Origin of the sequence: Rhodococcus sp. KRD197, assembly GCF_017168235.1 — a bacterium.
Taxonomy (GTDB): domain Bacteria; phylum Actinomycetota; class Actinomycetes; order Mycobacteriales; family Mycobacteriaceae; genus Rhodococcoides.
Window position 1 is genome coordinate 84,048 of the sequence record NZ_JABFAO010000001.1, and the last position, 115,343, is coordinate 199,390.

The 115,343-nt window shown below is 63.8% G+C and carries 101 protein-coding genes, 2 tRNA genes, 1 rRNA gene and 1 pseudogene (1 of these 105 only partly in view); 59 read left to right on the forward strand and 46 right to left on the reverse strand.

The genetic code is table 11. The features are described 5' to 3' along the window. The first annotated feature begins 6 nt into the window (after positions 1-6). A 5S ribosomal RNA gene (gene rrf / locus J1M86_RS00415) occupies positions 7-123 on the forward strand. A 213-nt stretch (positions 124-336) separates the two neighbouring features. On the opposite strand, the gene J1M86_RS00420 is transcribed toward rrf, so the two are convergent. Beyond that, positions 337-1,890, reverse strand: coding sequence for an adenylate/guanylate cyclase domain-containing protein (locus tag J1M86_RS00420; protein WP_206508631.1), 1,554 nt, complete (start codon positions 1,888-1,890; stop codon positions 337-339). 42 nt (positions 1,891-1,932) lie between these two features. Between J1M86_RS00420 and nucS the strand changes: the two genes are divergently transcribed. Both nucS and J1M86_RS00430 read left to right on the forward strand, forming a co-directional pair. Then, positions 1,933-2,604, forward strand: a complete 672-nt coding sequence (nucS, locus tag J1M86_RS00425; protein ID WP_206508281.1) for an endonuclease NucS — start codon at positions 1,933-1,935, stop codon at positions 2,602-2,604. Between the two features lie 97 nt (positions 2,605-2,701). Then, the gene (locus J1M86_RS00430) at positions 2,702-2,953 is read left to right on the forward strand and encodes a hypothetical protein (RefSeq protein ID WP_075839856.1); all 252 of its coding nucleotides are present in this window, start codon (positions 2,702-2,704) and stop codon (positions 2,951-2,953) included. Between the two features lie 37 nt (positions 2,954-2,990). Here the strand turns inward: J1M86_RS00430 and J1M86_RS00435 are convergent, their stop codons facing one another. Then, positions 2,991-3,944: a hypothetical protein gene (locus J1M86_RS00435; protein WP_075839825.1), complete on the reverse strand. Its 954-nt coding sequence runs from the start codon at positions 3,942-3,944 to the stop codon at positions 2,991-2,993. Between the two features lie 44 nt (positions 3,945-3,988). Next, complete coding sequence (mce, locus tag J1M86_RS00440; protein WP_075839857.1) at positions 3,989-4,492, reverse strand: methylmalonyl-CoA epimerase; 504 nt, start codon at positions 4,490-4,492, stop codon at positions 3,989-3,991. 98 nt (positions 4,493-4,590) lie between these two features. Here mce and J1M86_RS00445 point away from each other — a divergent pair, with 98 nt between their 5' ends. The 3 genes from J1M86_RS00445 to J1M86_RS00455 all read left to right on the forward strand — a co-directional run bounded on the left by J1M86_RS00445 (position 4,591) and on the right by J1M86_RS00455 (position 7,237). Next, positions 4,591-5,781: an acetyl-CoA C-acetyltransferase gene (locus J1M86_RS00445; RefSeq protein WP_206508282.1), complete on the forward strand. Its 1,191-nt coding sequence runs from the start codon at positions 4,591-4,593 to the stop codon at positions 5,779-5,781. An 87-nt stretch (positions 5,782-5,868) separates the two neighbouring features. Next, positions 5,869-6,243 (forward strand): DUF3817 domain-containing protein, encoded by a 375-nt coding sequence (locus J1M86_RS00450; RefSeq protein ID WP_187346783.1) that lies wholly within the window; start codon positions 5,869-5,871, stop codon positions 6,241-6,243. Between the two features lie 49 nt (positions 6,244-6,292). Beyond that, positions 6,293-7,237 (forward strand): tetratricopeptide repeat protein, encoded by a 945-nt coding sequence (locus tag J1M86_RS00455; RefSeq protein WP_307786488.1) that lies wholly within the window; start codon positions 6,293-6,295, stop codon positions 7,235-7,237. A gap of 1 nt (position 7,238) precedes the next feature. Here J1M86_RS00455 and J1M86_RS00460 read toward each other — a convergent pair whose 3' ends face one another. Genes J1M86_RS00460 through J1M86_RS00470 form a run of 3 tightly spaced genes read right to left on the reverse strand, consistent with a single transcriptional unit; the run spans position 7,239 to position 12,932 of the window. Further along, the gene (locus tag J1M86_RS00460; RefSeq protein ID WP_206508283.1) at positions 7,239-8,705 is read right to left on the reverse strand and encodes a metallopeptidase; all 1,467 of its coding nucleotides are present in this window, start codon (positions 8,703-8,705) and stop codon (positions 7,239-7,241) included. Further along, entirely contained in the window at positions 8,706-10,910 is a 2,205-nt protein-coding gene (gene glgB, locus J1M86_RS00465; protein WP_206508284.1) for a 1,4-alpha-glucan branching protein GlgB, read from the reverse strand. Between the two features lie 12 nt (positions 10,911-10,922). Then, positions 10,923-12,932 carry an alpha-1,4-glucan--maltose-1-phosphate maltosyltransferase gene (locus J1M86_RS00470; protein ID WP_206508285.1) on the reverse strand — a complete coding sequence of 670 codons (2,010 nt, stop codon included), beginning with the start codon at positions 12,930-12,932 and terminating at the stop codon, positions 10,923-10,925. A gap of 176 nt (positions 12,933-13,108) precedes the next feature. Between J1M86_RS00470 and glgP the strand changes: the two genes are divergently transcribed. Continuing rightward, positions 13,109-15,688 carry an alpha-glucan family phosphorylase gene (glgP, locus tag J1M86_RS00475; protein WP_206508286.1) on the forward strand — a complete coding sequence of 860 codons (2,580 nt, stop codon included), beginning with the start codon at positions 13,109-13,111 and terminating at the stop codon, positions 15,686-15,688. Between the two features lie 7 nt (positions 15,689-15,695). Here glgP and J1M86_RS00480 read toward each other — a convergent pair whose 3' ends face one another. Beyond that, positions 15,696-17,744, reverse strand: coding sequence for an ATP-dependent DNA helicase (locus J1M86_RS00480; protein WP_206508287.1), 2,049 nt, complete (start codon positions 17,742-17,744; stop codon positions 15,696-15,698). A gap of 92 nt (positions 17,745-17,836) precedes the next feature. Then, positions 17,837-19,279, reverse strand: coding sequence for a nicotinate phosphoribosyltransferase (locus tag J1M86_RS00485; RefSeq protein ID WP_206508288.1), 1,443 nt, complete (start codon positions 19,277-19,279; stop codon positions 17,837-17,839). Between J1M86_RS00485 and clpS the strand changes: the two genes are divergently transcribed. The 8 genes from clpS (at position 19,245) to J1M86_RS00525 (ending at position 25,152) form a co-directional block, all read left to right on the forward strand. Next, positions 19,245-19,595, forward strand: a complete 351-nt coding sequence (gene clpS / locus J1M86_RS00490) for an ATP-dependent Clp protease adapter ClpS (protein WP_075839828.1) — start codon at positions 19,245-19,247, stop codon at positions 19,593-19,595. The two genes, J1M86_RS00485 and clpS, sit on opposite strands and share 35 nt — an antisense overlap. A gap of 51 nt (positions 19,596-19,646) precedes the next feature. Further along, the gene (locus J1M86_RS00495; RefSeq protein WP_075839829.1) at positions 19,647-20,216 is read left to right on the forward strand and encodes a DUF2017 domain-containing protein; all 570 of its coding nucleotides are present in this window, start codon (positions 19,647-19,649) and stop codon (positions 20,214-20,216) included. Positions 20,217-20,228: 12 nt separating this feature from the next. Next, positions 20,229-21,287 carry a P1 family peptidase gene (locus tag J1M86_RS00500; protein ID WP_206508289.1) on the forward strand — a complete coding sequence of 353 codons (1,059 nt, stop codon included), beginning with the start codon at positions 20,229-20,231 and terminating at the stop codon, positions 21,285-21,287. 59 nt (positions 21,288-21,346) lie between these two features. Then, complete coding sequence (locus J1M86_RS00505; protein ID WP_075839830.1) at positions 21,347-21,955, forward strand: rhomboid family intramembrane serine protease; 609 nt, start codon at positions 21,347-21,349, stop codon at positions 21,953-21,955. A gap of 64 nt (positions 21,956-22,019) precedes the next feature. Further along, complete coding sequence (locus J1M86_RS00510; RefSeq protein WP_187346785.1) at positions 22,020-22,778, forward strand: cyclic nucleotide-degrading phosphodiesterase; 759 nt, start codon at positions 22,020-22,022, stop codon at positions 22,776-22,778. Positions 22,779-22,912: 134 nt separating this feature from the next. Next, a complete protein-coding gene (gene rph / locus J1M86_RS00515) occupies positions 22,913-23,701 on the forward strand; it encodes a ribonuclease PH (protein ID WP_206508290.1) in 789 nt (262 codons plus the stop codon). Then, entirely contained in the window at positions 23,694-24,305 is a 612-nt protein-coding gene (gene rdgB, locus J1M86_RS00520) for an RdgB/HAM1 family non-canonical purine NTP pyrophosphatase (RefSeq protein ID WP_206508291.1), read from the forward strand. The genes rph and rdgB overlap by 8 nt, the downstream gene beginning before the upstream one ends. 13 nt (positions 24,306-24,318) lie before the next feature. After that, entirely contained in the window at positions 24,319-25,152 is an 834-nt protein-coding gene (locus J1M86_RS00525) for an alpha/beta fold hydrolase (RefSeq protein ID WP_307786489.1), read from the forward strand. A 1-nt stretch (position 25,153) separates the two neighbouring features. On the opposite strand, the gene J1M86_RS00530 is transcribed toward J1M86_RS00525, so the two are convergent. Then, positions 25,154-25,504 carry a DUF3817 domain-containing protein gene (locus J1M86_RS00530; RefSeq protein WP_075839862.1) on the reverse strand — a complete coding sequence of 117 codons (351 nt, stop codon included), beginning with the start codon at positions 25,502-25,504 and terminating at the stop codon, positions 25,154-25,156. Between the two features lie 17 nt (positions 25,505-25,521). After that, a complete protein-coding gene (locus tag J1M86_RS00535; protein WP_206508292.1) occupies positions 25,522-25,923 on the reverse strand; it encodes a transcriptional regulator in 402 nt (133 codons plus the stop codon). A 171-nt stretch (positions 25,924-26,094) separates the two neighbouring features. Between J1M86_RS00535 and J1M86_RS00540 the strand changes: the two genes are divergently transcribed. The 3 genes from J1M86_RS00540 (at position 26,095) to J1M86_RS00550 (ending at position 29,687) form a co-directional block, all read left to right on the forward strand. After that, positions 26,095-27,057 carry a hypothetical protein gene (locus J1M86_RS00540; RefSeq protein ID WP_206508294.1) on the forward strand — a complete coding sequence of 321 codons (963 nt, stop codon included), beginning with the start codon at positions 26,095-26,097 and terminating at the stop codon, positions 27,055-27,057. Positions 27,058-27,147: 90 nt separating this feature from the next. Continuing rightward, positions 27,148-28,062, forward strand: a complete 915-nt coding sequence (locus J1M86_RS00545) for an ABC transporter ATP-binding protein (protein ID WP_075839833.1) — start codon at positions 27,148-27,150, stop codon at positions 28,060-28,062. An 11-nt stretch (positions 28,063-28,073) separates the two neighbouring features. Then, complete coding sequence (locus tag J1M86_RS00550) at positions 28,074-29,687, forward strand: ABC transporter permease (RefSeq protein WP_241259385.1); 1,614 nt, start codon at positions 28,074-28,076, stop codon at positions 29,685-29,687. Positions 29,688-29,720: 33 nt separating this feature from the next. Here J1M86_RS00550 and J1M86_RS00555 read toward each other — a convergent pair. Beyond that, positions 29,721-29,802, reverse strand: a tRNA-Leu gene (locus tag J1M86_RS00555). 73 nt (positions 29,803-29,875) lie between these two features. Between J1M86_RS00555 and J1M86_RS00560 the strand changes: the two genes are divergently transcribed. Next, complete coding sequence (locus tag J1M86_RS00560) at positions 29,876-30,643, forward strand: TetR/AcrR family transcriptional regulator (RefSeq protein WP_206508296.1); 768 nt, start codon at positions 29,876-29,878, stop codon at positions 30,641-30,643. Positions 30,644-30,663: 20 nt separating this feature from the next. Here the strand turns inward: J1M86_RS00560 and J1M86_RS00565 are convergent, their stop codons facing one another. Continuing rightward, complete coding sequence (locus tag J1M86_RS00565; protein WP_206508298.1) at positions 30,664-31,377, reverse strand: hypothetical protein; 714 nt, start codon at positions 31,375-31,377, stop codon at positions 30,664-30,666. A 410-nt stretch (positions 31,378-31,787) separates the two neighbouring features. Here J1M86_RS00565 and J1M86_RS00570 point away from each other — a divergent pair, with 410 nt between their 5' ends. After that, positions 31,788-41,072 carry a type I polyketide synthase gene (locus J1M86_RS00570; protein WP_206508302.1) on the forward strand — a complete coding sequence of 3,095 codons (9,285 nt, stop codon included), beginning with the start codon at positions 31,788-31,790 and terminating at the stop codon, positions 41,070-41,072. Then, on the forward strand, positions 41,072-41,464 hold the full coding sequence (locus tag J1M86_RS00575; protein ID WP_075839836.1) for a holo-ACP synthase: 393 nt from the start codon (positions 41,072-41,074) through the stop codon (positions 41,462-41,464). The genes J1M86_RS00570 and J1M86_RS00575 overlap by 1 nt, the downstream gene beginning before the upstream one ends. 177 nt (positions 41,465-41,641) lie before the next feature. Here J1M86_RS00575 and J1M86_RS00580 read toward each other — a convergent pair whose 3' ends face one another. Then, positions 41,642-42,349, reverse strand: coding sequence for a TetR/AcrR family transcriptional regulator (locus J1M86_RS00580; protein ID WP_075839864.1), 708 nt, complete (start codon positions 42,347-42,349; stop codon positions 41,642-41,644). Between the two features lie 262 nt (positions 42,350-42,611). On the opposite strand from J1M86_RS00580, the gene J1M86_RS00585 reads away from it, so the two are divergent. Together J1M86_RS00585 and J1M86_RS00590 are read left to right on the forward strand one after the other, a co-directional pair. Beyond that, the gene (locus J1M86_RS00585; RefSeq protein WP_307786490.1) at positions 42,612-43,958 is read left to right on the forward strand and encodes a hypothetical protein; all 1,347 of its coding nucleotides are present in this window, start codon (positions 42,612-42,614) and stop codon (positions 43,956-43,958) included. A 69-nt stretch (positions 43,959-44,027) separates the two neighbouring features. Next, a complete protein-coding gene (locus J1M86_RS00590; RefSeq protein WP_206508304.1) occupies positions 44,028-45,398 on the forward strand; it encodes a dipeptidase in 1,371 nt (456 codons plus the stop codon). Here the strand turns inward: J1M86_RS00590 and bcp are convergent. Beyond that, the gene (gene bcp, locus J1M86_RS00595; protein ID WP_206508306.1) at positions 45,387-45,860 is read right to left on the reverse strand and encodes a thioredoxin-dependent thiol peroxidase; all 474 of its coding nucleotides are present in this window, start codon (positions 45,858-45,860) and stop codon (positions 45,387-45,389) included. The genes J1M86_RS00590 and bcp overlap by 12 nt on opposite strands. Before the next feature lie 78 nt (positions 45,861-45,938). On the opposite strand from bcp, the gene J1M86_RS00600 reads away from it, so the two are divergent. Then, positions 45,939-46,160 carry a DUF3618 domain-containing protein gene (locus J1M86_RS00600; RefSeq protein WP_075839837.1) on the forward strand — a complete coding sequence of 74 codons (222 nt, stop codon included), beginning with the start codon at positions 45,939-45,941 and terminating at the stop codon, positions 46,158-46,160. 89 nt (positions 46,161-46,249) lie between these two features. Next, a tRNA-Lys gene (locus J1M86_RS00605) sits at positions 46,250-46,323 on the forward strand. Positions 46,324-46,634: 311 nt separating this feature from the next. Here the strand turns inward: J1M86_RS00605 and J1M86_RS00610 are convergent. The 6 genes from J1M86_RS00610 to J1M86_RS00635 all read right to left on the reverse strand — a co-directional run bounded on the left by J1M86_RS00610 (position 46,635) and on the right by J1M86_RS00635 (position 52,965). After that, positions 46,635-47,888 (reverse strand): MCE family protein, encoded by a 1,254-nt coding sequence (locus J1M86_RS00610; RefSeq protein ID WP_206508309.1) that lies wholly within the window; start codon positions 47,886-47,888, stop codon positions 46,635-46,637. 20 nt (positions 47,889-47,908) lie between these two features. Beyond that, the gene (locus J1M86_RS00615; RefSeq protein WP_206508311.1) at positions 47,909-48,220 is read right to left on the reverse strand and encodes a WhiB family transcriptional regulator; all 312 of its coding nucleotides are present in this window, start codon (positions 48,218-48,220) and stop codon (positions 47,909-47,911) included. Continuing rightward, the gene (locus tag J1M86_RS00620; protein ID WP_206508315.1) at positions 48,220-49,851 is read right to left on the reverse strand and encodes an FAD-dependent monooxygenase; all 1,632 of its coding nucleotides are present in this window, start codon (positions 49,849-49,851) and stop codon (positions 48,220-48,222) included. Before J1M86_RS00620 ends, J1M86_RS00615 begins: the two co-directional genes overlap by 1 nt. A gap of 578 nt (positions 49,852-50,429) precedes the next feature. Then, positions 50,430-51,572, reverse strand: coding sequence for an NAD(P)/FAD-dependent oxidoreductase (locus tag J1M86_RS00625; protein WP_206508317.1), 1,143 nt, complete (start codon positions 51,570-51,572; stop codon positions 50,430-50,432). Continuing rightward, complete coding sequence (locus J1M86_RS00630; RefSeq protein WP_068376494.1) at positions 51,569-51,766, reverse strand: ferredoxin; 198 nt, start codon at positions 51,764-51,766, stop codon at positions 51,569-51,571. The genes J1M86_RS00625 and J1M86_RS00630 overlap by 4 nt, the downstream gene beginning before the upstream one ends. Then, positions 51,763-52,965 carry a cytochrome P450 gene (locus J1M86_RS00635; RefSeq protein ID WP_206508319.1) on the reverse strand — a complete coding sequence of 401 codons (1,203 nt, stop codon included), beginning with the start codon at positions 52,963-52,965 and terminating at the stop codon, positions 51,763-51,765. The genes J1M86_RS00630 and J1M86_RS00635 overlap by 4 nt, the downstream gene beginning before the upstream one ends. A 156-nt stretch (positions 52,966-53,121) precedes the next feature. Between J1M86_RS00635 and J1M86_RS00640 the strand changes: the two genes are divergently transcribed. Continuing rightward, positions 53,122-53,796, forward strand: coding sequence for a TetR/AcrR family transcriptional regulator (locus J1M86_RS00640; RefSeq protein WP_206508321.1), 675 nt, complete (start codon positions 53,122-53,124; stop codon positions 53,794-53,796). A gap of 61 nt (positions 53,797-53,857) precedes the next feature. Here J1M86_RS00640 and J1M86_RS26170 read toward each other — a convergent pair whose 3' ends face one another. From J1M86_RS26170 to J1M86_RS26180, 3 genes and pseudogenes are all read right to left on the reverse strand, one after another. After that, positions 53,858-54,052 carry a helix-turn-helix domain-containing protein gene (locus J1M86_RS26170; RefSeq protein WP_241259387.1) on the reverse strand — a complete coding sequence of 65 codons (195 nt, stop codon included), beginning with the start codon at positions 54,050-54,052 and terminating at the stop codon, positions 53,858-53,860. Next, on the reverse strand, positions 54,049-54,582 hold the full coding sequence (locus tag J1M86_RS26175; RefSeq protein WP_075839844.1) for a hypothetical protein: 534 nt from the start codon (positions 54,580-54,582) through the stop codon (positions 54,049-54,051). The genes J1M86_RS26170 and J1M86_RS26175 overlap by 4 nt, the downstream gene beginning before the upstream one ends. A 2-nt stretch (positions 54,583-54,584) precedes the next feature. Continuing rightward, positions 54,585-54,743 (reverse strand): annotated as a pseudogene (locus J1M86_RS26180) (AraC family transcriptional regulator); the annotation flags it as partial. A 62-nt stretch (positions 54,744-54,805) separates the two neighbouring features. Between J1M86_RS26180 and J1M86_RS00650 the strand changes: the two are divergent. Beyond that, positions 54,806-55,315, forward strand: coding sequence for a hypothetical protein (locus J1M86_RS00650; protein ID WP_206508323.1), 510 nt, complete (start codon positions 54,806-54,808; stop codon positions 55,313-55,315). After that, positions 55,305-56,369 carry a maleylacetate reductase gene (locus J1M86_RS00655; RefSeq protein ID WP_206508325.1) on the forward strand — a complete coding sequence of 355 codons (1,065 nt, stop codon included), beginning with the start codon at positions 55,305-55,307 and terminating at the stop codon, positions 56,367-56,369. Before J1M86_RS00650 ends, J1M86_RS00655 begins: the two co-directional genes overlap by 11 nt. Before the next feature lie 203 nt (positions 56,370-56,572). Here the strand turns inward: J1M86_RS00655 and J1M86_RS00660 are convergent, their stop codons facing one another. Beyond that, positions 56,573-57,505 (reverse strand): LysR substrate-binding domain-containing protein, encoded by a 933-nt coding sequence (locus J1M86_RS00660; protein WP_075839845.1) that lies wholly within the window; start codon positions 57,503-57,505, stop codon positions 56,573-56,575. A 402-nt stretch (positions 57,506-57,907) separates the two neighbouring features. Here J1M86_RS00660 and J1M86_RS00665 point away from each other — a divergent pair, with 402 nt between their 5' ends. From J1M86_RS00665 to J1M86_RS00695, 7 genes are all read left to right on the forward strand, one after another. Next, positions 57,908-59,281, forward strand: coding sequence for an APC family permease (locus J1M86_RS00665; protein ID WP_307786491.1), 1,374 nt, complete (start codon positions 57,908-57,910; stop codon positions 59,279-59,281). Positions 59,282-59,575: 294 nt separating this feature from the next. Further along, complete coding sequence (locus tag J1M86_RS00670; RefSeq protein WP_206508329.1) at positions 59,576-60,382, forward strand: SDR family NAD(P)-dependent oxidoreductase; 807 nt, start codon at positions 59,576-59,578, stop codon at positions 60,380-60,382. A gap of 162 nt (positions 60,383-60,544) precedes the next feature. Continuing rightward, positions 60,545-61,654, forward strand: coding sequence for an ATP-NAD kinase family protein (locus tag J1M86_RS00675; protein ID WP_307786505.1), 1,110 nt, complete (start codon positions 60,545-60,547; stop codon positions 61,652-61,654). Positions 61,655-61,689: 35 nt separating this feature from the next. Next, entirely contained in the window at positions 61,690-63,093 is a 1,404-nt protein-coding gene (gene gcvPA / locus J1M86_RS00680) for an aminomethyl-transferring glycine dehydrogenase subunit GcvPA (RefSeq protein WP_075839868.1), read from the forward strand. After that, the gene (gene gcvPB / locus J1M86_RS00685) at positions 63,090-64,697 is read left to right on the forward strand and encodes an aminomethyl-transferring glycine dehydrogenase subunit GcvPB (RefSeq protein ID WP_206508331.1); all 1,608 of its coding nucleotides are present in this window, start codon (positions 63,090-63,092) and stop codon (positions 64,695-64,697) included. Before gcvPA ends, gcvPB begins: the two co-directional genes overlap by 4 nt. Positions 64,698-64,817: 120 nt before the next feature. Beyond that, on the forward strand, positions 64,818-66,437 hold the full coding sequence (locus J1M86_RS00690; protein WP_307786492.1) for an AMP-binding protein: 1,620 nt from the start codon (positions 64,818-64,820) through the stop codon (positions 66,435-66,437). Positions 66,438-66,560: 123 nt separating this feature from the next. Next, entirely contained in the window at positions 66,561-67,868 is a 1,308-nt protein-coding gene (locus J1M86_RS00695) for an ArgE/DapE family deacylase (RefSeq protein WP_206508335.1), read from the forward strand. Positions 67,869-67,947: 79 nt separating this feature from the next. On the opposite strand, the gene J1M86_RS00700 is transcribed toward J1M86_RS00695, so the two are convergent. The 3 genes from J1M86_RS00700 to J1M86_RS00710 all read right to left on the reverse strand — a co-directional run bounded on the left by J1M86_RS00700 (position 67,948) and on the right by J1M86_RS00710 (position 72,064). Further along, positions 67,948-68,472 (reverse strand): hypothetical protein, encoded by a 525-nt coding sequence (locus tag J1M86_RS00700; RefSeq protein WP_075839848.1) that lies wholly within the window; start codon positions 68,470-68,472, stop codon positions 67,948-67,950. Between the two features lie 164 nt (positions 68,473-68,636). Further along, positions 68,637-70,019, reverse strand: coding sequence for an ethanolamine permease (gene eat, locus J1M86_RS00705; protein ID WP_241259451.1), 1,383 nt, complete (start codon positions 70,017-70,019; stop codon positions 68,637-68,639). Between the two features lie 101 nt (positions 70,020-70,120). Continuing rightward, on the reverse strand, positions 70,121-72,064 hold the full coding sequence (locus J1M86_RS00710) for a primary-amine oxidase (protein WP_206508339.1): 1,944 nt from the start codon (positions 72,062-72,064) through the stop codon (positions 70,121-70,123). 444 nt (positions 72,065-72,508) lie between these two features. Between J1M86_RS00710 and J1M86_RS00715 the strand changes: the two genes are divergently transcribed. The 3 genes from J1M86_RS00715 to J1M86_RS00725 all read left to right on the forward strand — a co-directional run bounded on the left by J1M86_RS00715 (position 72,509) and on the right by J1M86_RS00725 (position 76,022). After that, on the forward strand, positions 72,509-73,981 hold the full coding sequence (locus J1M86_RS00715; protein WP_206508341.1) for an APC family permease: 1,473 nt from the start codon (positions 72,509-72,511) through the stop codon (positions 73,979-73,981). Continuing rightward, positions 73,978-74,727, forward strand: a complete 750-nt coding sequence (locus tag J1M86_RS00720) for an IclR family transcriptional regulator (protein WP_075839850.1) — start codon at positions 73,978-73,980, stop codon at positions 74,725-74,727. Before J1M86_RS00715 ends, J1M86_RS00720 begins: the two co-directional genes overlap by 4 nt. A 266-nt stretch (positions 74,728-74,993) precedes the next feature. Next, positions 74,994-76,022, forward strand: coding sequence for an LLM class flavin-dependent oxidoreductase (locus J1M86_RS00725; RefSeq protein WP_206508342.1), 1,029 nt, complete (start codon positions 74,994-74,996; stop codon positions 76,020-76,022). Between the two features lie 37 nt (positions 76,023-76,059). On the opposite strand, the gene J1M86_RS00730 is transcribed toward J1M86_RS00725, so the two are convergent. Together J1M86_RS00730 and J1M86_RS00735 are read right to left on the reverse strand one after the other, a co-directional pair. Continuing rightward, entirely contained in the window at positions 76,060-76,752 is a 693-nt protein-coding gene (locus J1M86_RS00730) for a TIGR02206 family membrane protein (protein WP_206508637.1), read from the reverse strand. A 202-nt stretch (positions 76,753-76,954) separates the two neighbouring features. Next, on the reverse strand, positions 76,955-77,365 hold the full coding sequence (locus tag J1M86_RS00735; protein ID WP_075839852.1) for a RidA family protein: 411 nt from the start codon (positions 77,363-77,365) through the stop codon (positions 76,955-76,957). A gap of 79 nt (positions 77,366-77,444) precedes the next feature. Between J1M86_RS00735 and J1M86_RS00740 the strand changes: the two genes are divergently transcribed. Beyond that, positions 77,445-77,813, forward strand: coding sequence for a helix-turn-helix domain-containing protein (locus tag J1M86_RS00740; protein WP_075839853.1), 369 nt, complete (start codon positions 77,445-77,447; stop codon positions 77,811-77,813). 42 nt (positions 77,814-77,855) lie between these two features. Here J1M86_RS00740 and J1M86_RS00745 read toward each other — a convergent pair whose 3' ends face one another. Further along, the gene (locus tag J1M86_RS00745) at positions 77,856-78,608 is read right to left on the reverse strand and encodes an SDR family oxidoreductase (protein ID WP_206508344.1); all 753 of its coding nucleotides are present in this window, start codon (positions 78,606-78,608) and stop codon (positions 77,856-77,858) included. 322 nt (positions 78,609-78,930) lie between these two features. Here J1M86_RS00745 and J1M86_RS00750 point away from each other — a divergent pair, with 322 nt between their 5' ends. Together J1M86_RS00750 and J1M86_RS00755 are read left to right on the forward strand one after the other, a co-directional pair. Continuing rightward, positions 78,931-79,185, forward strand: coding sequence for a hypothetical protein (locus J1M86_RS00750; protein WP_075839401.1), 255 nt, complete (start codon positions 78,931-78,933; stop codon positions 79,183-79,185). A gap of 13 nt (positions 79,186-79,198) precedes the next feature. Then, positions 79,199-80,518 carry a phosphoribosyltransferase gene (locus J1M86_RS00755; protein WP_206508638.1) on the forward strand — a complete coding sequence of 440 codons (1,320 nt, stop codon included), beginning with the start codon at positions 79,199-79,201 and terminating at the stop codon, positions 80,516-80,518. A 21-nt stretch (positions 80,519-80,539) separates the two neighbouring features. Here J1M86_RS00755 and J1M86_RS00760 read toward each other — a convergent pair whose 3' ends face one another. The 3 genes from J1M86_RS00760 to J1M86_RS00770 are packed head-to-tail and all read right to left on the reverse strand — an operon-like array spanning position 80,540 to position 83,567. Beyond that, the gene (locus J1M86_RS00760; protein WP_206508350.1) at positions 80,540-81,784 is read right to left on the reverse strand and encodes an NAD(P)/FAD-dependent oxidoreductase; all 1,245 of its coding nucleotides are present in this window, start codon (positions 81,782-81,784) and stop codon (positions 80,540-80,542) included. A 30-nt stretch (positions 81,785-81,814) separates the two neighbouring features. Continuing rightward, on the reverse strand, positions 81,815-83,203 hold the full coding sequence (locus J1M86_RS00765) for a cytochrome P450 (protein ID WP_206508352.1): 1,389 nt from the start codon (positions 83,201-83,203) through the stop codon (positions 81,815-81,817). 43 nt (positions 83,204-83,246) lie between these two features. Next, positions 83,247-83,567: a 2Fe-2S iron-sulfur cluster-binding protein gene (locus J1M86_RS00770; protein WP_075839399.1), complete on the reverse strand. Its 321-nt coding sequence runs from the start codon at positions 83,565-83,567 to the stop codon at positions 83,247-83,249. Between the two features lie 141 nt (positions 83,568-83,708). Between J1M86_RS00770 and J1M86_RS00775 the strand changes: the two genes are divergently transcribed. Together J1M86_RS00775 and J1M86_RS00780 are read left to right on the forward strand one after the other, a co-directional pair. Further along, the gene (locus J1M86_RS00775) at positions 83,709-84,347 is read left to right on the forward strand and encodes a TetR/AcrR family transcriptional regulator (RefSeq protein ID WP_075839398.1); all 639 of its coding nucleotides are present in this window, start codon (positions 83,709-83,711) and stop codon (positions 84,345-84,347) included. Positions 84,348-84,456: 109 nt separating this feature from the next. Next, the gene (locus J1M86_RS00780; RefSeq protein WP_206508354.1) at positions 84,457-85,356 is read left to right on the forward strand and encodes a hypothetical protein; all 900 of its coding nucleotides are present in this window, start codon (positions 84,457-84,459) and stop codon (positions 85,354-85,356) included. 269 nt (positions 85,357-85,625) lie between these two features. Here the strand turns inward: J1M86_RS00780 and J1M86_RS00785 are convergent, their stop codons facing one another. From J1M86_RS00785 to J1M86_RS00795, 3 genes are all read right to left on the reverse strand, one after another. Continuing rightward, the gene (locus J1M86_RS00785; protein WP_307786493.1) at positions 85,626-86,219 is read right to left on the reverse strand and encodes a cutinase family protein; all 594 of its coding nucleotides are present in this window, start codon (positions 86,217-86,219) and stop codon (positions 85,626-85,628) included. Between the two features lie 695 nt (positions 86,220-86,914). After that, entirely contained in the window at positions 86,915-87,601 is a 687-nt protein-coding gene (locus J1M86_RS00790; RefSeq protein ID WP_206508358.1) for a response regulator transcription factor, read from the reverse strand. Beyond that, the gene (locus tag J1M86_RS00795; protein ID WP_206508360.1) at positions 87,598-88,287 is read right to left on the reverse strand and encodes a sensor histidine kinase; all 690 of its coding nucleotides are present in this window, start codon (positions 88,285-88,287) and stop codon (positions 87,598-87,600) included. The genes J1M86_RS00790 and J1M86_RS00795 overlap by 4 nt, the downstream gene beginning before the upstream one ends. A gap of 229 nt (positions 88,288-88,516) precedes the next feature. Between J1M86_RS00795 and J1M86_RS00800 the strand changes: the two genes are divergently transcribed. Both J1M86_RS00800 and J1M86_RS00805 read left to right on the forward strand, forming a co-directional pair. Continuing rightward, positions 88,517-89,698 (forward strand): zinc-dependent alcohol dehydrogenase, encoded by a 1,182-nt coding sequence (locus tag J1M86_RS00800; protein ID WP_206508362.1) that lies wholly within the window; start codon positions 88,517-88,519, stop codon positions 89,696-89,698. Beyond that, complete coding sequence (locus J1M86_RS00805) at positions 89,695-89,868, forward strand: CDGSH iron-sulfur domain-containing protein (protein WP_075841009.1); 174 nt, start codon at positions 89,695-89,697, stop codon at positions 89,866-89,868. The genes J1M86_RS00800 and J1M86_RS00805 overlap by 4 nt, the downstream gene beginning before the upstream one ends. On the opposite strand, the gene J1M86_RS00810 is transcribed toward J1M86_RS00805, so the two are convergent. Further along, positions 89,865-90,308, reverse strand: coding sequence for a MarR family winged helix-turn-helix transcriptional regulator (locus J1M86_RS00810; protein ID WP_075841095.1), 444 nt, complete (start codon positions 90,306-90,308; stop codon positions 89,865-89,867). The genes J1M86_RS00805 and J1M86_RS00810 overlap by 4 nt on opposite strands. 214 nt (positions 90,309-90,522) lie before the next feature. On the opposite strand from J1M86_RS00810, the gene J1M86_RS00815 reads away from it, so the two are divergent. After that, complete coding sequence (locus J1M86_RS00815) at positions 90,523-92,523, forward strand: MMPL family transporter (protein ID WP_206508639.1); 2,001 nt, start codon at positions 90,523-90,525, stop codon at positions 92,521-92,523. A gap of 4 nt (positions 92,524-92,527) precedes the next feature. Further along, on the forward strand, positions 92,528-93,214 hold the full coding sequence (locus J1M86_RS00820; protein ID WP_206508364.1) for a lipocalin family protein: 687 nt from the start codon (positions 92,528-92,530) through the stop codon (positions 93,212-93,214). A 69-nt stretch (positions 93,215-93,283) separates the two neighbouring features. Here J1M86_RS00820 and J1M86_RS00825 read toward each other — a convergent pair whose 3' ends face one another. Continuing rightward, the gene (locus J1M86_RS00825) at positions 93,284-93,784 is read right to left on the reverse strand and encodes a MarR family winged helix-turn-helix transcriptional regulator (RefSeq protein WP_075841008.1); all 501 of its coding nucleotides are present in this window, start codon (positions 93,782-93,784) and stop codon (positions 93,284-93,286) included. A 61-nt stretch (positions 93,785-93,845) separates the two neighbouring features. On the opposite strand from J1M86_RS00825, the gene J1M86_RS00830 reads away from it, so the two are divergent. Next, entirely contained in the window at positions 93,846-95,270 is a 1,425-nt protein-coding gene (locus J1M86_RS00830) for an FUSC family protein (protein WP_307786494.1), read from the forward strand. Here J1M86_RS00830 and J1M86_RS00835 read toward each other — a convergent pair. Then, on the reverse strand, positions 95,267-96,112 hold the full coding sequence (locus J1M86_RS00835; protein ID WP_206508365.1) for an SDR family oxidoreductase: 846 nt from the start codon (positions 96,110-96,112) through the stop codon (positions 95,267-95,269). The two genes, J1M86_RS00830 and J1M86_RS00835, sit on opposite strands and share 4 nt — an antisense overlap. A 110-nt stretch (positions 96,113-96,222) precedes the next feature. Between J1M86_RS00835 and J1M86_RS00840 the strand changes: the two genes are divergently transcribed. Both J1M86_RS00840 and J1M86_RS00845 read left to right on the forward strand, forming a co-directional pair. Continuing rightward, entirely contained in the window at positions 96,223-96,597 is a 375-nt protein-coding gene (locus tag J1M86_RS00840) for a helix-turn-helix domain-containing protein (protein WP_206508367.1), read from the forward strand. A gap of 162 nt (positions 96,598-96,759) precedes the next feature. Next, complete coding sequence (locus J1M86_RS00845; protein ID WP_075841093.1) at positions 96,760-97,284, forward strand: DUF6764 family protein; 525 nt, start codon at positions 96,760-96,762, stop codon at positions 97,282-97,284. 272 nt (positions 97,285-97,556) lie between these two features. Here J1M86_RS00845 and J1M86_RS00850 read toward each other — a convergent pair whose 3' ends face one another. The 3 genes from J1M86_RS00850 to J1M86_RS00860 form a co-directional block, all read right to left on the reverse strand. Then, on the reverse strand, positions 97,557-98,561 hold the full coding sequence (locus J1M86_RS00850) for a hemolysin family protein (RefSeq protein WP_206508369.1): 1,005 nt from the start codon (positions 98,559-98,561) through the stop codon (positions 97,557-97,559). Then, positions 98,558-99,979, reverse strand: a complete 1,422-nt coding sequence (locus J1M86_RS00855; RefSeq protein ID WP_206508371.1) for a hemolysin family protein — start codon at positions 99,977-99,979, stop codon at positions 98,558-98,560. The genes J1M86_RS00850 and J1M86_RS00855 overlap by 4 nt, the downstream gene beginning before the upstream one ends. A 113-nt stretch (positions 99,980-100,092) precedes the next feature. Next, on the reverse strand, positions 100,093-100,506 hold the full coding sequence (locus tag J1M86_RS00860; protein ID WP_206508373.1) for a universal stress protein: 414 nt from the start codon (positions 100,504-100,506) through the stop codon (positions 100,093-100,095). 127 nt (positions 100,507-100,633) lie between these two features. On the opposite strand from J1M86_RS00860, the gene J1M86_RS00865 reads away from it, so the two are divergent. From J1M86_RS00865 to J1M86_RS00875, 3 genes are read left to right on the forward strand one after another with little or no spacing between them, the layout of a single operon-like run. Continuing rightward, positions 100,634-101,623: a tripartite tricarboxylate transporter substrate binding protein gene (locus tag J1M86_RS00865; RefSeq protein ID WP_075841005.1), complete on the forward strand. Its 990-nt coding sequence runs from the start codon at positions 100,634-100,636 to the stop codon at positions 101,621-101,623. Continuing rightward, entirely contained in the window at positions 101,620-102,180 is a 561-nt protein-coding gene (locus tag J1M86_RS00870; protein WP_206508374.1) for a tripartite tricarboxylate transporter TctB family protein, read from the forward strand. Before J1M86_RS00865 ends, J1M86_RS00870 begins: the two co-directional genes overlap by 4 nt. Further along, positions 102,180-103,685 carry a tripartite tricarboxylate transporter permease gene (locus J1M86_RS00875; RefSeq protein WP_206508384.1) on the forward strand — a complete coding sequence of 502 codons (1,506 nt, stop codon included), beginning with the start codon at positions 102,180-102,182 and terminating at the stop codon, positions 103,683-103,685. Before J1M86_RS00870 ends, J1M86_RS00875 begins: the two co-directional genes overlap by 1 nt. 74 nt (positions 103,686-103,759) lie before the next feature. On the opposite strand, the gene J1M86_RS00880 is transcribed toward J1M86_RS00875, so the two are convergent. Next, on the reverse strand, positions 103,760-105,937 hold the full coding sequence (locus tag J1M86_RS00880; protein WP_206508386.1) for a glutamine synthetase III: 2,178 nt from the start codon (positions 105,935-105,937) through the stop codon (positions 103,760-103,762). Between the two features lie 336 nt (positions 105,938-106,273). Between J1M86_RS00880 and J1M86_RS00885 the strand changes: the two genes are divergently transcribed. The 4 genes from J1M86_RS00885 to J1M86_RS00900 all read left to right on the forward strand — a co-directional run bounded on the left by J1M86_RS00885 (position 106,274) and on the right by J1M86_RS00900 (position 108,492). Continuing rightward, positions 106,274-107,452, forward strand: a complete 1,179-nt coding sequence (locus tag J1M86_RS00885) for an alkane 1-monooxygenase (protein ID WP_206508641.1) — start codon at positions 106,274-106,276, stop codon at positions 107,450-107,452. After that, on the forward strand, positions 107,452-107,619 hold the full coding sequence (locus J1M86_RS00890) for a rubredoxin (RefSeq protein WP_075841003.1): 168 nt from the start codon (positions 107,452-107,454) through the stop codon (positions 107,617-107,619). Before J1M86_RS00885 ends, J1M86_RS00890 begins: the two co-directional genes overlap by 1 nt. 1 nt (position 107,620) lies before the next feature. Continuing rightward, complete coding sequence (locus tag J1M86_RS00895; protein WP_075841002.1) at positions 107,621-107,806, forward strand: rubredoxin; 186 nt, start codon at positions 107,621-107,623, stop codon at positions 107,804-107,806. A gap of 125 nt (positions 107,807-107,931) precedes the next feature. Beyond that, positions 107,932-108,492: a TetR family transcriptional regulator gene (locus J1M86_RS00900; RefSeq protein ID WP_206508642.1), complete on the forward strand. Its 561-nt coding sequence runs from the start codon at positions 107,932-107,934 to the stop codon at positions 108,490-108,492. Here J1M86_RS00900 and J1M86_RS00905 read toward each other — a convergent pair. The 3 genes from J1M86_RS00905 to J1M86_RS00915 form a co-directional block, all read right to left on the reverse strand. Next, on the reverse strand, positions 108,477-110,630 hold the full coding sequence (locus J1M86_RS00905) for a thiamine pyrophosphate-dependent enzyme (RefSeq protein WP_206508388.1): 2,154 nt from the start codon (positions 110,628-110,630) through the stop codon (positions 108,477-108,479). The two genes, J1M86_RS00900 and J1M86_RS00905, sit on opposite strands and share 16 nt — an antisense overlap. 84 nt (positions 110,631-110,714) lie before the next feature. After that, positions 110,715-112,310 (reverse strand): MFS transporter, encoded by a 1,596-nt coding sequence (locus J1M86_RS00910; protein WP_241259389.1) that lies wholly within the window; start codon positions 112,308-112,310, stop codon positions 110,715-110,717. An 81-nt stretch (positions 112,311-112,391) separates the two neighbouring features. Next, entirely contained in the window at positions 112,392-112,985 is a 594-nt protein-coding gene (locus tag J1M86_RS00915) for a TetR/AcrR family transcriptional regulator (protein ID WP_241259390.1), read from the reverse strand. A gap of 93 nt (positions 112,986-113,078) precedes the next feature. Between J1M86_RS00915 and J1M86_RS00920 the strand changes: the two genes are divergently transcribed. After that, positions 113,079-114,803: a nitroreductase family deazaflavin-dependent oxidoreductase gene (locus J1M86_RS00920; RefSeq protein WP_206508393.1), complete on the forward strand. Its 1,725-nt coding sequence runs from the start codon at positions 113,079-113,081 to the stop codon at positions 114,801-114,803. 52 nt (positions 114,804-114,855) lie between these two features. Further along, positions 114,856-115,343, forward strand: the 5' portion of a protein-coding gene (locus J1M86_RS00925) for a DUF5996 family protein (RefSeq protein WP_206508396.1). Its footprint extends 409 nt past the window's final position; only the first 488 of its 897 coding nucleotides appear in the window; its start codon is at positions 114,856-114,858; its stop codon lies beyond the right edge, outside the window.

Sequence of the window (115,343 nt, forward strand, 5' to 3'; positions counted from 1 at the left end):
CAGAGTTACGGCGGCCATAGCGGAGGGGAAACGCCCGGTCCCATTCCGAACCCGGAAGCTAAGCCCTCCAGCGCCGATGGTACTGCACTCGACAGGGTGTGGGAGAGTAGGACACCGCCGAACACAAACCCCAGAAATACCCCCTCGACCACCAGGTCGAGGGGGTATTTCTGCATTCCCACACCATCCCGGTCGCGCCGGCATCCCGAGCACACCATCCCGAGCACACCCCACCGCGCCCATCGATGGGAGAGCGACCATGTACGCCCGTCGGGACGGGTGGTTGGCGAGAGCCTGCGGGAGCGTAGCGGGAGAGTGTGAGGGTGTCGTCTCGGATCAGGTGGTCGGGTGAGCGAGTACGGTTTCGGCGGATCGTCCGCGAAGCGTGACGCTCTCACCGAATTCCCAGTGCCCAGCCTCGGACCGATTGGCACCGTCGACGGTGACCTTGGATGCCAGGATTGCGCCTGGGGCGTTCTTCGCCAGGTCGGATAGGCGTGCTGCCTCGTTGACCGGATCGCCGATCACTGTGTACTCGAACCGGGACTTCGCCCCCACATTGCCGGCGACGGCCCGACCGGAAGCGACGCCGACCGCTGCGCTGCACTCGGGGACTTCGTCGACAAGACGAGCGCTGATCTTGCGGGCAGCCGCGAGGGCGCACCCGCAGTGATCCTCGATATCGCCCGGTGCGCCGAAGATGGCGAGCGCGGCATCGCCTTCGAATTTGTTGATGAAACCACCGTGCTGGTCGACCTCGTCGACGACCACGGCGAAGAAGCGATTCAGAAGAGCCACGACTTCCGTCGGTGGCTGTGACGACGCGATTTCCGTCGATCCGACCAAGTCGATGAAGAAGACTGCGATGTCGCGTTCCTCTCCACCAAGTTCGGACGTTTTGTTCAGTGCTGCTTCGGCCACCTCTTGGCCCACGTGTCGTCCGAACAGATCCCGGATCTTTTCGCGCTCGCGAATTCCGTCGGCCATTCTGTTGAACCCGCTCTGCAATTCACCGAGCTCGGTGCCGTCGTAGACAGCCACCTTCACCTCGGTATTTCCGCGTTCGACCTCCGCCATACCCAACCTGACATTGCGAATTGGTGCTGTAGTGGCGATTCCGCCGAGCAGTGTGAGCAGCAGACCGAAGACGAGAGTGATGGCACCGAGCGCGAGGATGGCGACGGCCAATTGCGTGGAACCGGTGCGGTACGGGCGAATGAAGCTGAATATCGCAATGATCATCAGGCCCGCCACCGGTACACCGGTGCCGAGTAGCCAGGAGAGAATGGACCGTCCCATGACTCCCGCGATTCGGATGCGTCGCGGATCTCCGGCTTCGAGCGCGCGAGCGGCGGCAGGCCTCAACGCGAATTCGCTCAGCAGGTAGCTGAAGGCACAAACGACAGTCCCGCCGGCGCCGATCGTGAAGGCTACTTTCGGGATCGCCTCAGGGTCGATCATGCCGTCGATCGTGGTGATGAGGACCAACCCGCCGGTCCACAGAACAATTTGCAGCTTCGTGAGCTGCCACGGCATCGACAGCGTCGTGACCTGTTCGTGGCGAGTCGGATGTCGGTCTTCGATCGCCCACCGTAGAGCGCGCACAGCCCGCGTCGTACCCACCAGAACACCGACGATGAACGCCAGGCTGACATACACCGGGACCACGATGAAGTTGACCCACCAGTACTTCTCGACGTCAAGCACGTTCGGCCCCGGGACGACGACGCTGACGAGGGCGCCGACGATGATCGCCCCGATCAGATTTGAGCCCAACAGGAAAGTCGTCAGAAGAAGTTGGACACGAATGCGTCGTCGCCTGGGTGATTCGGTGGTGTCACCGAGAAGATGTGATCCGAGGGGCGCGGCGGATCGTGTCAGTTGCGGCATGGTCGTCACAGACTAACTGTCGGTCTGGCTTAGGGTATGTGGGTGCGTCTAGTTATTGCTCGTTGCCAAGTGGACTATGTCGGCCGACTCACTGCTCACCTTCCGCCTGCTAGACGCCTACTTCTGGTGAAGTCCGACGGCTCTGTGAGCGTCCACGCAGACGACCGTGCGTACAAGCCTCTCAACTGGATGTCACCGCCGTGCTGGATGGCGGAGAACAGCGATGACGGCAAGCTGACGTGGATCGTGACCAACAAGGCCGGTGAGGAATTGCGGATTCTCATCGAGGACATCGAGCTCGACTCCAGCCACGAGCTCGGCGTCGATCCGGGACTGATCAAAGACGGAGTCGAGTCGCATCTGCAGGAGCTGCTCGCCGAGCACGTGGAGACTCTCGGCGACGGCTACACGCTTGTTCGGCGCGAATACATGACGGCGATCGGGCCGGTGGATTTGCTGTGTCGAAACGCCGACGGCGGAACTGTGGCGGTCGAGATCAAGAGGCGGGGCGAAATCGACGGCGTCGAGCAGCTGACGCGCTATCTCGAATTGCTGAACCGCGATCCAGTGCTGGCTCCGGTGAGCGGCGTGTTCGCGGCCCAGAGCATCAAGCCCCAGGCCAAGACGCTGGCGACCGACCGGGGCATTCGATGCCTCACGCTGGACTACGACGTGCTGAGGGGAACCGACAGCACGGAATTCCGGCTCTTCTGACTACATCTCCTACACTCGAGATGTGCCTCGACGGAACCACGACCGCAGACCGAATCGGAAGACTGCCAACGCACGTGGGCCGCATCCCGATTCGTTGATGGGCGGCGCCCGCGTCGAAGCGGGCCCGTCCGGTTGGGCCGACGAGGAGTTCACCTCGCGAACTGTGCCCGGCAATCGCGCAACCAAGACTTATCGGTGCCCAGGGTGTGATCACGAAATACGTCCTGGCGTCGCCCACGTCGTGGCGTGGCCCGCCGACGAACTCGGGGGTCCGGACAATCGGCGGCACTGGCACACCGGCTGCTGGTCCGGACGCGGGACGCGCGGCCTGACGAGGCGCTGGTCGTAGTCGGCCAGCACCCCATCGGCTCGATCCGGTCACGCATTCAGGATGTAGCTTCCGCCTTTTCGGGGGAGGCGCCGTTGTCCTTCGCTCCGTTGCCCTTGGTGTTGCCGTCCTTGCCTGTTTCGCTGGCATCGGACCCGTCCAACAGTTCACTCTCGCGGTTGACCGAGGCCAGCATGGCAGGCACGGAGTCCAGCTGACCGCGAATACCGAGAAGCTGCGCGAGCACGCGGCTGCGCAGGACCCGAAGTTCCTCGGCGAGCTCTTTCGAATGGGCGATACGGCGTTCGGCTTGCTCGGTTGCCGATTGCAGTCGGCGGGTGGCCTCGCTGGTGGCTTCTTCGATGCGGTGCGCAGCGTCGGCCTTGCTCGACGACTCGAGGTCCTCGAGCGCCGTGAGTATCTTGGTGCGCCGTTCCGCCATCGTGATTTCGAAGTCTTCCTGAACCTTCGCGCGCTTGGCCTCCGATTCGGCGGCCAGACGATCGCGCTCGGTTTGTGCAGCTTCGACGACACGAGCAGCCTCGGTACGCGCCTGGGCCATCGTCTGCTCGTGTTCGGTCGCCAGCGCAGTGCGCCGCTCTTCCAGCTCTGCGACGAGTGACTCGTGGCGGGCGCGAAGACGTGCGCTCTCCTGCTCGGCGACGGACACCATTTCCTCTGCCTCGGAGTGTGCCTTGGCGCGAACCTCCGAAGCCTCGTCCGATGCCAGCCGCAGCATTCGCGAGATACGGTCGCTCATCCCCTCGGCAGTGGTCGGGGGAACGGAAAGGCGATCGATGTCCTTGCGAAGTTCGTCGATCTCGTCGCGAGCGTCGTCGAGTTGCTTGGCCAGGTCGCGCGCTTGCGACGCGGCGGCGTCACGGTCGGCAGTGGTCAGCCGCAGTTCGGCGTCGAATCGTTCGAAATAGTTGGTGACTTCGTCGCGATCGAATCCCTTCCGGACGATGGAGAAGGGAAGTTGCACACCGCTGCGCTCTTGCTCGTAGGCCATGGCGTCAATTTACCGGTGCGTAGGGTGCGTGGCCATCGGGTGGGTCAATGGGGTGCACTGGCAGGCTCGACCAGCTCGATCAGCACGCCACCGGCATCCTTCGGATGGATGAAGTTGATTCGTGAATCAGCGGTGCCGCGTCGGGGCGTGTCGTACAGAAGCCGAACTCCGTGGCCGCGCAAGTCGACCGAGATCTCGTCGATGTCGGTGACGCGGTAGGCCAGTTGCTGCAGGCCGGGACCGTTGCGGCCGATGAACTTCGCGATCGTCGAGTTCTCGTCGAGAGGGGCGAGGAGCTGAAGTGCCGTTGCGCCGGCGGGCGCGCCGGGGAACGAGAGCATCGCTTCCCGAACACCTTGGCCCTCGTTGATCTCCTCGTGGACGGAAACCATCCCCAGGTGCTCGGTGTACCAGGCGATCGCGACATCGAGGTCGGGGACGGCTACGCCAGCATGGTCGATCGCGGTGACAAGCTCGGATCGGACCGGGAGTCCGGCGGAGGACGACGTGGTAGAGGTCCCCGTGGTGGACGGCGTAGTTGAAGTCATAGAGTCGACGTTAGCGTCAGTGCCGTCGAAATGCCCACCGGGGTTGTCGACTGAAATCGGCATCTGACTGTTCGATCGAGAACGAGTGGAGGAAAAACGTGACCACGTCTGTCATCGTGGCTGGGGCTCGAACCCCGGTCGGTCGGTTGTCCGGGTCGCTGAAGGGTCTGTCGGGCTCGGATCTGGGCGGCGTCGCGATCAAGGGTGCGCTCGAGAAAGCAGGTGTCGCGCCGGAACTCGTGGAGTACGTCGTGATGGGGCAGGTTCTCACCGCAGGTGCCGGCCAGATTCCGGCGCGTCAGGCGGCCGTTGCGGCGGGTATTCCGATGGACGTTCCTGCTTTGACGATCAACAAGGTGTGTCTGTCGGGTATCAACGCCATAGCGCTGGCGGATCAGATGATTCGTGCAGGCGAGTTCGACGTGGTCGTCGCGGGCGGTCAGGAGTCGATGACCCAGGCTCCGCACTTGCTCGAGAAGAGCCGCGCCGGCTTCAAATACGGTGACGTGACCATGCGCGACCATCTCGCTTTCGACGGCCTGTACGACATTTTCACCGATCAGGCAATGGGCGGGTTGACCGAATGCCGCAACGAGGGCGCTACCGCGAGCACCCGCGAAGAACAGGACGCGTTTGCGGCGGAGTCGCATCAGCGTGCGGCGGCAGCCTGGAAGAATGGTGTTTTCGACGACGAAGTCGTCCCGGTGTCGATCCCGCAGCGCAAGGGTGATCCGATCGTGTTCGCGGAGGACGAGGGCATTCGCGCGGACACCACGCCCGACACGCTCGCCGCCCTACGTCCGGCCTTCAGTAAGACGGGCACGATCACGGCCGGCAATGCCTCCACCATCAATGACGGGGCCGCCGCGGTCATTGTGATGAGCAAGGAGAAGGCCGAGAGTCTCGGCTTGTCCTGGATCGCAGAGATCGGCGCGCACGGTGTGGTGGCGGGCCCTGATTCGTCACTTCAGTCTCAGCCGGCTCGCGCAATCGCCAAGGCGTGCGAAAAGGAAGGCGTGGACCCGAAGGATCTCGATCTGATCGAGATCAACGAAGCATTCGCGGCGGTCGGTATCGCCTCGACGCGGGAACTCGGGGTGAGCGAGGACAAGGTCAACGTCAACGGCGGTGCCATCGCGATCGGGCATCCCCTCGGCATGTCCGGTGCCCGTATCGTGCTGCATCTGGCATTGGAACTGCAGCGCCGCGGCGGAGGAACCGGCGCAGCGGCATTGTGCGGTGGTGGTGGCCAAGGTGACGCCTTGATCGTCCGCGTCCCGGCGAAGTAGCGGTGACGGTGGCTCTGATCGATGCACTCCAATGAGACCAGAGCCACCACGCCGGGCCACTACACAGTGTCGTAGGGGTCGGGCACAATGGTCGTCATGTTGAATTTCTTCGATCTGAGCACCACCGCCAAGCGTTTCCGCTTCGTCGCAGTCCTCGAGGCCTTCACCTGGCTCGGACTGCTGATCGGTATGGCATTCAAGTACATCCCCGCTGATGGCAACGAGATCGGCGTGAAGATCTTCGGACCGATTCACGGAGCTGTGTTCGTGCTCTATCTGGTCGTGACCGTCATCACCGCGGTGAAGTTGAAGTGGAATGCGGTCACCACGATTCTTGCCGCTGTGGCGAGCGTGCCGCCTTTCGGCACGGTGATCTTCGAGGTGTGGGCTGCCCGAACCGGACGGATGGCGGAGCTGAACACCCAGCAGCCGAGTCTGGCAAAAGGTGTGGGCGCCGCTTAACCGACCTCGCGGGTAGAAGACCGACCCGGATGGTGACAAACTGTACGGCGTGACTCGACCCGGATCTCGCTCGTCAGCCCGTCCTCCAGCAGCCGTTCCCGCATCCATCGCCGGCGCCGTCGATCTCTCCGGTTTGAAAGATCGGCCGGCGCCCCCAGCTGCGGCGGGAGGCGACGAGGACGCGTCGGGCCTGCCTCCGATCGTCGACGTGACGACTGCTTCCTTCGAGGCTGAGGTGCTGCGGCGATCCTCGCAGGTTCCCGTCATCGTCGATCTGGGATCTGCTCGTTCACCCCAGTCCGTCGCGCTGACTCGCCAGCTCGCACAGCTGGCACTGGAGGCCGGCGGTAGGTGGGTTCACGCGCGCGTCGATGTCGACAGCAATCCTCAGATCGCACAGGCCTTCGGTGTCCAGGCCATCCCGACGGTCGTTGCCGTTGCCGGGGGCCAGCCATTGGCGGACCTCCAGGGCGCGCAGTCCGAGGAGCAGCTCCGCAAGTGGCTCGAGGCGATAGAGCAGGCCACGGCAGGAAAGCTGACCGGGCCTCCCGGAGCCGCATCGGTCGAAGAAGAACCCGAGCCCGAGGATCCGCGGCTCGTTGCGGCCGAGGAGGCCCTGGGTGAGGGCGACTTCGACGCCGCTATCGCGCAATACCAGGCGATCATCGACGCCGAGCCTGCGAACTCCGACGCCAAGTCTGCGCTTCGTCAGGTGAAGTTTCTTGCCCGTGTACAGAACGTCGACGAGAGTGCCGTGGCGAAGGCCGATGCGGCACCGGGCGATGTGGCTGCGCAGATCGAGGCTTCCGACGTCGAGTTGTCGCAGCAGAAACCAGAAGCAGCGTTCGCTCGGCTGATCGACGGCGTCAAGCGCACAGCCGGAGACGAACGCACGCAGCTCCGAACTCGGCTCCTCGAGTTGTTCGAGTTGTTCGACCCTGCCGATCCAGTGGTGGTGGCGGCTCGGCGAAAGCTGGCTTCGGCCCTGTACTGATCTACCGGTAGCGGACGGTGCAGGTCTCCTGCCCGCCCAGCACTCCCGAGCGGAAGGCGTCGACCCGCGAGAACCCGCTCGGGAGCGTGACGCCGTTGATATCGCTCGCGGTCAGACCGTCGCTGAGAAGTCCGGAAACAGCCTCGTCGAGATCGCCGGGGGACAGCCACACCTCGAGTCCCGAGGCCTCTGGATTCTCGGCGCTGAGCCCTGCCGTGATGACCCCGGCCAGACAGGCGGATCGCAACGCGGTCTGGGGATTGTCCAGCGCTTGACCGGCTTCTTTCTGCACCGCCAGCGTGTAGCGCGAGGCAAAGAGCACGTACGCGCTGTAGTCACCGGAGACGTTGAGCGGAATGACATCGCCGCGGCGAGGCTCCTCGGCGGTACCGAGTTCGGCGAGCGCGTCGACGTCGACGCCCAGGACGTTCGTCGACGCGCAGTACGAGACCGGTTCCGTGGATGTGCCGTCGGGACAGTTGGTGTCGCTTCCGTCATAGGACACCGTGGGCGGATCGCTCAGTTGCAGCAGCGTTTCGAACGAGCGAACGAACGCGTCGAGCGATTCGGTGGTGACCGGCAGTTCGCCGTCGTCCTCGGCATCGCTGAACTTCTGTGGAAGGTCTGCGCGACGTGATTCGATCTCGTTCTCGTCGATGTTCAGGCACGCGGATGCGCCGTCGGTGAATCCGATCTGCACCGCGGTGACGCGTTCGAAGGCCGAGCCGTGCACCGATTCCGGGTCGTTCGGATCCACATCTCGCACAGCGACGGTTGCCGCGAGGACCCCGTTGAGTCCGTCGGAGGTGTTGATCGTGAAGTGCGGAGACTTGTCTTCGGCAACGTGCCGGATGAACGCGCCGGCGAAGCAGTCGGCCTGCTGCTCGGCGACGATGGTCGGGGTGTCGTCGCCGACGAGACCGGACTGGTGCTGGATGGAATGCCCGTATTCGTGAGCCATGACCATGACCACTGCCATCGGCCCGAAGGCGTCGATCAAGGCAGGCAGCAGAATTGTTCGGTCCCAGCCGATCGAGTCCTCTCTCGTGCAGTACGCCGCATTGGGAATACCCCCGGTGCGGAACCCACAGAATCTGACGCCGTCGCCGTCGGCTTCACTCGCATCCCACGAGATCAGGTCGGCCACGGGTCTGAATGGAGTCTTGAACAGCTCGGGATAGGTCTGCGTCCAGTAGCGCTGAATGTCGTCGATCGCGTTGGTGGCGATGATGTCGGAGTCGGTCCCCTCGGAGCCCTGCACCTCGAGGTCGGAGTTCCGTGCGCCCGGTCGAGGTCCGCTGGGTCCGTCGGTGACGGGCAGACCGGCCACGTTGAACGGGTTCTCGTAGATGGAAACGGCTCGGCCGTCGACAACCTGACCGCAACCGGTCAGCAGCAACACCGCCGCGAGGATCGAGGCGAGCAATGCGGTCGTACTCGGAATGCGTCGGGTACGACCGCCACTCATCTATCGCTCCAGTTTGATCCAGATCGCTCCGTTGGCAGGCAGTGCGACCTGTGCTGACGCCGGCCGACCGTGCCACGAGTGCGACGTCGCGGTTACTTCTCCATAATTGCCGACGCCTGTCCCGCCGTACGAGGTTGCATCCGTGTTGAGGATCTCGACCCAACGTCCAGGTTCCGGTAATCCGACACGATAGTCGCCGCGTACCACTCCGGAGAAGTTGAAGACGCACGCGATCACCGAACCGTCGGACCCGTAGCGCAGGAAACTGAGTACGTTGTTCTCGGTGTCGTTGGCATCGATCCAGGAATATCCGCTGGGAGAGGTGTCGAGTGTCCACAGCGCGGGGTGGTCGCAGTAGACCCTGTTGAGATCGCTGACCAGGCTCAATATCCCTCGGTGCAGGCCGTGGTCGTTGTTCTCGTCGAGTTGATACCAATCGAGGCCGCGTTCCTCCGACCACTCCCGCGTCTGCCCGTACTCCTGACCCATGAAGAGCAACTGCTTGCCGGGATGCGCCCACATGTAGGCGAGCAGCCCGCGCAATCCGGCGGCCTTTGCGTGATCGTCGCCCGGCATGCGCGTCCACAGCGTGCCTTTGCCGTGCACCACCTCGTCGTGGCTGATGGGGAGTAGGTAGTTCTCGCTCCAGGCGTAGACGGCCGAGAAGGTGATCTCGTGATGGTGGTAGGTCCGATGAATCGGATCACGCCCCAGGAACCCGAGCGTGTCGTGCATCCAGCCCATGTTCCACTTCATATTGAAGCCGAGACCACCGACACTCGTCGGACGTGTGACGCCTGGCCACGCCGTCGACTCCTCGGCGACCGTGACGACGCCAGTGAACTTCTTGTGCACGGTGGCGTTCATCTCCTGCAGGAACGACACCGCCTCGAGGTTCTCGCGGCCACCGTGGATGTTCGGGCTCCACCCGCCCTCGGGGCGGGAGTAGTCCAGGTACAGCATCGACGCGACAGCATCGACGCGCAGTCCGTCGATGTGGAACTCGTCGAGCCAGAACAGAGCGTTGGCGACGAGAAAGTTGCGGACTTCGCGGCGGCCGAAATCGAATACCAGTGTGCCCCAGTCGAGTTGCTCGCCGCGCTGGGGATCGCCGTGCTCGTACAGAGCGCCGCCGTCGAAACGTGCCAACGCCCACTCGTCCTTGGGGAAGTGGGCCGGAACCCAGTCGACGATAACGCCGATTCCCTTGGCGTGCAAATGATCTACGAAGAAACGAAAGTCGTCGGGGCTGCCGAAACGCGATGTAGGTGCGTAGTAGGAGGTGACCTGGTAGCCCCACGAGCCACCGAAGGGGTGCTCGGCCACGGGCAGCAGCTCGACATGCGTGAAGCCGGTCTCGAGGATGTAATCGGCCAGCTGCTCGGCCAACTCTCGGTACCCGAGATTCTGCCGCCACGACGCGAGATGAATCTCGTAGACGCTCATCGGCGCTGCGGTCGGTTCGACGGCGGCGCGTGCATCCAGCCATCCGTCATCGGTCCACTCGAACGACGAGCTCGACACGACAGATGCGGTGGCAGGCGGGATCTCGGTCGCGAAGGCCATCGGATCGGCCTTGTCGCGAGCGACACCATCGGAGCCATGTACCCGGTACTTGTAGACGGCTCCCGGAGCGAGATCGGGTATGAACAGCTCCCAGACACCGGTGGATCCGAGCGCGCGCATGGGAAAGCTACGGCCTGTCCAACCGTCGAAGTCTCCGATGACGGTGACACCCGAGGCCGCGGGCGCCCACACGGCGAACGAGACGCCGCTGACGTCGCCGTCGAGGGTGGTGTAGTTCTGCTCGTGTGCGCCGAGGATGTCCCAGAGCCGCTCGTGACGCCCTTCACCGAACAGGTGAAGATCGAGTTCGCCGAGGGTGGGTAGGAAGCGGTAACCATCGGCCGAGACCGCAGTGTGGCCACCGGGCCACGTCACCGCCAGTCGATAGTCCATCAGATCCTCGAACGGAACGACGCCCGAGAACACGCCGTGGGCGACGTGCGTCAGGGGATAGTCGGCATCGCCGATGCGGGCGACCACCGACTCGGCGTTGGGCTTGAGCGCGCGGATCGCGGTGCCACCCTCGACGGTGTGCGCACCCAGGATCGAGTGCGGGTTGTAATGCGTGCCCTGAGCGAGCAACTCGATGTCGTTGTCGCTCGGTGGGGCGATGTCAGGCGTGCTCGGCTTGTCGCTCACGTTGGTTTGCACTCACTTCCAGTTGCCGCGGTAGGCCAGTTCGAGTCGCTGAGGGTAGGGGATGGGCGGTAGCGACATGATGTGCGCGACGGCCTTCAACGGCTCGAGTTTGACGAAATTGGCTTGGCCCCAATGGTATTGCTGTCCGGTGACCTCATCGGTGACCGTGAGGCTGTCATGCCAATCGAGACCGATCTCGGGCATGTCCAGCCAGATGGTGCCTTCCTCCGGGCCGAACGGGTCCAGATTGATCACCACCAGAACCGAGTCACCGGTGTTGGCGTCGAACTTCGAGTAGGCAATCAGCGCGTCGTTGTCGACGTGGTGAAAGTGGATGTTGCGCAGTTGCTGCAGAGCCGGATGCGCGCGCCGGATCGAGTTCAACTTGCCCAGCCACGGCTCGAGCGACTCGCCTCGCGCCAGAGCGCCCTCGTAGTCGCGTGGCCGAAGCTGATATTTCTCCGAATCCAGGTACTCCTCACTGCCGGGGCGCACCGCCTGATGCTCGTACAGCTCGTACCCGGAGTAGACCCCCCACGTCGGTGACATCGTCGCCGCCAGCGCTGCGCGCAGCGCGAACATTCCAGGCCCGCCGTGCTGAAGGCTCTCGTGCAGGATGTCCGGGGTGTTGACGAACAAGTTCGGGCGAGCGTCGTCGGCTCGGTGGGCGTGCTCCTCGGCGAACTGGGTCAGCTCACCCTTTGCTACCCGCCAGGTGAAGTACGTGTAGGACTGGGTGAACCCGCGCATCGCCAACCCGTACATCCGTGCAGGTCTGGTGAACGCCTCGGCCAGGAACAGCACGTCCGGATCGGTCTTCTTGATCTCCGCAATCAACCATTCCCAGAAGTTCGGCGGCTTGGTGTGCGGGTTGTCGACCCGAAAGATCTTCACGCCCAGGGAAATCCAGTAGCGCACCACGCGAAGCACCTCGTCGTAGATGCCGCGTCGATCGTTGTCGAAGTTGACCGGGTAGATGTCCTGGTACTTCTTCGGTGGATTCTCTGCGTAGGCGATGGTGCCGTCCGGGAGGACGGTGAACCATTCCGGGTGTTCAGCAGCCCACGGGTGGTCGGGCGCGGCCTGCAGGGCGAGATCGAGCGCAATCTCGAGATCGAGCTCGTGGGCTGCGTCGATGAAGGCCCGGAAGTCCGACTCGGTACCGAGTTCGGGATGAATGGCGTCGTGGCCCCCGTCCGCGGACCCGATCGCCCAGGGTGAGCCCACGTCGTCGGGACCCGGTGTGAGGGTGTTGTTGGGGCCCTTGCGGTTGACGATTCCGATCGGGTGGATCGGCGGAAGATACACCACGTCGAAACCCATGCGCGCGATCCGCGGCAGCATGGCTGTCGACGTCGCGAACGTGCCGTGGCGCGGCGAACCGTCCTCGTTCCACCCGCCCGTCGATCGTGGGAAGAACTCGTACCACGACCCGTGCAGCGCGCGAGTGCGGTCGACCCAGATGTTGATCGCCGCCGACCGAGTCACCAGCTCACGCAGGGGATGTTCGGCCAGCAGTGCTGTGACTTCGGAGGTGAACGCGGGCGAGACTCGTCCGGGCAGTTGGCGGTCGGTATCCCGCAGTGCGGTCACCACGTCATCGAGCAGTGCTCGGTCCTCGGTGGGCACACCTTCGGCTGCACGCTCGAACGCGCGCGCGCCGAGCTCGAGGTCGTTTGCAAGTTCGGCTGCGTTCTGGCCGACTCCCAACTTGGCCTCGACGGCATGCCTCCAGGTGGCGACCGGATCCGACCACGCTTCGATTCGGCATATCCAGTATCCGGGGGTCGACGGAGTGAACACCGCGTGAAAGTTGTCCGGTTCCGATCCGGGCGTCATTGTTGTGCGCTGGGAAGACCGCATACCCGGTCCACGAACCGCCAGTGTCGCCGCTACGGCGTCGTGACCCTCGCGCCAGACGACCGCTGATACCGGAAAAGCTTCGCCCACAACTGCTTTCGCGGGATACTTACCGGTAGTGCTGTCTGGAAGGACATTGTCGATACCGAGTCGACCTGTCACTTCACGCTCCATTCTTTTCCCTCTATTGCAGGCCGCAGGTGATGCAGCTGCACAGTTACCGATGGTCCGCGAACTCTCCTTGTCAACCGTAGTGCAGTAGCGCCGGTCATGTCGCAGTCGGACAAGATCGAGCGTGACGCTACGCAGCATCGGGCAAAGTGGGTAGGCTTCGAGCCGTGAAAGCTTTGCGTCGGTTCACTGTCCGCGCCCACTTGCCTCAACGCCTGAATGCCCTGGGCGAGCTGTCGACAAACCTTCGCTGGTCGTGGCACCCGCCCACGCAGGCGCTGTTCGAGGAAATCGACCCGCTGCTCTGGGTGGACCTCGAGCGAGACCCGATTGCTCTCCTCGGTGCCGTCGGACCGTCGCGCCTGGAAGCACTGGCGACCAACGAGGACTTCGTGAGCCGCCTCGACCAGTTGGCCGCCGATCTTCGTGACTACATGACGCGACCGCTGTGGTACCAGAAGCAGCTGCGCAACGGATTGCCTCTGCCGACGGGTATCGGGTACTTCTCGATGGAGTTCGGAGTCAGTGAAGTCCTGCCGAATTACTCCGGAGGGTTGGGAATTCTGGCCGGAGACCACCTGAAGGCTGCATCCGACCTGGGGCTGCCACTGATTGGCGTCGGGCTGCTCTACCGGTCGGGCTACTTCCGCCAATCGTTGACCGCCGAGGGGTGGCAGGCCGAGCGATACCCGTCCCTCGACCCTCATGGGTTGCCTGTCCGGTTGCTGGCGGATGAGTCGGGAGCCGCCGTCCTGGTCCGTGTCTCGATGCCCGGCGGCAGAGTGCTGCGAGCGCGCGTCTGGATTGCGCAGGTCGGGCGAGTCCCGCTGCTGCTGCTCGACTCGGACATCTCCGACAATGATCCCGAGCTTCGCGGAGTGACCGACAGGCTCTACGGCGGCGACCAGGATCACCGAATCAAGCAGGAGATCCTCGCGGGCATCGGGGGAGTCAGAGCGATCCGCGCGTACACCCACGAGTACGGACTGCCGGACCCGGAAGTGTTCCACATGAACGAGGGGCACGCAGGCTTTCTCGGTGCGGAGCGCATTCGGGAATTGGTGACGGTGCAGGGACTGGATTTCGACTCGGCGCTGGCCTCGGTGCGAGCGGGCACGGTGTTCACCACGCATACACCCGTGCCTGCGGGGATCGATCGGTTCCCGGCAGACCTGGTGCGGCACTACTTCGGCAGTGATGGCACCGCCGATTCGGCGCTGCTACCGGGGCTTCCGATGGAACGTGTCCTCGCGCTGGGCGGCGAGACCGATCGCTCCGTGTTCAATATGGCGCACATGGGTCTGCGTCTGGGTCAGCGCGCCAACGGTGTTTCGAAGCTGCACGGCACGGTCAGTCGCGAGATGTTCAGCGAACTCTGGCGCGGATTCGATGCCTCGGAGGTTCCCATCGGCTCGGTGACCAACGGGGTGCACGCGCCGACCTGGGCGGCGCCGGAATGGATGGACATCGCGCGTGCTGTCGCGGGCCCGCAGGCGGTGGAGGAGGCTCGCGGTTGGGAGCAGTTGCACACCGTCGAGGCGGACACTCTGTGGGCAACGCGGAACGAGCTGCGCGGAAGATTGGTGGACGAGGTTCGCCGCCGGGTTCGCCGTTCGGCGCTCGAACGTGGCGCTACACAGGCCGAAATCGGTTGGACATCAGGTGTTTTCGATCCCGATGTGCTCACAGTCGGTTTCGCTCGCCGCGTACCCACCTACAAGCGTCTGACGCTGATGTTGCGTGAACCGGAACGGCTCAAGCGACTGCTGCTGGATCCGGACAGGCCACTTCAACTGGTCGTGGCCGGCAAGTCCCACCCCGCAGACGACGGCGGCAAAGCACTCATTCAGCAGATCGTGCGGTTTGCCGACCAAGCAGACGTGCGTCACCGAATCGTCTTCCTCCCCGACTACGACATGTCCATGGCGCGCTTCCTGTACTGGGGATGCGACGTGTGGCTCAACAACCCCCTGCGTCCGCTCGAGGCATGCGGCACATCCGGGATGAAGTCCGCGCTCAACGGCGGTCTCAACCTCTCCATCCGCGATGGCTGGTGGGACGAGATGTACGACGGTGAAAACGGCTGGGCCATCCCGACGGCCGACGGTGTCACCGACGAGCATCGGCGCGACGATCTCGAGGCATCCGCGCTCTACGAACTGCTCGAGAATTCGGTTCTGCCGAAGTTCTACGACCGCACCGATGGCGTCCCGAGCAGATGGATAGAGATGGTGCGTCACACCCTCGAACATCTGGGGCCGAAGGTGCTTGCATCGAGGATGGTTCGCGACTACACGCTGGGCTATTACGCGCCGGCTGCCGAATCGGCTCGCGCCGTCGATGCCGACAGCTACGCGGGCGCACGATCGATTGCCGCCTACCGACGCCGCGTCGAGGACGCGTGGCACTCGGTCGAGGTAGTTCAGGTGGACAGCGAGGGCCTGCCCGACACGCCGGTGATAGGCGCCGAACTCACACTGCGAGCGTATGTTCGGCTCGGTGGCCTGTCGCCGGACGATGTGGTCGTCCAGGCGGTGTTGGGGCGAGTCGACGATGACGAGAATCTGACCGACATCCGTACCGTGAGGATGGCTCACACGGGAACCGAGTCCCTCGGGGAGGTTTTCGCAACCGATGCCGCGCTCCCGGTCAGCGGTGCGGTGGGCTACACCGTCCGGGTTTTACCGCACCACGAACTGCTGGTCGAAGACGCCGAACTCGGTTTGGTGAAGACACCGAACGTGTGAGGGTCGGTCAGCGCTCGGCCAGCCTGGTGAGTGCTCTACGGACGACCTCGGGGTCGGACGTCTCCCAGAACGGTGGAAGCGAGGCCCGGAGGTAGCCCCCGTAGCGGGCCGTCGCCAGCCGCGAGTCGAGCATCGCGACCACCCCGCGGTCGTCGACGCTCCGGAGAAGCCGGCCGACTCCCTGCGCGAGCAACAGTGCTGCGTGGTTGGCGGCGACGGACAGGAATCCGTTGCCCCCACGTGACTGGACGGCTTGTTGACGCGCGACGAGCAGCGGATCGTCCGGTCGGGGAAACGGAATTCGATCGAGAATGACCAGGCTCAACGACGGGCCGGGTACGTCGACCCCCTGCCACAAGGACAGCGTGCCGAACAGCGAGGTGGCTTCGTCCTCGGCGAACTTGGTGACCAGAGCGCCGGTGGCGTCATCGCCCTGACACAGCACCGGTGTGTCGAGGCGTTCGCGCATCGCCTCGGCTGCTGTCTTCGCGGCGCGCATCGAGGAGAACAGGCCGAGCGTGCGGCCACCCGCAGCGCCGACGAGTGCTTCGATCTCGTCGAGGTACAGCGGTGAGAGTCCATCGCGGCCGGGCGGCGGGAGGTGCTCCGCGACATAGAGGATGCCGGCTTTGGCGTGGTCGAACGGTGAGCCGACGTCGAGCGAATTCCAGTGAATCGAGGCCGTGTCCGACGGCGGTTCTGCACCGGAGGACATGGCAGTCTCGCTCCGCGCCGAATTTTCGGCCGGTAGCCCCCAGTTGACGGCCAGTCCGTCGAACGACCCACCGACGGTCAAAGTGGCCGAGGTCAGCACCACCGTCGATTCGGCGAACAATCGTGACCGCAGCAGCCCGCCCACCGACAGGGGAGCCATCCGGACGGTGCGTTTGACCGAACCGCGGAAGTCGTCGACGGCGTGCCACACGACGTCCTTGCGTTTTGCCGGGTCGGGCTCGTCGAAGGCTGTGAGGACCCGGACGGCGCTGTCGTGCACCTCGTCCACTGCAACGAGAGCTGCGTTGCGCGCGGCGGCGGCCTCGGGGTCTGTGTTGGCCAAACCGGATCGTTGCGGGCCGATCGCGGTGCGCACCGCCCAGGCACTGTCGCGGATGGAGGCCAATGCTGGTCCGACACCGTCGGGTAGCGCGGCCCACCGACCCGGCGGCAGATCGTCGAGAATGGCGCCCCAGTTCTCTGCGGCGCCGTCGAGTGCGTCGACGATGTCTTCCTCGATCAGTTTGCTGCATCGTCGTGCCGCGGCTGTGACCGTCGCGGCCGACAGCTCCGAGGTGGCGACACCGGTGACCCGGTCGACCAGCTCGTGCGCCTCGTCTATCACGACCACATCGTGCTCGGGCAGAATCTGAATGCCCGTGATGGCATCGATGGCAAGCAGCGCGTGGTTGGTGACGACGACATCGACCTGCGAGGCCTCGGTGCGCGCCCGTTCGGCGAAACAGTCCTCGCCGACAGGGCAGCGTGACTTGCCCAGGCACTCGCGCGCGGTGACGCTGACCTGGCGCCACGCCTGGTCGCTGACGCCGGGTACGACATCGTCGCGATCACCGGTCTCGGTATCGGAGGACCATTTCGTCAACCGCACCACCTCGCGGCCGAGTCGGGAGATGGCGAAGGCGTCGAACAGTTCGGCATCCGGAGCATCCTCAGAAGCGCCGGTGTGGATCTTGTTCATGCACAGGTAGTTGTTGCGCCCCTTGAGTATCGCGAACTTCGGGCGCCGACCGAGTGCCTCGGCGAGCGCGTCGGACAGGCGCGGGAGATCACGGTCGACGAGCTGGCGCTGCAGCGCGATGGTGGCGGTGGAGACCACCACTGTCTTTCCGGACTCGACAGCATGCCGAATGCTGGGAACGAGATAGGCGAGCGACTTGCCGGTACCCGTGCCCGCCTGGACCGCGAGGTGCTCGCCGGTGTCGATCGAGTGCGCGACAGCCGACGCCATGGTGAGCTGGTTGCTGCGTTCCTTGCCGCCGAGTGCATGCACCGCGACCTTCAGGAGGGCGGGCACTGTGGGCAGTTCGGTCTTGGATGGCACCGAAGAAGGGTACTTCCATGGGCGGCGCTCCGCGCACGTGCGTGAAAATACATAGCCCGTCCTGTATTTCCGCGCACATGCGCCGAAGGCGCCTAGGCGTCGACGAATCGCGTGGGGATCGCGGGATCGCCGTTCGAGAGCTTGAGCCCCTCCCATGGCAGGCTCACGAGTCGGCTACGCAGGAGCGCTCGTGAGTCCGCGAGCGCCGGCAACCCGTCGACGACGTGGCCTTCGCGGACATAGGGCACGGTCAGTGGGGTGCCGACGAGGTCGTCGTCGATCGGCGGTGGGCTGCCCAACGGATACACGACCTCCTCGACTGCCGTTCCGGTGGCGCGGGTGGCGCGCAGCGCAGCCTTGGCGCCGCCCCGTGTCTGCTTGTGGTCGCTGCGCTTGGCCACGGGGCGTCCGTCGACGGTGACGAGTTTGTAGACCATCCCCGCAGTGGGGGCGCCCGATCCGGTCACCAGGGAGGTCCCGACGCCGTAGGAGTCCACGGGCTCCGCGCGCAGCGCGGCGATGGCGTACTCGTCGAGGTCGCCGGAGACGACGATCTTGGTTTTGGTGGCACCGAGATCGTCGAGTTGGCGCCGCACCTGTCCCGCCAGCACGCCCAGATCGCCGGAGTCGATGCGCACGCCGCCGAGATCGGGGCCGGCGACCTCGATCGCGTTGGCGACTCCCGCGCTGATGTCGTACGTATCGACCAGCAGGGTCGTCGAGACGCCGAGCGCTCGGATCTGTGCGGCGAATGCGGCCTTCTCGTTCGGTCCGTCCGCGCCCGTGTACAGCAGGGTGAACGCGTGCGCGGAGGTCCCGGCGCCAGGAAGTCCGTGGCGACGAACTGCTTCCAGGTTCGAGGTAGCGGAGAACCCAGCGATGTATGCCGCGCGGGACGAGGCGACAGCGGCTTCCTCGTGCGTGCGTCGCGAGCCCATCTCGATGATGGGACGTGAGCCCGCCGAATTGGACATCCGGGCTGCCGCGGAGGCGATGGCACTGTCGTGGTTGAGGATCGACAGGGCGAGGGTTTCCAGGATCACGCATTCGGCGAAGGTGCCCCGGACGGACAGCACCGGCGAGCCGGGGAAGTACAGGTCTCCCTCGCGGTATCCGTCGATATCGCCGGAGAATCGATACTTCCTCAACCATTCCAGGGTGGATCCGTCGAGAAACGATCCCAGTGTGTCGAGTTCGTCCGGCCCGAAGCGAAACCGCGTCAAGGCTTCGATGAAGCGTGCGGTGCCGGCGACGACGCCGTACCGGCGTCCGTTCGGCAGGCGCCGCGCGAAGACCTCGAAACTGCACGGTATGTGAGCCGATCCGTCGGCGAGGGCCGCCGAGAGCATCGTGTACTCGTACTGATCGGTGAAGAGCGCTGTACTCGGGTCGCTGTCCGTTATGTCCGGACCCGGTGTCGATGCGGTAGGCACGGGATCAACACTACGAGGCTCGGGGGTGACGGTGTGCACCTCGGCCCAGCCGTCGTACCCTGTTCGTATGGCTTCAACGACGGCTGACGAGATCGCGGACATCGCCGCCGGGGCCCCGGTTCTGGCGGCGTCGCCACAAGCCGCGCCCGCCGAATCGGCCACCGTGGCCGCCGACGAGGCGCACGACGTGCCCTGGGTGACGATCGTCTGGGACGATCCGGTCAATCTGATGCACTACGTGACGTTCGTGTTCCAGAAGCTCTTCGGATACAGCAAGGCCAAGGCGACCGAGCTGATGATGCAGGTGCACTCCGAGGGCAAGGCCGTCGTGTCCAGCGGTGAACGAGACAAGATGGAAAACGATGTGCGCAAACTGCACGCAGCGGGCCTGTGGGCGACGATGCAGCAGGACAAGTAGTACGCCGACCGTAGGATCCGATTGCATCCGAGATGAAGGAAAGCTGACGCTGTGCGCACGTGGAGCAGGAAGAACTCACTCAGCGGAGTAAAAATTCGCTCGGACATGGATGCACGTGAGGCCGCCGTCCTGAGATCGCTCGTCGGATCGGTGATCGGATTGCTCCGCGACCGTGCCGCCGACGTGCCCACTGACGAGCTCGCGGCGATGACGGGGTTGCGCACCGGGCACAGCACTCCGCCGGAGGACGCTGCCCTGGCCCGTCTGCTCCCGGACTTTCACCGACGCGACCAGAGCGAGGACGGCTCGGACACCGCAGATCTCAACGGCGCGCTGCGCGGGCTCCACGAACCGGACATCATCGACGAGAAGTTGCATGCCGGCAGCGTCATCCTCGACACGCTTCCGGCCTCCGGCGGAAAAATCGTCCTGACGCCCGAGCAGGCAGACGCCTGGTTGATGGGCCTCAACGACGTACGATTGGCTCTCGGAACCACGTTGGGTATCGACGCGGACACTCCGGAAGTTCTCGACGACGAGGACCCGCGAGCGCCTCACCTCGACGTGTACCACTGGCTGACCTGGATGCAGGATTCCCTGGTGCAGGTCCTCACTCCGTAGGAGGGCCGCCACGTGACTGGCCGCGCTGATTCACTCACCGACGTCGCGGGACTGTTGGTCGGTCACCACCACGCGCTCGATCCGTCGGCCACTCTCGGATCCGGCGCTGCGACTGGCTGCACCGTCGTGCGGACCCTCGGCGGGGCCGTGGCCGCGGTCGACGTTCGCGGCGGGGGACCAGGCACCCGCGAGACCGACCTCCTCGATCCGAGCCACTCGGTGCAGCAGATCAACGCGATCCTGTTGACCGGTGGCAGCGCGTACGGTCTGGCCGCCGCCGACGGCGTCATGAGATGGCTCGAGGAACACGGGCACGGCATCCCCATGGGCAGTCCGGATCAGGTTGTGCCGATCGTGCCGGCGGCGGTGATCTTCGACCTGCCGGTCGGGGACTGGGCCGTTCGGCCGACGGCAGATTTCGGTTTCGCTGCCGCGGAGGCTGCCGCCGCAGATTTCGCAACAGGCTCGGTGGGCGCGGGCGTCGGCGCCCGAGCCGGGGTCCTCAAGGGCGGGGTGGGTACCGCGAGCACCATCATCGAGGGTGGACCGGCCGACGGGGTCACTATCGGGGCGTTGATGGTCACCAACCCGGTGGGTTCGGTCTTCGATCCCCGCACCGGACTGCCCTGGGGCGTCGGTTCGGAAGGCCCGAAAGCCTTCGGAATGCGCAAGCCCGACGTGCACGAGCTGTGGAACGCCAACTCGCTCGCGGCGAAGGGAACGGCCCTCAATACCACCATCGGCGTGGTCGCCACGGACGTCGATCTGACGGCAGCCTCGTGCAAGCGACTCGCCGTGGCAGGTCACGACGGCTTGGCGCGGGCCATCCGTCCCGCCCACTCGCCGCTCGACGGGGACACGATCTTCGCGCTGTCCACCGGAACGAGATCGGTCGTCACCGAGACGTCGATGCCGAAAGCCTTCGCGGTGGACCTGCCGGTTCTCGACGCGGTTACCGCGGTGGCAGCGAACGTCGTCGAACGTGCCATCGTCCGCGCCCTGCTCGACGCCACATCGGTGGCGGGCATTCCCACCTATCGCTCCATCTTTCCGTCGGCGTTCGAGTCCTGAACGTCGGTACGCTTGGTGATGAACAGGACAAACCGGCCGCTCGAGGAAAGGCGTCACCGATGAGCGCGAACCCGTACCTGCCGACCCCGGCTCCGAAGCGGCCGGCGTGGCAGGAGGCCGGCATGCTCGTCGGCGCGTTCGTGGTGTTGCTGTGGATCATAGAGATCATCGATGTGGCATCCGGGAGTCGAGTCCAGCAGGCCGGAATCGAACCTCGCAGTATGGACGGTCTGTGGGGCATCCTGTTCGCGCCGGTGCTGCACGACGACTGGGCGCATCTGTTCGCCAACACGATTCCTGTGCTCATCCTCGGTTTCTTGGTGTTGCTCTCGGGAGTGGCGCGTGGACTGACAGCCACCGGGATCATCTGGGTTATCGGCGGCGTCGGCACCTGGCTGATCGGTGGCAGCAACGACAATCACATCGGGTCGTCGATTCTGATCTTCGGATTCATCTCCTACCTACTCACTCGTGGAATCTTCACCCGCAAGCTCGGGCAGTTGGCGATCGGCGTGGTGGTGTTCGTCGTCTACGGGAGCGCACTGTGGGGTGTTCTGCCCGCCACACCGGGTGTTTCTTGGCAGGGCCACCTGTTCGGGGCGATCGGCGGCGTCGTGGCTGCGTGGGCGCTGTCGTCCGACGCGCGGGCGGCACGGGCCGTGCGGTGAAATCGCCGGCGCAAAAAACGCGATGCGTTTCGGCGTCGGCCGATCTCGTGGCAGCATGAGCGGTATGCGAATTACCGTCCTGGGATGTTCGGGCAGTGTGTCCGGGCCCGATTCCCCCGCGTCGGGCTATCTCCTCGACGAGTCGGAAACATCGCCACTCGTGCTGGACTTCGGCCCCGGCGTTCTCGGAGCGCTGCAGCGCTACGCAGACCCGGGCGATGTGAGCGTTTTTCTGACGCACCTGCATGCCGATCACTGCCTCGATGTACCGGGATTGCTGGTGTGGCGGCGCTACCATCCGAATCCCCCCGAGGGGCGGGCGCTGGTCTACGGGCCGAAGGACACCGCGTTCAGGCTCGGTGTCGCCTCCGCCGAGTGTGGCGGTCAGATCGACGACATGTCCGACACTCTCGATCTGCGGAGATGGACGGACGGGCGTGTGGTGCACCACGGACGGCTGTCGATTCTCCCTCGCCAGGTCTATCACCCGCCCGAGTCATACGGGATGCGCATCACCACCGCCAAGGACAAGATCTTCGCGTACACCGGCGATACCGGAATGTGTCAGGCTGTCCGCGATATCGCAGACCGCGCTGACGTGCTGCTCGCCGAGGCCTCCTGGACGCACTCCCCGGATCGACCCGTAGGGGTCCACCTGTCCGGCACGGAGGCCGGCCAACTTGCGCGCGAGGCAGGCGTCGGCGAGCTGTTGTTGACGCATATTCCGCCGTGGACCTCTCGTGAGGATGTCATCGCCGAAGCCAAAGCCGAATTCAGCGGGCCCGTTCACGCGGTGTCGCCGGGGGATGTCTTCACCGTGTAGCGAGATGTTCAGGTAGGCCGTGAGTGGAGCCTGTCGAATGAACCTTCGATAGGGCCGTGAGTGGAGCCTGCGGAATGAACCTTCGATAGGGCCGTGAGTGGAGCCTGCGGAATGAACTTCGATAGGCTGGCTGCGTGTCCAGACGAGAAGACGGAAGAGCGGATGACGAACTCCGCACCATTGCAATAACTCGAGGTTTCACCAGCAACCCTGCAGGGTCGGTTCTGGTCGAATTCGGCAATACCAGGGTGATGTGCACGGCGAGCGTGGAAGAGGGCGTTCCTCGGTGGCGCAAAGGAACCGGGCTGGGCTGGCTCACTGCCGAGTACGCCATGTTGCCCGCCGCCACGCACACTCGTAGCGGCCGCGAGTCCGTCAAGGGCAAGGTCGGAGGTCGCACTCAGGAGATCTCCAGGCTCGTCGGACGATCTCTGCGCGCATGCATCGATCTTGCCGCCATCGGCGAGAACACCATCGCACTCGATTGTGACGTCCTGCAGGCGGACGGAGGCACTCGCACAGCCGCCATCACCGGTGCATTCGTCGCCTTGTCCGACGCCGTCACCTACTTGCGCGCCGCGGGTCGCCTCGCCGACCCGCAGCCGATTTCGTGTCGTATCGCCGCAGTCAGTGTCGGAGTGGTCGACGGCAGGGTCCGCCTCGACCTGCCGTACGAGGAGGACGCGCGAGCCGAGGTCGACATGAACGTCGTCGCGACCGACACCGGCACGCTGGTCGAGGTGCAGGGGACCGGCGAGGGTGCGACGTTCCCGCGCTCGACTCTGGACAAACTGCTCGACTCGGCTCTCGGCGGCATCGAGCAGTTGTTCGAGGTGCAGAAGGCGGCACTGGCCGAACCGTATCCGGGCGTGCTACCCGAACCGGCGCCCACCGAGTCACCGAAGAAGAAGTTCGGTGGCTGACACCCGGCTGCTCGTAGCCAGTCGGAACAAGAAGAAACTGCGCGAACTGCGACGGGTCCTCGACTCTGCCGGCATTTCGGGAATCGAGCTCGTCGGTCTCGACGAGGTTCCCGAGTTCCCGGAGGCGCCGGAGACGGCGGCAACGTTCGAGGAAAATGCGCTGGCCAAAGCACGTGACGGTGCTGCGGCGACCGGATTGCCCTGTGTCGCCGATGATTCGGGCCTCGAGGTCGATGCGCTCAACGCGATGCCGGGTGTGTTGTCAGCGCGCTGGTCCGGAACCCATGGGGACGACGACGCCAACACCTCCCTGCTGTTGGCTCAGCTCGGTGACGTGCCGGACGAGCGCAGGGGAGCGGCGTTCGTCTCCGCCTGCGCTCTCGCGGTGCCGGGTGGATCGGAGACGGTGGTTCGGGGCGAGTGGCGGGGCGTGGTTTCTCGGGTTCCATTGGGGAGCAACGGTTTCGGCTACGACCCGGTGTTCGTGCCCGAGGGAGACGGGCGTTCTGCAGCGGAGCTGAGCGCGGAGGAAAAGGACGCCGTATCGCACCGTGGTCGTGCACTGCAGGCGCTGATTCCGGCCCTACACGCGCTGGCACCATAGGACCGGGATCAGCGTGAATCGGACAGCGGTGAATCGGACAGCGGTGAATCGGGTACTGACAGGCGCCGTGCTGGCGGGTTGTCTGCTGCTGAGCTCGGGGGCATCGGCGCTTGCCTCACCTGCACAGGATTCGTTTCCCGAGGCTGCGCTGTACTCCGTGGTGCATCCCGAGGCCACGCTGCCCGGCGTGAACGACTACACGTGCACGCCGACTGCTGCGCACCCCGAGCCGGTCGTGTTGGTGCACGGTTTCCTCGAGAACTCCTATGTCAACTGGGCATCGCTCGGGCCGGCGCTCGCCGCCGAAGGATACTGCGTGTTCGCAATCGACTACGGCGAACTCGCCGGTGTCCCCGTGGGCGGGTTCGGTTCGATCGCCGACGGCGCTGCGGAACTGGCGGTGTTCGTCGACGAGGTCCGGCATGCCACAGGGGCCTCGACTGTGGCGCTGGTGGGTCATTCCAAAGGCGGCACGATCCCGCGGTACTACGTACGCTTCCTCGGCGGGAGCGAACACGTGTCGCAGATCGTGGCGTTGTCTCCGCCGAACTATCCGACGCCGGGGCCACCGGTCGACGAGGCGCTGGAGCGGCTGAACGTCCCGACTGACACCGTGCCCGGGGTCCGCTACACCACCATCGTCACCCGCTACGACCAGGTCGTCCCGTACACGGCCTCGCTTCTGACGGGGCCAGGCACTCACAACATCGTCCTGCAGGATCTCTGTCCCGGCAACACCGTCGAGCACACCGGAATTTCCTACGACGGGGTTGCGCAACAACTCGTGCTTGCAGCCCTACAGGGCGAGATCGAAGACGGCGAGAACACGGCCGCCGTGAACTGTTGACTCAGACGCCGAAGTCGCGCTTGACCTGCGTGGTGCGCCAGTGTTCGACGACGAAGGACAGAAACGGGATGGTGCCTGCGAGCAGTGTTCCGATCGTGCGAGCCAGCGGCCAGCGGACCTTGATGGCCAGGTCCACGGTGAAAATGAGGTAGATCAGATAAACCCAGCCGTGCACGACCGCGATCCAGCTCGGCACGTCCTCGACCCGGAAGATGTACTTGGCGACCATTTCCCCGGTGAGAACCAGCAGCCAGATGCCGGTGATGTACGCGAGCACTCGGTAGCGCAACAGAGCGGACGCGATCTTCTTCGTCCGGTCGGTCTGCGCGGGCTTCTCCGGTGCCGTGCTCACGTATGGGGCTCCTGTCTTCACTCGCGTGAGCGGTCGAGCTCAGCGAGATAGCTGTTGTATTCGAGAAGTTGACGAGTCTCGAGGTCGGCCTCTTCGGCGGACACACGATCGTCCACGCTGCCGGGTGCGGGCCGCGCGGGAAGTAGATCGGCGGGGATCTCGCGGAGGACGTTGTCGGCTTCACTCTCGGGTGCGTCCGGCGACTCCGCCTCGTCTTCGAGTTTGACGAACTTGCGATACGCATAGATCACGAATGCCGCGAACAGTGGCCACTGCAGTGCGTACCCGAGGTTCTGACCGTTACCGCCGACAGCCTCGAATCGCTCCCACTGCCACCAGCCGAGCGCCAGGCACGCCGCCGCAGACAGCATGACCAGCGCGATGAGCGCAGGACGGCGTCCGGAGCGAGAATGTGCCACCCCACGAAGGTACCCGAGTCTCTACTACCTCTGGTAGTTCGGTGCGGGCCGGGGGGGAGTCCTGACTGGTCCGATGGCCCACAGGGCGGGGACCAACGGCTCTCGCGCCGGATCCGGCGGGTTGGTCGACTGGTGGCCGGAATTGATATCGAATGGTTGCGGGGAGTGAAGATGACCGACACGCTATCCGACAACGACCTTCTCGACCGTTACGTTCACGGTGTGCTCGTGCATTTGCCGAGGTCACGCCGGGACCAGGCTGACAAGGAGCTGCGGGAACGGGTCCGGAACGAATCCTACGGGCGCTCCACACGTGAGGTTCTCACCGAATTCGGTCCACCGGAAGATCAGGCGCGCCGACTCCGCGGCGCGCCGCGTCAGCTCATCGGGCCGCGCTTCTATGACACGTACGTGCGTGTTCTATGGTCTGCTGTCCGTGTGATGGCGATCCTCTTCGGAGGGGTGAGTCTGCTGCCCATCCTGGTCGACAACGACACGACGCCGACAATCGGCAGGATTGTCGAAGAGGGGCTCACGTCGGCCTTCGCGGGCGCGATGTACGCCGCCCTCTGGGTCACCGTAGTCTTCGCGGTCATCGAGCGTTTCGCCCCGAATGCGGTGCTACGCGATTGGCATCCTGATGACCTCCCGCCGGTTCCGCACGGGCACGAGATCGCCCTCGGCGACGCGATCGCTGATCTTGTGTTCGCCGTCGCCTTGCTGGTCGTATCGCTGTGCTTCTTCCCGGCGCTGGCACCGTCGTTTCTCGCCGAAACCGCGGAGGGCCTCGATGCCGGTGTGGTCGAGGGACTGTTGCCTGCTGTAGTCGTGGTTGCTGGGTTGTGGGTGTGTGTGGCAGGCGCGCAATTGATCGTGCGTGCCTGGACGCTGCCGGTCACTGTGATATCCATTGCGGCAAATCTGCTTGCCGTTGCCACAGCCGTCGCCGTCCTGGTGTACCGGCCCTACTTCTCGGCGGAATTCATCGCCAGTCGATATGGAGGTAACGACGGCAATCTGGGTACCGCACTCGATATCGCGATAGGTATAGGTGCCATCGCTGTGATTCTCGTGTGTGCCAACGACATTGTCACCACCGTCCGCAAATACCTCGCCCACCGCCAGGAGCTCTAGCCGGGACGCGAGATTTCCCATGGTGACAGAGGTGCATCGCAGGGACTTTCGGCCCTCCCCGCAGGCCGCACCCTGGGTCACGATCAAGTGATGACCGACGACGCTGTGATCGACATTTCCGGGCTGACGAAGTCTTTCGGCCACACTGTCGCACTCGACGCACTCGACCTGACTGTTCGCGCTGGTGAGGTGCACGGGTTCCTCGGGCCCAACGGCGCGGGGAAAACGACGACGATTCGTATCCTGCTGGGGTTGCTTCGTGCGGACGCCGGCTCGGTCCGGTTACTCGGGTTGGACCCGTGGACGGACGCGGTCGCCGCGCACGCCCGGCTCGCCTATGTGCCGGGTGAGGTCACGCTATGGCCGGGTATCACCGGTGGTGAGACCATTGACCTGCTGGCCAGACTGCGCGGTGGTGTGAATTCTGCTCGACGCGCCGAGATGCTCGAACGATTCGAACTCGACCCGACTGTGAAAGCTCGCGCCTATTCCAAGGGGAACCGACAGAAGGTGGCACTGGTTGCCGCGCTGGCATCGGACGCGGAACTGTTCTTGTTCGACGAACCGACAGCGGGTCTGGATCCGCTGAAGGAAGCGGAGTTTCAACGGTGTGTTCGTGAGCTGGTGAGCGAGGGACGCACGGTGCTGTTGTCCAGTCACATGCTTGCCGAGGTCGAGGCACTGTGCGATCGAGTCAGCATCGTTCGAAACGGTCGTACGGTGGAGAGCGGGTCTCTCGTCGAATTGCGGCATTTGAGCACGACGTCGATCACTGTCGAGACGGTGCACCCCACCGCTGCACTTGCGTCGACGCCGGGGGTGCACGAGCTGGTCTCGGATGGCACACACGCACGGTTCGCGGTCGAGACGGCGCAACTCGACGGTGTGCTCCGTGCGCTCGCCGATCTCGGTGTCGTCGCGATGAGCAGCAGTAGGCCGACACTGGAGGACATCTTTCTGCGTCACTACGAGGTCGATTCCCACTCGGTAGCGGGGACATCGTGAGTGGGGTCGCCGTGAGCAGCGACATCGTCACCACGGAGACGGCCTTTCCTCGCTCAGCGGGCTTCACCTCGCTTGTTCGTTTCTCACTACGTCGCGAGCGCTGGATACTGCCTTGGTGGCTGGCAGGGATGGCTGCCTTGATGGCGCTGCAGTCCACGAGCAGTCAGAACTTCTACGATTCGCCCGAGAAATTGGCCCAGTTGCGGTCCACCATGAGTGCGAACGCGGCACTGGTTGCGATGGGCGGGCCGACGCGACTGCTGGAGACAATCGGCGGTGAGGTGCTCTTCGAGATCTTCGCCTATCTCGCCATTGTCGTCGCACTGATGAATATGTTCTTGATCGGTAGGAACACGCGATCCGACGAAGAAGCCGGACGAACCGAGTTGATCAGGTCGATGAGGGTGGGGCGCCGCGCTCCTGTACTCGCTGCTCTCGGTATCGCCGTGCTCGCGAACATCGTCGTCGCGGTGGTCCTGACTGTCACATCGGTGGTGACCGGGCTGGCAATCGAAGGTTCGGTGCTGTTCGGACTGGCAATCGCCGGCTTCGGCATGACTGTTGCAGCGGCCACCACCGTCGCCGCACAGATGTACCAGAATCCCCGCGGCGTCTACGCAGCCGTCAGTGCACTGATCGCAGTGGCGTACATCCTGCGCGCGGTCGGCGATGTGGGCAACGACGCGGTGGCCTGGGCCTCGCCTATCGGGTGGGGGCAACGTACCTATCCCTTCGTAGACGATCGCTGGTGGCCACTGCTGTTGTATGTCGTGATGTCGGCGATGCTCGTCGCCGTGGCGTTCATCCTCGCTGAGCGACGCGACTTCGGTGCTGGAGTCTTTCGGTACCGGGCGGGCCGCGGTACGGCCTCTCGCCTGCTGAGCTCGCCGGTCGGTTTGGTGTGGCGTGTGCAACGCGCCACTGTATTCGGTTGGTGTATCGGGGTTTTCGTTCTCGGAAGTGCCTATGGCTCCTTCGCGGACAGCATCGAACAGTTTCTGGCGGACAATCCTGAACTCGCTGCCTATCTGCCGGACGCGAGCGACGCCGTCGACTCGTACCACTCGCTCACGCTGTCGATCATTGCTCTACTGGCCGCCGCATGTGGGGTGAGCTGTGTGCTGCGGGCTCGGACCGAGGAGGCGGCCGGACGGGCGGAGATGATCCTGGCAGCACCGGTCGGGCGCGTGCGTTGGCTCACCGGGTACCTCGTGGTGGCGATGGCAGGCAGTGCGCTGGTATTGGTTGCAGGCGGGTTCGGCGACGGCCTGGCGTACGGGGTGACTATCGGTGATCCGCTGCAGGCCGTGCGCCTGGCAGCGTCGGCACTGGCGTACGTCCCCGCAGTGTGGGTAATCGTGGCGGCAACGGCCGTGGTCGTCGGCGTTGCGCGTCGGGCAGCTGCAGTGGCGTGGCTCTTTTTCGGCTATGTAGCGGTCGCCGTCATGTTTGCCGACGCGTTCGATCTACCCGAGTGGTTCGATCGGGCTTCACCCCTGCGGTACACCGCGCAGGTGCCACTGGAACCATTCGATCTGGGGCAGGGGCTGATCCTGCTGGCGGTCGCGGCCGGCCTGTCAGGCATCGCCTTCGTCGGGTGCCGACGCCGCGATCTGGGGTATTGAACTGCTGTCCTGCATTGATCCCTCGACAAGGTGTGCGCGAGGGGGGACTTGAACCCCCACGTCCTAAGACACTGGAACCTAAATCCAGCGCGTCTGCCATTTCCGCCACTCGCGCGAGTGCGGGGCAAGTCTACAACGTCGCTAGCTGGTGACCGCAGCCGCTGCGCGTACGGCGTACTGTGCCAACGGTGGCGAGCAAGAACGATTCCGGATTCGATCCGACACGCACACTCGAACTGTTGTGGCGTGTCGGTAGCAAACCGAGCCGTACTGGGTTGAGTGTGGACGCGATCGTGTCGGCAGCGATCGAGATCGCCGATGCCGAGGGCGTGGACGCGGTGTCGATGCGGCGCGTGGCGGACAAGCTCGGTGTCGGCGCGATGTCGCTCTACACCCACGTGCCCGGTCGTGACGAGCTGGCGGACCTCATGATCGACAGTGCCGTGGACTCGCTGTATTCGAGCGTCGACGAACCGGCTGCCTCCTCCGAAGGCTGGCGCGACGGCCTGGAGTTCGTGGCCGAGCGCAACTGGCAGCTCTACCGGCGGCACCCGTGGTTGCTCGATGTGCAGCGGGCGCGCGCCGTGCTGGGACCGCACACCAACGACAAGTACGAGGCGGAACTCCGCGTCCTCGACGGCGTAGGGCTGACCGATATCGAGATGGACTCGGTGCTCACCTTGGTACTCACTCACGTCGCCGGGACGGCCAGGGCGCTGACCGTGTTCGAGCGCAGCCGTGACGAGTCCGGTATGACGGACGCGCAGTGGTGGGCCGCCACCGCACCGATCCTCGAACAGGTGATGGACCGTGATCGATACCCGGTGTCGGGGCGCGTCGGGACCGCTGCGTCGACCTCGTACGACGCAGCGAGCGACCCCGTGCACGAGTACGAGTTCGGCGTGGCACGCATCCTGGACGGGGTGGCCGCGCTCATCGACAAGCATCCGTCCTGAGACAGCCCCGGTTCGGGCGATCAGCCGACCTCGGAGAGCGGAACCGGTAGCGGGGGAAGCGGGAAGCGGCGTCGATAGCGCCACGCGGCGTGTTCGAGCACCACAGTCTCGCTCCCGAGCGTCGCGGCCGCAGCGCCCAACAGTCCCGACGCCTCGCTCAGGTCCACTTCCCGGCCCACCGCATCCGAGATGAAGGCAACCAGATAGCGGATGGCGTCGGGCGTGCGTCTGCCGACGAGGAAGAGGGCGCATTCCCACGTTTTGGAGCCGACACCGGTGATGGCTGTGACGGCCCGACGCCGATCGCCGTGGTCATCGAGGTCGGCGGCCGTGCGCACACCGAGCGAAATCAGTGTCGCTGCTGCGCGGGCCGCCGCGTCTGCCTTGGTGGTGGAGTTACCGGACACGCGTTGCCGGTTCCCGAGAATCTCGGCGAGGTCCTCGGGGCATGTCTGGAAATTCGCGAGCGCACCGATGTCGTCCAAGTGCTCTCGTCGGTGGAGCTCCAGCGAGCGATATGCGCGCCAGCGGGAGAGGACTCGGCGTACCCCGTTGCCGGGACCTCCGTAGGGAGCTCGCGCGGTGAAGACGGCGTCGAGTAGCGCGATTTCGAGCTCGTCCGGCCACCCCGGTGTCCAGAACGGCGAAACAGTCAGTGCCGCAGTGTCTTCGATGTGGAAACGGACCGCATCGTGGTCGTGTTGCGAAAAGATGTGTGTAACTGACGAATACATGAAATCCCCCCGAGTTCGATGTGTCGGGGTCAAGCTACGTCGAGCCACCGACAGTCTTTGAGACTGCATCTGTGGCCAGCATCACATAACGAAATGATAACGATAGACGCGAGGAAATCCTCATGTTTTGCCGCGGCAAATTGCGTCGCTGCCAGCACCGATGTTTGTTACCGGCGAGTTCGACACGGTGTCGAAAAATCGCTGCTGGGCGGGCTACTCGCGGGTAGCAGTAGGACATCAAATGAAACGTGAGGATTTCCTCATGATTCTGTGTCAACCTGGTGTCACGCGGATAGAGCACACGTCGCCGACGACGTCCGAGCTCCACGATTTCGCTCCACTACGCCGAGACGACGGCGTCGCCGACGAACCCTCACCCCTCGAGGCGTTCACGAGAGGAATGCTGCACCTTGACGATCAACGAGAGCACACCATCACACGGACAGGGCGCGGGCAGGTCCCCCAGGAGCGGTGGCGGTTCTCGTACGCTCGCAGACCGCTTCGCAGCCGGTGAACCGTACGCACTCGCCTTCGGAGGCCAGGGTGCACCGTGGCTCAGCTCCCTCGAAGAGCTCGCCCGCGATTCCGCGCTCGAGCCGGAACTGACCGACCTCGTCAACGAATCCGCCACCATCCTGGCCCCCGTCGCCGACGAACTTCTCGTCGTTCGTTCCGTCGGCTTCGATCCGATCGGCTGGATGCTCGAGCAGGATCTCGCCGAGGATGCCGACGACGCAGCCACATTCGGCCCGTCGGAAACGGCATTGACCTCCGCAGCGGTCTCCCTGCCGGGTGTCTTCCTGACTCAGGTCGCCGCCCTGCGCGCGCTCAAGCTGCAGGGACTCGACCCCGCCGAGACTCCGCCCGTCAGCGTCATCGGACACTCGCAGGGGCTCATCGCAGCAGAATCCGTCAAGAGCAACGGCGGCGAGGACGCTTCGCTGCTGGCCGTCGCACAGCTCATCGGTGCTGCCGCAGGCCTCGTTGCCCGTCGACGCGGGATCATCGGTGCCGCGGACCGCGCACCCATGGTCTCGGTTTCCGGTGTCGACCCCACCCGCCTGCAAGCCGTCGTCGACGAGCTCGCCATCCCCGGCGCCCCCGAGCGCTCGGCGATCCTCGCCATCCGCAACGGTCGTCGCCGCGTCGTCCTGGCAGGCCCACCCGCCCAGCTCGCTCGCGTGCAGGAAAAGTGCGAGCAGATCGCTGCGTCGGAAGAGCGTGAACGCGACGCCAAGAAACGCGGCGGAGCTGTGTTCTCGCCCGTCTTCGAACTTCTCCCCGTCGAGGTCGGCTTCCACCACCCGGCATTGAACGACGCCGTCGAACTCGTCTCGGCCTGGGCGGCTCGCTGCGGTCTCGACACCGACGTCGCACGCGACCTCGCGCAGCGCATCCTGGTCGATCCGGTCGACTGGGTCGGCGAGATCGACTCGGTGGTCGACGCCGGTGCCTCGTGGATCCTCGATCTCGGCCCCGGTGACCTCCTCACCCGCATGACGACGCCGGCCCTGCGCGGCCAGGGCGTCGGCATCGTCGCCGCCTCCACCCGAGGCGGACATCGCAACCTGCTCACCCCGGGCGCAGCGCCCGAGGTGCAGCCGTCCTGGTCCGAGTTCGCACCCAAGCCGGTCACACTGCCGGACGGCCGCGTCGTGGTCGAGACATCGTTCACCAAGCTCACCGGCCGTTCGCCCATCCTGCTCGCGGGCATGACCCCCACCACCGTCGACGCGAAAATCGTTGCAGCAGCAGCGAACGCCGGACACTGGGCCGAGCTCGCAGGCGGCGGACAGGTCACCGAGGACATCTTCAACGACCGCGTCGCGGAGCTCTCGCAGCTGCTCGAACCGGGCCGCGCCGTCCAGTTCAACTCGCTCTTCCTCGACCCGTACCTGTGGAAGCTGCAACTCGGTGGACGCCGACTCGTCCAGCGAGCGCGCGCCGCCGGAGCCGCATTCGACGGCGTCATCGTCACCGCCGGCATCCCCGAGCTCGAAGAAGCCGTGGCGCTCATCGAGGAGCTCAACGAGGCCGGCATCTCCCACGTCTGCTTCAAGCCCGGAACGGTGGCGCAGATCCGTTCGGTCATCCGTATTGCCAACGAGGTGCCGTCGTACCCGGTGATCGTCCACATCGAAGGTGGGCGCGCTGGTGGACACCACTCGTGGGAGGACCTCGACGACCTGCTGATCTCCACCTACGCCGAGCTGCGGGCACGCCCCAACCTCGTCATCTGTGTAGGCGGCGGAATCGGAACCCCCGAGCGCGCCGCCGAATACCTCTCCGGACGTTGGTCGCTCGGCGCCGGCTACCCGAGGATGCCGCTCGACGGCATTCTCGTCGGAACTGCCGCGATGGCCACCCTCGAAGCCACCACCGCGCCCGAGGTCAAGCAGCTCCTCGTCGACACCCCGGGTACGCCCGACTGGGTCGGCGCAGGCACCGCGGTCGGCGGAATGGCCTCGGGCCGAAGCCAGCTCGGCGCAGACATCCACGAGATCGACAATGCCGCATCACGCTGCGGCCGCCTGCTCGACGAGGTCGCCGGAGATTCCGACGCCGTAGCGAAGCGGCGCGATGAGATCATCGCCGCGCTCGACGGAACCGCGAAGCCGTACTTCGGCGATGTCGCCGAGATGACCTACCAGCAGTGGCTCACGCGTTACCTCGACCTGGCCATCGGCACCGATGGACACAGCGAATTCGACTGCGGCGGTGAGTTCACCGAGGACGTGTCCTCCGCTCGCGAATCGGTGTGGCTCGACATCACCTGGCGCAAGCGCTTCCTCGACATGCTTCAGCGCGCCGAGGCACGTCTGCACCCGGTCGACCGTGGACCGATCCCGACACTGTTCGCCGACGTAGAGACGCTCGAGCGGCCCCGCGCAGCCCTTTGTTCGCTGTTCGCTCAGTTCCCAGACGCCGCAGATGTCGTGCTGCACCCGGCCGACATCACGTTCTTCACCTCGCTGTGCAAGCTGCCGGGCAAGCCCGTCAACTTCGTTCCCGTCGTCGACGGCGATGTCCGTCGCTGGTGGCGCAGTGACTCCCTGTGGCAGGCACACGATCCGCGTTACTCCGCCGACCAGGTCTGCGTCATCCCCGGCACCGTCGCCGTGGCAGGCATCACCGAGGTCGACGAGCCGGTCGGAGATCTGCTCAACCGCTTCGAGAAGGCCGCCGCCGACGAACTCGTCGCAGGCGGTGTCGAGGCCGTCAGCGTCGCCAGCCGTCGACACGCGGAGATCGCTCCCGGACTGCTCGGCATCGTGCTGGCCGCGCCGGATGTCAACTGGGCTTCGCGTATGACGAAGAACCCCGTTGCACGCCTCGGTGATCCAGCCGAATGGATCGTCCAGTCCGAGATGGTGGCTGCGCATCCGCAGACCGGTGCGACGCTGACCGTGCACGATTCCGATGTCGTCGAGCTGGCAGTTCCGCTGGCCCCCGGCAAAGAGGTTCGCATTCGCCTGACCGTCCCGGCCTCGACCATCGACGGCGGCGCACCCGTCGTCACCGCCGAGGACGCAAGTGCATCGATGTCCGCACTGCTCGGAGTTGCAGCCGGACAGGATCTTCCGAAGGTCAAGAACGGCGTCGCCCGTATCAACCTCGCCTGGATTCCTGATCTGATCGCCGACCACGCCGGCGTCACCGGCTCGGGTCTGCCCGAATCGCTGACCGTCAGCGGCAAGGCCGTGCCCGACGTACTCGTCGGTGCCTGCTGGCCTGCTGTGTTCGCCGTCCTCGGTGCGACGCAGACTCAGGACGGCCAGGACGTCATCGAGGGCATGCTCGATCTCGTTCACCTCGACCACAGCGTCGATCTGGTCGGCCAGTTGCCGACCGACACCTCCATCCTGGTCGTCAAGGCCGAGACCGGAGAGGTGCTCGATACCGACCTGGGTCGCGTCGTGGAAGTCACCGTCGAGATCGGCGCCATGCTCGGGGAGGGGCTCGACGCCCCGGCCATCGCCACTCTCGTCGAACGTTTCGCTATCCGCGGACGCACCGGCAAGGGCGAACTGGTCGATCCGGCACGCGCCGGTGGATCGGTCTCCGCCGACGCCACGGACACTCCGCGCCGTCGCCGTCGTCAGGCCACGATTCTGGCTCCACGCAACATGGCCGCGTTTGCTCAGGTCTCGGGTGATCACAACCCGATCCACACCTCCGAGGCCGCGGCACTGCTCGCCGGTCTCGGCAGCCCGATCGTGCACGGGATGTGGCTCTCCGCCGCGGCCCAGCAAGTGGTCACCGCGATCGACTACGCGGACACCAAGACTCCGCCGCGTCGCCTCACTGCCTGGACCGCACGGTTCCTCGGCATGGTTCGCCCCGGTGCCGAGATCGACGTGCGCGTCGACCGCACCGGGTTCGACCAGGGCGCCGAGCTCGTCGAGGTCTCGTGCCGGGTGGAGGGCGAGCTGGTCATGGTCGCCACCGCGCGCACCGCGGCCCCGAAGACGGTGTACGCATTCCCCGGCCAGGGCATCCAGCGTCAGGGCATGGGTCTCGACGCCCGCTCGCGGTCCAAGGCTGCCCGCGAGGTCTGGGAGCGCGCCGACAAGCACACCCGCGAGGCACTCGGATTCTCGATTCTCGCTGTGGTGCGCGACAACCCGACCTCCCTCAAAGCTCGGGGCACCGTCCACAAGCATCCCGACGGTGTGCTGCACCTGACGCAGTTCACCCAGGTCGCCATGGCGGTGCTCGGCGTCGCGCAGGTTGCCGAAATGCGTGAGGCCGGAGTGTTCGTCGAGAACTCGATTCTCGCGGGTCACTCCGTCGGTGAATACAACGCACTCGCTGCGGTCGCCGGTGTGCTGCCGCTCGAAGCGGTACTCGAGGTCGTCTTCCAACGCGGATCAGCCATGCACGCTCTGGTGCCACGCGATTCCGCTGGTCGAAGCGACTACAGGATGGCCGCCATTCGTCCGTCGCAGATCGGTCTCGCCGACGAGGACGTGCACGCGTTCATTGCCGGTGTCGCCGAGGAGTCCGGGGAGTTCCTCGAGATCGTCAACTTGAACCTGCGCGGCTCGCAATACGCCATCGCGGGAACGGTCGACGGGCTCGGCGAGCTCGAGAAGAAGATCGCAGTGCGTCGCGCCGAGTTCGGTGGCAAAGCCGCCTACATCATGGTTCCGGGTATCGACGTGCCGTTCCACTCGACGGTGCTGCGCGGGGGAGTCGACGACTTCCGCAAGCGTCTCGAAGCACTGCTGCCCGCCGAGCTCGACCCCGAGATCCTGCTCGGCCGCTACGTCCCGAACCTGGTGCCGAGGCCGTTCTCCCTCGAACGTGATTTCATCCAGGAGATCGCGGACCTGGTTCCGTCGGAACCACTCGACACCGTGCTTGCAGACTTCGATTCCTGGGCTGCACGACCGCACGATCTGTGCCGAGTCGTCCTGACCGAGCTCCTGGCATGGCAGTTCGCCAGCCCGGTGCGCTGGATCGAGACCCAGGACCTGCTCTTCGCAGACGAGTCCGAAGGTGGACTCGGAGTCGAGCGCTTCGTCGAAATCGGCCTCAGCGCAACGCCGACGGTCGCCAACCTGGCATCGCAGACGCTGAAGTTGCCGGGCCGCTTCGGTTCACCGGTCGAGGTACTCAACGTCGAACGTGAGGCCGCGATCGTCTACGGCACCGACACCGATCCAGCTCCGGTGGACGAGGAGGAGGAGTCAGCACCTGTCGCCGAGTCTGCTCCCGCGGCTGCTGCAGCTCCGGCCGCAGCTTCCGCACCGGCCGCGGCACCGTCCGGCGGCCCGCGTCCCGACGACATCGCGTTCAGCGCGTCGGACGCGACGAAGATCCTGATCGGACTGTGGACCAAGCTGCAGCTCGACCAGATCGGGCCCGCCGACACCATCGAGGCGCTGTGCGACGGCGTCTCCTCGCGTCGCAACCAGCTGCTCGTCGACCTCGGCTCCGAGCTCTCGCTCGGTGCCATCGACGGTGCGGCGGATGCGGACATGGGCGCGCTCTCCGGCACCGTCAACAAGCTCGCTCGTACGTACAAGCCGTTCGGCCCCGTGCTGACCGACTCGATCAACGATCACCTCCGCAAGGTCTTCGGACCGTCCGGACGACGCCCGGCGTCGATCGCGGATCGCGTCAAGAAGACCTGGGAGCTCGGCGACGGCTGGGCCAGCCACGTCACCGCCGAGGTTGCGCTCGGCACCCGTGAGGGAGTGTCCGTGCGCGGCGGAGCCCTCGGTGGCCTCGCCGACGGTGCGCTCGGTGACGGTGCTGCCGTGGACGCGGTCATCGACTCGGCCGTGGCCGCAGTCGCCGCACGCCGCGGTGTCGCAGTGTCGCTGCCCCAGACCGGTGGCGGCGGCGGGGGAACCGTCGACGCAGCTGCGCTCGGTGAGTTCACCGAACACATCACCGGACGCGACGGAGTGCTCGCCTCGGCTGCACGCCTGGTGCTCGAACAGCTGGGTCTCGCTGACGCGCCGAACGCGCTCACAGCCGAGAACCCCGATGCCGAACTGGTCGATCTCGTTGCTGCAGAGCTGGGTTCGGACTGGCCACGAATGGTTGCGCCGGCATTCGACGCCCGCAGGGCCGTGCTGATCGACGACCGTTGGGCAACCGCCCGTGAGGACCTGGCCCGGTTGTGGCTCGGCACCTCGGGCGAGCTGACCGTCGAAAGCTTCGCCGGCGCAGGAAAAGCCGTCGCAGCGCAGGCACAGTGGTGGAAGGCCAAGGCCGACTACGAGCACAAGGCCGTGCTGGCCGAGACCTACGGCCGCATCGCCGAGATCGCAGCTCACACCGAGGAGCAGGGTCAGTGGTCCGATGAGGTTGCTGTCGTCACCGGCGGCAGCAAGGGCTCGATCGCGGCTTCGGTGGCAGCCAAGCTGCTCGGCGGGGGAGCGACGGTCTTCGTCACCACCTCGCGTCTGAACGACGAGCGATTGGCGTTCTACCGCAGCCTCTACCGCGAGAATGCTCGCGCCGGAGCGTCACTGTGGATCGTGCCCGCCAACATCGCGTCGTACTCCGATGTGGACGCGCTCATCGAGTGGATCGGCACCGATCAGGTCGATACGGCCGGCGGCGCCAAGACTCTCGTCAAGGCCGGTATCACCCCGACGATGTTGTTCCCGTTCGCCGCTCCTCGCGTGGTCGGTGAACTGTCCGACGCCGGTGGCCGCGCCGAGATGGAAATGCGTGTGCTGCTGTGGTCGGTGGAACGTCTCATCGGCGGACTGTCGAAGATCGGGTACGACAACGACATCGACACCCACCTGCACGTGGTACTTCCCGGTTCGCCGAACCGCGGAATGTTCGGCGGCGACGGTGCCTACGGTGAGTCCAAGGCAGCCCTCGACGCCATTGCGGCGAAGTGGGGCTCGGAGAAGAGCTGGGCCGAACGCGTCTCGATCGCCCACGCTCACATCGGTTGGGTGCGTGGCACCGGGCTGATGGGCGGCAACGATCCCATCGTCGAGGCAGTCGAGGCCGAGGGCGTACGCACCTGGTCCACCGACGAAATGGCAACCGAACTGCTGAAGCTGTGCGAGCCCTCCGCTCGTCGGCAGGCCGCTGAGGCTCCGCTGCTCGCCGATCTCACCGGCGGCTTGGCCAGCACCAAGCTCAACCTCGTCGAACTCGCTCGCGAAGCCGCAGCTGCCGCTGCGGACAAGACCGAGGAAGCCGTCGACGAGTCGGTCATCGCCGCGCTGCCCGCGCCGCCCCGGCTCACCGCGACCACAGCTCCGGCCTGGCCGTCGCTCGATGTCGATCCGAAAGACCTGGTCGTCATCGTCGGCGCCGGGGAGCTCGGACCCTACGGCAGCGCGCGCACCCGCTTCGAGATGGAGGTCGACGAGCAACTCTCGGCGGCAGGCGTTCTCGAACTGGCATGGAACACCGGGCTCATCGCCTGGGAGAACGATCCCAAGCCGGGCTGGTACGACATCGAATCCGGTGACCTCGTGCCGGAGGAGGAGATCGCCGACAAGTACCACGACATCGTCGTCGAGAAGTGCGGTATCCGTACCTACGCCGACGACGGCGCGATGGTGGGCAACACCGCGCCGCTGATGACGTCGGTGTTCCTCGACAACGACCTCACCTTCGTGGTCGGCAGCGAGATCGACGCACGCTCGTTCGCCGCGGCGGACCCCGAGCACACGCTGATCACTCCGGTCCCGGAGTCGAGTGACTGGCAGGTCACCCGTAAGGCGGGCACCGAGATTCGCGTGCCGCGCAAGATGAAGCTCAGCCGCACCGTGGGTGGACAGATTCCCACCGGTTTCGATCCGACCAAGTGGGGCATCTCGCCCGATATGGCCAGCTCGGTCGATCGGGTTGCCCTGTGGAACATCGTCACCACGGTCGACGCATTCATCTCCTCGGGCTTCAACCCCTCGGAACTGATGCGCTGGGTGCACCCGACGCTGGTCGCCAACACTCAGGGCACCGGTATGGGCGGCATGGAGTCGATGCGCTCGCTCTACATCGACACCCTGCTCGGCGACGCTCGTGCGAACGACATCCTGCAGGAAGCTCTGCCGAACGTCGTTGCCGCGCACGTGGTTCAGTCGTACATCGGTAGCTACGGCGCGATGGTTCACCCCGTCGCCGCCTGCGCCACCGCCGCCGTCTCCGTCGAAGAAGGCGTCGACAAGATCAAGCTGGGCAAGGCGCAGCTCGTCGTCGCCGGCGGTTTCGACGACCTGAGCACAGAGGGCATCATCGGCTTCGGCGATATGTCCGCCACCGCGGACTCGGCAGCGATGACAGCCAAGGGCATCAGCGATCGCCGGTTCTCTCGGGCAAACGATCGCCGACGCGGCGGCTTCGTCGAGTCACAGGGCGGTGGCACCATCCTGTTGGCTCGCGGCGACCTCGCACTCGAGATGGGCCTGCCCGTCCTCGGTGTGGTGGCGTACGCGCAGTCGTTCGGCGATGGTGTGCACACCTCCATCCCGGCTCCGGGCCTCGGCGCCCTCAGTGCCGGGCGCGGCGGCAAGGACTCGTCATTCGCGTTGTCTCTCAACGCACTCGGCGTCAGCGCCGACGACGTGGCCGTGATCTCCAAGCACGACACCTCGACCGCAGCCAACGACCCGAACGAGGCAGAACTGCACACCCGCCTCGCGAAGGCCATCGGCCGCACCGACGGAGCGCCGCTGTTCGTCGTATCGCAGAAGAGCCTGACCGGGCACTCGAAGGGCGGTGCTGCAGCATTCCAGCTGATCGGCCTCTGCCAGGTGCTCACGAACGGCGTCATCCCGCCGAACCGCAGCCTCGACTGCGTGGACGACAAGATGACCGAGTTCGAACACCTCGTCTGGGCTCGCGAACCCCTGCGGTTCGGTGACGCGGTGCCGCTGAAGGCGGGACTGCTCACCAGCCTCGGCTTCGGGCACGTATCCGGCCTCATCGCCGTGGTGCACCCACAGGCATTCCTCGAGGCGGTACCTGCCGATCGTCGGAGCGACTACGTGGCCCGGGCGAACGAGCGCCGCATCGCCGGTCAACGCAGGCTCATCTCGGCGATGGTGGGAGGTGACGCCCTGTACGAGCGTCCCGACGACCGGAGGCTCGGACACGACGGGACGCCGGCCAAGGCGTCGCGCGAGCTCGAAGCCGACGTCCTGCTCACCGAGGCAGCGCGCCTCGGCGAGGACAACGTCTACAGCTCCGGTCTGCCGGGGTGCAAGTAATGGCGATTCTTGGAGTGGGTTTCGACCTGGTCACCGTGTCCGACTTCGCCGAGCAGATGGACAAAGCAGGCACGACGATGATCCGCGACAGCTTCACCGCGGGTGAGCGTCGGCACGCGGCGACGAAGAGTGCCGAACCGGCCCGCCACTACGCAGCACGGTGGGCCGCCAAGGAAGCGGTGTTGAAAGCATGGGCGACCTCGCGGTTCGCCCGGCCCCCGCAGATCGGGGACAACCCGTACCCGCTGATCGAGGTCGTCAACGACGCGTGGGGGAGGCCGTCCATCAAGCTGCACGGGATGGCCCTCGAGTTCCTGCCGACGGTGAAGATTCACCTCTCCCTCACGCACGACGGCGACATCGCCGCCGCCGTCGCGATCCTGGAGGAGTGAGTCAGTAGTACCCCGAACGCCGGTCCACCTTCGGGTGGGCCGGCGTTGGTGTTGGTGGGCGGGGTTTTTGCGAGCGAATGTCACATCCGGTCACTCTGAGTGTGCGAGGGCGGCATTCGGTCACTTGGGTCGGAGCGAGGGTGACATTCGGTCACTTGGGGACCGGCGAACCGACTGTCAGTCGACGCTCGATGCGCCCGAACGCCGCGATTGCTTCTCGGCGACGAGGAGGTAGGCGGTCATGATCTGCTTGAGCTCGGCCACTGCATCCTCGTGACTCTGGCCGTCCTGGACGGAGAAGTTGAGCATCGAGTAGACGATATGCACCAGCACCTGCGCCATCAGGTTTCGCTTCGCACGAGGGGTGCGCGGTGTCAATGGCCCGAGCATCTTGGCGACCTGGTCGGCGAACTCGCGTTCGTGGATGACTCCGGTGGCGCGGGTGGACGGTGTCGACTGCATCGCCAGCCACACTTCGCGGCGCGACGGATCGGACATCCAAAGCCCCGCCATGTGGTCGACGAACTTGTTGAGGAAGCGTAGCCAGTCGAGTGAGGGCACCTCGCCGTTGAACTCCGCGAGCTCCTGCTGGACGCCGACGAGGTCCTGTCGATTGAGCTCGCAGACGATGACGTATTTGTTGGCGAAGAATTGGTAGAGCGTCCCGATGGGCAGCTCGGCGCGGGAAGCGACCTCTTCGCAGGTGAACGATTCGAAGCCGACATCGCTGAGGAGCTCACGCGAGGCGGCGAGGAGCGCGTCGAACTTGCGCTGGCTGCGTTCCTGGGTGGGACGCCGGCGTGGCATCAGCTCTTGGGTCTCCGCCGTCGATTCGAGCGCGGCGTCGAGACGTCTCGCGGACTGGGCGCTAGCAGAGGACTCCACCTGCACAGGCTAGCGGCCCGGCGCACATCAACTCCACTACGCGCGGTAACAGGCAACATCCTCGTCGTGTCGGCGGTCGGCGAACTGTCATTCGTAACAGTGCCCTTGTAATTGCTTTGTGACAGGCGATAGGTTGTTTTCTCGTCAAGAAAACAGTCATCGGGTATGGTTCACTGCAGAAGTTACGTTTCGTGCAGGGTGTGCGTTCGCTTCGGTGGGCGCTCATGTCGGGAGCCTCACCCTCAGGCACAGGAGTTTTGACGTGGCGATCATTGGTTTGTCGATCGAATCCAACGCGATGCATGCTGTCCTCTTCGATTCCGAGGCGGGCACTGTGCTCGCCAGCGAAGACTCGTCCAGCAACGGATCGGATTCGCTGTCGGCGATGATGAGGTCCATGCGGGCCGCCGCAGCCGACCTGCAAGTCCAGGTCGAGGCGACGGCCTTTGCATACCGCACCGAGCACGAGCGCGCGTTCTTCTCGTCCGAGTTGGACAAGCACGGCGTCGGGCAGATCGAGATGGTCCCCGCGCAAACCGCCTTCCTGGGATGGCTGGCCGAGGCGCCGGAGTTCCAGTCGGCAGAGTGCGTCCTGCTCTACCACGTGGGGTCTGCCGGAGTGGCCATGTCCTTGGCGGATACCGCGAACAAGACCCTGTCCGCACCCAGGAACGCGTCGCTGGAGTCGAAGAGTCCGGAACATCTGGGCGGCACGGTCCCGTTGGCCTGGGAAATCCTGGACGAGGCAGGAATGAAGCCCGACGCAGTCGCGCTCTTCGGTGACGGATCCGCGGACCGGAATCTGCCCGATATTCTGTCTCTGGGCTTGAGTGCCCGAGTGATCCGAGTCGAGGTGCCCGACCGCCTCGCAGCTGAGGGAGCCGCGCGAGTGGCCGCGCTTGCCGTCGCCCACGACGCTCCCGTCGCCGCATCCGTTGCCACCGAGGTCCATGCCGCCGAGGTCTATACAGTTGCGCTGCCTGCGCCGGCGGCGGCGAGCTCAACGGTGAAGAGTGTGGTTCCACCGCTCTCGACCGTGCCCTTGGCCGCTGCACAGTCGTCTCCGCGGGTGCCTCGGAAGAAGATCGTCCTGACGGCGGCTCTTCTCGTCGGCATTCTGTCCGGCGGGGTGGCCTTGGCGTCCACCCTGCCCGGTGACGCTCCGGCGGGCGCAGAGTCGGCCGACGCCGCACTGGTCGGGGCGACGCACGATGTCGAAGCAAGCCAAGATCTCGGGGCCACCGAGACCTCCGCTGCAATCCCCGAGCCGGTCGCCGGCGTCCCGTTGCCCCTGCCGCCCGGGCCCGAACCTGTCCCGGCCGGAGCCCCCGCACCGGAACCGTCCGCCGCGCAAGGCGTAGCTGGCTGGCCAACAATCGCCCCGACGACAACGAACCCCAGGTCCGAGATACTCACGCCGATACCGGTGCAGGCAATTCCGCCGGCCGCGGCAGTCGTTCCACAGAGGACGGTCGAGCCGCCGCAGTTCACCGTGCCCGTGGTCATCCCCGAACAGGGCAAATCGCAGGAGCAACTCGAACAGGAAGCCTGGGATCGGCACTGGCAGCACACTGCCGACTGGTTGGAGCAGGAACTCGGCGCGAACTGAGATCCCACCTCGCTGACACGTTGAGTTCGGCCTGGGACAGCCCTGTGGCGGGCCGATCGCTGTGTCAGGATGAACTCTGTGTCAGCGAAACGGGAGTCGGCTGTTCGGTCATCGGTTGCGGCGGATATGCCGCGCGCTCGTCGAGAGTTGAGCGAGCTCATCGCTTTTCGCTCGGTTGCCGACGAACGGCAGTACCCCCGCGAGGAATGCGTCGCAGCTGCAGAGTGGGTGCGAGATGCGTTCCTCGACGCCGGCATCGAGTCGGCGGAACTGATCGAGACGATCGACGGCTCCTACGCTGTCGTGGGCCAGCGCAAGGCAGTCGGCGGCGCGCCCACGGTCCTGCTGTATTCGCACTACGACGTGCAGCCTCCCGGTGACAGCGCGTTGTGGGCAAGTGAGCCGTTCGAGCTCACCGAGCGCGACGGGCGGTGGTACGGCCGCGGTTCGGCGGACTGCAAGGGCAACGTCGTCATGCATCTGCTGGCGCTACGGGCCCTCGGGTCCGATTGGGGCGTCGGCGTCACCGTCGTCAGCGAGGGGTCGGAGGAGATGGGCACCGGCGGCCTGGAGGACCTCGTCGAGAAGCGTCCCGAGTTGTTCGCAGCCGATGTCATCATCATCGCCGACACCGGCAACGCTGCCGTCGGGCAACCGACGGTCACCACGACGCTTCGGGGCATTGCGAACGTGGTGGTGCGGGTCGACACGCTCGCCGGAGAAGTGCACTCCGGTATGTACGGAGGACCCGCGCCCGACGCGTTGGCCGCGTTGATCGCGCTGCTGGCGACACTCAGGGACGAGCACGGCAACACCGTCGTCGACGACCTCCCGGCCGATCAGGCGTGGGATGGGGTCGACTATGCACCGGAACGGTTCCGAGCCGATGCGGGCGTTCTCGACGGGGTGGACCTGGCCGGGTCGGCATCGGTAGCCGATGCCGTGTGGGCTCGGCCCGCGCTGACAATCCTCGGAATCGACTGTCCGCCTGTGGTCGGTTCCGCGGCAGCGATCTCGCCGACGGCCTCCGCCCGGCTCAATCTCCGCGTACCGCCGGGAATCGACGCCCAGGTTGCCCAGGACGCCCTGGTGGCGCATCTACACGCACATGTGCCGTGGAACGCCCGAGTGAGCGTCGAGCGCGAGGCGATCGGATCACCGTTTCGTGCCCGCACCGACGGGCCGGGCTACGCAGCGCTGGGCGACGCCTTGGAGGAGGCGTTCGGTGCGCCTGTCGGCTCGGCCGGGCAAGGCGGATCGATCCCGCTGTGCAACGTTCTCGCCCAGACGTTTCCGCACGCGGAAATCGTCCTCATGGGCGTCGAGGAGCCGCAGTGCCGAATCCACGCACCGAACGAAAGCGTCGACCCGAGCGAAATCGAAAACCTCGCCGTCGCCGAAGCTCTGTTCCTGCAGACGCTGGGAGCGTCAGACCGATAGGTCGCGGCGCAGTTTCGCGACGTGGCCGGTGGCTCGGACGTTGTACTGGGCGACCTCGATCTTGCCTGCCTCGTCGACGAGGAAGGTGGACCGGATGACGCCCTGCACAGTCTTGCCGTACATCTTCTTCTCACCGAACGTGCCCCAGGCTTCCAGCGTCGCCTTCTCCGGGTCGGAGAGCAGCGGGAAGTTCAGCTCCTCGGCGTCGCGGAACTTGGCCAGCTTCGCGGGCTTGTCGGGGGAGATTCCGATGACCTCGATGCCCTCGCCGTTCAGCTCGGCGAGGCTGTCACGGAAGTCGCAGGCCTGCTTGGTACAGCCCGGAGTGCTGGCCGCGGGGTAGAAGTACACGATCACTTTCTTACCCGCGTAGTCGGCGAGGGAGACCTCGTTGCCGTCGGCGTCGGGCAAAGTGAACGCGGGAGCGGTGTCTCCGGCTTCGAGCTTCTTGTTGTCGGTCACCTGACGAGACTAACCAATACGATGCGTGCTCTACGCTCGACGTTGACACACGCAATACAGCGACAAGTTGGAGGACACGTGGCCAGGGACACCGACAGGATCGAACGCGAGATCGAGGCCGCTCGCAACCAGCTCGCGAGCACCCTCGACGAGCTCAGCGTTCGAGCCAGCCCCAAGCGCATCGCCGAGAACACGAAGCAGTCGCTGCTGGCGAAGATGAACGAACCGCCGGTCAAGTACACCCTCATCGGTGTCGGGGCAGTCGTCGCAGTACTGATCGTCCGCAGGTTTTTCAACTAGAAACCAGGCCCGACCAGCCGATTTCACATCTGGCTGTCGATCCTGTTAAAGTTTCTCCCGCACCGCAGAAGTGACCGCGGTGCGGATCGGCGCCATTAGCTCAGTTGGTTAGAGCAGCTGACTCTTAATCAGCGGGTCCGGGGTTCGAATCCCTGATGGCGCACCCAGAAACACCCCGTCACCAGCGTAAAGCTGGCGGTGGGGTGTTTTGGTTTCTCCGGACTTGCTGCGATCCACCCTTAACTCATCTCTTGGTGCCAAGAGTCGAGTCGCCCGGTTGAATCGGGTGCGCCGGTAACTCGCTGGACGAAGTTGGTGACCCTGGTGTTGGCGTGACCGAGTTGCATCTTGTTCCCGGCGCCAGCGCGGCCCATAGGCAGCGAAAGACGGAAGCCAAGCGTGAGGGGCGGTGAGTCGCCTTTGCGGTACTCCTGAACGCGGCCTTCTCGGCAATCGCGGCTGCGCTTTGGCCCGCTACCTACGCGGAGTGACCCCGATCAGGGGTGCGAGTTGCGTGGCAATGGGATTTAGGTTGAGCTTGTCCGGATCCACCTTCGGCTTGTTGTCCCACGGTTGCGGCGTTTCTGGATCTGCGTACACGATGCGGCTGGAACTACGGACACCGGTGACGCTTCCCTGAGGCGTCAGACAGTTCGCTTCCAAGTTCAACGGGTAGTCCTCTCGGGTGGGATCGAAGTTCGGGTTCTTCGCCTGCTCCGCATCCAGGATCGATTGCGACGCTTCGTACCCGATGGTGCACGGCGGCGGGTTGTTGACTTCCAAACCAGCAAAGCTGAGGTGGATGGAGCCGTCGCCTTGGACGAGGGTGTGCGCGGCCGATGATATGGACGGCAAGAAGATAAGCAAAGGCCTGAGAGCGAACGCCTTTGGGGCGTACAGCGAGGTGACAGAATCGATATTGTTCAGGTTCGTGGTCAGGGCCGGACCGCCGTCGGCAACGAGTGCGCCGATCTGGTCGCTTGCATCCGTGCCGGTCCCGATCAGGCGCCGAACATCGGGGTCGCTGCTGCGCAGTTGTGCCGTAAGAACATTCAGGTCTGCGCTGAACTGTCCGATCGCCGACGACTGCTCGGACTGGGTGTCGAGCACTGTTCGACTGTCCCGGATGAGTCCGAGCGTCTCGGGTAGTGCTTCCTCTGCTGTTTCCGACAAAGTGCCGAGTGAGTCCACGAGAACCTGAAGATCTTCTGCCTTGCCATCGAACGCCGCTCCGAGTTCCCTGACCGTTGTAGTGAGGTTGTCCAATGGGATGGTCTTGATGAGCTGATCGGTGCTGGCCAATACGTTCTCGACCGGTACGGGCGTTCGAGTGTCCGCGGGAGCAATGATCGCACCCTCCGCGAGGAACGGTCCGTCGCTGTTTGCGGGCTGTAGATCGACGTACTGCTCGCCGATGGCCGATCGATTCGCCACCACGGCCAGCGCCGAGGTAGGAATGCCCGGGCCTCCTTTGTCGAGCAACAGCTCCACATCGATACCGTCGCGGGTCAGCGACAAGGTGCCGACGGTCCCGACGGGCACACCCCGGTAGGTGACCTCCGCGTTGGAGAAGATTCCGCCCGAGTCTGCGAACTCCGCAGTCACGCGGTATTGCCCGAAACCGAGAAGGTTGTCGATTCGGACGTATGTGCCGCCGACATAGACGATGCCGACTACCGCGACGACCACGAATGCGATCAGCTGAATCCTTACCAGTCGAGTGGCCACAGCGTCATCCCCATCGAATATCAGTCTGTCTTTCTGAGTGTTGGTCGCGATCTACCGCGCAGGACTGCGCGTGCCGTCCGGCTTCGCTCGCTGGCCGTCAGGCCGCCCCAGATACCGTGTGGTTCTTGGTGTGCGATGGCGTAGCTTCGGCACTGCATGAGGACGGGGCAGTGTGCGCAGATCGTTTTGGCCTGCCGTTCCAATCGAAACCGATGATTCCCGGGCGGGGGAAAGAAGATGTCACTGGGTAGTTGGCGACAGGCACCGCGCATGCGCCACGACCCATCTTCGGGTGCTTCGGCGATGCGCGGTTGATCTCGCCCGGTGAGCATCAGGCCCGGTTCTCAGCTACGTGCAGTCCACCCACCACGGCCGCGGCCACCCTGCGGTGATCTCCCGGGGCGAACTCGCGGTCGCTGCAGTAGATGAACCGGTCGGGCCGGACAAGAAAGCCGTCGGCGCGGGCACGGCGCATCTGCCGCTCGAGCACACCTTCGCTGTCCACGAAATGGCCCGCGCCTACCTTGTGGCTGGCAATCGCCGACGCATATTCGAGCTTCACCTCGGCAACTCCGGCCCTGGCCAGCTGTCTTGGGATCGGTGCCGAAGGGAACCCGACCCAGGTCCATTTGTTGTCGAGCACGACGTCCAGGCGCACGGGCGTGAGGTCCGATCCAACCACCCACGGCTGTTTGATGAAGGTTCCGCGTGGACTACGTCGCAATGGAGCGATACCGAAGAACCCGCCCTTGGTGCCGAGTTTGTACAACGGCTTGAGCCCATTGCCCGCGAGCAGACGCGATACACCTGGCACTTTCGACGCTGCCACGAAGAGACCATCGCGTACCCGTGCTGCGGCCTCGTTCTCGAGCATCACGATGCGGCCGATGCGTAGCGAAAAGTTGGTCAGCTGTTCGACATTGAGTCGGCGCTCGGATTCGTATGTCTGCAGTAGTTCCGCATCGGCGCTACCATTGAGCACTGCATCGAGCTTCCAGCAGAGATTCGCGGTATCACGTACACCGGACGACACGCCCTGTCCGGCGAACGGCGGCATGATGTGCGCGGCATCCCCGGCCAAGAAAACCCGCCCTTTGCTCCACCGTTCAGCTTGCCTGATATGGAAGGTGTAACCCCAGCTACGGAATATCTCGACCTGGTCGTAGTCGATTCCGCGTTCGGCCAGCAGACCACGAAGGCCTGCCTCGGTCTGCAATTGCTCCACTGTTTCACCCTTGTTGACCCGATACTCGACACGGTGGTAGCCCATCGGACACGGGCAGTCCACACCAGGCCGCCGGGGGTCGGAAATGAAAGTGAAATCCAACGGAGCATCGGCTGGAAGGTCGTACCACGCTCGCAGTTGAATATCGAACCACGGTTCTTCGATGTGTTTGCCCGGCAGAGCGATACCGAGCAACTTGCGTATCGCGCTCGAGCCACCGTCGGCGGCGATCACATAGCGCGACCTGATCAGCTGGTCGTCACCGCCGTCGACAGGACGCAGGGTGATGGTGACCGAGTCGGAATCCTGGCTGAGGCCGACGGCTTCGAAGCCCGATCTAACTGTGACAGTGGGGAACCGGGTGATTCCCTCGCGCAGTACGCGCTCGAGTTCGGGTTGATGGTAGTAAGCCATACCCGGCACGCCCTGATCGCGACTCTCTGCCGAGAACATCGACAGAAACGTCTTGCCGCCGTGCTTGAAATGCACGCGGACGTCAGCGGACATGGTGGCCAGCATCTCGTCGAACAAGCCTAGCCCCTGCCAGACACGATGCGCGTCCTCGTCGGAGGCTATGGCTCGTTGGCGCGGATAGATCGAGATGTCGCGTTCGATCACCGCAGTGGTGATGCCCCGCTGTCCTAGAAGATTCGCAGCCGTCGCTCCGGTCGGACCCAACCCGATGATGACGACATCGACATCGACGTCTCGGAGCGGACGAATGTTGTTGCTGATCATGCGCATTCCTTCTGAGTGATCTGTACGGGTCCGCAATGGCGGTGTCCGAGTGGACGCCGGCGACTCTCCAGGGAGGGGACGCAATAGGCGCATTTCCGCCGATACGTGCAGGTGCCAGCGGAGTCGGAACCGATTGCCACCGACAGTTCGAGCCGAGGGTAGAGGTTGTCCGCACCTGTCGGGCGAGTTGCACGTCCGCGAGGGCACCGGCAATCACGAAGCCACCGGCGATGGCGCAGCCGGCCACCCGCGTCCTCTGGGGCAAGTGCGCGGTGAGAGCGAAGGCTGCGGTATCCCAGATGTCGACGGCCACGCCTGCGCGAAGCAGCGTGCGCACCGCCTTCGGGGCATACCTGGTTGCGGCGTACAGTCCGCCGCCGATGTAGATTTCGCGAATTCCGAAGGTGCGGGCGGCAGCTCGCGTAGTGGCGACCGCAGCATCGGGTCCGGCGAGCAATTCGTTGGCTCGGGTGGGTGCGACCATATGGGCGATGCCGATCGCTGCGCGTGCGAGTCCGACCGCCTCGGGGAGCCGACGAGAGAGGTTGGAGGGGGAGACGAAATTCATGAGCATTTCCTTATGTGGTGGGGATAGCGGTCTCGCGAGCCAACCGTCTGAGTAGACCGACGGACTTCTTCATTCCGAAGGCAACGATGGTGGTGCGGCCGTCGTCGTGACTCCACTTCAGCAGCGCCGATCCGTCCTCGACGGAGCCTTCGATGACGGCCGGCTCACCGAGCAGAGGGAGTGGACCGACAACTTTGATCGACAGCCCAAGGATCTCGGTCCAGAAGTAGTCGTCGGTAGGTGGGCACGTCGGCGCGAGACCGAGTGCGGATGCCGCGGCCACTTTGCCCTGTGCGACGGCATTCGACCAAAACGGTGCTCGGCTGGACGCCTCTCGCGAGTAGGTGACATCTCCGGCAGCGAAGACGCCGGAAACCGCTGTCGCGCAGAGCTCGTCGATACCCACCCCGCGCCCGTCGGCGATACCGGAGCCGTCGAGCCACCCGATCTCGGGGACATCGCCGGCGCACGTGACGACCAGATCGGCAGTGAGACCTCGATCTGCAATCTCGATGCCCACGACGCGATCTCCGGTCAACGCGACCGGGCTCTCAGCCTGTACGAACTCGACCGATGCGGCCCGGGCCCTTGCCACGATCGCGTCGGACAGGAAAGGGCCCAGGAGCCGCTTCAGCGGAGGATCGACATCGACAACGGTCACCGCGATATCGCGCGCAACGCAGGCACTGGCGATCTCCATCCCGAGGAAGCCGGCTCCGACGACGATTGCGGTTCGAGCCTCGTCCAATGTCGGGCGCAGTGCACGGACGTCGGCGAACGTCCGCAAAACGGTCTCTCCCGATTGATCCGGACCCGCGATGCGACGCGCGGCCGCGCCGGTGGCCACGATCAAAGCGTCGTAGGAGATGTCGGTGCCGAGCGCGGTGGTAACGGTGCGGGCCTCGGTATTCACCGAGGCCACACGATCGACGATCGACGTGAGGTCGAGATCCGAAAGGTCCCACGTTTCCGCTTTGACCGCTCCATCTTTGAGGACGTGCTTCGACAGCGGCGGTCTTGCGTAGCAACCGTCGGGATCGGCACCGATCATGGTCAGTGGGCCGTCGTGCCCGCGAGCACGGAGCTCACGAGCTGCGGTGCATGCGGCGATGGAATCTCCGACGATGACGATGCTGCGAGCGACCGACGTCACGCCTGTTCTCTCAATGCCGCGACCGGACACACACCGATGGCCGACCGCGCCGAGGGCGCGAGGTCGTCGGGAATGTCGTCGTTGTCGAATGCGTAGTGCAGTTCGCCTTCGTCGTCCAAACTGAACACTTTCGGTGCCTGGTCGGCGCATATCCCATGGCCCTCGCACCGATCCCAATCGACGTCGATTCTCACAGCTGTGTCCCTTCTGCCGCCACCAAGTGCAGTGGCAGACGTTCGTATCGATGAATGACGTTGTTGACGGCCCGCTTAGGCGTTCCGGCGGGCACGAATCGTTCGACCCGTCGCGCGAGCACCCGAAGCATGGTTTGCGTTTCCAAGCGCGCGAGACCCTGGCCTGCGCAACCGTGCACGCCGGATCCGAAGCCGAGCTGACGAGCAGCGTCTCGGGTGATGTCGAAGGCATCGGGGTTGTCCCATTCCCGCTCGTCGCGGTTGGCCGATGCGTAGATCACCAGTACGCGTGCACCCTTCGGGACTCGTGATCCGTCGATCTCGACGTCGCGCACAGCTCGGCGCGAGAAGGCCCTGATGGGCGATTCGTACCGGACGACCTCGTTGACGGCATTGGGAATCAGATCCGGGTTCTGCCGGATCGCCTGCCACTGCTGGGGGTGCCGAGCGAACAGGTCGAGTGCACCGGAGATCGCACCGATGGTGGTGTCGAGCGAGGGTCCGAGGTAGTCGATCATCAGTGCCGGGCACGAGGACTTGGCGATCTTGTTCTCGTCGGCGGCTTTCAAAACGTCGTCACCCATACTCCCCGAAATTACCGATCGTTCTCGCACCACCCGCCTCGAGAAGGCCAGCATTTCGGCGGCGCCCTTGACTGCGGCAACCGAGTGCCGGTTGATGGGGCCGAGGGAGTCGAATGTTGCTCCCGCCCAGCGGAGGAGTTCCTCACGCCCGTCCTCGGGCCAACCCACGAGGTCGGGCACGATCGACATCGGCAGCGCCGTCGCGAGATCGTCGACACCGTCGACGGACTGCTTGCGCAGGGCCGCGTCGACGATGCTCTCGGCCTTCTCCTGCACCGCCGAGGTCATCTTTCGCACTGCCTTGGGGGTCAGGCGGTGAGCCAGGACCGAGCGCTTCGTTGCGTGCTCGTCGCCGTCGCTGTTGAGTGTCGTGCCGCGGCCCAGTCTGTTGGCCACCGGGTTGAGTGCGACGCCGTCCCCCGAGACGAAGGTCTCGTCGTCGAGCAACACCGCCTTGCAGTCGGCGTAACGCGAGATCGCGAACACCTGCTGATGCGGGAGCCACACCACGGGGCCGAGCGTGCGCAGCGTCGCGTAATGCGGGTATGGATCGAGAATGCTCTGGGTCGAGTAGATGTCGGTGCGGTACTGCGGGATCGAAACGTTCGTTGTCATCAAGTCCTCGAGACGGCCACGGATCTGGCGATACCCGCCAGTGTTTGACGATATCGTCACCCACGGGAACCGCCCCCGTCAAGCATTTTTGACGAATTCGTCATTTTCGGTACGCGATAGGCTTCCCTTCCTACATCCCGCGAGCAGGAGCACACCTTGGCCGAAGGCAACCGAATCGAGCACCGGAAGGCTCGCACCAAAGCCGCGCTTGTCAAGGCTGCGCAAGGCTTCCTGGCCAGCGGCAACACCAACGCACCCGTTCTGGAAATCACCCAGGCCGCCGACGTCAGCAACGGATCGTTCTACAACTACTTCGAATCCAAAGAGGAGCTGTGGCAGGCGGCCATCGATGCAGCACTCGAATCCATCGGCGACTACCTCGATTCACTTACCGTCGACCTGGACGACCCGGTCGAGAAGTTCACCCAGTCTTTTCGGTTGTCCGGACGACTCTTCCGCCTCGAGCCGCAACTGAGTCTCGTCCTGCTCAACTCCGAGGCTGCGGCGTTCGCCGCAGCCCGAGGCTTGGCACCGCGTTCTCGTCGCGATATCGAATCAGCCTTCGCCCAAGGGCGATTCGACGTGGACGACGCAGATCTCGCACTCGCGATCGTGGCCGGTTCCCTGCTGTCCATGGGGCGGCTGCTCCTCGCTCAACCTGAGCGAGACGAAGCAACAACCGTCGACGACACGACGGAGCGTGTGCTTCGAGCTCTGGGAGTCTCCGCCAGCGAGGCTCGAGGACTCTGCAGTACCGACCTTCCGGAAATCTACGGCATCGACGTGCGTGCAACCGTCGTTCCGGCTGACAGCGCGGGCGGTGACCACTGACGAGCTCGTCGATCGACCTGCATTCGCACCGACGGCAGGTACGACTCCCGTGTGCTGTGGACTACCCGATCGCTCTGCGCAGAGTTCGAGAAGGCGTCTCACCGAACTTGGCCTCGTAGTGGCTGGCGAATCGGCCCAGGTGGTTGAATCCGCAGCTGAACGCAACATCACCGACTTTGATTGTCTCGCCGCCTTTTTGGAGGTCTCGCCGCACTCCTTCCAGGCGGATGTCTCGGATGTAGGTCGTCGGGGTCATTCCGAATTGCTCCCGGAAGAGGTTCTGAAGCTGGCGTGCACCGACGCGGCGATGGCGGCAAGATCGCCGATCGTGTACTGGGCCCCGGGAAACGACTCGATGTGATCGAGGACGCTTTGTAGCGCACGCGGATTGCTCGCTTCCGGCGGAGCATTGAGCTGCGACGTCAGCGAATGCGGCTGCTGTAGCAGTAGTCCGGAGATGAGAGCCCTTTCGAAATGCTCGATCTGCGACATGAGCGCCGGGTTGAGTGCGCTGGACGGATCGTCGACGGTATCGAGGAGGATGCAGAGCGTCGAGAGCCATCGCGCTCCGGCAGGGCTCGTCAAGTCCATCGCCAGGTCGAATCGGATATGTTTGTCGACCGGTCTGCCGAGCACCTGCGCCAGTTCGCTTTCGAGCGCGGCGCGATCGATCTTGATGCAGATCTGGGTGGCGTCGGCCTGCCAGAGCGGAAGAACGGTCTGCTCGTGCGGGGGGTGAAAACCGCTGCGCGTCGCGGTGTGGCAACGGTCTGTTGGTCGCCGCACCAGGATACAACTTCACCCGAGACCGGAACGTTGTCGTGGTAGGTGCCCAGATCTCCGGGATCGACTCGCGCTTCGCTGCTGAACCTGGCGCGTCCGACGGTGAGGTGATTGAGCCGCACCGCAGACAATTCAGCTGGAGCTTCTCGACGCCGGTTTCCCACGAGTTCGACTTCGGCCAGGTAGAAGACGCTGTTTACTGCTCTCCGATGTACTCGGTGTGTCTATGCTCGTCGAGACTCTCAACGACCAGCATGCGGTAGGGGCCACCGACAGCACGGTTCTCGGTCCCTTCCACATGACGGAGTCGCCCGTTCGGCAACTCGGCGACACGATCGACGAGGTCGGAAGTCCGTCTCACCTGTTGGTGGCGGGTGTCGTGCGCGGAACCGACGGACAAGTCCTGCCGAACGCTTCCGGCCACTACCCGATTCCGACGGACGGCCCGGTGGGAACGCTGCTGGAAGCGACAGACCGACACCCGTACCGGCCCGCGCATATCCATTTCATCGCCCGGACCGACCGGTACCGGCCGTTGACGACGCATATCTTCATTCCGGGTAGCCCCTACCTCGACTCCGACGCCGTATTCGCCGTCAAGGGTCCACTCGTCGGGACCCTCGGAACCGTCGACGCAGACCACGCACGCCGATACGGCGTCGATGTCGGGACGGTTTCGGCAACAGTCAAGTTGGTACTCGCCCCCGAGCAAGCCGGAGTCCCGGATGTCGACTGATCCGTTCACCTACACCGCGCTCCCGATGCGAGTGGCATTCGGGCAAGGGGTGAAACCACTTCGTGAAGAGGTGCGACAGTTGGGAATCAGAAGGGTCGTGGTCATCTGTACTCCGGACCGGGTCTCGTTGGCGCACGAGGTCGCTCTGAGTGTGAGTACCGAGGTCGTCGGTGTGCTGGCCGAAGCTGTCATGCACGTTCCTGTCGGAGTCGTCGATGACTGCGAGGTGCGAAGTCGAGCCGTTGGGTGCGATGGGTATCTCGCGGTCGGAGGTGGATCGGCGATCGGTTTGGCCAAAGCGCTGGCACTACGCACCGGCGCACCGATCATCGCGGTCCCCACCACCTATGCGGTTTCGGAGATGACCCCGGTCTGGGGTATGACCGAGAACAAGGTCAAGCGCACCGGTCGCGACCGAGTCGTTCTGCCTCGCGCAGTCGTCTACGACCCCGCTTTGACCACCGGACTTCCGGTCTCGGTTTCGGTCACCAGCGGGATGAACGCGATCGCACATGCCGTCGAGGGCCTCTACGCCCCAGACCGGTCGCCGATCGTATCGATGATGGCGCGTGAAGGAGCCCGCTCGCTGGCCTCCGCGCTGCCACGTCTGGTCGACCACTCCGGCGATCTGGAGGCACGAGGTGAAGCACTTTACGGCGCATGGCTATGCGGTGCAGTTCTCGGCGGAAGCTTCGATCTGCCGCACGCTCAGACGCACGCGATCGTCCTCCCACACGTGCTGGCGTTCAATGCACCGTTCGCCGCCGACATGGTCACCGCCCTTGCCGGTGTGTTCGGGGAGGGCGACCCGTGGACAGCACTGCGGAACCTACAGACCTCGCTGCCGATGCCACTTTCCCTTGGCGAACTCGGATTCGACAAGGCCGACATCGCTGAGGTGACGCGTCAAGTCACCGCGAACCCATACCACAATCCGCGACATATCGACGGGACGGAAATCGACGCCCTACTCGAGCGGGCGTGGGCAGGGCTACCGCCACGTCCCTCGGCCGACAGTGGATTCGAGACAGTCATCGCCAAGGAGTACTCATGACCCGAGTTCCCTCTACAGCAGCATCTTCGGAGAGCGTCCTCCACGCCGTGTACATAACGCGGAACAAGACGTGGGCGGCGAGCACGGCAGTCGCGTCGCCCAGGTCTTGAACGAGTTCGCCACGGCTTCAAATGCGGGCTTGTGCACATTGGATTCGGTGAATCGTCTCGGCGCTTCGAAGGTCTGGGGGTAGGAAGTACCCATCAGCCGGCACTACCGCTCTCTATTCGCGTTACGAGGTCGCGGCGCTCGTCGCGGACCTTTCTCGAGACGGCGATGAATGCTTGGACCAGGGGAGTTGGTTGTCCGCGCCATCCGACGCAGAGCGTCGATCCCGGCACTTCGCCTAGCACTCGGTACACCAGCGACGCCCGGTGTGCGAATCGGTCCGTGCTCGGCACAGAAACCGACAAAGTAACACCGGCTGCTACGTTGTCCAGTTCTTCGTCCATTGTTGCGGTGTCCCTGCTGATGCGGGGCAAACGGTCGTCGTCGATCCCGAGATCACGCAGCGTCCAAAACGCGCGCCAACGTGCGTCGTCGGTACGCGGCGCCGAAATTACCTGATCCTGCAAATCGGATAGACGCACCGATTCCTGTGCAGCAAGAGGGTGCGAGCTCGTCATCCCTATTGCGAGCGGTTCGGTGAACAACACCTCGGTGTTCAAGTTGGTCAGTTCGATGGGTAGCCGCAAGAACGCCACGTCGGTCTCTCCGGACCGCAGACCACAGGAGGGATCTGTGAGGTCGTAGCTTTCGATCCGCGGGCTGACGGACGGGTGCCGACTCCTGAACTCCGAGATGATCAACGGAGTCAGTTCCAGTGCTGACGCGGCGAAAAACCCGATGCGTAGTACACCTGACATTTTGGAGTGTGCTCGGTGCGCGTCTGCCACACCTGCGTCCAGAACTACCAGGGCCTCACGCGCTGAACGGAGGAAGGCCTTGCCGGCGTCCGTCAGCTCGACGGCTCGCGTTGTCCTGTTGAGTAGCGGTACGCCTACATCGTGTTCGAGTTCGGTGATGCTGCGACTCAAACCCTGCTGCGAAACGTAGAGAGTCTCTGCTGCACGGGTGAAGTGAAGGGCTTCTGCCACCGCCACGAAGTGCCGTAAACGACGCGTATGAACGTCCATCGAACTCGCTTTCGGTCTCTGCAACTGCGACGCAACTCATCATGGACCGCCCGTCGCCGATTCACAACAGATCGGCGTAAATTGGAGCGAGAATTCTGTTTCCCTCGACGCTGCGTCCTGCGGCACACTCACATCGAATGTGACGCGCATCTCTGCGGGTCTATCGATTCGATTGTGAAGGAGCGTCACCTTTCGCCGACGACTGGAAGGCGCTGCGTTCGGGACCACGCACGTCCAACGCGTGTGCGGTGCTCGACGACTGAATCGATTGGACCCCAATCATCATCTCGCACTCGCCCGATCGGCGAGAATGACCACCACGTCAGGTAGGCAGCTATGTCTCAACAATCGTCCTCCACATCTTCTGGCTCAGTCGTTGGTGTTGGTACCAGCACCGACCACGTGCCTATCGGCAGGGGCATCGGCGTCCGAGGTGTCGTATTCCTGGTCGCTGCCGGTGCTGCCCCGCTTGCCGCCGCAGTAGCGGTGTTTCCAGTTGTGGTCAGTGCCAGCGAAAGTCCTGTGTCACCCTTGTTCTTCGTTGTCGCGGCGCTGGCTTTGGCTGTGTTCGCCGTCGGCTTCACTCGAATGGCCCATGAAGTCACAGACGCCAACGCATTCTACGACTTCATTCGTGCAGGTCTGGGCCACGTCTTCGGACGGGGGGCGGCGACACTGGCGCTGGTGTCGTATGCGCTGCTGTTCGTCGCGCTCGTAGGATATCTGGGCGCTTCGACAGCAAGTGCCGTCGAGTACTTCGCCGGTGCCGTGATTCCGTGGTGGGCGTGGAGCACGTTGTGGCTGTTCATTACTGGTGTGTTGGCATACCGCGACATCGCGTTGAGTACCAAGGTTCTCGGCGTTTCGCTTGTGCTCGAAGTCGCGATCATGTTGGTGCTCGATTTCGTCATGGTGTTCCGTGGCGGGCCCGAGGGATTTACCACATCGCCCCTGAACCCACTCCATTTCAACGAAGGCACACCGTCGCTCGGCCTAATGTTCGCCTTCTTCGGTTTCGTGGGCTTCGAGGCCACCGTTATTTTCCGGAGCGAGGCGCGCAATCCGCACCGAACAATTCCCCGAGCGACCTCCGTGTCCATCATCGCCATCGGATTGTTCTACGCATTCAGTCTTTTCGCTGTCGCGGTAGGTACCGGCCCCAACAGTCTCGTCGCGAAAGCAACCGAGTCCCCACAGACCCTGATCACCGAACTCGCATGGACGTTCCTAGGGGTCTTCGGGCAGGACGCCGTTCAGATTCTTGTCTTGATAAGTCTGTTCGGCTGCTTCTTGACTTTCCACAACGTGCTCGCTCGGTTCACATTCAACTTCGGCGCGGCAGGTCTGCTTCCCGCAGCGTTGGGTCGAGCCCATCCCCGCCATTACGCACCGTCGCGAGCATCTCTGGTTGTCACCATGTACTGCTTGCTCGCTATTGCAGGGTCCGTCGTGCTGGGGTTGGACCCTGTGCTCGATCTTTACACGTGGTTCTCCGGCGCAGCGACTCTGGGAATCATCGTGTTGATGGCTCTGACCTCGTTGGCGGTCATAGTGTTCTTCCGTGGACACGAACGAGGATCGTGGCTGACGACGTTCCTTGCGCCCACTGTGTCTCTGGTGGCGTTCGGGGGACTCGTATTCTTGGTAGTCAGGAATTTTCCGTTGCTGGTCGGCGGCTACGGCGTAGCCGTGGCATTGATCGCGGTGCTGGCCATCGCATTCGTCGGTGGAGCAGCAAGCGCGTTGTTAGGCAGGTCTGCGGCGAGAAATCTGTAGTGGCCAGTTACTCGGCTTGCTGAAGCCACAACGGGACTCAGAAATCGGGGCATGCAACGCCAATCCGATCACACCAATCCACAACAAAAGTGCGTGAATCCGGATGGACTCGTTGTTTCTCTCGTCGCAAGAACTCCGACAGAATCAGAGCTACAACGGATGTGATGCGGACTCCGCAAGGGTGTCGCATCTGATGAACCAATACGGCCACCTCCGAGACTTCGTTGCACGCTTGCACGCCATCTTCTGCTCACCGAATTGGCGAGTGGCATCGTTCTACAGAAAGAGAACACCATGACCGGCCAGTTGGAGAACAGAAATATCGTCATCACCGGCGTCGCCGATCGTCGAGGCATCGGTTTCGGGAGCGCCCGGGTGCTGGCGCAAAAGGGTGCACTGCTGACGCTGGTGGACATCTCCGAGCAGGTCCACGAGCGCCGAGATGATCTCGAGCGCGAGGGGTTCGATGTCCGGTCCAACACTGTAGATCTGACGAATCATGTGGATGTTGCCGCCTTGATCGACCAGGTCGTGAAAGAAGCCGGCGTCATCGACGGCTTGGTGAATCTTGCAGGGATTGCAGCTCGGGCAAAGAAGGGTGACGATGTCGACTTCGATGTGCCGATACTTGCCACGACCTCGATCGAGTCTTGGGAGCGAACCCTCGCCATCAATCTCACCACTCAATTCAATTGTGTACGTGCGGTTTTGCCGCACATGATCAAAAGGAGATACGGCAGAATAGTCAACTTCTCGTCGGTGACCGGGCCTGTCGGCGCTATCGCTGGCCTGGGCGCCTACGCAGCAGCCAAAGCAGGTGTTGTCGGACTCACCAAGTCGATCGCACTGGAGAACGGCCAGTTCGGAATCACAGCGAATGCGATCGCGCCCGGATACGTCAACACCGCAGCGTTGACTCCCGGAATGCGCACCGGCGGCGAAAACACCCCGCTTGGGCGAAGCGGGGAACCTCGCGAAATCGGTGCTCTTGTTGGCTTTCTCGCATCTGAAGAGTCTTCGTACGTCACCGGTCAACTGATCACCGTCGATGGCGGAAACATGATCCAAGAATACAAGGGGCCTGGTGAACTGGTCCTTTGAGTGACCGCCTGCCGGCACCGACCCACTCCATTGGATCGGCAACTATTGTCTTCACCGCGCTCCGATTCGCACCGTAGCAATCGATCGCGTTGTGCGGCTTTCTGATAGGAGATCGACGTGCATGTAGTCTGCGCAGGTGATGAGGACGCGACACCGCCCACCGTGGGCCTGATCATCAACCCGGTGGCGGGGATGGGCGGCACCGTGGGTCTCAAGGGTACCGACGGAGCCGACATACTCCGCGAAGCACAATCCCGTGGCGCCCGGCCGGCTGCGCAAGCTCGAGCCAGCCTGGCCTTGGCGCAACTCGCCACGACCGCAGTAGCCTTCCGACTTGTCACCGGTCCTGCCGAAATGGGTGAAGATGCGGCGCGCGCAGCAGGTCTGACGCCGGAAGTCGTGTACGAACTGCGGGCTGATTGCTCAACCGCTGCCGACACTCGCGCAACCGCGGTCATCATGTCCGCTCTCCGGGTTGACCTGATCCTCTTCGTCGGTGGCGATGGCACTGCACGGGATGTGTATTCGTCCGTCGGCGATCGTGTCCCCGTGATCGGAGTGCCTGCCGGTGTGAAGATGCACTCGGCAGTGTTCGGCACGAACCCTGCGAATGCCGGCCGACTAGCTGGACTGTACTTGACCCGAAATCCTGCGGCCAGGCTACGCGAGGCAGAGATCATGGACCTCGACGAGGCGGCGATTCGCAACGACAGAGTGTCCGCGCGCCTCTACGGTTATGCGCGCAGCCCTTTCGAGCGTCATCTCGTCCAGAACGCGAAGTCTGGCTCGCGGCCTGGGAGCGAGCAAGATATGGATGCTGCTGCTCACCAGCTGGCGCGAGAGATGCGGCCCGAGTGTCTGTATGTTCTTGGCCCAGGAACGACTACACAACGCATTGCCTGTGCGTTGAATCTGCACTCGACCCTCTTGGGCGTCGATGCCGTTCTCGACCGTAAGCTGATCGGAATCGACGTCGATGAAAGTACGCTACTTCGATTGATGAGTGGCCGAGAGAGTCGAATAGTCGTCGGCGTTCTCGGCGGCCAAGGCAGCCTGTTCGGGCGCGGCAACCAGCAAATCAGCCCGAAAATAATTCGCCATGCTGGGCCCGAGAATATTGTCGTTCTTTCGTCTATCGAGAAATTGATTGCGCTGGGCGGTGAGCCGCTCCGTGTCGACACCGGCGACGTCGAATTGGACGAGAGGCTTGCCGGTCATATCAAGGTTCGGACGGGCGAAGATCGCAGCGTCATTTACAAGGTCGCGTCATGAAACTAGGCAATGAGATGAGACATAAGGTGGCATCGATGATCAACTCCGCAGCACATCCGTACATGGCGAATTCCGTGCCCGAGCTTCAACAGGAGATGCTCGAGGCGATAGGCGTTGCCACCATCGAGGAGCTCTTTCAGCAAATACCCACCGACCATCGCACGACTCGGAAACTCGATCTGCCGCCGGCGCTCGGTGAAGCTGAACTGCGACGGCATATCGTGAACATCCTCGCGAAGAACCGAACGTGCGAGCAAAACTTGAACTTCCTTGGGGCAGGGCTGTGGCAACACCACGTGCCCGCGGCGTGCGACGAGGTGGTTCGCCGAAACGAATGGCTTACCTCGGTCTTCGGCGAGCCCAGCTCGGATCACGGCCGCAATCAAGCATGGTTCGAGTTCTGCAGCCAACTGGGTGAGCTGCTCGAACTCGATCTGGTGGGGCTACCTGTCCGGAGTTGGGGTTCTGCTGCGGGCCATGCCCTGCGAATGGCTGCCCGGATTACTCGACGCGCTGAAGTCGCGGTTGTCCGTGCGATCGATCCAGAGCGGTTGTCCGTCATCCGCAATTACTGTGAACCGACGGAGATGGAGAGCCACATCGGAGTCCGGTTGGTCGACTACGATCCTGCCAGCGGACTAATCGACCTGGACGATCTCCGGGCAGCAGTCGGTGAGCAGACTGCGGCGGTCTATTTCGAGACGCCATCCTATCTCGGCGTAATCGAGCAGCAAGGGGCCGAGATCGCGGCTATTGCGCGTGCCGCGGGCGCGGAGACGATCGTCGGTGTCGATCCCATTTCACTGGGCGTTCTTTCATCTCCAGTGGACTTCGGCGCGGACATCGTTGTCGGAACAATTCAACCGCTTGGCGTTCACATGCACACTGGCGGAGGAGTCGGTGGTTTCATCGCCTCACGCGACGAAGATCGCTACGCTCATCAGTACCCCACTTTGTTCATCAGTATTGCCGAAACGATCAAAACGGGGGAGTACGGATTCGGTCTGAGTCTCTTCGAGCAATCCTCCTATGGTTTGCGAGACAAAGGAAACGACTGGACCGGTCATTCGGTGTACATGTGGGCCATCGCTGCCACCACGTACATGGCGTTGATGGGTCCCCAAGGGTTCGAGGACATCGGGGGGACGATCCTGCAGCGCTCGCACTATGCGGCCCAGTTGTTGTCCGAGATCGAGGGGATACGTGTCGCCTTCCCGTCGGGATTTTTCAAAGAGTTCGTCGTCAACTTCGATGACACGGGAAAGACCGTCGATGAGATCAACGCTGCATTGTTGGACAGTGGGATCTTCGGTGGGAAAAATCTGACATCGGAGTTCCCCGAGTTAGGTGCCAGCGCACTCTATTGCGTCACAGAAATTCATACGAAATCTGATATCGATCGTCTGGTGGGCGCTCTCGGAAAGGTGATTGCACAATGAGTACTAGGGTCAACGAAATTCAGGCCCCGGTTTGGAACGAACCGGTCATCATGGAAATGGGTTACCCCGGCCGTCGGGGTGCGGTGATCGCGCAGGCCGAGGAAGGCATCGAAGCACGGGTTGGCGCAGCGGTCGACCTGATCCCCACTGCTGTCCGCCGACGCGACCGTCCGGCGTTGCCCGAGATGTCCGAGCCCGAGGTCCTGTACCACTACCTGCGCTTGTCACAACAAACGTTGGGAATGATGGGTGTCAGTCTGTTCGGAACATGCACGATGAAATACAACCCGCAGGTCAACGAGGCGCTTGCCTGGCGGCCGGAAGTCACCGAGGTACATCCGCTGCAGCACGAGGACACGCTCCAGGGAACACTGGAAATTGTGCACGGGATGGATCTCATCCTGCGTGAGCTCTCAGGGATGGACCAGTTCGTGTTTCAAGCTGGCGGAGGGGCGGAAGCGGCTTTCGTCAACGCCTCGGTCACTCGTGCATACCATGCCTCTCGGGGTGAGCTGGAACAGCGAAACGAAATCATCACAACTATCCAAACTCACCCCTGCAACGCCGCGACGGCTGCCGCCGCAGGCTTCAAGGTGATTACGTTGATGCTCGACGAGAACGGCTACCCGTCCCTTGATGCGCTGAAGGCTGCTGTGTCGAATCGGACCGCCGCCTTGATGGTCGGCAATCCCGATGACATGGGCGTCTACAACCCGGAGATGAAGGAGTGGGTGGAGATCGTCCACGAAGCCGGCGGCCTTTGTTTCTACGACAGCGCCAATTTCAATGGAACAATGTCGAAGATTCGACCCCGCGAAATAGGCTTCGATGCATGTATGTTCATGCTTCACAAAACCTTTGGCGCACCCAAGAGCGGCGTCGGAGGGCCCGCCACCGGCGCCTACGGGTGTTCGGCTGAGCTCGCCCCGTTCCTGCCCGCCCCGCTTGTCACCTTCGACGGTGAGCGCTACCACCTCGATGCCGACCGCCCGAACAGTGTCGGCAAGATACGCGAGTTCTGGGGCAACGTGCCTGTGATTCTCAAGGCGTACGCATGGGTGCGAGCAATGGGCGCCGAGGGGATAGCCCAAGCGTCCGACATCTCCGTCTTGGGGAACAACTACATGGAGAAGGGGCTACTCGCAATCCGAGGGGTGACTCGGTCGCACCCAGAGAGTACGAGCCCTCGCCTCGAAATGACGCGTTACAGCATGCAGACTCTCAAAGAAGACACCGGTGTCGACGTGCACGACGTGCAAAACCGTATGACTGACTTCGGAATCGACGCGATGTGGACCAGCCACGAACCATGGCTGATACCTGAGCCTTTCACGCCCGAGGCAGGCGAGATGTATGGAAAAGAGTCCTTGGATCGATGGATTGCAGTACTCGCCCAAATTTCGGATGAAGCTTATTCGAATCCTGAAATCGTGAAATCCTCACCACATAACCAGGCAATCCATCGATTGAAGCCGGGCGTCACCGACGACCCAAGTACTCGCGCGATGACCTGGCGCGCCTTTCAGCGAACGCCCGCACGGATCCAGTCGAAGCAGTTCCGGTCGACGGCTGTCGAGCGCACCGAATTAGCAAGTCTGCATTAGAGCAACGGACGTTCAGAAGCCTTGCGCGCGTGCTCGGACGTTGACCAGTGAACAGTGATCGACTGAACGCGCTGACTCGCAACGACAATGATCACACCGTTTCGTATGGAAGGAGCCTTCGTGACAGGACTGGACACGCCGATAACGCCTCTGAAATTTCTCGAGCGCTCGGCCCAGGTACATCCCAACAAGACCGCAATCGTCGACGGCAAGCGGCGCATATCGTATTCCGACCTCGCGTCCATAGCGACACGTCTTGCGCATGGTCTGCGCGGGTCAGGAGTCGGACCCGGTGACCGAGTTGCCTATCTGGCAACCAATTCGGCCGAATTGCTGGCGGCACACTATGCAGTTCCGCTTATCGGCGGCGTACTGGTCGCAATCAACACACGACTGTCGCCACCGGAAATCGAGTACATATGCAACCATTCCGAGGCTGTTCTTCTCCTCGGTGAAGTCGACTTGCTCGAACAGCTGCAGAATACTTCCCTGCTGACAGTGCGGGAGAAAGTTCAACTGCCGCAGCAGGACGGTGGTTACGTGGACACCGAGCAGTCTCACATCACCTATGCAGCACTCATGGAACGCGGGGCCGAAGAGCATTTGCCGTGGGAGGTCGACGACGAGACCCGAACGATCTCGATCAACTACACGTCGGGTACCACCGGTCGTCCGAAAGGAGTGATGTACACCCATCGCGGCGCGTACCTCAATTCTCTCAGTCAGATTCACCATCAGCACTTCGACACTGACACCAAATACCTGTGGACTTTGCCGATGTTCCATTGCAACGGCTGGTGCGGGCCTTGGGCGGTCACTGCCGCATCCGGAACTCACGTATGTATCCGTGCGGTTCGCGGTGACGCGATGTGGTCACTCATCGACAGCGAGAAGATCGACCACATGAGTGGTGCACCGACTGTTCTCACGACGCTCGCCACTGCCGAAGCGGCGCATCCACTCGACCGCAGCCTGACTATCACTACCGCAGGAGCTCCACCCAGCCCGACCACCATCCGGGCAGTCAGAGCACTCGGCGCCGAGATAGTGCACGTGTACGGCCTGACCGAGACGTACGGCCCGTGTGCAGTCTGCGAACCCCAGGCAGAGTGGTCCGCGCTCGATGAGGACACGCTGGCGAGGCTGCTGGCGCGTCAGGGAGTGGGAATGCTCGCCACCGGCCCAGTGCGGGTGGTCCGCGCTGGACGCGGTCCGCATGGCGAACTCATCGACGTCGCCAGCGACGGTATCGAGATGGGCGAGATCGTGATGCGCGGAAACATCGTCATGAAAGGGTATTTCGGCGACGACGGGGCCACCGTAGAGGCCTTTTCCGGGGGCTGGTTCCACTCTGGTGACCTGGGAGTCATGCACCCGGATAGCTATATACAGCTCATGGACCGTGCCAAAGACATCGTCATTTCCGGCGGCGAGAACATCTCTACGATCGAAGTCGAGCAGGTTCTCATGTCCCATCCGTCGGTGTTGGACGTCGCCGTGATCGGCGTACCGGACACGAAATGGGGAGAGCGACCCAAAGCGTTCGTAGTTCTCAGAACAGATTCCACGATCTCGGATTCCGATCTGACACAGTACGTACGAGACCACATTGCAGCCTTCAAAGCGCCACGAGAGATTGTATTTCTATCCGAGTTACCGAAGACCTCGACCGGGAAGACTCGCAAGAACGAGTTGCGCGACCGCGAATGGAGTGGAGAGCGAGAGCGGATCCGAGGCTGATGCTTTCCACCTAATCCATCTACCCATACAGAGGACTGCGAATCGGTGGGTCCGACGACCGACCGTTGCAGAATCCACTCGCTAATCGCTCAGCGAGCACATCAATCTCGAAAGGACGCGGACATGACAGAAGATGCAGTTCGTCGGGTACTCGCAGCGATCGAGGGCTCACGCGAACGGATTGTCGACGACGTGAAACGATTGGTCGAGGTCCCCAGTGTGAATCCGAATTATCCTGGCGTGCGACCCGAAGACTATCTCGGTCAGGAATCCGAGGCGAACCTCTTGCTCCGCGACAGATTCGGCTATCTGTTCGACAGCTCCCAGTTGGTCAAGAGCGTTGCGAAACGCGAGAACCTCGCGGGTGTCGTGAAGGGCGGCGGCACTGGGCGGTCGCTGTTGCTCAACGGCCACATCGACGTCGTGCCGGCCGGAAACCTCGATACGTGGACTGGTGACCCCTTCGTCGCGAAGGTAGCTTCCGGCCGAATACACGGCCGAGGGGCAAGCGACATGAAGAGCGGAGTGGTTGCCGCATTCAGTGCGATCGAAGCGATCCGAACGTCGGGTATCGACCTGGCCGGCGACCTCGTCGTTCATTCCGTGGCAGGCGAAGAACTTGGCGAGCACGAAGTCGGGACAGGTTGCGTGCTGGAACACGGATACACAGCGGACGCGGCAATAGTCGTCGAGCCATCCGCTAGTTTTGATTCTCCGCTGACGATCAATCCAACCGCTGCGAGCTTGTTGTGGGGTCGAGTCCGAGTCGAGGGACTCGCCGGGCATCCAGGGCTTCGCCGCGAGCTGATACGGGCCGGCGGGGCCGGTGCACGTGCGGGCGTGAACGCGATCGACAAAGGCTACTTGGTCCTGCAAGCGCTGTACGGGATCGAAGAGCAATGGGGGCTGGGCAAGCAACGCCCGCTGTTCAAACCAGGGCACTTCGTCGTCATGCCCGGAACGATTCATGGACGTGGGAAAGACATCGACATTCCATTTGTCTTCGCCGAGTACTGTGAAATCGATTTCATCGTGTGGTATCCACCGGAGGACGACGCCGATGCGGTGAAGCTCGAGATCGAGAGTTTCGTCAACCGGTCGGTCTCCTTGGATCCCTGGTTGACGGATCACCCACCCACCTACGAGTGGCTGGTCGAGTTTCCAGGATTCAGCACCCAAAATGATCACGAAATCGTCCGAACTCTCGGTAGCGCTCACGAACAGGGGACCGGCCTCACTGCAATAGTCGAAGCGTTTCCCGCCGCCTGCGATGCGACATGGATTGCCCGAACAGATATCCCGGTTGTGAATTACGGGCCGGGCCATCTGGCAAACGCCCACAAGCCGAACGAATACTGTGATGTGGACGAAATCATTTCCGCGACGAAGAGTTTGGCTCTCACAGCACTCGATTGGTGTGGTGTGCGGTGACCGTGCCGGCAGCCTCGTCGAGCTGAACGAGAACACTCTCGGAACGCGGGCGGACATAGCTGCGGTCAACCCGCAGTCTTCATGTAGCCCGGGGCGCACGTGGGCGCCGCAAGGTGACTGGCAGGACAACTATCGTCGCCATCGCAACCTGAATCAGCGCGAGCGCGCTTGCGGCGAAAAACAGAACCTCGACCGGTCCGTCCAGCATGGACGCGGTCTCTGTTGGCCGGGCGGCTGGACCATGATGATGGCCGGTGGCACTTGCAGATTCGGCACCGCTTGTGGTTTCGGTGTGAGTCATCGAGAACATCAGCATTGCGTGCAGAACAAGCATGCCAGCGGCAAGTACACCCGCCGTGGACCAGTCGCGGATGGTGGGCTTTGTCCACAGATGCCTGGCGCAGGCCACACAGGCGACGGCGAGTGCGAGCATCAGCAGGCTGGTGCCGGGGAAGAGGGCGAGATGGGTGAGCAGTACCGGGATATGCGCGGCCACGCACACGAGTGCTAGAAGTGCGGCGACTTTCCCAGCGGCGTTCGCTCGCACGGGATTTGCCGGCACCGTCGGCCGCCAACCGGCGGCGTCTGCGGTGGTAGTGGCCATAGAACACTCCTTTGGTGTCCAGGTTGACCGTGGTCGAGCTGGGCCATACCGGGAACGAAGAGGGCGGTGCCGTTGGGGTTCGGCATTCGGGTTGCGCGACAGTCGTGCGGAGAGGGAGTAGACGGTCCGGTCCGCATTGTCTTTCGAAGCGGACCGGACCGCGATCATCGGTTGTCGAGTTCTGATTCGGCCGCTTCGAGAGCCGCGAATTCTTCTTCTGGTGCCTTCGCGACGAGATGGTGTCGGCTGTAGAACGCGAAGTAGGCGATCATCACTGCGTACGCGGCGGCCGCATACAACACCACCGAGGGTTCGACCATGAACCCGGCGGCGAGGGCGGCGACTGCAAGAACCAGAGCGATTCCGGAGGTGAGCATCCCACCGGGGGTTCGGTAGGGGCGGTGCAAGTTCGGTTCCCGAACCCGCAAGACGATGTGCGAGATCATCATCAGTATGTACGAGACGGTGGCCCCGAACACCGAGATCAAGATGAGCAGGTCCCCAGAGCTGGTGAGAGACAGGATGAAACCGATCACTCCGGGCACGATGAGTGCCAAGAACGGGATCTTGCGGCCGTTGGTCAGCGACAACACCTTGGGCAGGTAGCCGGCCCGCGAAAGTGCGAACGTCTGCCGCGAGTAGGCATAGGTGATGGTGAAGAAGCTCGACACCAGACCCACCAGACCGATGACGTTGACGAACTGGCTCAGCCAGGTACTGCCGCCGTTCGCGGTTTCCATAGCGTCGATCAATGGATTGTCGGAGTCCTGCAGATTCGATGCTCCCGAACCGCCGGGGCCGAGGGTCAGCAACAGTGCGGCAAGGGTGAGCAGCACCAGCACACCACCGATCAGTCCTTTGGGGACGTCGTGCACCGGGTTGCGGGCCTCCTCGGACGCGAGGGGCACACCTTCGACTGCGAGGAAGAACCACATCGCGTAGGGCAATGCAGCCCAGACCCCGACGATGCCGAACGGGAGGAAGCTGCTGGCGCCCACAGCGTCGGTCGGGGCGATATCGACGAGGTTGCTGACATCGAAGTGCGGGATCATTCCTATCGAGAAGGCCAGCAATCCGATCACTGCGACGATGGCGATACCGAACATCAGCTTGAGCACTTGTGAGACGCCGTACAGGTGCAAACCTATGAATGCGATGTAGAACACCGCGTACACCAGCGGACCGCTGATCCCGAAGAGAGTGTCCATGTACGCGCCGATGAAAGTGACCACTGCGGCCGGGGCAAGCACGAATTCGAGGAGCACCGCTGTACCGGTCAGGAAGCCGCCCCAGGGCCCCATCGCGCGACGGGCGAAGCCGTAACCGCCACCAGCGGTGGGGATGATCGAAGCCATCTCTGCCAGTGCCAGACACATCGCGGTGTACATCAAGCCCATGAGCCCAACCGCGATGAGCATGCCACCCCAGCCGGCGTACCCGATTCCGAAGTTCCAACCGGCGTAGTCACCCGCGACGACGTAGCCCACGCCGAGTCCGATCAGCAGGACGGGCCCGGCGGTGCCGCGACGGAGTTGGCGACGGAGCATGTAGTCGTCGGCGACGTTGTCGTAGTCGACTCCACCTGCGGCGTGGGCACCGGTCGTGCCCGACTGCGCGGGATGACCGGAGGCAGCGTGCGGATGTGTGCTCACGCGTGGTCCTCGCATCCGCAATGCGCGCCCTCGGTCTTCTGCTCGGGACGAGGCAGGTTCAGGGTGGGGTTCTGATCGAAGAATCCGTGGGGTTGGAGGATGAACCCGACGTGCTGTCGCGGCATGACCGGCCAGTCTTCGAGGCGCACCACGTGATGCATGCCGAAGGTGTACCAGACCACGATGTCTTCGTCGACGATACTTCGGTTGCCCGCGATATATGCGGGTAGGCCGTCGCCGCCGCGGGACTGGTTCGGGTATTCCCCCGCCGGAAAGCGTTCGTCCTCTTCGTATGCGGTGACCCAGAAGTTGTTGGTGGCGAACCCTGCTCGCTTGGCCACCCAGGAGTCCGGAGTGGCGGACAACGTAATTGCGTCGGTGGGCTGGAGTCGGTACGCAACCGGTTCGTCGACGATGTTGCGTTGTTCATGGTTGACGATCTTCCAGAATCGGTGCTTGTCGGCGTCGGCGCGTCGTACTGCGTCTTGTTCTCGTTCGAGAAGGCGGTCAACGGTGTAGAAGATGTTCTGGGTGTCGTTGACTTCGGGTACGACTGTATCGACCTCGTACACAGCGTTCTTGGTGCCGTCGAGTTCGAAGTCCATCCGCACGTTGAAGATGTGCTGGTGGATGGGGGCGTAGAGGCCGTCGTTGTTGAGGGTTTGCCCGTACAGCGATTTGGTGCCCGGTTGCTGGCCTGCAGTGGAGAGGATCCCGGTGGCCTTGACGAGGAACTCGATGGTGCCGTCTAGGTAGAGGTGCCAGTAGAAGCCGTACTCGTAATTGGCGACGGTGGCTATGAAGGAAATGATCAGCTTTCGTGAACGCCGAACTTCGGCGGTGTCCTGTCGGTAGTCGTAGTGCTTCCACATGATCGAGTCGTCTTCTTCGTGCATGCAGATCGCGTTCTCGATCGTCAACGGGTTTCCGTGACTGTCAGTGACGATGCCGTCGAAATACTGGATCTCACCGAGACAGTCGCAACCGAGCGCAAGGGAATTGGCCAGAGCGCCGATGTTGTACTCACCGGCGTCGAAGGCGTTCTTCTTGTGCTGAACTGGAGACGGGTCCCCATAGGGCACAACCATTTCCACAAGCGAGGCGCGGTTGATGACCGATCGATCCGCGCCACCGTCCCGGAACTTCAGTTGGTGCAGTACCAAGCCCTCGCGAGGCGTGAAGCCGACACGAAAACTCCAGTCACCCCAGGTCACGTGCTGGCCCTCGACCTGGAACGAGCGGCCGTGGGGGGAGGTGATCTCGAGGGGCTTGATGTCGGTACGTGCTGGTCCGACATGCTGGGGCAGATAGTTGCCGGTGTGTCGGGGGACCGGGATCAGGCCGTTGTCCTCTACTTCCACAACCTCACCGCTATTGAGGTCATAGATGATGATCAATCCTTCGGCCGGGTGCGCGTACGGGCTGTCATTGGCGTCCAGGCGGGTGAACACGAGGGCGCGCATCAGGCGGCGACCCTGGTCGTCCTTGCCGAAATAGCCTGCCGACCACGGCTCTATGCAGACCAGATCCAGGTCGGTCAGCCCGCGCGCGGCCAGAGCTTCGACGACGCGGGGGTCCCGTTTGCAATTGACCTCGCATTCCTCGAACTCGTCGAGCATGATCGGCGGTTGAACGCCTTTCGGCAGTTCCACCCACCGCTCGACGCTTTCGTTTTCGAGGTCGATGGTCGCTTCGTAACCGCATCCCGTAGACCGGTCGATCAGTACTGCGCTTGCCTCGCGGCGGATCTGCGACAAGTCGCCACGCAGTGCCCTTTTCGTGGGTTCTTTCAACTCCACCTGCACGAACCTGAAGCTGTCGGATTGGGCCTGTGTGCTTTTCAGCACTGACACCGCCGCACGGACTTCATTCCGGCTGAGAGGATCGAGCGGATGGGTTCTCGCTGTCGCGGCTGTGCGATCGATTTCCTGAATAGACATGCGTGCCTCGCTCCTTGGGGATAGATCGTCCACGCGTCGACATCACGACGAAGGCCTCGATGGTGGCGGGCGTTTACGGTCGGCACGGCCGCCGGCCCATCATGAAGCGATCAGTGGGGGATCTGCGTAATCACGGTTTCGATACGTGGTGAAGTGATCGGCTGTCCGATGCCTTCGAGGTATTGCTCGAACCTGTGGCTGTGACCAACCGCTCACCACCAAGACCGTAACCCTGCACTGTGACGGCAGGCACTCGTCGGCGAGAACCAGGGTGAGAACTTCGACGCGGAAAATTCTCGATCTGGTTAACATGAATGAAACATTTGTGTCATCCAAGAGCAATGTTCGAGTTCGACCCTGGCACTACATCGATCACATCCAGGGCCGATCGCAGCTGCTGATCAGGCAAATCCCACTGCTTTTGCAGAGACGAGCAATCGGAACATGACAACTTCGCCGCACAAGCGGGCGCTGGTCGCCAAGCACTCACCCGTACAGGGATTGCCGCGCCGCCAGTTGCCGTTCATACCGGTGTTCGCGCAGTCCGTCGCCGCGGTTGCACCCTCAGGCGCGGCGGCGGTGATCCCTGTACTAGTGATCAGTTCCGCAGGCGGGGGCGGTGCGCTCGTGGCTTTCGCTTGCGCGGCTGCGATCATCCTGCTCGTCTCGGCATGCCTGCGGCCAATGGCCCAGAGAATGGCATCGGTGGGCGGAATCTACAGCTACACCGCCCGCGGCCTCGGTCCGGCTGTCGCTGTGCCAACCGGATGGTCCGCGATTGTCGGATATGCGACGGTAGGCATGGCCGGCTTGATCGCCGTCGGTACTTACCTTTCGCATATCGTCGTAGCTACCGGCTTGGTTCGAGCCATTCCCGTGGGCGTGATCATTGCGGTGATGGTGGTGGCGGCAGCGGGTGCCACCCTGGTCATGATTCGCGGAATTCGAGTCTCGGCTCGAATCACCCTGCTGGTCGAATGCGTTTCCATCGGGCTCGTCGGTGCCCTGCTAATTCTGCTTATGGTCACCACGACTCGCGCCGGCGCCCCTCCCTCTGCTGCCATGAATTGGGAGGGCAACGCGCAAAGTACCGCGTTGTCGATCATCGTCGCAGTCAGCGCCTTTGTCGGCTTCGAAAGCTCGACCACGCTGAGCGGTGAGGCCCGCCAACCATTTCTGTCAGTGCCGCGAGTGATCAGGTGGACCCCCGTCGCTGCCGCGGCGCTATATTTGATCGCCTTGCCGGTGCAGGCGATCGCCCTCGCCTACGCCCCCGATTCGGTGCGCGAGAGCGCCACGCCAATGGTGGCTCTGCTGACATCTCAGGGCTCGACCAGTCTTGCAGCCATCCTCGACCTGGGAATCGCTGCCTCGTTTTTTGCGTGCACCCTCGCGTCGATCAACGCCCTCGTGCGAGTGCTGTTCTGCATGGGCCGCGAGGGTGTCGCTCCTTCACCTCTCGGTCGCACCCACCCACGTTTTCAAACGCCTGCCTCCGCCATCGGCGTATCCATGATCGTGGTAACAGCTATCCCGGTCTCGGTTCTGCTTGCCGGTGTTTCCCCTGACCAGGGTTTGCGAATTTTCCTTACGTTGAGCGCATGCGGATATATCGGTAGCTACCTGGCCGGGTGCTTGTCCGCACCAATACTGTTGCGGCGGATAGGAGAGTCGACCCCCTCTGTCTGGGTGCTCGGTGTCGCAACCACCACCATCCTGTTGGTTCTGGTCGTCAACGCCGTAGTCTTTGCTGTCCAAGACGGGGTTGTGCTCATCGCGGCGTACGCCTTGATCATGGCCGTGGCGGTGCTCTACACCGTTGCGCTTCGTCAACTGGCTCCACATCGACTCGAGTCGGTCGGCATTTACGACGAGACCCAGCTCAGCGACCTATTGCCCGCAGCAACGTTCCGATGAGTCCACGCACCGACCCGTCCCGGCGCCACTCGAGTACCGTCTCGAATTCTTTCGACATCCTCGAGGTGGTTGCCACACTCGGCCTGGGGGTCACCGCCAAGGAGATAGCCGCCGCCCTGCACCTCCCTCAGGCCACTGCTTACCGGCTCATCAACTCACTGGTCGCCGAGGAGTACTTGGTGCGGACCTCCGACCTGCGAGGCTTCGGGCTCGGCGCACGCCTGGACAAGCTCGTCACCGCTGCAGCGGTGCCCACCATTCCCACCGCAGCGCGGCGGCACCTCGACGACCTCCGATACAGCATCAGGTTCGCCGTACACGTCATGGCATTCCACAACACGACGCTGCGGGTCCTCGACTCCGACCCTGACCACCCCGTGCGTGCTGAACGGGAACTGGTGCGCTATCTGCACGCGTCGGCTGCGGGTAAACTCCTTCTCTCGGACCGCACCATCTGGCAGGAGGCGCTACCCTCGACTCAGTTGCGGCAGCTCACTTCTGCAACTGTCATTGATCTCGCTGCTTTGAACACAGAGATGCGCACGATCCGTGATCGGCAGTTCTCTGTTCAGGTCGGTCAGCTCGAACAGGATCTCGCCTGCCTGGCGGTACCGCTGCGCGACCCGAACGGAGACACCGCTGGCGCCCTCTGCCTCGCCGGCCCCTCCTCGCGCATCGACGCTCTCATCGGGCGTGCTGCCTCGCTACGGCAGAGCGCGAGTGTCCTTGCGCCCCTGCTGTTCTGAGCATCTCGTGTTGTCTGAGGGGCCCTAGCAGTGCACACGGTTGCATGAACTCCTGTCTGCGCTCGCGCCCTCGGTCTGGCACTCGGTACGGTGCAGACGTGGACGGTTTCGAAATCGGCGACGGTGTCACGGCGGTGAGCGGGCAAATGAGTGGTGTCCACGGAACCGTCGTGTGGTTCTACGCCGCCGGCTCGCCTTCCCCCGGAATAAATTGAATCTTCACTGATGCTGATGGATTCGTCCATCCCGAATCGAGAGGTTCTATCATGCATCTGGGCGTAGACAGTTTCGTCTCTTCCGTGACCGATCCGACCGACGGTCGGGTGATTGCTCCGGAAGAGCGGATGGGTCACCTGTTGGAGGAGATCGCCCTTGCTGACCAGGTCGGGCTCTACTCCTTCGGCATCGGTGAGCATCATCGCAGCGAGTACTACGACTCGGCCCCATCGATCATTCTGGCTGCCGCGGCGGCACGAACGGAGAACATCCGGCTCGGTAGCGCAGTCAAGGTGCTCAGTGCAGACGATCCAGTACGAGTTTTCCAGGAGTTCGCCACCCTCGATCTGATCTCGAAGGGCCGGATCGACTTGGTGGTGGGCCGCGGCTCCTTCACCGAGTCGTTCCCACTGTTCGGCCTGGACTTGGCGGACTACGACTCACTCTTCGCCGAGAAGTTGGACCTCCTGCTGCAGATCCGCGACAACGTCGAGGTCACCTGGTCCGGCCGGCACCGCCCGGCGCTGAACCGTCAGGGCATCTATCCGCGGCCGCTGCAGGATCAGTTGCCGATCTGGGTCGGCGTCGGTGGAACGCCCGAGTCATTCGTCCGTGCAGGGCTTTTGGGGCTCCCGTTGATGATTGCCATCATCGGTGGGGAACCACGTCAATTCGCCTCGCTTGTCGAACTGTACCGGCGTGCGGGAGCGCAGGCCGGCCATCCGCCGGAGCAGCTGAAGGTGGGGCTGCACGTCTTCGGCTTCGTCGCCGAGACCACCCAGCACGCGGCAGACACCATCTACCCGGGCTGGAACGAGATGTTCACCAAGATCTCCCGGGAGCGCGGGTTCGCCCGGCCCAGCAGGCACCAGTTCGACGCCACCTCCGGTCCCGACGGCGCGTTCTTCATGGGGGACCCGCAGACGGTGGCCGAGAAGATTGTGCGAGTCAGCGAGCAATTGGGCGGTGTGGACCGACTGTCGTTGCAGATGACGAATCCGCGATTGGCGCACGGTGATCTGCTTCGCGGCATCGAATTGCTGGGCACCGAGGTCGCGCCGATCGTGGCCCAAGTCTAGTTCCCAGGTTCTCAGGAGGCCCGACGGCACGGTCGACCTACGTCGGTCTTTTCATCAGTGACCACGGCCAGGTCATCGCGGCCCACACAGTGGCGACGAGCGCGGAACCGATCAGCAGATACACCGGCCACGGGCCCATCAGGTCCAGCAGCGACGGGTTGCCAGGCTTCCTGTTGAGGAAGCCGTAGTTCGCTCCGGTGATGCTGTTGAACGTGATGGTGATCGCCACCCACACCGCGGTCACCATCACCGCGGTGCGGTAGCTGCGCCACGTCGGCCGCATCCTTCGCCCCCAGGTCAGATAGATCGCGGCCCACACGACGAGGAGGTGAATCGCCCAGAATCCGAGGAACTGGTAGTGGGGAAAGTCCGGGCCCGTCAGAACCGGTGAGATCAGGGCCTGCACGCTGAGGACGAGGCCCCAGTAGTAGGTGAGCGCGAAGGCCCATTGTCGCTGCGACCACAGTGCATAGGCTGCGGACAACGTCGCCAGGTCGGTGAGGTGCAGCGGGACAGACCCGTCGATACTGGGCGGAATCAGCGCGTTGACCGACGCGCCGAGGTAGAGCAAGGCGGTCAGAGCCCCACCGATGCGCCCGAACCGTCTGGCCGCAGTTTCGGTCTGCCGGCGTCCAAGCCAAATCAGCAGCACCGCACCCACCGCAAACACAGCGATCGCCGACCAGTACGACGGACCGTATGCCACGAACTCGCGTGCTGTGGAGGTCAACTCGGCGGCCCCGCCAACGGGGCTCGCCATAAGCCTGGCTGGGCAATCGACAATGCCTGCACCCGCGCCGGTCGCGGAAAGCAGAGAAGGCAACCAACGCGCCATCTCAGGAACACCAGCCAGACGGTACCCGACACCTTGTCGGTGAACCAGATCATGAGCCCATTTCCGGTACGCCCGTCGTGACCTATGCCAGCGACCCTCAGTCGAGAATCGCCGTTGCCTCGACCTCCACGAGCACGTCCGGCTCGAAGAGGTAGTCGACACCGATGAGCGAGGCCGGCGGCATTGGCAGCGACAGTCCGATTTCGGCAGCGACTTGTTCGACGCCAGCCATGAACTCGGCGATTTTCGCAGGTGCCCATTTCGTGACGTAGAACGTCAACCGCAGAACATCGTCGAACGTGGCGCCCGCACCCGCCAGTCCGGTCGCGGTGTTTCGCAGCGCCTGTGCAACTTGTCCCGCAAGGTCGTCGACGGCCACGGGAGTCCCGTCGGACAAGCGTGCAATCTGCCCGCTGACGTGCACGTGGCGCGTGCCCGTCCCCACTGCGACGTGATGGTAGGGCACGTGCTGGGTCATGCCCTCGGGGGTGAGATATGCGACGGACACGGTTTTCTCCTCTGTAGATCCGGTTAGGTATAACATTGATACCTGGTACACGGAGGACACTTCAAGGAGACGTAGTTTCATGACCGATACCTCGGCTGCGCAGGGCGAGCTCACGATCAGCGCACCCCATCGTGAGTTGCTGGATCAGGTGCTCGACAAATGGTCGCTGGCCGTCCTCAACGAACTCTGTGAAAAACCCTGCCGTTTCAACGAATTGCGTCGCGCGATACCAACCGTGACGCAGAAGTCGCTCACCGCGACACTTCGCAGGCTTGAACGAAATGGAATCGTCGAGAGGGTTCTACTGAGTTCGCGCCCTGTCGCCGTCGAATACCGAATCACGCCACTGGGGAAGACGCTGAGGCCGCCGATCGACGTGATTCTGCACTGGGCAACCGAGCACATGTCTGAGATCGAACGAGCTCGCGAGAGCTTCGACCTCGGGTGAGGACGGCTTTGTCGGCGCTCGACGAGCTTTGCCGTCGATGGTTCAGTCGGATTCGGCTGGCGTCGCCAGCACCATTCCGGTTGTCGCGCCGCCGTCCACGACGAATTCCGACCCAGTGGAATACGTCGCCTCGAAGACGATGAAACGCACCATGGCCGCAACCTCCTCTGGCTCGCCGAATCGAGGGATGGGCTGATTCGCCGCGGTCTCATCGCCGAAACCGGCCGTCATCGGAGTACGGATCGGACCCGGATGAACCGAACAGACCCGCACCCCGGCAGTACTCAAGTCCAAAGCCGCTGCCTTTGTCAGCCCCCGCAGCCCCCACTTGCTCGCAACGTAGCCGCCGAGGCTCGAATATCCCATCAAGCCCGCTGTGGAGGAAACATTGACGATCACTCCGCCGCCCGCACGCCGCAGCAACGGCGCGGCCACATGCATCCCCAGCCACGGACCGTAGAGATTCACATCGAGTATGTGCCGAAACGACTCCGGACTCTGCTCGTCGATACCGCCGAGGGCCAGGATGCCCGCGTTGTTCACGAGAATCGCAAGCGGGCCGAACATCGTCTCCGCCTCCTCCAACAGCACCTCCCAATCCGCCTTCTCGGTCACGTCGAGGTGGCGGTAGCGCACAGCGTCGCCGAGAGACTCGGCAAGACGCTCACCTTCCTCGTCGAGCACATCTCCGACCACTACCCGCACACCGCTCTCGGCCAACGCGCGGACCACCGCCGCACCGATCCCACGCGCACCGCCCGTGACCACCGCACTTCGACCCTCGAATACGTTCATCGCTGCAGACCTCCCGTCGTCGTTGTCCCTGTACCCGCAGAGCCTGACACGACAACCGACCCGCACAGGATGGCCGAAAGTCACCAATCCGATGACCTCCCTCCGGGGCCCACGAACCCGGCCTGGCACCTCGTTGATGCGAGCGTGCAAGGTGATCGTCCTCGTCGCGGTCGGATGGAGCGGTAAACAAGTGACTTCGGTCCCTACACGCGCGGTGGACGAGCAGGGACGATGGACTCAGCCCGTTGGCAGGTGCGGAACTGAAGTGCGGGCACGACACGTGATGAATACGTGAAAACCTCGGCCCCAACACGATGTTGCAGTGGTGGAGCCCACCAACCCGAGCGGTGCCACGACGGAGGGCGATATGCGAGCTCATTTCTATGCCGACACCATGGAGCGTCTGTTCACCGAATTCGGGGGCCAGGTGCCGCTGCCCGTCATCACCGCGATGGTCCACGAGTGCCGAGAACAACTGTGCACATCACCCGAAGCAGCGATGCCCGAACTCATCGAGCGCCTCGCCCGTCAACGATTGACCCCCACCGCCCCGGCCGTTCCCGTGGTCGGCATCTAGGAAGCCGATGACGATGGTTGTGTTCGCTGATCGGGTCGAGGCTGGACGATTGCTGGCAGAGCAGTTGGAACACTTGCGTGGCCAGAATGTGGTGGTCTTGGGCTTGCCCCGGGGTGGGGTGCCTGTGGCCTTCGAGGTGGCGGAGGCGCTCGGTGTGCCGCTGGATGTGATCGTGGTGCGCAAGCTGGGGGTTCCGTTTCAGCCCGAGTTGGCTATGGGCGCTATCGGTGAGGGAGGTGCGCGGGTGCTCGACGCCTCGGTGTTGGCGCACACGGGGGTTACCGACGAGGAACTGCAGACGGTCGAGTTTCGTGAGCGCGCGCAGCTGGAAGAGCGTGTCTCACGATTTCGGAAGGGCCGTGGGCGCATCGACCTGACCGGGCGGACCGCGCTGATCGTCGATGATGGCATCGCGACGGGATCCACCGCCCGGGTGGCGTGTGAGGTGGCCCGTCACCTGGGTGCGGCGAGAGTGATCCTGGCGGTGCCGGTCGCGCCGGCTGCCACGGTGGGGGACCTGCCTGTCGCCGACGAGGTCGTGTGCGTGTCGACGCCCGAACGGTTCATGGCGGTCGGTCATCACTATCGGGACTTCTCGCCGACCAGTGACGAGGAGGTGGTCGTCCTGCTGGATGCGGCCGAGCGGCATGTCCGGGCCAGTGCTGCCGGACCCGACTGCGACATCGATGTCGAGATCCCTCTCGGCACAGTCGCTTTGCAGGGACATCTGCATCTTCCCGAGCCGGCGGCTGCTGTGGTGGTGTTCGCCCATGGCAGCGGCAGTGGTCGCCACAGCCCGCGCAACCGGTTCGTCGCCGCAGTGCTCTACGAGGCGGGTCTGGGCACTCTACTGCTCGACCTGCTCACCCCGGAAGAGGAACTCGATCGTGCCAATGTGTTCGATATCGCGCTGCTCGCAGACCGCCTGACGACGGTGACGACGTGGCTGGGAAGTCGGCCCGACACCGCGTCGTGCCGGGTCGGCTACTTCGGTGCGAGCACCGGAGCCGGGGCTGCGCTGCACGCGGCGGCGGGGGTGCAGATCGCGGCCGTCGTTTCCCGAGGTGGTCGCCCGGACCTCGCGGGCCCACGCCTGGCCGATGTTCGGGCCCCCACGCTGCTGATCGTGGGTAGCGCCGATGAGGCTGTCCTCGAGTTGAACCTGCGCGCCCAGGCCATGCTGCGTTGCCCCAACCAGCTAGAAGTCGTCGAGGGTGCCACCCACCTGTTCGAAGAGCCAGGGACCCTGGCCGAAGCAGCGAACCTCGCGGCCGGCTGGTTCACCCGCTACCTCTTGCCGACCGGCACCGACGACACAATGGGAGATTCCTGATGCTCCCGCGGCGGTCCGGCGTCACGATCTGTCGGTCGAGGGTGCCTTCAGCAGCTCAGTGAGCGAGCTTTCCGGATCTGCCAACAGACTCCGATCTATCGGCACTCGATCATTGAGGGCCCGACGACTGAACATGAATTCCTTTGGCCGGTTGACGCAATCGGCCGCAATCATCTCCCCGTTCTTGAAGTAGAAGCAGGCGAAGCTACGACCAGATTTCGGATCTCCACGAAGCACCACGTCGTCGTACCCGTCGTTGAGGCCAGCGATCTGCAGCTTGAGCTCGTACTGGTCCGACCAGAACCACGGCAGCGCCGAGATTGTCTTCGGCTTCCCGCACATGGTCGCGGCCGCTACCTTGGCGTGCTCGACAGCGTTGGGCACCGACTCGAGGCGCAGGTGGCGATCGTAGCGAGGTAAGAAGTAGCTGGCGCAGTCGCCGGCGGCGACGATGTCGGGGTCACTGGTCAGGCCGCTGCCATCGATGACGATGCCGTTGTCCACCGTCAGGCCTGCGGCCTCGGCCAGCTCGGTGTTGGGTTGGACGCCGATACCGATGATGACGAGATCTGCTTCGAGGAGTTCACCATCAGCCAGACGTACGCCGCGTACGCAGTCATCCCCTTCGATCGCAGCGACTGCGACGCCGGTACGCAATTCGACGCCCTCCTCGCTATGGACGCGAGCATAGAACTCCGACACTTCCGGTGCGGTAACCCGCTGCAGCACGCGTTCAGCGCTTTCCAGAACTGTCACCGAGGTGCCGCCCAGCGTGCGCAGCGAGGCTGCAGTCTCCAAGCCGATGTAGCCCGCACCGATGATGACGACGCGACGGGTATCGGTGAGTCCACCGCGGATAGCCTCGATGTCGGAGGCATCGCGAAGATAGTGCACGCCGGCCAGCTCTGCGCCCGCAATGGGTAGACGGCGCGGACGGGCACCCAGACAGAGCGCGAGCTTGGCGTAGCCAATCTCCTCGCCGTCGCTCAGCGTGACCGACCGTGCCTGGCGATCGATGGCCGCTACCCGGGCGTGACGGATTGTGATGTCTTGCTTCTCGTAGAACTCCGGCGGGCGGATGAGCAAGTCAGCGAGGCTGGACTTGCCCGAGAGATAGGTCTTGGACAGCGGCGGGCGGTGGTAAGGCAGCGCTGGCTCGTCGCCGATGATCAGTATCTCTCCTACCCACCCCTCCTGACGCAGACTGGCGCAGAGCTGCGCGCCCGCATGGCCGCCGCCGATGATGATTGCCCGGTCACTTGCCACAGAGTGCCTCTCCCGCTCGCCATGCATCAGTCAGGCCGGCTGCTTCTTCGTGAGCTCGACCATCATCTTCGAATAGCCTCGAACGAAGTTGGACTGCACGATCTCCGGCTCGCCCAGCACCTCGATATCGGAGAACCGCACCAGCAGCTCCTCCCATAGGATCCGCAACTGCATTTCAGCAAGTCGGTTGCCCATGCATCGGTGCACACCGAATCCGAAGGCCACATGGCTGCGCGCATTGGCGCGGTCGATGATGAGTTCGTCCGGACGCTCGAAGTGGCGCTCATCGCGATTTCCCGAGGAGTACCACATGACGAGCCTGTCGCCTTTCCGGATGAACTGCCCATTGAGGACCGTGTCGTCCTTGGCGACGCGGCACATGTAGGCCAACGGGGTCTGCCAACGGATGATCTCGGACACCATGTTGGGGATCAACCCGGGGTTGTCCTTGAGCTTGGCGAACTCGTCCGGGAACTTGTTCAGTGCCAGAACACCGCCGGTCATCGAGTTGCGGGTGGTGTCGTTGCCACCCACGATCAGCAGCGTGAGGTTGCCGATGAACTCCATCGGACGATTGATCAGATCCTTGGTGCTCTCGTGCGACTGGAGCAGACTGATCAGGTCGAAACCCGGCTCCTCACCGGCCGCTTTGCGTGCGGCCTTGTCATGCCACAGCTTTGCGAATTCGCGAGACATTTCGATCGCGGCCTCGAACATTTCATCGACTTCGGATGTACCGCCGGTAGCCCCTGAGCTACCTGCGGCCAAGTCGGACAATTCCGCGAGCCTGCGGCGCTGGTCGTAGGGGAAGTCCAGCAGCGTCGCGAGCATCCGCGAGGTCAGCTCTTTCGAGACCAAGTCCACCCAGTCGAAGGGTTGGCCGACCGGCAGGCCGTCGAGCACCTCCTGCACCCGTACGCGGATCAGCTGTTCCATCTCTTTGAGGTTCTTTGGTGCCACCACACCCTGCACGGCTTGACGCTGGAGGTCATGCTTGGGCGGGTCCATGGCGATGAACATCTCGACGTCCAGGCCCTCCGGCGGAGCACCGATCACGATGTACGGCTCGGCCGAGAACTGGTGATGGTTCTTGTCGACGGAGAGGATGTCCTCGTGGCGCGTAACCGACCAGAAGGGGCCGAAAGCGCTGTTCGGTTGGAAGTGCACCGGCGCCTCGTCACGCAGGCGCTTGAAGTAGGACTGCCAGCGTCCCTGTCGATACATGAACGGATTGCTCATATCGATTTCCGACAGCGGCACGTCTGCGACGTCGGGAATCGGCGATTCGGTGAAGACCGGTGGCTGGGCGCTCTTGAACGCAGCCCGCTTCGCCTTGCTGTACAGCTGTGCGCCGCGGATCTGTAAGGGGAGCGGAATGTTTGCCTGCGCCTTGTCGATCACTTTGTCGAGAACGCTCATGAGTTCGCCTGCCTTGCCATGGCTCGAAGAATGTCGGTGTGCATTACATCTGGAATTCGGGTAGGTGAACCGTCATGCCGTCCATCGCTGCCGAGGCTTTGATTTGGCACGATAGGCGCGAGGTCGCCTGACGTTCGGGCGTCAACTCGAGCATCTCTTCTTCGTCGTCACCCTGCTTGCCTGTCAGGCTCACCCACTCGCTGTCGACGATGACGTGGCAGGTGCCGCAGGCACACTCGCCGCCGCAGTCGCCATCGATACCCGCGACCCCATTGCTGGTCGCGATCTGCATCAGCGACTGTCCCTCGACAATTTCGGTCTCGTGCGATTCGCCTTCATGTGAGATGAAAGTGATTTTTCCCATGCCGTACTTCCTTCCAGCAGATGCACATTGCCTGCCAACTTCCGCGTGGTCGTACCCACTGGAGGACGTCGATCCAACCTAGGAACTGGACAGTTCCTAGTTAATCTATGGCGTGCCAATGCAATGTGTCAAGATTGTTCGATGACCGATCCAGTCGCCGTGGTCCGGCCGTTCAAGGGCGTCAGCGCCGCTGACCGTGTGCGGCAGCGGCGTGACGCACTACTTGACGCGGGCCTCAGAGCGCTCGCGGACGGCTCCCTTGCTTCGGTCACCGTCGACGACGTCAGTGCCCGGGCAGGCCTATCGAAGCGCTATTTCTACGAGCACTTTCGCACCCGGAACGATCTCTTTGCGGCCCTGGTCGAACGACTCATCGAGCAGTTGACCGCAGCCGTCGTGAGTACCCCGCAGGCGCCGAACACCGGCATGCTCGGTCGGCTCCGAGAAGCGGTAGTGGGCGTCGTGTCAGTTCTGGCCGAGGACCCGGGAAACGCACGGCTGTTCGTGGACACTATCGGCGGTGACCAACTCAGGGATACCGTTCAACGGACCGAGCATGCGATGGCCGCTCTGCTTATCGATGTGACAATCGCGGACGCGCAGGTGACGGAGAAAGAACGCACTCGTCTGGATATGGCAGCCCTCATCTTCGTGGCGGGGACTGCGCAGGCCGTGAGCGATTGGCTGAACGGCGGCATCGATTTGTCGCGGGCCGAACTGCTCGAGGAAATCGTTCGCTTGGCAGCGGCGGCAATCCGCACAATCCTTCCCGATCTTTGATCCCTTGGTCCATCCCGCCATCGCACCACCAAGTCGCGCAGGTCTTGACACAGCGTTGATCAAGGCGTTTGACTAATAGTCCGCCCGGGGGCGTTCTGGAGGTTGACGTATGCGCAGCATAGGGATATCGAGTCGGGAGCATCGACGCGGAGCAACCCCCCATCGAGGGATTTTCTCAGTACTGACACTGGTTGCGGTGTGCCTTCTCCCCTTGGCAGTCACCCAGGCAGCGAGCGCAGAACCAGTGGCGGATACCGGTTTCGCGATCCCCTTCTCTGGGGCGCCTGGCTTTGAGCGCTTGGCACCGACACTGATGACCAGTCCGGATCAGCTCAACCAGCCACTCGGCCAGCAAGCGGCGGACGAGATTGCCGGCCAGATTGGGCTCAGCAGTGCCGACGCGTTATCCGAGCAGCAGTATCGCGACCTCATGGCCGGTGGCGGAGTCGGCGGCAGCCGCGACGCTGCCGACGTGATCGATGCATGCGTCCAGATCCTCACCAACACAAACGGCCGTCCCCTCTATTCCAACGTCAATGGCCACCTCACACCGCCGGTACTGGCCAGCTACGGGCTCTACGTGAACCCCAATGGGCAGCTCCAGAGCCCGGCCAACGCATCCGCGCCGACGAGGCAGGTGAACTCTTTGATCGCTCCAGGGGGTTTTGTGGGCACGTGGATGCGGAACAACGGTGCGACGCGAACCATGATAGCTCTCTATCGATCGGCATACACGATAGAAGCCGTCTATGGCTATGCAGCGCAACAGATTTCGGGTGAATCTCAACTGGTGACAAACACCAAGGGGGGAGTGACGTCGACGGTCGGCATGTCGATGGCGCCGCCGCTCTGGATAGTGAACTTCGCCCTGCTCTACATATTGAAGCCCTCCCTGGCGGCCGCGATGCCTGCCTACTGGACTCCCATTCCTCCGCCGGTCGCCGACGCCGTGAGGTCGAGCCCCACTGGCCAGGTTCCTTTCAGCGACTATGCGTCCTACTTCGGGTAATTCCGCTTTCGCACCGTCACCTCCAGCACGGCTTCGACATTGATCGATGACCGATCCAGTCACCGTGGTCCGGCCGTTCTGTCCCCGGGTTCGATGGAGGTGCTCATCGCCCGCGCCTGGACTCGAAAAGCCAAGCGCAGTAGCAGCTTTCTTTCTTGATGCGAGGGGCCGAGAAGACCGAGAACCCAGCAGGTCACCGTGACGGAACTTCGTCAGCGGCAGGATCGATGACCAGCGCCGGGGTCTCGGTCAGCCCTTTTCGGGCGCGTCTACGTTCCGATCATCGACGCAGCGAACGTCGCGCCTTGCGTGGTGCTTCCGTTGGTGGCATACGTCAGGTGGGCGAAGCTGTTGAAGCCTCCGAGCTGGCAGACTGGGTCGCCGAAGTTGCAGAAGCTGCGTGCCCGTGAACCGTACGTGGCGCTGGCTGATTCGATCGTCTGTCGTGTGAGTCCGAGTGGGTTGCCGAACACGACCACGGCTTTGACTCGGCTCGCTACGTCAGCGGGCAACACGGCACCCGTGAAGCTACTGGGTGTCCGGAGCCCAATTGCATTGGAAACCACTGTTGCACCTTGGGAATACCCTCCGAGGATGAACTCGGTGTCAGGGCATGCTGCGGCTACGGAGGTGACGCGCGCGACCAGGTCGCGCGAACCGGGACCGGCGCTCGTCTGACCGTAGCTCGCCGCGTAGTTCACCGCGTAGGTGCTGACCGAGCGGCCCGGTAGTTGTGAAGTAACGCTGCTGGCGAATGGGCCACCCGTAATTCCCAGTCCCGGGAATTCACCAGTACCGCGCGCGAACGCGATTTCGACGTCGGAGCACGGCGCGGCCGTGGCAACAGCCGTCGGTATCAACACCGTTGAGGCGACAATAGATGCTACTGCGCACACTTTGGCTACAAATCGGGTCTTCATGTAGTCCTTTGGGTCGGATGGGTATTTCCGCAGGGAACTCTATCGAGCTTGGGCGCAAATCGCTGTCGAACCTTCTTGCACGGCATGTCAGATGATTTGTGTTTGTCCGAACTGACACGGACACGGCATTTTAGATGAGCACAACGGTGGATGGAAGGCCCGTGAGGTGTTCGTCGATGCGAGGTGGGGCTAGCGCTACCAGGGATCCACGGGTTCGGTCTATTCCGTTGATATCGAACCCTAGGTGAAATGGAGCAATGAAAACTCACATGCGAGCAGGTATGACGGCAACTGTGATGGCGGTAGCGATGGCACTGGCAAGCTGTTCCGCCAATTCGGACCAGCAGACGGAGACATTCGAGTTCAGTGGGCCGCGCCTTGACGTAGTGAACTCGAATGCAAACATGCCGGTCACGGCCTGGGAGCAAGACAGCAACAACGAGATAGTCGTCACGGTACAGACCGAGACGATGGTGAAGAGCGCAAGTAGGCCTGCGTGGTCACTCGACGGGGCCAGTCTGAACCTTGGCACGCCCTGTGATGGCGGGGTAGTCGGCTATTGCGAAGGAAGCTACTCAATTGCCGTCCCAAGCGGAACCGAGGTTCACGTCAATGGTGCTCCCGCGACAACTCGCTGATCAGTCGCGGCCCTGCACACGTAGGTAGGCCAGAACCGCCGCGACTCTGCGGTTCTGGTCGTTGTTCGGTGGAATGCCGAGCTTCATCATGATATTCCCGATGTGTTTGACAACGGCGGCCTCGCTGATGAACAGCATTCGCGCGATGGCGGCGTTGGAGTGTCCCTCGGCAACAACACCAAGGACGTCGCGTTCACGTGGGGTGAGCTGCTCCAGAGGGTCGCGACGTCGACCGATCATTTGAGTGATCACAGCGGGATCGATTGCTGTGCCCCCGGACTGAACCCGCCGAAGGGTATCAGCAAACTCCCGAACATCGCTGACCCTGTCCTTGAGCAGATATCCGATCCCAGCATTGCCCGCACCATCGAGCAGTTCGGCCACATAGCTCTGCTCGATGTACTGGCTGAGCACCACAATAGGAAGACGCGGATTCTTTTGCCGCAGCTCAGAGGCCGCCGCGAGACCCTCGGACCTGAAGTCAGGTGGCATTCGGACGTCTGTGATGACCAGATCCGGGTCATGGCGCCCACATGCCGTCAACAGTTCGTGCGCCGACCCAACCGCTGCGACGGTGACGAAACCGTTACGCTCCAACAACATTTGCAGCCCCTCGCGGAGCAGAGTGTTGTCCTCGGCGAGGACAACACGTAGAAGCTGTGCGTCATCACAATCCGGATCACTCATATCGTGCTCGGATTGGGAGCCACCACGGTGATGCTTGTCGGTCCGCCGAAAGGCGAATCGACGGTAAGGGAACCGTCCAGGGCTGCCAGGCGGTCGGTGATTGCGCTCAAGCCGCCGTCTGTGCGGCGTGCACCGGCTCCACCGCAACCGTCGTCATGGACACAGATGCGAATTTGGTCGGGCGTAGGACGGGTCAACGTAACTCTGGCGCGACTGGCAGAACTGTGCTTCACGACATTCGAAAGCAGTTCGGAAACACAGAAATAGAGATTCGTTTCGATTTCGGGCGGCAGACGCAGATCGAGGCGGTCGTCCACTGCGACGGGAATGGTGAAGTTGTCCCCGATCTCCCGTACAGCAGAACCCAGCCCGTGGTCGATCAGCACCTGAGGGTGGATGTTGCGCACGACCCTCCTCAGGTCATCGAGGGTCTTACGCGCTTGTTGTTGCGCGCGGACGATATCGTCGCGACCGGGGGAGTCTGACGGGAGTGCGGCGAGCGCAAGACCCAAAGTCATACTCACCGAGAGTAATTGCGGTTGGACCGCGTCGTGTAGGTCACGCTCGATGCGGCGACGCTCGACGTCGAAGGAACGGACCAGGCGGGCACGCGACTGCGATGTTGCAGCGAGATCGTGCCGCAACCTTTGCTCCGGCCGAGTCAGAATCTGCTGTACGAGTCGCACATGTGTGGCGCTCCTGAGGTTTGTGTGGGCGCCATTTCTGCTGTTCAGGGCGGGTTGTGTTGTTGGACGCAGTGTTCGGCGAGTTGCCGGTGAGATGAGGGACGCGCACGTGTTGGGCCTCTAGATTTCCCGTACACCCTCCCACCCATCGACCAGTGGCGCGTTTCGCGTGACTTACTGCGGGGCACTCGAAAGCAATCGGGGAACGAATCAACGAGAAGGCAGCGCAATGAGAGCAGTCACCTGGCAGGGAAAACGCAAGGTCAGTGTGGATACGGTCCCGGATCCGCGGATCGAGAAGCCGACCGACGCGGTCATTCGAGTCACCACCACCAACATCTGCGGTTCCGACCTGCATCTGTACGAGGTACTGGGTGCATTCATGTCCGAGGGCGACATCCTGGGCCACGAACCGATGGGCATCGTCGAGGAGGTGGGCTCCGAGGTGGGGAACCTGCAGGTCGGTGACCGCGTGGTGATCCCGTTCCAAATCTCCTGCGGCCACTGCTACATGTGCAATTCCAGCCTGTACACCCAGTGCGAGACCACTCAGGTCCGCGATCAAGGCATGGGCGCCGCGCTCTTCGGCTATTCGCGCCTGTACGGCCAGGTGCCGGGGGGCCAGGCCGAGTACCTGCGTGTCCCGCAAGCACAGAATACCCACATCAAAGTACCTGTCGGACCCGATGATTCACGGTTCGTCTACCTTTCCGACGTCCTTCCGACGGCGTGGCAAGCGGTGGAGTACGCAGCGATCCCGGATGGAGGTTCGGTGACCGTCCTCGGCCTCGGCCCCATCGGCGACATGGCCACTCGAATCGCACAGCACAGGGGATTTCGCGTCATCGGCGTGGACCGCGTCCCCGAGCGCCTGCAGCGCGTATCCGCGCGTGGCGTCGAGGTGTTGAATCTCGACGAACACGGCAACGACCTCGCGGACGTCATCCGCGAGACCACCGACGGCCGAGGCACCGACTCGGTCATCGACGCTGTCGGCATGGAGGCCCACGGCTCACCCGTCGCCAAGTTGGCGCAGCAGCTCACCGCCGCCCTCCCCGACGCCATCGCGGGGCCGATGATGCAGAAGGCCGGTGTCGACAGACTCGGCGCGGTCTACAGTGCCATCGATATCGTCCGCCGCGGTGGCACGATCTCCCTCAGCGGTGTGTACGGCGGGATGGCCGACCCTTTGCCTCTGATGACGCTGTTCGACAAGCAGATTCAGCTACGCATGGGTCAAGCGAACGTGCTGAGATGGGTGGACGACATCATGCCCCTGCTGACCGACGAGGACCCCCTCGGTGTCGACGATTTCGCCACCCACACCCTCCCTCTCGATCAGGCACCCCACGCCTACGACATCTTCCAGCGCAAGGCCGACGGCGCAGTGAAGGTGCTGCTGAAGCCATGACGCGGGTACGGATGGTCGAGCACGGGCCGCTGATGATCGAGGGACCAGTCGAGATCGAGATGCCCGACGGCCGGATCGTCGAGTCGGATCGAACGATGGTGGCGCTGTGCATGTGTCGACGGAGCAAGATATATCCACTGTGCGACACCAGTCACCGCAAACGCCGCTAATCCAGACGCAGTTCTTCGTAGTGCGTACGCATCGCGTCGATGAGGAGCGCGAACACTCGGTGCGCGGCATCGAGATCGGCGTCGGACACCTCTGCCAGAGCGGAGGAGGTTCGGGCGCCGAGTGGACCGAAGAATTCGCGTGCCACTGCCATGCCGTGTTCGTCGTATCTCAGGATCACTTTGCGGCGATCGCTGGCGTCCTTCTCGCGCCTGATGTGTCCGGAATCGATCATGCGCTCGACGAGGTACGTCATGGCTGCCGAGGACAGTCCGAGCTGGGTGCCGAGTTCACCGGCCGTCAGCGGACGACCCTCGACATCGGCCACCATTATCAACAGAAGTGCCCGAAAATCGTTGGGACCCAATGAATGCTGCGCCCCGAAAGCGCGGCCGATCTCCTCGGAGACAGCCGACATGGCGCGAAGGTCCGATGAGATCATCGATTCCAGTTCACTCCGGTCCGGCACTACATCCCTCTCGTCGGCAATCGCGTCACACTATCGCGCCGCGCGCATGCAGTATCTCTCAGTTGCTTAATTGTTAAGTTGATGAGATTGTTTCTGAGTGGACTTCTGGAGCCGATTCGCCCGAATTGTCACTTCGCGTCGATCGTGGGCGCTCGCCCTCGCCGTCCTCGTGCTGTCCCTAGGTTTCATGGCTGCCGTCGGAGAGAACGAATCCGCAGGTCAGGCACCGTCCTCGGTACCACCCGAGGCAGAATCGGCCCAGGTCACCGACCTACTGGCCCAGTTCCCCGGCGCCGATACCGCCGCTGCCCTACTGGTGCTGAGCCGCAGCGACGGCGCAGCATTGAGCGCCGCCGACCTCGACGCCGGTCAGCAAGCACTCGACCGACTCACGGCAACGCTCGGCGACACCGAAACCACCGCCTCACCACTCATTCCCGCCCCGGACGGTGAGGCGGCACTCGGAACGGTCGAAATCGACTCGTCCCTGTCCGGCTTCGACCTGACCGAGCAGATAACTTCCCTGCGCGACGCAGCCGCCGACGGCCTCCCCGACGGGCTGATCACGCAGATCACCGGCGGCCCCGCGTTCGGAGCCGATATCGCCAACTCGTTCTCCGGCGCCAACGTCACACTGCTTGCGGTGACAGCCCTCGTCGTCGCCATCCTTCTCATCGTCACCTATCGGTCGCCGATCCTGTGGCTGGTCCCCCTCACGGTCATCGGCTTCGGAGATCGCGTCGCCACCTCCGTCGGCACCGCTCTTGCACAGGTGACCGGGCTGTCGTTCGACGGCTCCACCTCGGGCATCACCAGCGTTCTCGTCTTCGGCGCAGGTACCAACTATGCCCTGCTGCTCATCTCGCGGTATCGAGAGGAACTCCGCCACGGCGACGGACGGGAGGACCACCGGGCCGCGCTGGCGCGTGCCGTCCGTCATGCCGGACCCGCCATCCTGGCCAGCAACGCCACCGTCGTACTCGCGCTGCTCACCCTGCTTCTCGCGATCCTGCCCAGCACCCGCAGCCTCGGCGCACTGGCAGCCGCCGGACTCGTCGTCGCAGCCGTCTTCGTGCTCGTCGTACTACCACCCCTGCTAGCACTGTTCGGCCCCAAGCTGTTCTGGCCGTTCGTGCCCAAGCCCGAGGACAAGGACACCGCCACCTCCGGCGCCTGGTTCTCCATCGCCGCAGCGGTATCGCGGCACCCGATCAGGACTGCCACCGTCACCATCGTCGCGCTGCTCGCGTGTTCGGCGGCCCTGTTCGGAACCGGCATCGGCCTGTCGCAGACCGAGCAGTTCCGCGTGTCCGCCGAGTCCGTCGAGGGATTCGACACCCTCGCCGAACACTTCCCGGCCGGTCTCGCCGATCCCACCACCGTGATCGCGCCGACCGATTCGGCCGAGGACGTCGATGCGGCGCTCGACTCGGTCGGAGCCGTCTCCTCGTTCACCAGGGTTGCCGAGTCCGGCACCGGCCTGACGCAATGGTCCGTCGTGACCGACACCGCACCCGCGTCCGCGGAAGCATTCACTGCGGTCGGCGACCTGCGGACTGCATTCGACGGCATACCGGACGCGCTCGTCGGCGGTAGCGACGCCCAGGCACTCGATACCAGCGAGGCCGCTGCGCGCGATCGACTCGTCGTGGTGCCCGCGATCCTGCTCGTCGTACTCATCGTGCTTTTCGTCCTGCTGCGTGCACTCGTGGCGCCCCTCCTACTCGTCGGGACCACCGTGCTGAGCGCGTTCGCGGCCCTCGGCGTCGGCAGCTGGGTCAGCAGCAACATCTTCGGATTCCCCGCACTGGACGACAATGTCCCGCTTTTCGCGTTTCTGTTTCTGGTCGCTCTCGGCGTCGACTACACGATCTTCCTGGTCGTACGCACGCGCGAGGAGACGCCCGGACATGGCACCCGGGCGGCCATCGTCCGCGCCGTCGGGGCCACCGGCGGCGTCATCACCAGCGCAGGCATCGTGCTGGCGGCCGTCTTCTGCGTGCTGGGCGTTCTCCCACTGATCACACTCACCCAGCTGGGAATCATTGTGGGCCTGGGCATTCTGCTCGACACTTTCGTCGTACGCACGCTGGTCATCCCGGCCCTGTTCACCCTCGTCGGCCCGGGGATATGGTGGCCGAACCGCATCGACTCCAACAATGCCGAACATCTGGATCAGAAGGAGTGAATTGATGAAGATACATTCGATCGCAGCACGGGCCGTTGTGGGCGGGGCATGCGCGGCAGGACTTCTCCTGAGCGGGGGCGTCGCCGGGGCCCAGCCTGCACCCTCCGGATCGGCCGGGTTCGAGCTTCCGACATTCCAGCTGCCGACGTTCGAGCTTCCGACGTTCGAGCTTCCGACGTTCGAGCCGTTGGCGCCGGTTCCGTCGCTCGACGTCGAGCGCTACCTCGGAACCTGGAACCAGGTGGCCGCGGTTCCGCAGCCGTTCAACCTGGCTTGCGCGAGGGACACCCAGGCGAACTACCAGCTCATCGATGCCAGCAACATCCGGGTGGAGAACACCTGCACCACGTGGACCGGTGGCCAGAACGGCATCGTCGGTAACGCGCGCGTCAACGACACCGTCACCAATGCGCAGCTGCACGTGAGCTTCCCGAGTGTGCCCACCCAGGGCGACCCGGACGGCCCGACCAACTACATCGTCGCCTACATCGCCGACGACTACTCGTGGGCACTCGTCGGCGATCCGCTGCGTACGTCCGGCTTCGTCCTCTCGCGCTCCCCGGAGGTTTCGCCGGAGCAGTTCCGCGAGATCCGTGCGGTTGCCGAGTCGAAGGGCTACAACTCGACATTCATTCTCACGTCACCGACACCCGGCGGGGCGACCGACATCCGCCCGCTCTCGACGTACTAGGCGCTCCGCGCATGTGAGTGGAAATACGTGTCCCACTATGCATTTCCACTCACATGCGGCGAAGCCGCCTCAGTCGGCGTTCAGCGCCACCCTGCGCAGCAGGTCGGCCAGCGTGGCCATGTGCTCGGCGCTCAAACCCTCCAGGAGTTCGCGGTCGGCTTCGATGCGGAGAGGAAACACGCGGTCGACGAGCTCGCGGCCGGTGTCGGTGAGCCGCAGCAGCACCACGCGCCCGTCGCGCTCGAGCTTGAGGCGTTCGAGTAGTCCCTGGCTCACGAGCCGCTCGGAGATCTTGGTCGTCGATGCGCCGCTCATCAGCGTCACCGATGTCACCTCACTGGCCCGCAGTGGCCGGTCGGCACGCCGCAGCGCGCCGAGGACGTCGAATTCGGCGCGGGATACACCGGTGGGCGCCAGTGCCGCCTCGAAGACGGCGTTGGACTTGGACGCGATCCTGCCGATTCGTCCCAGTATCTCGATCGGTGAGGTGTCGAGATCGGGGAGCGCCGAGGCCCATTCGCGTCGCACTCGGTCGACGAAATCGCCGCCTGATGTCTTCCCCTGGATCATGCGTTCACAGTACGACGCTCGCCAGTTTGTTTACTAGTGAAACATCAGTAAACTTATTCGGGTGGCCGCACCCTCCGACCGAATCGAACATTCCCGCGCAGCACTCGCCCACGCGGTGTCGAGCCGAACCTGGCGTCAGGCCCTCTCACTCGGCCGATCCGACGCGACCCTCGCGCCCGCCATCCGCGTCGGCCTCGCCACTGCGGTGGTTCTCATCGCAGGCGGATTGATCGGACGACCCGAGCTCGCCGGTTTCGCCGCACTCGGGGCGACATGCTCGGCGTTCGGACGCTACGAGCCGTACCCGCGGCGCGCCGGCAAACTGGCCCTGGTCGGCGGGATGATCGTGCTGTACGCGACGCTGGCCGCGCTGGTCGGTGTAGTAGCGCCCTCCGCCGCGATCGAAGTCATTGCGGTCTCGATCGCCGCAGGTGTCGCTGCCCTGCTCCTGGCAGCGTTCGCCGTCATGGGGCCGGGCGCGGTCATCCCGGTCTTCGCCTCGACCGCGGCCATCGCCTTCGCGCACACCGCCGCGGACGTGGTGACAGTGTTCCTGGCGACGGCAGTCGGCGCGCTCGTCGGCCTCGGCGCGGCGCTATTACCAGCGCTTCTTCACCCCGCCGGACCCGCGCAGCTCGCCGTCGCACGCGCTCTCGCCGCCGTCGATGCGCACCGCGGCACACCCCGCGACGAGCCCGCGCGCGCCGCGATCGCACACGCCCGCACCGTCGTCACGCTCAACGGTGGCGCACGCGCGGACCGGCACCGGCTCGCGCTGATGACCCTCCTCGACGACGCCGAGGGTCTGCTCGATGCCTGGGCGCGGGGGGACGATCCCGCACATGCCGAGACAGTCCTCGCCCACGAGCGCGCACTACGCGCGCTGCGCCGCTACGACGGGCTGCCGACAGGCGCTGCGGTCGCCCTCCCCGCGCCACCGAGAAGCTTCTTCGCCGAGGGCCTCGCGCGAATCACCTCACGCTCCCTGATACTCAATGGGATTCGCATCGCAATCGCTGCTGCGCTCGCCGCGTGGTGCGCGAGCGCCCTCGGATTCGAACACCCACTGTGGGCGACGATGGGCGCGGTGGCCGCCATGCAGGGCGTCACGTTCCAGTCCACGGTTCAGCGCGGAATTCAGCGCCTACTCGGAAACATGGCGGGCGCCGCGATCGCGGCCGGGTTGCTCGCCTTGTCCCCGGGCTACTGGCAGGCCGTCCTCGCCGTAGTGGCATTCCAGGTCACCGCCGAGCTGCTGGTGGTCAAGAACTACGCCCTACTGTCGATCGCAGTCACGCCGATGGCGCTGATTCTCACCGGTCTTGCCGGCCACCTGTCACCCGCCGTCGCGATCGACCGCGTCGGGGACACCCTCGTCGGGGTGCTGATCGGGATAACCGTAGCGGCTGTGACGATCGAAATCGGCGACCGCCAGCACCTGCCTGCTCCCCTGAATCCGGGACCGAATCCGGGACGCGAAGACTAGCTCAGGACGGTTGCGACGGGGGTCGACGGGCGGCCGATCAGCTTCTGCAAATCCCCGGATTCGGTGTCGAGTTCGCCGCGAGCGATACCGGCGTCTGCACTGGCGAGCATTTCGGCGACGAAATCGGGAAGTCCGGCCCCCTGCAGAATCTCGCGGTATGTCGCTTCCGGGACGTCCTGGTATTCCACCGGCTTACCCGTCACCTGCGCCATCACACCAGCCAACTCGGTGTAGGTGAGACGTTCGTCGCCGCCGAGTTCGTAGATTCTCCCGGCCTGATCCTCGGACACGAGCACGGCGACGGCTGCGGCCGCGTAATCGGAGCGCGAGGCGCCCGCGAGCCTGCCGTCGCCGGCGGATCCGAGGAGCACCCCGGTGTCGGCGACCTGCTGCAGCGGGCCCTGGTAGTTCTCCCAGTACCAACCGTTTCTCAGCAATACGGACGGGATCGAAGACGAGGCCAAGCGCTGCTCCGTCGCAAGGTGTTCGGCGGCAAGGCTCACACCGGAGGTGTCTGCGGCGAGGATGGAGGTGTAGGCGATGAAGGACACACCTGCCGATTCAGCGGCTTCGATGACGTTGGTGTGCTGAGCAATTCGCTGCCCCACCTCGGATCCGGACACGAGCAGGAGCTTGTCGACGCCGTCGAGTGCGACCTTCAGAGCGTCGCGATCGCCGTACTCGGCGACGCGCACCTGGACGCCGCGCGCTGCCAGCGCTTGCGCCTTGGCGGCATCTCGCACGATTGCCACGATCTCACCGGCGGCGACGCCGCGCTCGATGAGCCCGTCGACGACGAGAGCGCCGAAATGCCCTGTTGCACCTGTTACTGCTGTGGTCATGTCATCTCCTGAGGTTGGGAAGTCGATTCCCCACCACTATGCACTTACTTTTTCGATAGTGCAATACAAATGCGCAGCAATTACGGGACTGTTTGCGCTAACATGGGGGAATGAGCGAAGCGGACCCCTCACTCGAAGCCGACGTCTTCGCACGCAACTGCTCCTCCCGCGACGTGCTGCAAAATGCGACGAGCCGGTGGGGCACACTCGCGCTGGCCGCACTCAGCGAGGGCGACTACCGGTTCAACGCACTGCGCAGGCGAGTCGACGGCGTCAGCGAACGAATGCTGTCGCAGACACTCCAAGCCCTCGAACGCGACGGAATGGTTGTACGCACAGTGCTGGAAACCATTCCACCGAAGGTCGAATACAGCCTCACCCCGCTGGGCCGACAGGTCGCCTCGCAACTGACAAGCCTGATCGAGCTGCTCGAATCCAACCTGCCTGCCGTCCTCGAGGCCCGCGAGCGCCACGACGCCCGCTGACTGGGCAGGCGGCACCGTTTCCTCTCCGTTATCGTATGGTTTCCCATTCGTGACCATCGATGTCTGCGGTCGTGTCCGAAGGCGGGGACCGTGAAGTGCAGGGCGCCGCGGGCGAACGAGCGAGCGACCCTCGACCGGCACGAATCTATCGGGAGGCTCTTCATGTCCACCACAGTCGCAACCAGCAAGTCTGCAATCGCGAGGTCGGGAAAGGCCGTCACGCGGACAGTCGGCGGCGCAGCAGCAATCGGAATAGCCTGTGCAGCTGCCGTTCTGCTGCCGGGCACCGCCTCTGCTGCTCCCGTCGCATGCACCACCGCACCGGGCGGCGCAGCGCAGGTCGCTCTCGACGGAACCTCGCAGTGTGACAGTGTCGCCGACGCCACGAGCGCTGCTGCCGGTTACGGCATTGCAGGCTGGGGCTCGGCAACCGCCGTGGCAAACGCAGCGGCGCTCGCGCTCGGACTCGAAGGCGGCACCGCAGTGGCCGACGCATCGTTCGGAGGTGGCCCGGCAGCAATCGCCTTCGGCCCCGGCAGCGTCGCGGCCAACGAAGGCGTCGGCCCAGGCCTGTCCATCGCAGTGGCCGGCCCCGGCGCCACCATCACCCTGACGCCGACCGGCGCGGTCTGCGACGGACCGGGAATCGCCGGAAGCTTCACCACATTGCAGGGTTGCATCGGCTGAGGTGCTCTCGGGCGCATCTGTTGACCTACAACCCTGTTCTGGGGAAGCATGAGCGGGTAGCAACCCCTTCGCGGCCGGACCCGGTCGCACACCAGATCAGGAGCCAGCCCGATGATGTCCTACCTGCTGTACGACGCTCTACTACCCCAGGTCGGTCACGACGTTGCCGTCTACTGGGCTTCGTTGCTCGTCATCAAACCCGTATAGCACCGCACATACGAGAGGGGCCGCACCGACATCGTCGGCGCGGCCCCTCTCGTTCCGTGGACAGGTCAGACCGCAACTCCGGCAGCCGGAAGCAGTCTGGAGAGCACGTCCGACATCGTCACCACGCCGACCGTGGCGTCGCCGTCGACCACCAGTGCGAGGTGGCTGCTCGTCTCGCGCATCGACGCCAGAGCGACATAGACCGGGGTATCGGCTGCGATCGTGAAGACCGGACGGGTCACCTCCGCCAAGTCCACCTCACTGTTCAACGTGTCGCGGACGTGCACGACTCCGCTGACGGTCTCGCCATCCTTGACGAGGATGCGCAGATGTCCCGAGCGCAGCGAGGCCGCCCGCACGTCGGCGACGGTGGCCGTCGGCGGCACGGATGTCGTGACGCCGTGGCGAACCAGGTCACCCACCGTCAGCCGCTGGAGCTCGAGGGCACCGGATAGCTGCACCGAGTAGCTCGCGTCGAGCGCACCCACGTTGACCGAATGCTCGACCAACTGACGAAGATCGTCCGGGCTCTGACCCGACCCGATCTGATCCGCCGGTTCGACCCCCACTTTGCGCAGGCACCAGTTGGCCATGTTGTTGAGCACGGTCAGAATCGGCCGTGTCAAGAACATGAAGCCGCGCATCGGGATCGCCAGCATGGTCGCGGACTTCTCGGGGTGCGCGATGGCCCATGACTTCGGCGCCATCTCGCCCACCACCAGGTGCAGGAAGGTGACGATGATCAGGGCCAACACGAACCCGGTCACGTCCGCGACCCAGTAGGGCAGGCCCCAATGCTCGAACACCGGCGTGAAGTAATGGTGCACCGCCGGTTTCGTGAACGCACCGAGCGCCAGCGTGCACAGAGTGATACCGAGTTGCGATCCAGCCAGGAGCACGGTCAGTTCGCTGGAACTTCGCAGGGCCGCGCGCGCGGCCCTGCTGGTCATGGCCGCATCCTCCAAACGGTGACGTTTGGCTGCGAGCAACGCGAATTCGACGGCAACGAAGAAGGCACTCGAGGCGATGAGGCCGATAGTGACCGCGAGAAATACCCACAGGTTGCTCATCGGTGCTCGTCCAATTCTCGATCGCTCGTGTTGTCTTCGGTGTCGGAATCCCCGCTACCGCTCTCTCTTTGGCCCAGTTCGAGACGGACCAGAGAAGGCACGTAGTTGTCGATTTCCAGAACTTCGACGGAGACGAACCGTTCCGGAGCATCGTCGTCGGCGCCGATCAGATCGGCGGAGTCCGCCGGTAGATCGACTTCGATACGCGTCCCCACGGCGGGAAGTGCGCCGTGGTGCGTGATGACGAACCCGGCGATGGTCTCGTAGTCACCCTGGGGCAGGTCGTGGTCGATGGACCGTTCGACCTCGTCGACGTGGATCTCACCCGACATGGTCCAGGTGCCATCCTCGCCTGCGATCGGGGCGTAGTCGACGATGTCGTCGTCGTGTTCGTCGGTGATCTCGCCGACGAGTTCCTCGGCCAGATCCTCGATCGTGATGACGCCCGTGAGTCCGCCGTATTCATCGATGACACAGGCCAATTGGTTCTTCGAGCTACGAAGCTCACCGACCGCATCGGGTAGCGCCTGGGTCTCCGGAAGGATCAGGGCAGGTCGAACGAACTCGCTGATTTTCGCCTCGGGTCGACCGACGATCGCGAGAATGTCCTGTAGATGAACGACACCCACGATGCCGTCGTCCTCGTCGAGAACGGGATAACGCGAATGCTCCTGTCCCATCAGCGCTTCGACCTCTGCAAGCGTGTCCGTGGCACGGACGGTGGCTGCTCGGGACCGCGGAATCATCGCATGCTCGACGGTGCGCGTCGGAAAGTCGAGGATGCGATCGAGCAGATCGGACAACTCGTCGGGCAGATCGCCGGAGTCCTTGGACTCGGCGACGATGTGCTCGAGGTCCCTGGGCGTGGCCGAGTGCTCCACGTCGTGCACAGGTTCGATTTTCAAGGCCTTGAGTAGCAGGTTCGACGCGTGGTCGAAGATGGTGATGAGCCAACCGAATGCCTTGAGGTAAATCGTGGTCGACAGCGAGAGCCATCGCGCCACCGGTTCGGGGCGCGCGATCGCGAAGTTCTTGGGGAACAATTCGCCGAAGAGCATCTGCACGAAGGTCGAGAACAGCAGCGCTGCGACCGCGCCGATACCCACGCCGACCGCGGTGGGGACGCCGACGCCGCCCATCATGGTCCCCAGAGACTGTCCGATCAGGGGTTCGGCCACGTAACCGACGAGCAGGCCGGTGACGGTGATGCCCAGCTGTGCACCGGACAACATGAACGACGTGCGCTTGGTGACCTGCAGTGTTCGACGCGCAACTACGTCGCCTTCTTCGGCGCGCGCCTTCAGGCGGGACCGGTCCACGGTCATGTAGGAGAATTCCTGCGCCACGAAGTAGCCGGTGGCCACCGTGATGAGAAAAACTACGAGGAAGCCGAGCAGAAGAGTGAGCACTGCACTCATTCGCCGGACACCGCCTCGCACATAATCGATGTAGTGCGGGGAGCCGTGTCCGGCCCGGGTTTATCGCTGTCCATGAATCCTCTGCTTGTGGATGGTGGGAGTGCTGCCCGATTCTAGCGGGTCGAGCGCTCCTCTGGCGCCTTCACCACCAAAACGGGCACCGGGCTGTCGAGCAGCACACGCTGCACGGTGCTTCCCATCAAGAATTTTCCGACCGCCGAGCGTCGGCGCGACCCGATCACGAGCAGCGTCGCTCCGATCTCTGCGGCCAGATCGACGATGGCTCCGGCAGGATCCCCGGCATCGGGTTCGACTCTGATCGAGAACTGCGCGTCGGCCAAGTCGCGGCTGGTCAATATTTGCTCGGTCGCGAGACGTGTTGCCTCCCTGTCCTCTTCGCTGACGGATTTGGCATCGACGACGGCGAGCGCAATCAGTTCCTGCCCCCGTAGCCTCGATTCCTCGACTCCGCGCACCAACGCCTCACGGCCCTCGGGTGAATCACTCGTTACTACGGCTACCGACATCGCTCGTCTCCACTCGTTAGCTGTTCATGGGGGTCACACTTACTTGATACGCCGTACCGTCCGACTGGACTTTGCAGATGCAGCTTAACTACTCTCCGACTGTGACACATCACACGAAAGGCATTTGATGGGGGTTTCGCCCACACTGTCCAAATCACTCCTGGCGATCGCAGTCATCGGCGCCGTTACCGTCGCGGGCATCGATGCAAGCCGCAGCCAAAGCGGTTCCGACGCCCGGTCCAAGCTGACGATGATCGCGCCCGCAGCAGCCGGCGGAGGCTGGGATCTCGTTGCACGCGAGGCACAGCAGGCGATGCGCTCGGACAACATCGTCAACAACGCGCAAGTGGTCAACGTGCCGGGCGCCGGCGGCACGATCGGACTGAGCCAACTCGAGAGCCTGTCCGGCCAGGCGACGACGATGATGGTCACCGGCACCGTCATGCTCGGCGGAATCGCGATCAACAACTCCGAGACCACGCTGGCCGACACGGTGCCCATCGCCAAGCTCGCCGAGGACTTCGAAGTCTTCGTCGTCCCGAAGGAATCGCCGTACCAAAATGTCGAGGACATGATTGCGGCGTGGCGTGCGAATCCCGGCGGCCTGCCCATCGGCGGCGGTTCGCTCGGCGGCATCGACCACATCGTCGCCGGCCAACTCGCACAGCAGGCGGACATCGATCCGGCGGCGATCAACTACATCGCCTACTCCGGTGGCGGCGAAGTGCTCACCGCACTGCTCTCCAACACCGTCGGCGTTGCAGTCAGCGGCTACAACGACTTTCGCGATCAGATCGAAGCCGGCAACGTACGCGCACTCGCCGTCGCGGCACCCGAACCGGTGGACGGAATCGATGTCGACACCTTCGCCGAACTCGGATACGACGTCGACCTGGTCAACTGGCGCGGCTTCGTCGCACCGCCCGGAATCTCGGACGAGGACCGTCAGACCCTGATCGATATCGTCACGGAGATGTCGGAGACCGAGCAGTGGGCCAGCGCCGTCGAACGAAATCGGTGGAAAGAATCCTTCTTGACCGGTGATGAGTTCGGCGAGTTCCTCGAGGTCGAACAAACCCGCATCACCGACATCCTTCGAGAGTTGGGACTCGTATGACCTCCGAGACGAAGTCCTCCGCGGACAACGATCCGGTTTCTCCTTCCCGAACCCCCGAGGCTTCGTTCTGGACCGGACGCAGCGGCCTCGTCGTTCCGGCATTGCTCGTCGCACTCGGCCTGTTCCTCGTCTACGGCACGGTGACGATGACCGTTCCGGAAACAGCGACATCGCCTGGCCCACAGGTATTTCCGTCGATCGTTGCCGGTGGATGCTTCATCATCGCCATCCTCGTCACCATCCAGTTGCTCCTGAAGCCCGATGTCATCGACCGCGGAGTCGACGAGAACGGCGTCGTGGACACGGGCAGTGTCAGCAACTGGCGCACAACGGGGATCACCGTCGCCTCGGTGGCCGTCTTCATCGCTCTGCTGGACCCGCTCGGGTGGGTTCTGGCCGGTGCACTCCTGTTCTGGGGTGTGTCGATCGGACTCGGTAGCCGTCGGTACGTGTTCGACGCCGCCATCGCATTGCTGGTCTCCTCCGCGGTGCAGATCGCGTTCTCGGCCGGACTCGGACTCACGCTCCCCGGCGGCATCCTGGCGGAGGTGTTCTGATGGATTCGCTGAGCAATCTCCTCGAGGGCTTCGGGACTGCCCTGACGCCGATGAACCTCGTGTGGGTTCTCGTCGGCGCCATGCTCGGTACCGCGGTGGGCGTTCTGCCCGGCCTCGGTTCGGCCATGGCCGTTGCACTGTTGCTTCCCGTCACGTTCACCCTCGACCCCACCGCGGCGCTCATCATGTTCGCCGGCGTGTATTTCGGCGGCCTCTTCGGTGACTCGATCTCCGGCATCCTGATGAACACCCCCGGCAACAGCACCGCGATCGCGGGCACGTTCGAGGGCCATCGGATGGCAAAGAACGGCCGGGCGCCTCAGGCACTCGCCACGTCGGCGATCGGCGCCTTCATCGGTGGCATCGTCGCAACCACGCTGGTCGTGTTCTTCGCACCCGCGTTGGCCGATCTTGCGACGAACTTCGGTCCTGCCGAGTACTTCGCGCTGGCTGTCTTCGCTTTCGTCGCAACTTCCGCGGTGGTGTCGGACTCGGCGCTCAAGGGTCTGACCGCGCTGCTGATCGGCTTGACTCTCGCCGTCATCGGCATCGACGGGCCATCCGGCGCCTCACGCTTCACCTTCGAGGTGCCCGCGATGTTCGACGGCATCCACATCGTCGTCATCACCGTGGCGATGCTCGCTCTCGGTGAGGTGATCCACGTCGCGTCGAAGATCGGACGGCCGGAGGACACCTCGCTCATCGCCTCCGAAGGCCGCCCCTTCCTGAGTCGGGCCGAGTTCCGAGATGCTCTCCCTGCCTGGCTGCGCGGTACCGCCTTCGGTGTCCCGTTCGGCGTCATCCCGGCCGGCGGCGCCGAGGTGCCGAGCTTCCTGTCCTACGGCGCCGAGCGCAGGCTCGACCGCAACAGGAAAAACCCCATGTTCGGCAAGGGCGCCATCCGCGGTGTCGCCGGACCGGAGGCAGCAGGCAACGCCACCGCAGGTACGGCGATGGGCGCACTCCTCGCACTGGGTCTGCCGACATCGGCTACCGCCGCAATCATGCTCGCTGCGTTCCAGCAGTACGGCATGCAGCCGGGACCGTTGCTGTTCGAGCGCAGCGGCGATATCGTCTGGGCACTCATCGCCAGCCTGTTCGTCGCGATGGTGGTTCTGCTGATTCTGAACCTGCCGTTCGCGCCGTTGTGGGCGAAACTGCTGAAGATCCCCAAGAACTACCTGTACGCGGGGATCACCGTGTTCGCGGCCCTCGGTGTTTACGCATCGAGCGCGTCCATCGTGGATCTGATGTTCATGCTCGGTCTCGGCATCCTCGGGTTCATGATGCGGCGCTACGGCATTCCGCTTGCTCCCGTGCTGATCGCTGTCATCCTCGGTCCCCTCGCCGAGGACTCGTTGCGACGTGCGCTTGCCGTCAGCGAAGGCGATCCGAGCATCCTCATCGGCAGCGGCATCACCGTCGTGCTCTACACGCTGCTGACGATCGCCATCGTGTTCACCATCGTCAGCAAGGTCCGCTCGCGCGCCAAAGCCGACTTCTGAATAGGCGCTTCGCGCATGTGAGTGGAAATACGTGTCCTGCTATGTATTTCCACTCACATGCGGCGGAGCCGCCTTTAGAGGATGTACAGCATTTCCTGGTACGTCGGCAGCGGCCACAGATCGTCGGCCACCATCGATTCGAGTACGTCAGCAGCCGATCGCACCGAGGACATCGCCGGAAGCAGCGCGTCCTTCGCGTGCGTGGCCTCGGCCAGTGCGTCACCGCCCGGATCGCTCTCGAGGGCGGACTTCAGCGTCGCCAGAGCCGACCGGAGATCGGCGAGCGGCGCCGAAACTGCCTTCAATGCCGCAGTATCGGCGTCGATACCCGCAGCCGCGAGCGCAGCGACATTCTGAGCCAACTCGGTCTGGAACCGCACTGCTGCCGGGAGCACCGAAGTCTGTCCCATCTCGAGCGTCAAGCGCGCCTCGACGAACACCGTCAGGGCGTACTGCTCCAAGCCGATCTCGTAGCGCGAGTGCATTTCTCGGTGGTTGAACACCTTGTACTTCTCGAACAGTTCCATCGCAGACTCGGAGATCAACTCGGGTAGAGCATCGAGCGTCGTCCGCAGGTTCGGCAGGCCCCGCGACTCGGCCTCGATCTGCCAGTTGTCGGAGTAGCCGTCACCGTTGAACACGACAGCACCGTGCTCGGTGATGATCTCCGTCAACAGATTCTGCACGGCCGTATCGAACTCGACACCGTCCGCCACCGCAGTTTCGAGCTGAGTAGCCATGTAGTCCAGCGCCTCGGCCATGATCGTGTTGATGGTGACCATCGGGCCGTTGACCGTCTGCATCGAGCCCGGTGCGCGGAATTCGAACCTGTTGCCAGTGAAGGCAAAGGGGCTGGTGCGGTTGCGGTCACCAGGATCGGTCGGCAGCACGGGCAGCGTGTCGGCGCCGATCATCATGGTGCCCTTGCCCTTCGAGGACGTAGCCGCTCCCTTGGCGATCTGATCGAACACATCGGCCAGCTGATCGCCGAGGAAGATCGAGATGATCGCCGGCGGAGCCTCGTTCGCGCCGAGGCGGTGATCGTTGGTCGCCGACGCCACCGAGGCGCGCAGCAGGCCGCCGTACTTGTGCACCGCGCGGATGACCGCGGCACAGAACACGAGGAACTGAGCGTTGTCGTGCGGATTGTCACCGGGTACCAGCAGCGAACCCAGTTCGGAGTTGCCCAGCGAGAAGTTGACGTGCTTGCCCGAACCGTTGACGCCCTCGAACGGCTTCTCGTGGAACAGACACTCCATGCCGTGCTTCTTGGCAATGGTCTTGAACGTCGTCATCAGCAGCTGCTGGTGGTCGGCGGCGATGTTGCCCCGCTCGAACATCGGCGCTACCTCGAACTGCCCGGGCGCGACCTCGTTGTGCCGTGTCTTGGCCGGGATCCCGAGCTTGAACAGCTCGCGCTCGGTGTCCATCATGAATCCGAGCACCCGCTCGGGGATGGCACCGAAATAGTGGTCGTCGAATTCCTGCCCCTTGGGCGGCTTCGACCCGAACAGGGTGCGGCCGGAGTTGAGCAGGTCGGGGCGGGCGAGGAAGAAGTGGCGGTCGACGAGGAAGTACTCCTGCTCGGGTCCGCAGAACGAGACGATGTTCTCGATGTCCTCGTGTCCGAACAGCTTCAGTATCCGCTCGGCATGCCCGCCCATTGCCTGCTGTGAACGCAGCAGCGGAGTCTTGTGGTCGAGCGCATCACCGGTCATCGACACGAACACCGTCGGGATGCAGAGGGTGTTTCCGTTCGGGTTCTCGAGCACGTACGCGGGACTGGTGACGTCCCAGCCGGTGTACCCGCGAGCCTCGAAGGTATTGCGGAGTCCGCCGTTGGGGAAGCTCGAGGCGTCGGGCTCACCCTGGATCAGGGTCTTGCCGGCGAACTCGGCCAGTGCTGATCCGTCCCCGACAGGGTCGAAGAAGCTGTCGTGCTTCTCGGCCGTCAGGCCGGTCAGTGGGTAGAAGACGTGCGCGTAGTGCGTGGCACCCTTCTCGAGCGCCCAATCCTTCATCGCCGACGCAACCGCGTCGGCGACCATGGGATCGAGCGGCTTGCCCTTGTCGATCGTTGCCATCACAGACTTGAAGACAGACTTGGGCAGTCGCTTCTGCATGACGACCTTGCTGAAGACGTTCTCACCGAATATCTCACCCGGCTTCTCGTCTCCGACGAAACTCACCGCAGGCGGTACGTACGCCTCTACGTCCTTGATCGCCTGCAGACGAACGGCATTTCCACTCATACGCTTCTACCCCTCGGCCTGGTGCTTCGCTGCTGTTTCGCGAAGCCAACCAGCGAACTGTACGAACGCATCGTGGCGTCCGTGTTTCGCCGCTGTATCGACTGCGAGGCGAGGTGGCGGCCGCATCCGCTTCCACTACGTGCACAGAATCACAGCAGGTTGGACAAATTCTGAATTTTGTCTTTCCAGCTTTACAATTTCGCGGTATTGTCATCTCGCAGGTGACAGACACCACTTAGTTCTCGAGAAGGAGCTTCAGTCGTGGCAACTCAGACGAGTCCGCAGCCGGGTACGCCCGTCGAGGAGTGGCGCGACAAGAAGCGCTTCCTCTGGCTGATGGGACTGATTCCGCCGACCGCGATCTTCATGGCGCTCGGCATGATCTGGGCATTCAACCAGCTCGGATGGAACGCGGTTTCCCCCATCTGGTGGTGGATCGGTCCGATGCTGGTCTACGGACTTCTTCCCGTTCTCGACCTCTTCTTCGGCCCCGACGGCCAGAACCCGCCCGACGAGGTGATGGAACGACTCGAGAACGACAAGTACTACCGCTACTGCACCTACGCGTACATCCCATTCCAACTCACCTCCCTCGTGCTCGCGTGCTACCTGTGGACGGCGGACAATCTGAGCTGGCTCGGTATCGACGGTGGACTCGGCCTGATCTCGAAGATCGGGCTCGCCATCAGCGTCGGCGTCATGGGAGGCGTCGGCATCAACACCGCGCACGAGATGGGCCACAAGAAGGACAGTCTGGAGCGGTGGCTCTCGAAGGTCACTCTGGCCCAGACTTTCTACGGACACTTCTACATCGAGCACAACCGCGGCCACCACGTCCGCGTCGCGACGCCGGAGGACCCCGCCAGCGCAAAGTTCGGTGAGAGCTTCTGGAAGTTCCTCCCGCGCAGCGTCTGGGGCAGCCTGAAGTCGTCCTGGCACATCGAAAAGACGCGCATGGAGCGCCTCGGCAAGTCCACCTGGAACATTCGCAACGACGTTCTCAACGCATGGCTGATGTCGGTTGTGCTGTTCGGGGCGCTGACCGCTGTCTTCGGCGTGAGCATCCTTCCGTTCCTGCTGATCCAGGCCGTCTACGGCTTCTCGCTCCTGGAGACGGTGAACTACCTCGAGCACTACGGCCTGCTCCGCGCGAAGACCAAGTCCGGTCGGTACGAGCGGTGCGCGCCGGAACACAGCTGGAACTCCGATCACATCGTCACCAACATCTTCCTGTACCACCTGCAGCGTCACAGTGATCACCACGCCAATCCCACTCGGCGGTACCAGATCCTGCGCAGCATGGAAGGTGCACCCAACCTCCCGAGCGGATACGCCAGCATGATTTCACTCGCCTACTTCCCACCGATCTGGCGAAAAGTGATGGACCACCGGGTGATCGAGCACTACGACGGCGACATCACCAAGGTGAACATCGACCCGAGCAAGCGCGAAAAGGTGCTGGCCCGGTACGGCGTCACTGCCGGAACCGACTCGACACGAGAGAGTGACCGCTGATGGCGAGCTACGAGTGCCCGGTGTGCAACTTCGTCTACGACGAGGCCGCCGGCGCCCCTCGTGAAGGATTTCCGGCGGGCACCCCGTGGTCCGACGTCGACGACGACTGGCCCTGCCCCGACTGCGGCGTCCGCGAAAAGGTCGACTTCGAACAGAAAGCAGGATGACATGGCTACCGATTTCAAGCTCTACCAGTGCATGCAGTGCGGCTTCGAATACGACGAGGAACTCGGCTGGCCCGATGACGGTATCGAGCCGGGCACCAAGTGGGAGGACATCCCCGAGGACTGGAGTTGCCCTGACTGCGGCGCTGCCAAATCGGACTTCTTCATGGTCGAGGTAAGCCGGCCGTGACCGCGGCGGTGGGGGCTGGGGGCCTGTCGGTCGGAAACACGACCGTTCGGCGCGCGGATAGACTTGTCGTTGTGACAGCGCAACCGGTCAACCCGAGCCCCTACCGGAACGCGGCCACCAACCTGATGCGCACCACCATCCTCGACGGGCTGCAACGACTGCTACTGGACAAGACCTGGTCGGCGGTCAACATGACCGACGTCGCCAAGGCCGCCGGTATCAGTCGTCAAACCCTCTACAAGGAGTTCGGTACGCGAAAAGGGCTGGCCCAGGGTTACGCCCTGCGGCTGGCGGACACGTTCGTCTCCGCTGTGGACGACGCCGTCTACGCCAACGAGGGCGACAGTCTGCGCACGCTCAACGTTGCGTTCTCCGAGTTCTTCGAGCGCAGTGCCTCCGATCCGCTGGTGCTCTCCCTGCTCACCGACGACCCCCCGCCGGATCTGTTGCGACTGGTCACCACCGAAAGCGGACTGCTGATCGAGCACGCAACCGCTCGACTGTCACAGACTTTCGAACGCAGTTGGCTGCGGGCGTCGGCGCACAATGCGGAAGTGCTCGGCCGCGCGGTTGTCCGCCTCGCCCTCGGTTACGTGTCCATGCCGCCGACCAACTCGTCCGACGTCGCCGCCGACCTGGCTTCGCTGCTCGCGCCTTTCGTGGACAGCATTCACAGCTCTGCCTGAGCGCCCCTGTCGCGCAGCATCTCGAGTGCCGCCGTCATGACCGTGTCCTGTGACAACAGCACCTCGAGTGCCGCGTCACCCAACGGAACGAAGCTGTCCGCGCTGGTGACGCGCCGGAGACTGCCGCGCCATCCCGCGTCGATCAACGCCGTCACCACGCCCTCGCTCACTCCGCCCGTCCGGCGCGTCTCGTCGACGACGAGTACACGTCCACTCAGTCGGGCCTGGGCGAGCACGTCGTCCACCGGAAGCGGCGCAAGCCACCGCAGATCGACCACACACACCTCGATCCCCTGCACGGAGAGTTCTCGCGCCACACGCAGACTCATCGGCACGCCGTTGCCGAAAGTCACGATGGTCAGATCCGTTCCCTCCCCGTAGGTTCGCGCTTTCCCGATCTGCACCGGCGACGTCCATCCGCCGGCGAGCCAGTCTCCGTCCCCGTCCTCGTACAGGTCGCGCGAATGGTAGAGCGCGATGGGCTCGAGAAACACACACACCGCGCCGTGCTGCTCCGCGGCCGATGCGCAGGCGAGGAGCATCGCGGCGGCGTCGTCCGGTCGCGACGGGGAGGCGACAACGATACCCGGTATATCGCGCAGCGCTGCAATTGCGTTGTCGTTGTGGAAGTGTCCGCCGAAACCCTTCTGGTACCCGTACCCGGCGATGCGGACGATCATCGGATTCCGATAGCTGCGGTTCGAGAAGAACTGCAGCGTCGCTGCCTCCCCGCGGAGTTGGTCTGCGGCATTGTGCAGGTAGGCGAGGTACTGGATCTCCGCGATGGGCAGCAGACCGGATACCCCTGCGCCGGCCGCCAACCCGAGGATCGACTGCTCGTCCAGCACGGTGTCGAACACTCGCACCGAACCCGATTCGGCCATCAACCCGCGTGTGACGCCGTAGACGCCGCCTTTGCGAGCGACGTCCTCACCGAACAGGATGGCTTGTGGGTAATGCGCCAGAATATGCTTCAGTGCCGCGTTGATCGCCTGTGCCAGCGTCGAATCCGGTGGCAGCTCGATCTCCTCGGACCGTGTGTTCACCACCGCTTCGCTCACCTCCGTCAGCGGTGCCATCACCGCGGCTGCGCCCGTCAGGTGTTCGGCTCGGACACAGTCGCGGGCAACGGACATGACCTCGCTCCGTTTACGCTCGTAGCGCTCGACCACCTCGGTGGGCGTCAGAATGCCGGCGTCGATCAACCGTGTCGCGGTCCCGATCAGCGGATCGCGACCGAACTCGGCCACGATCTCGGCGGGGCTACGGTAGGACGATTCGACGTCCGATCCAGCGTGGCCCATCAGCCGAACGGTGCCGAGGTGCAGAAACGCGGGCCGGCGGTGGCGTCGTACCCAGTCCACTGCCGCCGTCGACGCCGCGTGGGTAGCTTCCAGATCGCTGCCGTCGGCATGGAAGTACTCGAGACCCGGCCGCGACCGGAAGGTGGTCTCGATCCATCCCGCCGGGGTGCGGACACTGATCCCCAGCCCGTTGTCCTCGCAGACGAACAGCAGCGGGATGGGGACGCCTTGGTAGGCCGAGTGGATCGCTGTGTTGATCGCACCCTGCGCAGTCGAATGATTCGCCGAGGCGTCGCCGAAACTGCACACCGTCACCGCGTCCATCGGCCACGCCGAGGCCACGCCCAACTTGCTCGCCCGCACCGTCGAGAATGCGACGCCGACGGCGCGCGGGAGATGGGAGGCGATGGTGGACGTCTGCGGAATCACCGCGAGATCGGCACGCCCGAACACCTTGTGCCGACCACCGGCGATCGGATCAGCCGTCGAGGCGACGACGCCCAGCAGCACGTCCCTGATCGGATTGCTGCCACCGACGGCTCGAGCACGCTCGAGATAGAACGCCCCCGAACGATAGTGCAGCAGAGCAGGATCGGTCGATCGCAGCGCACCCGCGACCGCGGCGTTGCTCTCGTGCCCGGCAGATCCGATCGTGTAGAAGCCTGCGCCCTCCGCTCGCAGCCAGCGGGCCGCGAAATCCAGGTGGCGACTGCCGAGTTGGGCGTCGAACAGTTCGAGCGCGCGATCCGGTGACAGACCCGAGTCGAGTGCACGTGGCCGACGAACAAGGGTCGAGACGGTGCGCGTGAAGTTCTCGTCGATCGACTCGGCCATGCTCGGCAAGTGTAGTGCGGGTTCGCCCGTGTGTGCATGGCTACCGCGGGCGGTACCTATGCACACACGGGCGGCGAAGCCGCACTACTTGCGCCAGGCGAGGAGAACCCCGTCGCCCTGCGGTCGACCCCAGGGCAGGAACGCGGCCACTGCCACCGCGCAGAGCAGGCACGATCCGACGGTGACGAACGAGGCGAACTGGAATCCCTCGAGCGAGGCCGCTTTCATGGCGTAGACCAGATCGGCCTTCTGCGTGGCGAACATGGGGTTCGTCGGCGCTTTCACGATCTCGATGACGCTGACCACCGTTTCTCTCGCGAACGCTTTCTGATACGGCTCCATGAGGGCGTCGGGGATGGCGTCGACGAGCGGCCCCACCTTCGTGGTGTAGACCGAGGCGACGATCGATCCGAGTACCGCCACGCCGAGGGTGCCGCCGACCTCGCGGGTGGTGTCGTTGACGGCGGATCCGGCGCCGGCTTCGTCGAGCGAGACCGAGGACATGATGGACTCCGTCGCCGGGCCCTGGACGATCGCGAGCCCCAGCCCCATCAGGACCATCGAGATAAGGACTGGCCCCAGGTACGGCGTCTCGACCTGCACCTGACCGGCGATGAACATTCCTGCGCTCATCACCATGAGCCCGAACACGATCACTGCAGTCGTGCCGACCCGTTGCGCGATGAGGGTGGCCATCGGGGCACCCACCGCGATGGACGCCGCAAACGGGAGCGAGTGGATGCCGAATTCGAGTGGACTCAACTCCATGACGCCCTGGAAGTATTGGGTGATCATGAACAGAAAGCCGAACATGCTGAAGTAGCCGACGGCGATGGCCAACGCGGGCAATGCGAATCGTCGTATTCGGAACAGGTTCATGTCCAGCACGGGCGATTCGGTGCGCAGTTCCCACCAGACGAACGCTGCCAGGCACAGGGCGCCGCCCACGTAGGCGGCGACACTGATCGCGGACACCCAACCGCGATGCGGCGCTTCGATCACGGCCCAGACGAGAACGGTGATACCGACGAGGGACAGCACGATTCCCAGCGGGTCGTACTTGCCGACGTGCGAAGCCCGCGACTCGGGAACGAAGAGCGCAGCAGCGGCCAGTACTCCGATGGCGACCGGCACGTTGATCCAGAACACCGAGTGCCACGAGAAGTGTTCGAGGAGAAAGCCTCCCGCAGTGGGGCCGATGGCAATGGCAAACCCGGCCATGGCCGTCCAGGCGGCAATTGCCAGGGCTCGCTCCCGGGCGTCGGTGAAGATGTTGATGATCAGCGCCAGTGTCGCCGGGAACACCGCGGCTGCGCACACTCCCATCGCGGCCCGGGCCGCGACAACCTGGCCGAGGTCGGCTGCGATCGCGCCGCCGATCGACATGACGGCAATGCCGACCAGGCCGATCATCATCACCTTCTTGCGACCGTGCCGGTCGCCCAGATGACCGAATGCCAACAGCAGTCCGGCGAAGGTGAGCGTGTAGGCGTCGACGACCCATTGCAGGCCGCTCATGCTCGCTCGCAGTTGGAGGCCCATCGACGGGAGTGCGACGTTGACGATGGTGTTGTCCAGCACCACCAGCAGTTCGGCGGTACAGATCACCGCCAGCGCCGCCCAGCGCCGATGGGCGGTCAGGCCGTGCTCGGCAGGACGGAGTTGCATTGGCAGAGGCATTGGGAAATCCCTTCGACTATGACGCTCGACATAGCGACACGAATCGAAAGTTATACGTAACCTTGAGTTATAGCAACAGGGCTAGTGCGCGCGGGCTGAATCCGCACCCTCCAGCGCGGCGTCGATCCACCGAATCAACTCGGCCTCCGTCCGGTCGAGTGCACGGGTGCTGCGCTGGGCTTTCGCAATCATCAGCGCCCCCTCAAAGGCTGCAATCGCCATGGTTGCGAGACTGCGCGAGCGCTCCTGCGCCAACCCTCGCTGCCACAGCGAGGCCGCAATGGTGTCCTCCCACGAAGTGAACGACTCCCCCGCCGCGGCAAGCGCCGCTGGGGACGCCGAACCCTCGAGAGCCGCGGGAACGACGGGACATCCGGCGGCGTAGTCGGTCGCCACCAGCTGGTCACGAAAATCGGCGATGAGTGCGCGCAACGTCTCCGCCGGGCCACTTGCGGCGAGCCCGGCCGAGATCATCGACCCCATCAGAGCCCCCGCGGTCCGCGTCGCCTCTTCCACGAGCTGCGGCTTCCCCCCGGGAAAATGATGATAGATAGACCCGCGAGGTGCACCCGCGTGGTCGATGACGTCGGCGAGAGAGGTCGCCTCGACGCCCCGTTCACGAAAGAGCAGCGCGGCGCTGCGCAACATATCCTCGCGTGCCGTACTTCTGGCCATATCCACCCCTCGCGACTGCAACTCCATTGACGTAACCGCCGGTTACGCTTAACCTGGTTTCAATATGCAGTTCATCATATCCCCGGGAGTGGCATGACCACCGTTGAACACCGCCCGTCCGACACCCTCGCCACACCACTGACACTCGAGTGCGGGCAAACCCTGCCCAACCGGCTCATGAAAGCAGCACTCAGCGAGGGGCTGGGCACCGCCTCACACGCCCCCGACGCCCGGCTCGAGCGCCTCTACGCCCAGTGGGGATCGGGCGGCTACGGGCTCGTGGTGACCGGAAACGTCATGGTCGACCGCAGGCACATCGGCGAACCGGGCAACGTGGTCATCGAGGACGACCGGGATCTCGACGCCCTCACCCGCTGGGCCGACGCGTTCAAGACCGGCGCGTCCGCAGCAGATGCACGCCCGTCGATATGGATGCAGCTCAACCACCCGGGCCGCCAAGCCAATCCCCTCGCGACCCGGGCCAGGCCGGTCGCGCCGTCGGCGATCGCGTCGAACGTTCCAGGGCTGCCGGTACCCGAGGCGCTGACGTCAGAACAGATCGAGGACATCGTCGACCGCTTCGCGAGAGCAGCCGTGGTCGCCGAGACCGCGGGCTTCGACGGCGTCCAGATTCACGGGGCGCACGGTTACCTCGTCTCGCAGTTCCTCTCCCCCAGTGCGAACAAGCGGGATGACGCCTGGGGCGGCGATCTCGAGGGGCGGATGCGATTCCCCCTCGCCGTGGTCCGCGCCATCCGCGCCGCAGTATCGCCAGGTTTCGCCGTCGGCATCAAACTGAACTCCGCGGACTTCCAGAAGGGCGGGTTCAGCGAGGAAGAGTCTCGCCTGGTGGTCGAACGTCTCGTGCACGAGCACATCGACCTCATCGAGATCAGTGGCGGCAGTTACGAATCCCCGGCGATGATGGGGCTCTCGCACAAGGCTGCGCCGGACAGCACCTCCCAGCGTGAAGCGTATTTCCTGGACTATGCGCGCGAGGTTCGGCTCGCCGCAGGCGCAGTCCCCCTCGCCGTGACCGGCGGCTTTCGGACGCGTTCGGCGATGACCCTCGCTGTCGAATCGAGCGACTGCGACGTCGTCGGACTGGGCCGGCCGGCTGCCGTCGCCACCGACGCAGGCCACGCGTTGATCCGCGACGAGGTCGACCGGCTGGAATCGCCGCGCATCACCCTCGGACTCCCCAAACGTTATGCACCACTGAAAGCTCTGGACGGCGCCCTCGATCTGCAGTGGCACACCGACCAACTACATCTGATCGGCGCCGGCGGAGAGCCCGATCCGCAGCGAGCCGTGTGGCGAACCGCGGTGACCACGTTGCGCCGCAACGGGTTCGATGCCTTCCGTAGCCGCCGCAGCGGAACTGCGGCCACCGGTGACACCTCTCGAAAGTTCCAGGTCGAACGCGTCGTCGGAAAATACGTCGCCAACCCGCTCGTACGCGGGCTCACCGGTGCCGGTGTCCAGGTCAAGCTCATGACCGACATCGAGACCGTGGGACGCAAGTCCGGGCTGACCCGTCGGGTACCGGTATCGGCGAAGTTCGACGAGACCGGCGCGTGGATCATCTCCCAGCACGGAACCCGGTCGGGATGGGGCGCGAACATCACCGCCGACCCGCGGGTGCGGCTGCGGGTCGGTGACCGGTGGCGCAGTGGGATCGCAGAATTCGTCCACGGCGACGATGTCGCGATCCGGGCCAGGTCGTTTGCGAACAACGCGGTGCTCGGCCGACTCGTCGGGGCCACCTTCGCCGCCCTGGCGACGACACCGGTGTCCGTGCGGGTGACGTTCGACTAAGCGGCCACGCATGTAGCGATCACCGATGCGCGGACGGGCCAGAGAGTCCATCATGGTTGTCATGACTCACACGTCCGATGCTTGGCCTGCTCTGCCCGTGGATTCATGGATCGACACTCGCGACACCGTCCACCTGTGGACACAGATCGTGGGAAAGACGCGCATGGCCCTGGGGCCGACCACCAACCACTGGTGGGGAGTGACGCTGTACGTCGACGCGCGGGGGCTCACCACATCCCTGATGCCCGCCGGAACGCCTGGACTCGAGATCCGGTTCGATTTTCTCGACCACGAGTTGATCTTCCTGGTCACCGACGGTTCGACGCGACGGATGAAACTGCAGCCACGAACGGTCGCCGATTTCTACAGCGAGTACACCCGTCACCTCACCGAACTCGGGTTCGACATTCCCATCATGGGCACCCCCGTCGAACTCCCCGATGCCACCCCCTTCGCCGAGGACACCGCACACTCGGCCTACGACGCGAAAGCCATGTCAGCATTCTGGCATTCCCTCGTCAGCGCGTATTCGGTGTTTTC

Excerpts from the sequence above, each read along its gene's own strand:
- J1M86_RS00420 (WP_206508631.1), bottom strand. The coding sequence starts at position 1,890 with ATGCCGCAACTGACACGATCCGCCGCGCCCCTCGGATCACATCTTCTC.
- J1M86_RS00430 (WP_075839856.1), top strand. The coding sequence starts at position 2,702 with ATGGGCGGCGCCCGCGTCGAAGCGGGCCCGTCCGGTTGGGCCGACGAG.
- J1M86_RS00435 (WP_075839825.1), bottom strand. The coding sequence starts at position 3,944 with ATGGCCTACGAGCAAGAGCGCAGCGGTGTGCAACTTCCCTTCTCCATC.
- mce (WP_075839857.1), bottom strand. The coding sequence starts at position 4,492 with ATGACTTCAACTACGCCGTCCACCACGGGGACCTCTACCACGTCGTCC.
- J1M86_RS00450 (WP_187346783.1), top strand. The coding sequence starts at position 5,869 with ATGGTCGTCATGTTGAATTTCTTCGATCTGAGCACCACCGCCAAGCGT.
- J1M86_RS00460 (WP_206508283.1), bottom strand. The coding sequence starts at position 8,705 with ATGAGTGGCGGTCGTACCCGACGCATTCCGAGTACGACCGCATTGCTC.
- clpS (WP_075839828.1), top strand. The coding sequence starts at position 19,245 with ATGGCTTCAACGACGGCTGACGAGATCGCGGACATCGCCGCCGGGGCC.
- J1M86_RS00485 (WP_206508288.1), bottom strand. The coding sequence starts at position 19,279 with ATGTCCGCGATCTCGTCAGCCGTCGTTGAAGCCATACGAACAGGGTAC.
- J1M86_RS00505 (WP_075839830.1), top strand. The coding sequence starts at position 21,347 with ATGAGCGCGAACCCGTACCTGCCGACCCCGGCTCCGAAGCGGCCGGCG.
- J1M86_RS00510 (WP_187346785.1), top strand. The coding sequence starts at position 22,020 with ATGCGAATTACCGTCCTGGGATGTTCGGGCAGTGTGTCCGGGCCCGAT.
- J1M86_RS00540 (WP_206508294.1), top strand. The coding sequence starts at position 26,095 with ATGACCGACACGCTATCCGACAACGACCTTCTCGACCGTTACGTTCAC.
- J1M86_RS00545 (WP_075839833.1), top strand. The coding sequence starts at position 27,148 with ATGACCGACGACGCTGTGATCGACATTTCCGGGCTGACGAAGTCTTTC.
- J1M86_RS00565 (WP_206508298.1), bottom strand. The coding sequence starts at position 31,377 with ATGTATTCGTCAGTTACACACATCTTTTCGCAACACGACCACGATGCG.
- J1M86_RS00575 (WP_075839836.1), top strand. The coding sequence starts at position 41,072 with ATGGCGATTCTTGGAGTGGGTTTCGACCTGGTCACCGTGTCCGACTTC.
- J1M86_RS00590 (WP_206508304.1), top strand. The coding sequence starts at position 44,028 with ATGAACTCTGTGTCAGCGAAACGGGAGTCGGCTGTTCGGTCATCGGTT.
- J1M86_RS00615 (WP_206508311.1), bottom strand. The coding sequence starts at position 48,220 with ATGCTCACCGGGCGAGATCAACCGCGCATCGCCGAAGCACCCGAAGAT.
- J1M86_RS00620 (WP_206508315.1), bottom strand. The coding sequence starts at position 49,851 with ATGATCAGCAACAACATTCGTCCGCTCCGAGACGTCGATGTCGATGTC.
- J1M86_RS00635 (WP_206508319.1), bottom strand. The coding sequence starts at position 52,965 with ATGACAACGAACGTTTCGATCCCGCAGTACCGCACCGACATCTACTCG.
- J1M86_RS26170 (WP_241259387.1), bottom strand. The coding sequence starts at position 54,052 with ATGACCCCGACGACCTACATCCGAGACATCCGCCTGGAAGGAGTGCGG.
- J1M86_RS00650 (WP_206508323.1), top strand. The coding sequence starts at position 54,806 with ATGCTCGTCGAGACTCTCAACGACCAGCATGCGGTAGGGGCCACCGAC.
- J1M86_RS00655 (WP_206508325.1), top strand. The coding sequence starts at position 55,305 with ATGTCGACTGATCCGTTCACCTACACCGCGCTCCCGATGCGAGTGGCA.
- J1M86_RS00660 (WP_075839845.1), bottom strand. The coding sequence starts at position 57,505 with ATGGACGTTCATACGCGTCGTTTACGGCACTTCGTGGCGGTGGCAGAA.
- J1M86_RS00670 (WP_206508329.1), top strand. The coding sequence starts at position 59,576 with ATGACCGGCCAGTTGGAGAACAGAAATATCGTCATCACCGGCGTCGCC.
- gcvPA (WP_075839868.1), top strand. The coding sequence starts at position 61,690 with ATGATCAACTCCGCAGCACATCCGTACATGGCGAATTCCGTGCCCGAG.
- gcvPB (WP_206508331.1), top strand. The coding sequence starts at position 63,090 with ATGAGTACTAGGGTCAACGAAATTCAGGCCCCGGTTTGGAACGAACCG.
- J1M86_RS00695 (WP_206508335.1), top strand. The coding sequence starts at position 66,561 with ATGACAGAAGATGCAGTTCGTCGGGTACTCGCAGCGATCGAGGGCTCA.
- J1M86_RS00700 (WP_075839848.1), bottom strand. The coding sequence starts at position 68,472 with ATGGCCACTACCACCGCAGACGCCGCCGGTTGGCGGCCGACGGTGCCG.
- eat (WP_241259451.1), bottom strand. The coding sequence starts at position 70,019 with ATGCTCCGTCGCCAACTCCGTCGCGGCACCGCCGGGCCCGTCCTGCTG.
- J1M86_RS00710 (WP_206508339.1), bottom strand. The coding sequence starts at position 72,064 with ATGTCTATTCAGGAAATCGATCGCACAGCCGCGACAGCGAGAACCCAT.
- J1M86_RS00715 (WP_206508341.1), top strand. The coding sequence starts at position 72,509 with ATGACAACTTCGCCGCACAAGCGGGCGCTGGTCGCCAAGCACTCACCC.
- J1M86_RS00720 (WP_075839850.1), top strand. The coding sequence starts at position 73,978 with ATGAGTCCACGCACCGACCCGTCCCGGCGCCACTCGAGTACCGTCTCG.
- J1M86_RS00725 (WP_206508342.1), top strand. The coding sequence starts at position 74,994 with ATGCATCTGGGCGTAGACAGTTTCGTCTCTTCCGTGACCGATCCGACC.
- J1M86_RS00740 (WP_075839853.1), top strand. The coding sequence starts at position 77,445 with ATGACCGATACCTCGGCTGCGCAGGGCGAGCTCACGATCAGCGCACCC.
- J1M86_RS00745 (WP_206508344.1), bottom strand. The coding sequence starts at position 78,608 with ATGAACGTATTCGAGGGTCGAAGTGCGGTGGTCACGGGCGGTGCGCGT.
- J1M86_RS00755 (WP_206508638.1), top strand. The coding sequence starts at position 79,199 with ATGGTTGTGTTCGCTGATCGGGTCGAGGCTGGACGATTGCTGGCAGAG.
- J1M86_RS00765 (WP_206508352.1), bottom strand. The coding sequence starts at position 83,203 with ATGAGCGTTCTCGACAAAGTGATCGACAAGGCGCAGGCAAACATTCCG.
- J1M86_RS00770 (WP_075839399.1), bottom strand. The coding sequence starts at position 83,567 with ATGGGAAAAATCACTTTCATCTCACATGAAGGCGAATCGCACGAGACC.
- J1M86_RS00775 (WP_075839398.1), top strand. The coding sequence starts at position 83,709 with ATGACCGATCCAGTCGCCGTGGTCCGGCCGTTCAAGGGCGTCAGCGCC.
- J1M86_RS00780 (WP_206508354.1), top strand. The coding sequence starts at position 84,457 with ATGCGCAGCATAGGGATATCGAGTCGGGAGCATCGACGCGGAGCAACC.
- J1M86_RS00790 (WP_206508358.1), bottom strand. The coding sequence starts at position 87,601 with ATGAGTGATCCGGATTGTGATGACGCACAGCTTCTACGTGTTGTCCTC.
- J1M86_RS00800 (WP_206508362.1), top strand. The coding sequence starts at position 88,517 with ATGAGAGCAGTCACCTGGCAGGGAAAACGCAAGGTCAGTGTGGATACG.
- J1M86_RS00805 (WP_075841009.1), top strand. The coding sequence starts at position 89,695 with ATGACGCGGGTACGGATGGTCGAGCACGGGCCGCTGATGATCGAGGGA.
- J1M86_RS00810 (WP_075841095.1), bottom strand. The coding sequence starts at position 90,308 with ATGATCTCATCGGACCTTCGCGCCATGTCGGCTGTCTCCGAGGAGATC.
- J1M86_RS00815 (WP_206508639.1), top strand. The coding sequence starts at position 90,523 with ATGGCTGCCGTCGGAGAGAACGAATCCGCAGGTCAGGCACCGTCCTCG.
- J1M86_RS00820 (WP_206508364.1), top strand. The coding sequence starts at position 92,528 with ATGAAGATACATTCGATCGCAGCACGGGCCGTTGTGGGCGGGGCATGC.
- J1M86_RS00825 (WP_075841008.1), bottom strand. The coding sequence starts at position 93,784 with ATGATCCAGGGGAAGACATCAGGCGGCGATTTCGTCGACCGAGTGCGA.
- J1M86_RS00835 (WP_206508365.1), bottom strand. The coding sequence starts at position 96,112 with ATGACCACAGCAGTAACAGGTGCAACAGGGCATTTCGGCGCTCTCGTC.
- J1M86_RS00840 (WP_206508367.1), top strand. The coding sequence starts at position 96,223 with ATGAGCGAAGCGGACCCCTCACTCGAAGCCGACGTCTTCGCACGCAAC.
- J1M86_RS00845 (WP_075841093.1), top strand. The coding sequence starts at position 96,760 with ATGTCCACCACAGTCGCAACCAGCAAGTCTGCAATCGCGAGGTCGGGA.
- J1M86_RS00850 (WP_206508369.1), bottom strand. The coding sequence starts at position 98,561 with ATGAGCAACCTGTGGGTATTTCTCGCGGTCACTATCGGCCTCATCGCC.
- J1M86_RS00855 (WP_206508371.1), bottom strand. The coding sequence starts at position 99,979 with ATGAGTGCAGTGCTCACTCTTCTGCTCGGCTTCCTCGTAGTTTTTCTC.
- J1M86_RS00860 (WP_206508373.1), bottom strand. The coding sequence starts at position 100,506 with ATGTCGGTAGCCGTAGTAACGAGTGATTCACCCGAGGGCCGTGAGGCG.
- J1M86_RS00865 (WP_075841005.1), top strand. The coding sequence starts at position 100,634 with ATGGGGGTTTCGCCCACACTGTCCAAATCACTCCTGGCGATCGCAGTC.
- J1M86_RS00870 (WP_206508374.1), top strand. The coding sequence starts at position 101,620 with ATGACCTCCGAGACGAAGTCCTCCGCGGACAACGATCCGGTTTCTCCT.
- J1M86_RS00875 (WP_206508384.1), top strand. The coding sequence starts at position 102,180 with ATGGATTCGCTGAGCAATCTCCTCGAGGGCTTCGGGACTGCCCTGACG.
- J1M86_RS00880 (WP_206508386.1), bottom strand. The coding sequence starts at position 105,937 with ATGAGTGGAAATGCCGTTCGTCTGCAGGCGATCAAGGACGTAGAGGCG.
- J1M86_RS00885 (WP_206508641.1), top strand. The coding sequence starts at position 106,274 with ATGGGACTGATTCCGCCGACCGCGATCTTCATGGCGCTCGGCATGATC.
- J1M86_RS00890 (WP_075841003.1), top strand. The coding sequence starts at position 107,452 with ATGGCGAGCTACGAGTGCCCGGTGTGCAACTTCGTCTACGACGAGGCC.
- J1M86_RS00895 (WP_075841002.1), top strand. The coding sequence starts at position 107,621 with ATGGCTACCGATTTCAAGCTCTACCAGTGCATGCAGTGCGGCTTCGAA.
- J1M86_RS00900 (WP_206508642.1), top strand. The coding sequence starts at position 107,932 with ATGCGCACCACCATCCTCGACGGGCTGCAACGACTGCTACTGGACAAG.
- J1M86_RS00905 (WP_206508388.1), bottom strand. The coding sequence starts at position 110,630 with ATGGCCGAGTCGATCGACGAGAACTTCACGCGCACCGTCTCGACCCTT.
- J1M86_RS00910 (WP_241259389.1), bottom strand. The coding sequence starts at position 112,310 with ATGCCTCTGCCAATGCAACTCCGTCCTGCCGAGCACGGCCTGACCGCC.
- J1M86_RS00915 (WP_241259390.1), bottom strand. The coding sequence starts at position 112,985 with ATGGCCAGAAGTACGGCACGCGAGGATATGTTGCGCAGCGCCGCGCTG.
- J1M86_RS00920 (WP_206508393.1), top strand. The coding sequence starts at position 113,079 with ATGACCACCGTTGAACACCGCCCGTCCGACACCCTCGCCACACCACTG.